Genomic DNA, 110267 nt, shown 5'->3' with positions numbered 1-110267 from the left:
CATCGCCTCGCAGATGACCCGCTGCTTGCCGCCCGCGGCATCGCCGACCCAGCGCAGCACCGGCGCGAGCAGCACGCACGAGGTCAACCCGTGCGGCACGTCGCACAGCGACCCCATCGCGTGGGCGATGGCATGCGCCAGGTTGCTGCGCGTCCCGCTGGCAATGCCGGCCATCGACAGGAAGACGCCGTACTGCAGTTCGCCCCGGACCGCCAGGCTCGACGGATCGCGCCGCAGTGCGGGCAGGTTGCGCGACAGCAGCGAGAGCGCCACGGCCGACACGGTGTCGCTGTAGAGGTTCGCCCGGTTCGACGTCAGGCGTTCGACCGCGTGGTCCACCGCCTTCATGCCTGTCGCGAGCAGCAGGTCGAGCGGCGCCGTCAGCGTCATGACGGGATCGTTGACGACCGCGACCGGCATCATCATCTGGCTGCCGAAGGCCTGCTTGGCCTTCGTCTTCGGTTCGGTGGCACCTCCGACGGAGGTGTACTCGGCGGCCGAGAACGTGGTCGGCACGGCCATCATGCGCAGCCAGTGCGCATGGTCGCGCGGCCGTTGGGTTTCCGTGTTCCAAGGTGCGCCCGCGTGCACGTCGAGCTGCTCGGCATGGGTATAGCCGTGCCGCAGCACGAGCAGCATGACCTTGGCGGCATCGATGACCGAGCCCCCGCCGATCGCGATGAGCAGATCGGCCTTGGCCTGCCTCGCCGCGACCGCACCGGCCATGACGCTGTCGCGCGGCGCATGCGCCCGAACGCCCGTGTAGACGCCCGCGCAAGTCGGCCCGAGCGCCTCGGCGATCTCGCGCAGCCGCGGACTCTGCGCAAGCGACGCGGTGCTGACGATAAAGGCCCGGCTGCTGCCGTGGCGGCGAACTTCGCCGGGCAGTGCTTCGGCGGCGCGCTGGTCGTGAAGCACGCGCTCCATCAGCGAATACTGATGCAGGAGAGGACTCACAGGCTTGCCTTCATTGCGGGCTGATGTCGAGTTCGGTCACCACGCGCCTCCAGAAAGCCGTGGTCTTGAGCATCGTCTGTCTGAACTCGTCGGGCCCCTGGTAGCGCGGTTCGAGATACAGCGAGTTGCACTTCTCCTTGAAGACGGGCTCCTCCACCGCCTTCCTGACCGCCGCGCTGAGCGTCGCGATCATCGCGGGGGGCGTGGCGGCCGGGGCGAACAGTCCGCTCCAGCCTTCGATCACGAAGCCCGGCACTGTGTCCTTGGCCAGCGCAACGCCGCCGGTGATGCCCATCTGGCGCTCCGAGGCCACGGCAAGGATGCGCAGCTTGCCCGCCTTGACCTGGGAGTTGATGGCCTCCGACATGTTGCTGATCAGGACCTTCGCGTCGCCCGAGATCAGTGCCATCGATTGCTCCGAACCGCCCTTGTACGGCACGGGCAACAGACTGATGCCTGCGTATTTCGACAACAGCAACGTCCACATGTGGCTGCCGCCGCCCGGACCCGACGTGGCCGATTCCACGCCGTTGGGCACGGTCTTCGCCCAGGCGATGAACTCGCCGAGCGTGCGCGCCGGCACGTTGCCGTTGACGACGATGTAGGCGGGCCCCTCGGCCACCATGCCCACAGGCGCGAAGTCGTGAATGGGGTCGTAGTTCGCCCCCTTCTGCGTGAAGGGCAGGCCCACGAGCCCGATGTAGTTGAACAACAGCGAAGCGCCGTCGGGTGCGGCGTTCTGCACGTTGCGCGTGCCGATGAGCCCCGCGGCGCCGGGCCTGTTCTCGACGATCACATTGCGTTCGAGGGTCGCCGCCATGGAGATACTCAGCTGCCGCACGATGGTGTCGTTGAGGCCACCCGCAGGGAATGGCAGCACGATGCGCGTGAGCTTGCCCTGCGCCCAGGCGCCGTGCGGCAGCGCCGCGGCGACTGCCAGGCCCGCGGCGCCTTTCAGCAAGCGCCGGCGGCCCCCGGTGCGGCGCGCCAGATTTTCGGTGTGGTCCATGTGTGTCTCCGGTGCTTGTCGTTGTGGTTGTCTTTGCTGTCGGCTGTCGGCTGTCGGCTGTCGGCTGTCGGCTGTCGGGGCGGGGGCGATGCTCAACCGGACGGCACGCGCGCCGCCGCGCTGCCGAGCACCTGCGCGATGAAGTCCGCGATGTCGGCCATCGCCGCATCCGAATGCGGCGCCAGCCCGCGGTCGGCAGTGAAGAAGCCGTGGACCGTGCCGCGGTAGCACCTGGCCACCACGGGCACGCCGCTGGCCTCGAGCCGCTGCGCATAGAGTTCGCCCTCCTCGCGCAGCAGGTCGTTGTCGACCGTGCCGACGAAGGCCGGCGGCAGGCCGGCCAGGTCGCCGGCGTGCAGCGGCGCGAAGCGCGGGTCGGTGCGCTGCGCGTGATCGGGCGCGTACTGGTCGAAGTACCAGGCGATTTCCTCCCGCGCGAGCGACGGCGGCACGAAGCGGTGCATGAACGCCGAGTCGACGTTGCCGTCGGTGCTGGGATAGAGCAGCACCTGCGCGGCGATGGCGGGGCCACCCTCGTCGCTCACGATGCGCGCCACCGCTGTCGAGAGGTTGGCGCCGGCGCTGTCGCCCGCGACGACAAGCGGCACGGGCGCGCCGGCCAGTTCGACGATGTGCGCACCCGCCCATCGCACGGCGGCCAGCGCATCGTCGTGCGCCGCCGGAAAGCGGTGCTCCGGCGCGAGGCGGTAGTCGACCGAGACGATGGCGCAGCGGCTGCGCAGCGCGAGCCTGCGCAGCGCGGCGTCCCAACCGTCGAGCGAACCCACGGTCCATCCGCCGCCATGGAAGTAGACGATGAGCGCATCCACCTGCGGCGCGGGCCGGTAGACCCGCACCGGCACCGCGCCCGCTGGCCCCGCGAATGCGGCATCGCGCACGTCGTGTATCGCGGGTCCGGGCAGCGCCCTGGCGAGCAGCGCCTTGTGCAGGGCGCGCATCTCGACGGCGGGCACGGTGCCCGTGCGCGGCAACACCTTGGCGCGTGCTTCGAGCAGCGCGGCGACTTGAGGATCGAGCGGCATGCGCGACATCTTCAGCGGTCGAGAAAACCGAGCACCTTGTCGAGCACGTCGGCCGGTTGCGAGAATTGCGGCATGTGGCCGGCCCGGGCGATGCGCGCGACCTGCGCCTGCGCGATGCCCGCCTTGAAGTGCTCCGCATAACTGGGCGAGACCACGGCGTCGTCTTCTCCCCAGACCACCAGCGTGTCCGCCGCGATGCGGTAAAGCCGGCGCGCCAGGCCGCGCTCGGGAATCGGCCAGGTGAAATGAAGGATGCTCGCCATGCCCGTGATGCGGCGCACGATCTCGGCGTTCTTCGCTGGCTGCTCCTCAGGCAACGCCATGAAGGCTTTCACCGCCTCGCTCTGCGGATCGCCGAGCAGCAGTTGCGTCTGCGCCTCGGGCGTCTGGTAGGTGAAGTTGGTGGTCGGCGCATCCTCGCGCCACAGGCCCAGCGGATCGATCAGCACCAGCCTGCGAACGCGTTCAGGATAGGCCGCTGCGTACTCGGCCGCGATCATTCCGCCGAACGAATGCCCGACCAGGTCGATTTGCCCCAAGCCCAGCGCGCGGAACACGTCGTCGTAGTACAGCACCAGATCGTGCACGGTATCGAAGGCCTGGAGCTCGTCGGGCTCGTCGGCACCGGCGCTGGCCGGCGCCAGCACCTTGTGCTTGCGCGAGAGCCCGTCCAGAAAGCCGTCCCAGCGCTGGCCGGTGAGGCCGTGCAGGTAGACGACGGGCGAGCCCTGGCCCTTCACGAGCACGGGGTTGGGCTGCAGGCCGCGGCCCAGTTCGATGGTTCGAAAGGTGGCGCTCATTTCGCTGCAGCCTCCAGGCTGACGGGCAGGGCCCGGGATTCGGGGGTGGAAAAGCGGGTGGCGCCCTGCGGCCACCAGTGATCCTGGTAGCCCTCCTTGAGCCAGATGTTGCGCAGGCGCGGAAGCACCTTCTCGGCGAACAGGCGCGTGTTGTATTCGGTCAGCTCGCGGTCCATCGACTGCAACTGCATGATGACCATCAGGTGGCCGATGCGCAGGTCGCGGATGCCCTCCTCCAGCTTCTGCGCAACTGTCTCCGGGCTACCGCCCACGACCATGCCGTAGGTTTCGGTGAAGTCCTTCCACGACGCCTTGGTCACGTCGCCGAGCAGCTTCTTGCCCTGTCCGCGCTGCAAGCCCTGGTTCATGCCGAACTCCACGCTCTTCTTGCTCAGGAAGCCGGGCGGCGCCTGCATGTAGGGCGGGATGTGCAGCGACTTCGAATAGAAGTTGCGGATGTGCTCGAGATACAGCTTCTCGGCCTCGGCGTCGGTGGCGCCCCCCCCCACCGCCTGCGCGAAACCGGCCCGGTAGGGGTTGTCGTCCAGGCCCGCCGCTTCGACCTGGTTCCAGTAGCCCTGCATCATGCTCTTGGCCTGTTTCAGGCCCGAGAAACTCAGGTAGCTGTAGGTGTAGTTGTTGTCCGTCGCGAACTTCCACGTCTCGACCGAGCCTCCCCCGGCCAGCCAGATCGGAGGGTGCGGTTTCTGGATCGGCTTGGGCCACGGATTGACGTTACCGAGCTTGGTGAAGCGGCCGTTGAAGGGGAACGGCCCCTTTCGCGTCCAGGCCTCGGTGATGAGTTTGTGCGCCTCGTAGTAGCGCTCGCGCACCTGCGTCGGCGGCAGGCCGTAGTTGCCGACCGTGTCCGGCGGCGACCCCACGGGCAGCCCGGCGACCAGCCGCCCGCCGCTCAGGCAGTCCAGCAGCGCGTACTCTTCGGCCACGCGCAGCGGCGGGTTGTACAGCGGAATGGTGTTGCCCAACACCACGATGCCGGCGTCGGAATTGCGGCGCGCCATGATGCCCGCGATGATGTTGGGCGCAACCGGAAAGCCATAGGCGTTCTGGTGATGCTCGTTGACGCCGATGGCGTCGAAGCCGAGATCGTCGGCCAGTTCCAGTTCCTCGACGTTCCAGCGCAGGTACTTGCGCACCATCTGCGGGTCGCAGAGCTCGTCGCTCGGCAGCGTGACCCACACGCTTTCGTACTTCTTGTGGAAATCTTCGGGCAGGTCACGGTAGCCTTGCTGGTGAAAAAAAATCGTCTTCATTCATGCTCCTGGGGTGTGGAGCGAATCTTCGGATCCCGCGGCCAGCGCGGCCATGCCGCGCGCTCCGTAATCCTTGCGCGATCGTCCCGCGGGCATCGGGGTTAGTACGGACCAATGCGCGCCGTCGAGGAGCACCACGTCGCACTCGCCGGTGAAATAATCGTTGGTCCATCCGTTGGTTCATTCGTGGGTTCGCCGCCCCTCTTCGCCATGACCACGTACAGCCGATTTTTGGGGACGGACCCCTCGGACCCCATCTCGCATGTGTTTTCCCTGTTGCGCGTGGACCATCGCTACCCGGCGCGGCTCGATGCGCGCGGCGACTGGGCACTGAGCTTCCCGGGCTCTTCGCACGTACGCTTCGGCGCGGCCGTCGCCGGCGCGTGCTGGCTCACCGTCGGCAACGAGGCGCAGCCCCTGCGCATCGAGGCCGGCGACGGGTATCTGCTGACGCGCGGCCAGGTCTACACCGTTGCGAGCGATCTCTCGATCCGGCCCGAGGACGGGGTGGAGCTATTCCGGCGCAACGACAGCCACCTCCATTACGGCACCGGCCAAGGCGAGCGCGTCTCGCTGGTCAGCGGGCGCTTCACATTCGACGAGCTGAGCACCGAAGTGCTGCTGGGCGTGCTGCCGCCGACCCTGCACCTGAAGGCCGGCGACGGCTCTTCGGAAGTGCTGAAGGCGGCCATCGACATGCTCGACTACGAGACGAGGGAGCGGCGCTTCGGTGCATCTTTCGTCACGCACCACGTGGCGCAGATCATGCTGGTTCACGCGCTGCGCCGCGTGGCCGCATCGCCCGAGCATCCGCCGCTCGGCTGGCTGGCCGCGCTGGCCAATCCGCACATCGGCGCTGCGCTGGGACTCATGCATGCACAAAGCGATCGCCGCTGGACGGTGGGCGAACTCGCCCGAGCCGCCGGAATGTCGCGATCCATCTTCGCGCTGCGCTTCAAGGAGCTCACGGGATCGGCGCCGCTCGACTATCTGCTGCACCTGCGCATGCGCAAGGCCGGCCTGGCGCTTCGCGCGGGGCGGGGCAACGTGGCGAGCATCGCCTACGAAATCGGCTACCGGTCCGAGAGCGCGTTCAGCAACGCGTTCAAGCGCGTGATGGGTGCGTCGCCGAAAGACTTTCGCGCGCATGCCGCACCTGCTTGAAGGGTGCAGCCGTCCAGTCGTTCAGCCGTCCACCCAACTCACCACCTCGGACACCGGCGCACGGCTCGTGCGAAAGCTGTTGGCCGGGTGCACCGTGTCCTCGTAGCCGAACGAGATGCCACAGACCATCTGCCGCTCCGGTGCGATGCCCAGCTGCGACTTGATGAGCGCGCTGTGGTGCGTAAGCGCCGCCTGCGGGATGGCCGCGACGCCGTGCGCCTGCATCGCCAGCAGCAGCACCTGCACGTAGCCGCCCACGTCCACCGCGCCATAGACGCCCAGGCCCGGGTCGCTGGTGAGGATCGCCACGTGCGGCGCGCCGAAGAGCCTGAAGTTCTCCAGCGTCTGACGCGCGTAGCCGACCTTGTCGCCACGCTCCACGCCCACGGCGTTGTAGAGCCTGAAGCCGCACTCGCGGCGGCGCTCCAGGTAGACGCCGGTGTAGGCCTCGGGAAACGGAAAGTCGCTGCCGCCCGGCGCACCGGTGCCGGCTGCTTCCAGCAGTGCGGAGCGCAGCCGCTCGGTGGCGTCGCCGGAAGTCACCGACACCTGCCAGGCCTGCGAATTGCACCAGGATGACGTGCGCTGTGCGGTTTCGAAAATGCTCGTCAGCACGTCGCGTTCGACCGGCTTGGGCAGGTAGGCGCGACAGCTGTGGCGTGCGGCGAGCAGGCTGTCCAGCATCGCGGCTGGCAGGTCGACGGTCGAATTCATGCGATCTCCGGTGTGATTCAGGCTTTGTTGCGCAGGCTCGGCAGGTCGACATGCCGGATCAGGCGGGTCTCCTGCGCCACGATGAGGTGCTCCGAGGCCGAAAGATACGCCGGGAAATCGGGATGCGTGTCGCGCGCGTGGCAGCGCCGCTCGTAGTCGGCCAGATCGTCGTAGCCCCACAGGTGCACCACCTGGTTGAGCGGACCCACGTGGCTCATGTAGAAACCCAGCGGCGTGCCGAGCGTCTGCAGCAGCACCGGCATCGCGAGGCGGTCGAAGACCTCCAGGAACTCCGGCATCTTGCGCAACGCGATGGTGTAGATGCGGTGATCAACGAACTTCTTGGGCGGCATATCAAGCGGCAACGGCATCGGCTCTTTCCTCGACAGGTTGGGGCGCGGCTTGCGCCGGTTCGGGTTCGAGACCCGCGATATGGCGGGCCGTGAGGTAGCCGAAAGTCATGATTGGCCCCAGCGTGATACCCGCGCCGGGATAGTTGCCGCCCATCACGCTCGCGCGGTCGTTGCCGACCGCGTACAGGCCCGCGATGGGCTTGCCGCCGTCGGCCAGCACACGGCCCATCACGTCGGTGCGGATGCCGTCGAAGCTGCCCAGGTCGCCCATGACGACCTTCAGCGCATAGAACGGCCCCTTGACGATCGGCGCGACGCACGGGTTGGGCTTGTGCTCGGGATCGGCGAGGTAGCGATTGAACGAGGTGCTGCCGCGGCCGAACTCAGGGTCTTCGCCGCGCACCGCGCCTTCGTTGTACTTGCGCACCGTTTCCTCCAGCGCCGCCGCGTCGATGCCCGCATTGCGCGCGAGCTCGGCCAGCGTGCCGCCCTTGCTGAGGTAGCCGTTGCGCACGAACGGCATGAGCGGTATGGGTGCGGGCTTGGCATAGCCCAGGCCGTACTTTCCGATGGTGGCCTGGTCGCAGACCAGCCACATGGCGGTTTCCTTCTCGTCCTTGCAGGCCTCGATCATCGCGGCGCCCACGTCGTGGTACGAGTTCGATTCGTTGGTGAACCGCTTGCCGCGCCGCGTGACGCCGATGATGCCGGGCTTGTAGCGGTCCAGCAGGTGCGGGAACGCGCCAAAGCGGCCGTCGCCCAGCGGCACCTTGGAGGTCGGCATCCAGGCGGCGGCCGCCGCGTAGCGAATCGGCACCGAGCCACCGACCTGCTCGGCCAGGCGCGCGCCGTCGCCGGTGTTCTCGGCGGGCACGGGCGAGAAGTGCTCGCCGCCGCGCCGCACGTGCGGGTAGGCCCTGGCGATGCGCTGCACGTCGTGCGCGAAGCCGCCCGACGCCAGCACCACCGCCTTGCGCGCGCGGATGCGCTGCGGGCCGCCTGTGCCCTGCACCACCGCGCCGACCACGCGGCCGTTCTCGACGATGAGTTCATTGGCCGGCGTGTCGGTGTGGATCGCAATGCCCAGGTCCAGCGTCGACTTGGCCAGCCGCGCCGCGAGCGCGTTGCCGCTGGTCACCTGCACGCCGCGCCGGTACAGCACCAGTTCCTTCACGTGATTGACCAGGCGCCTGGCAACGTAGCTCGCGGACTTGAGCGACTTGGTCGCGTTGAAGAAATGCTTCAGGTCGGCGTTCGACGAATTGAACATCATGCCGATGAAGGTGATGGTCTTCAGCGGCGGCCGCAGCCGCGCCATGTCCGCGCCGAGGCCGCGGATGTCGAAGGGTGCCGCAAGGATCGAGCGTCCGATGTCGACGCCGCCGTCGACGTTCGGGTGGTAGTCGGGGTACAGCGTGGGAATGAATTTGACCGCGGTTTCGCGTTCGAAGAACTCGATCATCTCGGGTCCCCGGTCGACGAAGGCATTGACGGCCGGCTCGTCGAAGAACTGGCCTGTTTCGGCGCGCATGTAGCGCATGACCGCTTCGCGCGGATCGTCGATACCGGCCTTCTTCGCGTGCGGGCTGCGCGGAATCCAGAGCACGCCGCCCGAGAAGGAAGTGGTACCGCCGAACACCGGCGCTTTCTCGACCACGACCACGTCCAGGCCGCTCTTGCGCGCCGTGATGGCGGTGGACATGCCGCCGGCTCCGGCGCCGATCACGAGCACGTCGCATTCGGACGGCAGGGGCTGCGCGGCGCGGCCGGCAGAAGGTGAGGAGGCTTGGGTCATACGGTTCCTTTGGCTTGCGCCTGGGCGGCCGCGATGGCCGCCGCGCCGCGGCGCATTTCATCGAAGTAATAGGTCATCTCGGCCTCGGCGTCGTCCGCATTGCGCTCGCGCAGATGCGTCAGGATCTTCTTGCGCACGGGCACCAGCTCGGGCCGGTACTTGAGCGAAGACTCGGCCTTGAGCACTTGGCGCAGGATGTTGGTGAGCGTCTCGGACACCACCACCAGCACCTCGTTGTGTGCGGCGCGGGTGATCAGGCGAAAGAATTCCAGGCTGGCTTCGGCGCGCTTCTCGCGGTCCACGAGGTCCGAATAGCCTTCGATCTCCAGGATGTTGCGCTCGATCGCATCGAAGTCTTCGGGCTCGCCGTTCTCGCAGGCCAGCCGCAAGAGCATGCAGTTGACGAGGCGGCGCGCCTGGTCGAGGTTCTGCGGCTCCATGCGTCCACGCGCCGCCAACTCGCGCAGCGACTGCGTGAGCATCATGTAGGCGCCCTTGTAGAAGACCAGCGAATCCTCGCGGCGACCGTGGTCGAACTTGCGCACCTCCCCGAGAAACAGCACGTGATCGCCCGCGACGTGCTCGGCGAACTTGGCGCACTCGAAGGTGGCCACGCAGTCCTCGATGACCGGCAGGCCGCCAAGCCCCGGGCGCCATGCCACGCCCTCGAACTTGTCCACGATGCTGCTGCTCGCGAAGCGGCCCGACAGGTCCTTCTGGTCTTCGGACAGGATGTTGATGGCGAAGGCGCCCGCCTCCTGGAAGATCGCCAGGCTCTTGCTGTTGATGCGCAGGCCCCAGGACACCAGGGGGGGCTCCAGCGACACGGAACTGAACGAATTGCAGGTCAGCCCGACCGGGCGGCCATCGGCACCGGTGGTGGTGATGATCGCGACGCCCGTGGGAAAGCTGCCGAGGGCATTGCGGAACTCGCGAACGTCGAAAGCGACGCTGGCGGCGGCATCGCGCCCGGATGCGGGCAGAGCGGCGGTCACGGTGGTTTCGGCAGTCTCGGACATGGGTGAGGCTCCTGGAGTGGGCGGGTTCGGTCAACCACGACGGCGGGGCTGACCATACCCGCATTTAGATATTCAATGGTATTACCAATGTAACGCTCGACCGACATACTGTCAATTCGGGTCGCCTACATCTTCAATGGTCTGTCCAATGGATATACTTTGGCCTCCGCGGCCCGCGCAGCGCTTCTCGCCTGCGCGGGCCGACACCAGGAACCAAGGAACCGCAATGACAAGAAGGGTCGCCCTCGTGGGCACCAGCGCCATTCCCGTGGGGCGCCACCAGACCCGCAGCGACGCGCCGCTGCAGGTGATGGAGCAGGAAATCATGACGCGGCTGGTGGTCGACGCCGTCGCCGACGCCGGGGTCGAGAAGAAGGACATCCAGAGCCTGGTCTTCACGGTGCCGCGCCCCTACACGCTGCAGAAGTACTTTCACACCTTCCTGGTGAGCCACCTGCGCCTGGCGTGCACGGGCACGGTGATGGAAGTAATGGGCAACGGCATGACGGCCGCACTGGCCTTCGACCAGGCCTGCAACGAGATCCTGCTGGGCCGCGCCAACGTCGCGCTCGCGCTGGGCATCAACATGGAGGCCGCCACGCCCTCGGTCGAGCACGCGATGAGCAGCATGCGCACCACGGGCGACATCGACTTCCAGGCCAGCGCCGGCTTCATCCCGATCTCCTGGTACGCCATGGACGCGATGCGCTACATGCACGACTGGGGCGCGACGCGCGAGCAGTTCGGCGCCGTCGCGGTCAAGAACCGCCACCACGCCTCGCTCAACCCGCTGGCGCAGTACCGCACGCCGATCACGCTCGACGAAGTGATGGCGCAGCGCCCCATCGTCGAGCCGCTCGGCCTCTATGACGTGCCGGGCCGCAGCGACGGCGCGGCCTGCCTGGTGCTGGCCTCCGAAGACGTTGCCAGGACGCTGGGGCGGCCCTACGCGATCGTGCGCGGTCGCGGCTTCTGCCACGACGGTTCGCACCAGATCAACGAGATCCCGAACGACATGACCGAACTCGTCGCCGCGAAGCAGGCCTGCGCCACGGCATACGGCGAAGCCGGCATCTCGGCCGCCGACATCGACGTGGCCGAGTTCTACGCGCCCTGCACCATCGTCGAGGTGCTGGTGAGCGAGGCGGCCGGTTTCTTCGCGCGCGGCCAGGGCGCGCCGGGCGCGGCCGAAGGGCAGACGCGCCTGGGCGGGCGCATTCCCATCTCCACCTCCGGCGGGCTCACCTCGCGCGGCCACCCGGCCTACGTGACCTCGCTCTACAACATGATCGAGATGCACGACCAGCTGTGCGGCCGCGCCGGCGAACGCCAGGTGAAGAACGCGCGGCTCGGCCTCACGACTGGAGAACTGGGCAACTACAACGCCGCACTGATGCACGTGCTGGAGGCCGTTCGATGACGCTCGAGATCATTCCCGTGGCGCGCAAGCGCGCCTATCCGCCGCGTATCTCGCAGTTCACCGAGCCGTTCTGGAGCGGACTGGCGCAAGGCCGCTGGCAAACCACCTGCTGCGAGGCCTGCGGCAAGTTCACCTTTCCGCCCAAGCCGATCTGCCCGCACTGCTGGTCGGACCGCATGCAGTGGAAAGACCTGAGCAGCCGCGGCACGCTGTATTCGTGGACCCGCGTGCATGCCGCGCCGCGCGTGTTCACCGACGAGTCGCCCTATGCGCTGTGCGTGGTCGACCTGGACATCGGGCTGCGCATTGCCACGCGGATGGTCGAGCGCGAGGGCGTCGCCTTCCAGAACGGCATGCCGATGGAGCTCGTCGTGCTGCGCTTCGAGGACGGGCCGCTCTTCGCCTCTCGCCCTGCCTGCTGACCTCTTTTCTTCTTCAATTTACGCAGAAAGAACCCCATGTTCTACGAATTCCGCACCTACACCTGCATGCCCGGCAAGATGCCGGTCGTGCTGAACCGCTTCAAGACCGCCACGCTGGGCCTGTTCAGGAAGCACGGCTTCAAGCCCGGCCCGCTGTTCACCATCGGCGTGGGCGAAGACAACAACCAGGTCAAGTACATGCTCGAATGGGATTCGCATGAACAGCGCGACGCGGCCTGGGTCGCCTTTCGCGCCGATCCCGAATGGGCACAAGCAGTTGCCGCCAGCGAAAAGGACGGCCCGACCGTGGCCCGGATCAGCAACGAACTGCTGGCAGCGGTGCCGTTCTCGCTCGAAAAATAGCCCCCGGGGGCGCTCGATAGAATGGCCGGTTTTCCACCCGACCCCGGCGCCCTGCATGAAAGAAACCCCCGTTTCCGCCTTTGGCTTCGCCCCGATCACGCCGCAGCGCGCCTTCGAGGAAATCGCGGGCCAGATCCGGGAGCTGGTGGCCAAGGGCAAGCTGCGACCGGGCGACCGCCTGCCCGGCGAGCGCGAGCTGTCGGCCAAGTTCAACGTCAGCCGCAACACCCTGCGCGAAGCGCTGCGCGCGCTCGAACTCTCGGGAATGATCGAGTTGCGCAAGGGTGCGACCGGTGGCGCCTTCGTGCTGCCGGGCAGTTCGGGCGTGATCGTCAACGGCCTGCGCGACCTCTACCACCTGGGCACCATCACGCCGCAGCACCTCACCGAGGCGCGCATCTGGGTGAGCACCATCGTGGTCCGCGTGGCCTGCGAGCGCATCACCGAAGACGACCTGAAGGCGCTCGAAGCCAACGTCCAGGCGGCGGTGCGCGCGCAGAAGGCGGGCAATTTCGAAGAGCGCGCCGAGCTGCACCGGCAGTTCCACAACATCCTGGCGGGCGCCACGCGCAACCCGATCATCCAGGTCACGATGGAAGGCATGATGGAAATCATGCGGCAGTTCATCAAGGGCATCGGCCCGAGCGAAAACGCCTACACCCTGCCCTCGCGGCGGCGCCTGCTCAAGCACCTGCGCGAGCGCGATGCGGATGCGGCCGCGCTCGAGATGAGCAAGTTCTTGAAGCGCCTGGAGACCAAGTACCTCGATCTCTGGAACGAGCGCCAGAAGGCCTGAAGGCCTTCTGAAGGCCTTCTTCCCGGCGCTCCTTCAGGCCCGCTGCGGCGCCTGCGCCGCGAAGCGCCCGGCGCGCCGGCCCGAGGTCACGGCCCAGACGATGTGGTGCCCGTTGCCGGCCAGCAGCGCGCCACCCTGCCCCACCGAGCCCGCGGCATAGAGCCTGGGGATCACCGCGCCGCCGGTCGCCAGCACCTGGTGCGAGGTGTTCACGGCCAGCGCGCCATCGGTGATGACGATGCGGCTCTCCAGCGGGCCGAGCGCGTAGAACGGCCCCTCGGTCACCGCACCCCTGCCGGCTGCCGCCGCCTTCGATGAAGGCTCGCCCGCGAGCTGCGCGTTGTGCGCCTGGATCGCCTGCCGCAGCGCACCCGCCGGCATGCCCATGCCCGCGCCGAGCGCGTCGAGGTTTTCCGCGCGGTGGTAGAGGTCCTTGCGATGCCGCAGGTAATCCGGCAGGTAGGCGAAGGCCACGCCGGGCGCGGTCGACACGTGGTGCGGCGGCGCGGAAAACATCTGCGCCACGCGGCTGTCGAACACCAGCCACGCAAGCCCGCGGGGCTGCTGCGCGATCGCCAGCCCCGGCTGGGCGAGTTCGTCGGTGAAGCGCCGCCCTTCGGCGTTGACCAGCACCGCGCCGGCCCGCAGCATCGCGGCCTCGGGGCCCAGCGAGGCCGTCATGAAGGCCATCACGAAGGGACGGAACCACCGGATCGGAAGGTGGTTGAGCGACAGCTGCATCAGTTGCCCCAGCCACCACGAAGGCGGCAGCCGCCGCACGAGGCTCGGCCGCGCCGGCTCCACGAATCGCAGGCCCGGCCCGTAGACGACCTCGCCATTGACCAGCTGCGCGCCGAAGGCCTCGGCCATGCGATGCCCGTCGCCGGTTGCGGTCGGGTTCACGCCCGGAATGCCGGCCAGCTCGGGGCGAAAGCGCTGCTTCATCTCGCTGCCGTTGCTGTAGTCGCCGGCGGCCAGCACCACGCCGCGGCGCGCCTGGAACTGCACGCGCTCTCCGTCGATCAGTGCAGACACCCCGCGCACCCCGCCATCGGGCGCGCGCAAGAGTTCGTCCACGCGCGCGCCCAGGCGAATCTCCACGCCGCGGCGCCGCGCCTCGCGGCCCAGGCAGTACGGATAGGCGCGCGAGTTGGGCACCACGTTGTGCATGCGCGGATGCCGGTGCGGCGGGTCGGCGGTCGGCCCGTAGAAGCACAGGCCCAGCGACATCAGCCACTCCAGCGTTTCCGCGGCGTTGTCCACCAGCAGGCGGCGCAACGCGAGGTTCTCGCGCGAGGAGAAGGCGCCGGTGAAGCGGTCCATGTCCTCGAAGTGCTCGTCGGGCGTGTCGACGATGCCCGCGCGTTTCTGCAGGCTGGAGCCGGCGGCATTGATCGAGCCGACCGACAGCCGGCTGCTGCCGCCGGGCATCGCGTTCTTCTCGAGCACCAGCGTGCGCGCACCGGCCGCAGCGGCTTCGATGGCAGCGCTCAGCCCCGACGCACCGCCCCCGACCACGATGACGTCGACGGCGGCATCGCCAGCGCCAGCGCGCTTCACTCGGCCTTGATCCCGGTCTTGGCGATCAGGTCCGCCCAGCGCGCGGACTCCTCGCGCACCATCTTCGCGTAGGTGGCCGGCGAGGTGCTTTCGGCCTGCGCGCTCACGCTCGCGAACTTTTCCTTGGTCTCGGGCATGGCCAGCACCTTCACCAGCGCCGCATTGAGCCTGGCCACCGTTTCGGGCGGCGTGCCCTTGGGCGCGAACAGGCCGAACCACACTTCGGCGGTGAAGCCGGGCACGGTGTCGGAGATCTGCTTGACGCCGGGCAGCAGCGGCGCGGGCTTGCCGGAAGCCACGCCCAGCAGCCTGAGCTTGCCCTCCTTGACCGCGCCCATGATCTGCGGCGAAGGCGTGGTGATGAGCACCTTCACCTCGCCGGTGCGCAGCGCCAGGCTCATCGGCGCCTCGCCCTTGTAGGGAATGTGCGTCATGTTCAAGCCCGTGGCTTGCGAGAACAGTGCCGTCGCCATGTGGCCGAACGATGCGGTGCCGGCCGATCCGTACTCGATGCCGGCGGGCTGCGCCTTGGCGTACTCGATGAAGCTGCGCACGTCGGTGGCAGGCACCGACGCGTTCACCACCAGCACCATCGGCGAGGTCGACACCACCGACACCGGTGCGAAGTCCTTCACCGGGTCGTAGTTCGCGCTCTTGTTGACCAGGGGCGTGATCACGAAGCCGTTGTTCACGAACCCCAGCGTGTAGCCGTCGGGCGGCGAAGCCGCCACGGCCAGCGTGCCGATGCCGGCCGATGCGCCGGGCCGGTTGTCCACGATGATCGGCTGGCCGAGCAGCTTGCCCAACGGCTCGGCGATGGCGCGCACCTGGAAGTCGGACAGGCCGCCCGCCGGGTACGGCACGATGATCTTGATGGGCTTGTTCGGAAAATCCGGCTGCGCGAAGGCCGGGCTTGCTGCGAGCGCGGCAACCGCCGCCAAGGTCAGCAAGGCGCGTCGGGTGGATTTCATGGGGTTGTCTCTCTTTGTAGTTGGGTGATCGGGTGATCGGGTGACCGAGTGGTCGCGCAGGCGAGCGCCCGGGGCGCCGCTACTTCAACTCCTTGCCGGCGTGCTCGCCTTCCAGGAACAGGTTCGGCTTCAGGAAGAACGAGATCACCAGCGCGCCGCCGGGCGAGCGTGCCAGGTGCCGGTTCCCCTTCGGGCGCCAGACGTAGCCGCCCTCGCGCACCTCGCCCTCCTCGTCGACGATGCTGCCCTCCAGCACGTAGGTCTGCTCGATCTCCACGTGCTCGTGCAGCGGCAACTGGGTGCCCGGCTGCCAGCGGAACAGCGCGGTCAGCAGGCCGGTGCTGTCGTCCTGCATCAGCACCTTCATGTCGATGCCGGGCGTGGGCGTGGGCTTCCAGGGCAGGCCCGCGACATCGACGTAGCGCGAATCGCCGTCGGTGAGCTTGTCGTGCGCGGGATGGAAGGGCGTGAAGGCGGTGAGTGTCATCGTGTGTCTCCTGCGGGTCGGCGTCCGGCGTTCGGGGGGCGGACGACAAAAGCGCCGGGGCACGAATCGGTGCCCCGGCGCTCTTTCCGTTTGCTGGCTCTTTCTGGCTCGTTCCTGCCGGCTCAGCGCTTGGCGTTGTAGCGCTGGAGCACTTCCTTGAAGCCGAACACCCTGGCCGCGCTCTCGCCGAGCACCTTGGCGCGCGTGCCTTCGGTCAGGTGGCCCATCTGCCGCTCGATGGCTTCGGCCGAATGCGGCCAGGTGCCTTCGTGGTGCGGGTAGTCGTTGGCCCACATGAAGTTGTCCTGCAGCGCAAATTCCTCGATCAGCGCCAGGCCCGGGCGGTCCTCGCCGAAGGTGGCGAAACCCTTGGCGCGGAAGTAGTCGCTGGGCAGCGCCTTCAGCTTGGGCTTGACCCAGAAGTGATGCTTCAGGTAGGCCTCGTCCATGGCTTCGAGCATCCATGGCACCCAGCCGATGCCGGCCTCCACGCTGCCGAACTTCAGCTCGGGGAAGCGCTCGGCCACGCCCGAGGCGCAGATGTTCACCAGCGGCTCCAGCGTCGGCGACAGCGAATGCACCACGTAGTTGACGACCGCGCCGCCCAGGCCCCGCGTGGTGCGCGGGTCCTTGCCGGTGGAGACGTGGAAGGTCACGGGCACGCCGGCCTCGACGAACATCGCCCACATCGGATCGAAGTCGATCTTGTTGTAGTTCAGTTCATTGGTCTTGGGCGGGCCGAACAGCGGCTTGCACGGCAGCGTGAAGTGGCGAAAGCCCAGCTTGAGGCAGCGCTCGACTTCCTTGAGGGTGGCCGGAATGTCGCCGGTGGCCAGCGCCGCGGCGGGCGAGAGGCGATCGATGTGCGGACCGAAGGTTTCCCAGGCCCAGGTGTTGTAGACCTCGCATTGCGCGTGGGCAAAGGCCGGATCGAACGTGTACCACATGCCCAGGCCCTTGCCGGGGAAGATGATCTCGCCGTCGATGCCGTCCATCGCCAGGTCCTTCAGGCGCTGGTCGACCGAAGGGCCCTTCTCGGTGGCGGTGGCACCGGCCTTCGAGCGCGCGAGGTCTTCGCCCTCCAGGCGGGCCAGCACCAGGCGGTCGGCCTGCTCGGAGGCTTCCATCTTGCGCCACTGGATGCCCTTGTCGTCGATCCACATCTTGGGCAGGCGGTCCTTGTACTTGGCGTCGATGCGCTCGGCCCACAGGTTGCCCGGCTCGTTGGCGTGCGTGTCCGACGAGATCATCAGGTACTTGTTGGGCGCGCCGGGGCGCGGGGACTGCTGCCAGCCATCGGCGCCCGGAGTGTTCAGGCGCCATTTGTTCTGTTCGTTGACGACGATTTCGGTCATGTATGAGCCTCGTGATGCGGTGGGGTGGTGAATGCGTGAAGCGGGTGTCGCGTCTGATCTTAATGGTATTACCATTCTAAGAGACAAAAACACCTTGTCAACACCCGCGCGGGCTCGAAGGAAAACGGAGTCGGCCGCGAAGGCCCCGGGTGTCTGGGGCGTCAGCCCCTCGCGGGCGTCAGCGCGCCTTGCGGCTCGCGGGCGCGGCCTTGGGCTTGGCGCCCACGTGCCTGGTGTTGGCTGCCTTCTTGGCCACGGCCGCGACGGTGCGCCCCGGCTTGACCACCTCGATGACCGGCTCGCCGATGTCGATGCCCAGATGCACCACGGCCAGGTAGTCGTTCATTTCGTGGATCGCGGCGTCGGCGTCGCGGGCCTTCATCGCGGCCAGGATGCGCCGGCGCACCGCCACCAGCTCCGGTCGTGCGACGCGGCCGGTGCGGTCGATCACCACGCGAATGATGTCGCCCAGCGAATCGACCAGCATCATCAGCACCTCGTTGCGCGTGGCACGCGCGATGAGCCTGAAGAACATCACGCCCGCGTTGGCGCGGTGCTGCAGGTCTTCGCTGCTCTCGATGAAATCGATGTTCTCGGCCAGGGCCCTGAAATCGTCCTCGGAGGCGCGCTCGCAGGCCAGCCTGATGACGACCCCGTTGATGAGCACGCGCGCCTCGGCCAGGCTGCGCAGCGACACGCTGCCCAGGAACATCAAATCCTGCAGCGACTGCGTGAGGATCGCTGGATTGCCGTCGCGGATGAACGCCCCGCCCTTGACGCCCTTGCGCAGCGACACCACGCCCGAGATCTCCAGCGTGCGCAGCGCCTCGCGCACCGCGGGCCGGCTGACCTTGAACTCCACGGCCAGATCGCGCTCGGCCGGCAGCTTGTCACCGGGCTTGAGCGCCCCGGAACTGAGGCGATTGCGGATCTGCTCGCAGATTTCCTCGAACACCCTGCGGGTCTTGATCTGTTGAAAAGCCAGGTCCTGAGTCTTGTCCATAGATTCCATTGATGGTTGCGGCCGGTGGTGGCGCATTCGCGCCATTCTGCCCGTGCGGCATTTGGCCAAATGGATTTACCATTAGAGTCTCAACCAGAACCCACCCGCTCCCTCATTCCGCGAAGGTCTCACCCCATGGCATCCAGCCACACCCCTCTTGCCGTCGAAACGCCCCAGGGCCGCATCCTGGTGTTCGATTCCGCCACCTACGTCGAGGGCTACGTCGCCCAGGCGCCGGGCACCGCCGGCGACCTCGTCGTCAACGCCTCCTACTCGGGCGTGCTGTGCGCACGCATGGTGATGTCGGCCAGGCCCCGCTTCGTGATCGGCCTGGACTGCGCCATCGGCAAGGACGGCGCCGGCATCGCCGGGCTCTGGTATTACGAGGCGCTCGGCGTGCCCTCGGCCGCGGTCGACGTCATGACCGCCGAGATGGGCAACGGCCGCGACCTGTACGACAACGGCATCGTCAGCCGCGTGAACGACGCCGCGCAGGCGCTGGGCATCGAGCCCGGCATGACCTGCAGCGAAGCCGCGCGCTGCATGCTGAGCGGCGAGCGCAAGCCCGCGCACTTCGAGCCCACGCGGCGCCGCGTGATCCACACCGCGGCCAGCGGCCGCAGCATCGTGTGCACCGACTCCATCGCCTACGCGCTGCCCGAAGACCGCGAACGCAATGTGCTGTGCACGGCAGGCCACACCGGCCGCAGCGTGATCGGCTACTTTCGCGACTACCGCCCGTGGGCCTTCATCTGCTCCGACGGCGGCGGCGGCAAGAACGGCTCCGGCCTGAGTGCACTGGAGGCCGTGGAGCCCGACGGCATCGCCGGCGCCTCGGTCAGCGCGCTCACGGCACGCATGGGCGACGGGCAAAGCACCTACTTCGACGGCGTGATCAGCGCCGCCAACAGCCATGCCCGCGCCAAGGGCGTGAAGGTGGGCCAGAGCGCGAAGGAAGCCGCATTGCTTCTGTTGAATTGAACGGCACCACGGCAACCGGGACGATCGCGGCGGCCGAGGCCGCCGAGGTACTCGAAGTGATCGACGTCCGCACCGCGGCGCCGCCGCGCAGCTGGCCGGGCGCGGCCTGCCTGGTCACCATTGCGCTCGGCACGCTGGCCAACCAGTTCTGGCCGCAGTCGGGCGTGGTGTGGCTCACGGGCTTGGCGGCGGCGCTGTTCCTGCTGATCGAGCATCGGCGCATTCCGCGCAGCATCCGCCGCGTGACCTTGGTGGTGGGCGGGCTGAGCATGCTGCTGCTGCCCTTCGCCGCCGAGCCGCTGCCCAGCCTGGCACGCGGCATCGCCATCGGCGCGCTGATGGTGTCGCTGGTGTCGTCGGTGTCGCTTCTCGCGCGCGCGGCGCTCGAGAGCCCGTACACCCGCATCGTCGCGCAGCACCTGCTGGCCAGCGGCATGCGCAGCCGCTACACGTGGTTCTCGTTCGCGGCGCAGCTCTTCGGCGGGCTGCTGGGCATGGCGGGCGTCACCCTGCTGCTGCAGATGGCGGCGCGCGGCGAGGTCGCGGCCGACGAAGACCGGCTGGCCATGTTCGCGGCCATCACGCGCAGCTTCTCGGCCGCCACGCTGTGGAGCCCGATGGTCAGCAACCTCACGATCCTGCTCGCGCTCTACCCGGGGTTGAGCTGGTCGACGGTGGTGCCGCTCACGCTGGCGCTGGCGGCCGGCTCCATCGTGATCGGCATCGCGCTGGACCAGTGGCGCCTGCGCGGGCGCACCGCGCCACCGCCGGCCGACCGCCCGGACAGCGCACTGGCCGGTGCGCTCTTTCCGATGCTGGCCGCGATGGGCGGATTTCTCGTCGTCGTGATCGGCGTCGCGCATGCGCTGCAGATCGCGGTGGTCGGCTCGATCGTCATCGTCATTCCTTTCATCGCGCTGGCGCTGCACCGCCTGAACGCGCAAGGCGCCCGTCGCTGGCGCCGCGCGGGTGGCGCGCTGCGCGCCGACGTGCTGGCGCTGCCGGGCCTGGCCGGCGAGGTCGCGCTCTTCATGGTCGCGGGCTGCGGCGGCACCATCATCGCCGGGGCCATTCCGGTGGCGTGGACGGCGGCCGTGGGCTCGGCGCTGTCGCACTCGGCCGTGCTCGCGTGCCTGGCGCTCATGCTGGCGATCATCGTGCTCGGCTTCGCGGCGGTGCACCCGGTGCTGTCGTCTGTGCTGGTGGCTTCGTCGCTGCCGCCGTCGCTGGTGCACCTGGCGCCCATCCCGCATCTGGCGGCGATCCTGGTCGGCTGGTCGGTGTCCAGTTGCGCCACGCCGTTCTCGATGATGGCGCTCATGGCGAGCCGCTATTCCGGCTTCTCGATCTACGCCGTCACCGTGCGCGCGAACCACGTCTACGCGATCCTGTGCCTGGCCGTCGCTGCCGTGGCACTGGGCATGGTGTCGGTGCTGATGCGCGCCGCCTTCTGAATCCTTTCGAACCCAACGAATCCACGGAGACCCCTTTCATGTCCACCACACCCGCCTCCAAGGGCCCGCTCACGGGCCTGCGCGTCATCGAATTCGCCGGCATCGGCCCGGGGCCGTTCGCCTGCATGCTGCTGTCCGACATGGGCGCCGACGTCGTCACCATCGACCGCCCCGGCAAGAAGCTGGGCGACCGCAACAACCTCACCGGCCGCGGCCGCACCGTCGTGCTGGCCGACCTGAAGGACGCGGCCGCGCGCGAAGAAGTGCTCGCGCTGCTCGACAAGGCCGACGTGCTCGTCGAAGGCTTTCGACCCGGCGTGATGGAGCGCCTGGGCCTCGGCCCCGACGTCGTTGCCGCGCGCAACCCGAAGCTGGTCTACGGCCGCATGACCGGCTGGGGCCAGCACGGCCCGCTGGCCAACGCCGCGGGGCACGACATCAACTACATCTCGATCACCGGTGCGCTGCATGCCATCGGCCCGGCCGGCGGCGCGCCGGTGCCGCCGCTCAACCTCGTGGGCGACTACGGCGGCGGCAGCCTCTACCTGGTGGTCGGCATCCTGGCCGCGCTGCGCGAGGCCGAGGCCTCGGGGCTGGGCCAGGTGGTCGATGCGGCCATGTCCGACGGCGTGATCTCGCTCATGACCAACTTCGTCACGCAGAGCCTGCGCGGCACCTTCAAGGAGGAGCGCGGCAGCAACCTGCTGGACGGCGGTGCGCCCTGGTACGGCGTGTACGAAACCTCTGACGACAAGCACGTGTGCATCGGCGCCATCGAGCCGCAGTTCTTCGCCGACATCTGCCGGCGGCTGGACGTTCCCTCCGAGCTGCACGACGTGCAGGCCGACCGCGCGCGCTGGCCCGCGCTGCGCAGCTTTTTCCAACGCAGTTTTCGCGGCCGCACGCAGGCCGAATGGGTGGCGCTGCTCGAAGGCACCGACGTGTGCTTCGCGCCCGTGGTGCCGCTGAGCGAGGCGCCCGCGCATCCCCACAATGCCGCGCGCCGCGCCTTCGTCGACGTGCAGGGCGTGCGCCATCCTGCGCCGGCGCCGCGCTTTTCGCGCACGCCCTCGGCCATTCAGGGGCCGGCGCCCGCCGAGGCCGTGCCGGCATCGCAGGTGGTGGCGCGCTGGGCGTGAGCGGCAAGACCGCCACGACCACCGGCAGCACCGTCGTGCTGCTGGCCTTCGCGGCCTTCTTCAGCGGCGCGGCGCTGCGCGTGTGCGATTCGCTGCTGCCCCGGCTCGCGCATGATTTCTCGGTCACGCCGGGCGTGGCCGGCCAGGTGGTGATCGGCTTTTCGGTCGCCTACGGGCTCATGCAGCTGGTGTTCGGGCCGCTGGGCGACCGCTACGGCAAGACGCGGCTCATGTGCATCGCGATGTTCGGCTGTGCGGTCGGCGCGACGGCCTCGGCGCTCGCGCCGAACCTTGCGCTGCTGTCGGCGGCACGCATCGCATGGGGCATGGCCGCGGCCGGCGTGATCCCGCTCGCGATGGCGTGGATCGGCGACAACGTGCCCTACCAGGAGCGGCAGGCCACGCTCGCACGCTTTCTCACCGGCACGCTCTCGGGCATGACCGCCGGGCAGCTCGCGGGCGGCCTCTTCGCCGACTCGGTGCTCGGCTGGCGCGGCGCCTTCTTCACACTGGCGCTGGGCTTCGCCTGCGTGGCGTCGCTGCTGCTGATGCGCGTGCCCCATGTGCCGGTGGCGCCGCGTGCGGACGGCTCCGCGCACCCCGCCTTCATCGCGCAGCTGCGCGCGGTGCTCGCGGTGCCGTGGGCGCGCGTGGTGTTGGTGTCGGTGCTGGCCGAGGGCATCTTCCTGCTCGGCCCGATGAGCTTCCTGCCCTCCTACCTGCACCAGCGCCACGGCCTGTCGCTGTCGGCCGCCTCCGCCGTGCTCGCCCTCTATGCGGTGGGCGGCCTGGTGTACGCGTTCACCGCGCGGCGCATCGTCGCCACACTGGGCGAACGGCGCATGGCGCTGTGCGGCGGCCTCCTGATGGGCGCCAGCTACTGCGTGCTGTGGCTGTCGCCGGTGTGGCTCTTCGTCGCGCCGCTCGCGCTGGCCGCACTGGCATTGGGCTTCGGCACCTACCTGTTCCACAACACGCTGCAGACGCATGCCACGCAGATGGCGCCCGCCATGCGCGGCACGTCGGTCGCGCTGTTTTCCTTCTGCCTGTTCGCGGGCCAGGCCGTCGGCGTCACGGCCTCCGGCTGGACCATCGACCACATCGGCTATCCACCGATGCTCGTCGCCGCAGCGCTCGCCACGCCACTGGCAGGGTGGGGCTTCGCTGCAGCGCTGCGCCGGCGCGCGCAGGCGAGCGCCGGCACCTGAATCCTTTCGCTACAAGGAGAACGCATGTCGCTCGACAACAGATCCGCCCTCGTCACCGGTGCCGGCTCCGGCATCGGCCGCGCCATCGCGCTGGCGCTCGCACGCGAAGGCGCGTCGGTGCTGGCCGCCGACATCGACGAAGCCGCGGCGCGCGACACCGCGGCATCGATCGAAGCGACTGGCGGCCGCGCGCTCGCCCGCGTGCTCGACGTGCGGCAGCCGCAGCAGCACACGGAGGCGGTCGCCGAGGCCGTGCGCGCCTTCGGCGGCCTGCACATTGCGGTGAACAACGCGGGCGTCAGCACCGGGCCGAGCGGGGCCTACCGCGCCCTCGCGGACATCGACCTGGACGACTGGCGCCACCTGACCGCCGTGAACCTCGACGGCACTTTCTTCGGCCTGCGCGCGCAGATTCCCGCGCTGCTGGCCTCGGGCGGCGGCAGCATCGTGAACATCGCATCGGTGATGGCGGTGAGCGCACGCGCCAACCTGGGCGCATATGTCGCGTCGAAGCACGGCGTGCTCGGCCTCACCCGCGCCGCGGCCGTCGACTACGCGCAGCAGAAGGTGCGCGTCAACGCCATCGGCCCCGGCTACATCGACACGCCCATGCTCGCGCGCAAGGACGCGATCGCGCGCGAAGGCATTGCAGGCTGGCACCCGATGGGGCGCCTTGGCAGCGCGCAGGAGATTGCCGAGCTCGCCGCATGGCTGGCCAGCGAGCGCGCCAGCTTCGTGACGGGCGCGTTCTATCCGGTCGACGGCGGCTATCTGGTCTCGTAGCGGGGCCGCGGCCCCGCGTTCAGCTCAGGCCACCAGCCGCCACTGGAGCAGCGTGAAGGGCGGCTTCGCATCGGCATGGTGTTCGAACACACCCTCCACCTCGGCGCCGATGGGCACCTCGCCCAGCGGGTCGCCGAGCAGGTTGCCCAGCATGCGCACGCCCGGCGCATCGTTCAACTCGACCACCACGACCACGTACGGGCCATGGCCGTTCAGGCACGCGTGCACCGGGTGCCACGCGCGCTCCCAGCTGTAGATGCGCGCACGCGGCGCCACCGGCTCGAACGGCGGATCGAAGGCGTGGCAGTGGTGGCAGATCCACTCGGCCCCGTGCTGGAAGGTGCCGCAGGCGCTGCAGTGCTGCACCATCACGCGGTTCTCCCGCAGTCCGTTCCAGAACGGCGCCGACAGGCCGTCGGCCTCCGGCACGGGAATGGGGAGGCCCGCCGGCAGATAGGCCTGCGAGGTCGTCGATGCATCGTTGCCCTGGCTCACAGCGTGGCCTCCGATCCGAGAAGAAGATTGCTGACCGGCGTGACCATCGGCCCGCCGATGACCAGTGCCACGTCGTTGCGCGGCGCCTGCGCGGTGGAGGTGCCGCGCACCTGCCGCACGGCCTCCAGCACCAGCTCGAAGCCGTGCATGTAGCACTCCGCGAGGTTGCCGCCGCTGGTGTTCAGCGGCATCTTTCCGCTGGGCGCGAGCAGGTTGTCGAGCTGCAGGAATTCGTTCGCCTCCTCGGGCTTGAAGAAACCGTGCTCGGCCAGCGCCATCAGCACGCCGCCCGTGAAGTTCTCGTAGCTCTGAACCACGCCCACGTCCTTCGGCCCGAGGCCGGCCATGCGGAACATGTGCGGCGCCACGGTCGAGAAGCTCGAGCTCGCGTAGTTCGGCTGGTTGTGCGCGTTGGCGCCCACGCGGTGGTCGGAGCCCGTGGCCGCGCCGAGCACATACACCGGCCGGTTAGGAAAGTCCTTCGCGCGCTCGGCCGGCACCATGATGACGGCGGCCGCACCGTCGTTCTCCATGCAGCAGTCGAACAGGTGAAAGGGCTCGACGATCCAGCGCGAGTCGTCGTACCTGGATTCGGTGAGCGGCTTGCCGTACATCACGGCGCGCGGGTTGCTTTGCGCGTGGTGGTAGGAGGCCATGGCAATCGCGCGCAGCGCCTCCTGCTTCACGCCGTTCTCGTGCATGAAGCGGCGCGCCTTCATCGCGAACTTCTGCCCCGGCGACAGCACACCGTACGGTGCCTGGTAGGCCATGTCGCCCGCGATGGTCGGCGCGGTGGGCGCCTTGCCGAAGCGGCCGAACTCGCCCTGCGCCAGCGCGCGGTAGGCCACCACGCAATCGGCCAGCCCCGAGGCGATGGCCGCCGCGCCGTTGGCGATGGCGCCGCAGTTGCCACCACCGCCACCGCCCCACTGCATGGTGGTGGAGCGCAGCTCCTTGGTGCCGAGCGCAGCCGACAGCCGCGAGGGGTCGGTACGGTCGTTGGAGTACGAGGCAAAGCCGTTGATCTCGCGCGGGTCGATGCCCGCATCCTTCGACGCCGCAAGCACCGCCTTCAGCGCAAGCTTGAACTCCGCGTCCGGGGACTGGCTGTGCTTGTAGTAGGTGGTTTCGCCAATGCCCACGATGGCCACGCGGCCGCGCAACGAACGCTGCGTCATGGCTTTTTCTCCTGCGCGCATGCGCCGGATCTTCTTTCATTTTTCATTCAAATGTCCGTCGTTTAAATGGATGGACCAATGCTAGCACGATGTCTATACTGGCCGCCAAAAGGAGACATGCCATGCGATGGAAGCACAGACCCGAAGGCTCCAACTGGGGCGACTTCGGCACCGAAGACCAGGTCGGCCGGATGAACCTGGTCACCCCCGCGCGCCGGCTCGCGGCGGTACGCGAAGTGACCGAAGGCCTCGCCTTCTGCCTGAGCCTTCCGCTGGACTACCCCGGCGGCGGCAACCTGGTGCCCAGCCGCCGCGCGCCGCGCATCGAAGCCACGCGCCGCGCCACCGGCGAGCTCAGCTACAACTTCTGCTTCTCGTGCCAGAACAAGTCGCTGTTCGACGTGGTGTCCGACGACGCCGTGACCATCTGGACGCAGTACTCCACGCAGTGGGACTCGCTCGCCCACTGGGGCCAGGAGTTCGACGCCGACGGCGACGGCACGCCCGAGGTCGTCTACTACAACGGCTGGCGCGGCGGCGAGCACGTGCTCGGCGCCGACCAGGAGGGCGGCCCCTTCGCGAAGAAGCTGGGCATCGAGTCGCTGGCCGAAACCAGCGCCCAGGGCCGCGGCGTGATGATCGACCTGCAGGCCATCTACGGCGAAGAGCCCGCGCGCGTGGGCTACGACGGCCTCATGCGCGCGCTCGAGCGCCAGAAGACCGCGGTGGAGCCCGGCGACTTCATGTGCCTGTACACCGGCTGGGCCGACCTCGTGCTCGGCATGAACAAGCAGCCCGACTTCGATCGCCTGAAGACCTCGTGCGCGGTGCTCGACGGCAAGGACGGTGCCCTGCTCAACTGGATCACCGACAGCGGCCTGGTCGCGATCTGCGCCGACAACCTCGGCGTGGAAGCGGTCGGCGGCGCGGCCGATGCCGGCGGCGGCCCCAAGCATTCGATGATGCCGCTGCACGAGCACTGCATCTTCAAGCTCGGCATCTTCCTGGGCGAGATCTGGTATTTCGGCGAGCTCGGCCCCTGGCTGCGCAAGAACAACCGCAGCCGCTTCCTGCTGACCGCGCCGCCCCTGCGCCTGCCGGGCCTGGTGGGCTCGCCGCCGATGCCGGTGGGCACGGTCTGAACCGCGAAGGAACACATTCCATGAACAGCAAACAGCAACGCGTGGCCGCCGTCACCGGCGCGGCCGGCGGACTGGGCCTGGGCATCGCGCAGCGCCTGGCGCGCGCGGGCTACCAGGTGGTCGCGATCGACCGCGCGCCGCAAGTCGAACAGGCCACGCAGCCGCTGCGCGACGAAGGCCTGAAGGTGCAGGCCGTGGTGCTCGACATCGCCGACGAAGAGGCCGTGCGCCGCATGGTCGCCGACGTGGACGCGCGCTACGGCCGCTTCGACATCCTGGTGAACAACGCCGGCATCCATCCCAAGATCGACGGCGAGCGCAACAGCTTCCTGAAGATGACGACGCTGCAGTGGAACGAGGTGATCGGCATCAACCTCACGGCGGCCTTCGTGCTGTGCCGCGAAGTGGCACCGCTCATGCGGCGCCAGAAGTGGGGCCGCATCGTCAACATGTCCTCGCGCGCGGGCCGCACGCTGGTCGAGACGGCCGGCATCCACTACGCCGCGGCCAAGGCCGGGATGATCGGCATGACGCGCATCATCGCGTCCGAAGTCGCGGGCGACGGCATCACGGCCAATTGCATTGCGCCCGGGCGCATCGAATCGCCGATGACCACCCAGGGCAGCGACGCGCAGCGCGCGATGCTCGTCGGCCGCATTCCGGTGGGCCGCATCGGCACGCCCGACGAGATTGGCCACGTCGTCGAGTTCCTGGTGTCCGAGGACTCGGGCTACCTCACCGGCACGGTGATCGACGTCAACGGCGGCACCTTCATGTGCTGAACCGCACGCCACCGCACGCAGGAGAACATGCCTTGAACAACCACAACGCCAGCAAGCGCGGCGCGCCGCCGCATCATTTCATCGACGACGAATGGCTCGCATTGCGCGACGAGCCGGTGCTGGACGCCGCCCGCCCCATCGTCGATCCGCACCATCACCTGTGGGACCGCCCGCACCACCGCTACCTGCTGCCCGAGATCCTGGACGACCTGAACACCGGCCACCACGTGCGCGGCACCGTGTTCGTCGAATGCAGCTCGATGTACCGCGCCGACGGCGACCCGCGCATGGCGAGCGTGGGCGAGGTCGAATTCGTCAACGGCATCGGGGCCATGAGCGCCAGCGGCGTCTATGGGCCGGTGCGCGTGGCGGCCGGCATCGTCGGCAAGGTCGACCTGCGGCTGGGCAGCTTCGCGCAGCAGGTGCTCGAAGCCTGCGTGGCGCGCGCGCCCGACCGCTTTCGCGGCGTCCGCCACATGGCCGCGTGGGACGCGAGCCCGGAGGTGAGTTCGCTGCTGCGCCCGCCGCCCAAGGACCTGCTGCTCGACCCCGCGTTCCGCGAAGGCTATGCCGGGCTCGGGCGCATGGGCCTGAGCTTCGACGCGTGGATGTACCACCCGCAACTGCCGCAACTCATCGACCTGATCGATGCCGTGCCCGACACGCCCGTGGTGCTCAACCACCTGGGCGGACGCGCCGGGCTAGGACCCTATGCGGGCCGCGGCGACGAAGTGTTCAAGGCGTGGAAAGCGTCCATCCAGGCGTTGGCCGAGCGGCCGAACGTGAGCGTCAAGCTCGGTGGCATCGGCATGCGGCTGGGCGGCTTCGACTTCCACGAGCGCGCGCTGCCGCCGACCTCCGAGGAACTCGCGCAGGCGTGGGGCCCTTATGTGCAGACCTGCATCGAGGCCTTCGGCCCGTCGCGCGCCATGTTCGAGAGCAACTTCCCGGTCGACAAGTCGTGCTGCACCTACCGGGTGATGTGGAACACCTTCAAGCGCATGGCGGCCGGCTTCTCCGAAAGCGAGAAGGCCGATCTCTTCGCGGGCAGCGCCGTGCGGGCCTACAGCCTGCCGGCCGAGTTGGCCCAGCCCGCACCGCAGGCGGCGGCGGCATGAGCGCACAGGAACGCATCGTTCTGGTGACCGGCGCCGCCAGCGGCATCGGCCTGGCGGTCGCGAAGCAGTTCGCGGCCGACGGCTTTCTCACCGTCATGCTCGACCGCTCGGCAGAAATCGAAGCCATTGCCGCGGGCCTTGGCGGCCGCACGCAGGCCATCGTCTGCGACGTGGCCGACGAGGCGCAGATCCGCAGCGCCATGCAGCGTGTCGAGCAGACGCACGGGCGCTGCGACATCCTGGTCAACAACGCCGGCATCCATCCCAAGAAAGACGGCGGCAAGTGGCCGATCGAGCAGATTCCCTCGGCGCAATGGCAGGAGGTGCTGGCCATCAACCTGACTGCGCCCTTCCTTTTCTGCCAGCAGGCGCTGCCGATGATGCGCCGGCAGAAATGGGGCCGCATCATCAACATCTCGTCGCGCGGCGGGCGCACCGCGTCGCCGGTGGCCAGCGCGCACTACGCGGCGACCAAGACCGGAATGATCGGCTTCACGCGCATCGCCGCGCTCGAGGGCGCGCCGGACAACATCACCGCCAACTGCGTGGCGCCCGGCCCGATCAACAGCGCCATGACGGCCGGCTCCTCGCCCGAAGTGCGCGCCGCGTTCACGCGCAGCGTGCCGCTCGGGCGCTATGGCGACCCGGAAGAAATCGCCTCGGTGGTCGCCTTTCTCGCCTCGGACGGATCGTCCTTCGTCACCGGTGCCGTGTTCGACGTGAACGGCGGCACCTTCATGCCTTGAGCTTCATGCGCGATTCCTCCTTCACGACCTACGCCCTCGACACCTTCGCGCTGCGCGACCTCACGGTGGCACAGGTGCTGGCCCGCCAGCGCCGCGACCGGGGCGACAAGGTCTTTCTCACCGAACTGTGGACCGGCCGCCGCTGGACCTACGCACAGTTCGACGCACTCTCCGACCGCGCCGCGCGCACCCTGCATGCCGTGGGCGTGCGCCGGGGCCAGCACGTCGGCACGCTGCTGGGCAATTCGGCCGAGCACCTGGCCATCTTCTTCGGCCTCGGTAAGCTCGGCGCGGTCGCGGTGCCGATCAACACCGCCGCGCGCGGCGAGCTGCTGCGCTACTACTTCAGCCACGGCGACGCCGTGCTGGCGGTGGTCGACGAAGAACTGGCCGACCGGCTCGACGAGGTGCTGCCCGCGCTGAGCGGGGTGCAGCGCGTGGTGGTGCTCGGCAAGGACGGCGCGCATGCATCGGCGCGCAGCCTGTCGCTGTCGAAACCCGCGGACGACTTCGCGGCCCTCATGGCCGCGGCATCCAATGCGCCGCCCGGCGATCTCGTCGATGCGCCCGTCAAGTGCGCCGACCTGCTCATGCTCTCGTACACCTCGGGCACCACCGGCCCGTCGAAGGCCAGCATGCTCTCGCACGCCGCGGCGTTCACCTACGGCACCGGCGCGGCCGAGGCGCAGGGTTACCGCGACAGCGACATCTTCTACGTCTGCCTGCCGCTCTTTCACAACAACGCGCTGCTCGCGGCCAGCGGCGCGGCGCTGGTGTGCGGCGGCTCGGTCGTGATGTCGGAGCGTTTTTCGGCCTCGCGCTTCTGGGACGAGATCCGCGCCTCGCAGGCGACGATCACCAACTTCCTCGGTGCGATGTCGACCTTCCTCTGGACGCGACCGCCCGAGCCCGCCGACGCCGACAACGACCTGCGCCTGGTGAGCATGTCGCCCATGCCCGGCTTCGCGCCGGCCTTCGAGCAGCGCTTCGGCCTCAAGGCCATGAGCAACTACGGCCTGTCGGACTTCGGCACGGTGAGCGCCTTCGTGCCCGGCGCGCCGGTCGAGAAGCTGGGCTCCATCGGCAAGGCGCGCCGCGGCTTCGAGTTCAGGATCGTGGACGACGACGACTTCGAATGCGCAACCGACGAAGTCGGCGAACTCGTCATCCGCTCGCACGAACCCTGGCGCGCCGCCACCGGCTACTACAAGATGCCCGAGGCCACGCTGGCTGCGCACCGCAACCAATGGTTCCACACCGGCGACCGCGCGCGTTGCGACGCAGACGGCTACTACTGGTTCGTCGACCGCAAGAAGGACTGCATCCGCCGCCGCGGCGAGAACATCTCGGCCTTCGAGGTCGAGCAGGTCATCATGAATCACCCGGCCATCGCCAACGTGGCCGTGTTTCCGGTCAAGACGGCCGAGGGCGACGAGGAGGTGGGCACGTCGATCGTGCTGCGGCCCGGCGTGGCGTTCGACGAAACGGCGCTCGTGGCGCACTGCGCGCGGAACATGTCGTACTTCATGGTGCCGCGCTACGTCGAGGTGCTGGCCGAGCTGCCGGCCACCACCAACCAGAAGATCGAGAAGTTCAAGCTCAAGCAGCGCATGGAAGGCGCCCTCGATGCGGTGTGGGACCGCGAGAAGGCCGGCATCGTGCTGCAGCGCTAGCTTTCATTGAAAGATCGAAAGGACACCGCCCATGACCAGCCCCCAGACAGCCACCGACGACTCGCCCGTTCCCGACTTCACCGCCCTGCTGCGCCTCGACGGCAAGGTGTTCATCGTGCTGGGCGCGGGCCAGGGCATCGGCCGCCAGACGGCGCACGCGCTCGCGCAGGCGGGCGCCACGGTCGTCTGCGTGGGCCGCCGTGCGGCGCCGACGCAGGCCGTGGCCGACGAAATCGGCGGCATCGCGCTGACCGGCGACGCCATGGTGCGCGCCGACATGCAACGCATCGCCGACCAGGCGCTGCAGCGCTTCGGCCACATCGACGGCCTGGTCGACACCCTGGGCATGCCGCGCATCAAGCCGCTGGCCGAGTTCGACGATGCGGACTGGCAATGGCAGTTCGACACCAGCCTGAAGCACGTGTTTCTCTCCACGCAGATCGTGGCGCCGCTGATCGGCCAAAGCGGCGGCGGCGCGATGGTGTTCGTGAGCTCCACCGCGGGCGTTGCCGTCACCTCGAACCGCGCGGCCTACGGCGCGAGCAAGGCCGCGCTGCAGCAGTTCGTGAAGGCCGCGGCATTCGAATACGGCAACGTGGGCGTGCGCATCAACGCGGTGGCGCCGGGGCTGGTGTCCACGCCGCGCGTGCGCGGCAACCTGAGCGAGGCCATGATGCGTGCCGCCGGCACGCGCTACCCGCTCGGCCAGATCGGCACGCCGGCGCAGATCGCCTCGGTGATCCTGTTCCTGGCCGGTGGGCTGAGCGCCCACGTCAACGGGCAGACCGTCTACGCCGAAGGCGGCATGGCCGCGCGCTCGGCAATCTACGACTTGAGCTCGGCCGAGCCGCCCGAGCCACCGGCTGCCGCCTGACCGAAGGCGCCGGCGCGCGCCGCGTCGTCGAGCCTGCGCGCGTCGTACCCCAGCAGCGCGCCCAGCACCTCGCGCGTGTGCTGCCCCAGCGTGGGCGCGGCCACGGGTGCGGGGGCCGGCGTGCCCGAGAAGCGCATCGGAAACGCGACGTTGGGCACGGTGCCCGCCGTCGGGTGCGGCAGCTGCGTGACGAGGCCGCGCGCCTTCGTTTCCGGCGAGCGCAGCGCCTCGGCCACGGTGCGCACCGCACCTGCCGGCACGCCCGCTTCCTTCAGCCGCGCAAGCCAGTGCGCGCGCGTGCCGGTCGCGAAGAGCACGGCCAGCATGTCGATCAGGCGCTGGCGCTCGGCCATGCGGCCCGCAGGGCGCTTGAGTTGCTCGTCGTCGGCGATGTCGGGCCGGCCGGCCACGTCGCGGAACACGCGCTGGAAGATTACCGTGCTCGCGCACACCATGAAGAAGGGCCCGTCGGACGCGTGGAACACGCCGGTGGGCACGGTGTCGGCGCTGCCGTTGCCCACGCGCCGCGGCTGCCAGTCGTTGAAGAGGTTCTGCAGCGTGGCGTAGCCGGTCATGGTGATGGCCGTGTCGTACAGCGCCACCTCCACACGCTGGCCCTTGCCGGTGCGCGAGCGCGCGACGATGGCCGAGAGGATCGCGTTGCTGGCCATCATGCCGGTGGAGATGTCCATCACCGACGACCCGGTGCGCACGCCGTCGCGGTCTTCATAGCCGTTCATCGACATGAAGCCGCTCTCGGCCTGCGTGACGGGGTCGAAACCCAGCCGGTCGGCAAACTCGCCCTCGCGGCCATAGGCCGAGATCGCGCAATACACCAGCCGCGGGTTGAGCGCCGAGAGGGTTTCCCAGCCGAGGCCCAGCCGCGTCATCACCTGGCCCGAGAAGTTCTCGACCACCACGTCGGCATCCTTCACCAGCGCGAGCGCGATGGTGCGGCCGGCGTCGGTCTTCAGATCGAGCGCCACGCTTTTCTTGTTGCGGTTGCATCAGAGAAAAGGCACGCCCTCCCCGCCCAGGCGTTCGTCGGGCGGCAGGAAGTGGCGGAACGCGTCGCCGCGCGCGGCGTCCTCGATCTTCACGACCTCGGCGCCACCGTCCGCAAGGATCAGGGTCGCGACCGGGCCGGCCAGGAAGTGCGTGAAGTCGATCACGCGAAGCCCTGCCAGCGGACCGCCCGAATCATCCGTCGATGTCGCCATGTCGAAACCCCTTGCTGGTGGATCAGGACGGCGTGAGCACCGCCCCGCCGCACACGGAAATGCACTGCCCCGTCACGTAGCCCGAGAGCGGCGTGACCAGGAACTCGAGCACGTTGGCGCAGTCTTCCTCCACGCCGAAGCGGCGCAGCGGAATGCGGCGCATCTCCTTGTCGCCGAGCATGCCGCGCTCGGCCGCCTGCTTGCGGATGCGCGCCGTGAGCATGCCGCCCGGCGAGAGGCAGTTGACACGGATGCCGTCGGGGCCCAGCTCGGCCGCGAGGTAGCGCGTGTACTGCAGCACCGCGCCCTTGGCAACCGAATAGGGCACCAGCCGCGTCGCGCTCTTGGACACGTCGAGCGCAGCCATGGTCGCGATGTTGACGATCACGCCCGCGCCCTGCGCACGCATCGCGGGCACGGCCTCCTGGCAGCAGTACAGCGCCGACAGGTAGTTCACGCCGAACATCAGCGCCGTGTCTTCGTCGGGCACCAGCGATGCGGTGCTGCGCTCGGCGGGAGTGAAGGCGCCGCCGGCGTTGTTGACCAGGATGTCGATGCGGCCGAACTCCGCCAGCGTGCGCGCGACCAGCTCGCGGGCTGCCGCGCGCTGCGTGAGGTCGCCCTGCACGCCGAGGCTGCGGCGCCCGAGCGCGCGGACCTCGTCGGACACGGTGGCGGCCGTGAGTTCCTCCTCGAAGGCCTTGGCCGATTCGAGGTCGATGTCTGCAATCACCACGTCGGCGCCCAGCGCTGCGAGCCGCAGCGCGTAGGCGCGCCCGAGGCCGCGCGCGGCGCCGGTGACGATGGCGACCTGTCCCAGGAGCTTCATGCGTGCCTGCCTTGCTCGGGATGGGCGGATTTCAGACCGGCCCCATCGTGCAGCCGATTTCTTCCTTCGTGCCGTACAGGGCTTCGAAGTCGGCCATCTTCATCGACGGGTTGAGCACCGTGACGGGGTCGTACTTGTCGGTGATGGTGTCGCGCACCTGCGCCAGCACCAGCCGCGTGATGAACTGGTGGTCCCACGCGCGGTAGTAGCCGGGCACGCCGTCGGGCCGCACGGTTTCCAGCCCGCGCACGATGGCCGCGGGCTCGGCCGATTTCTCCTGTGCGATGGCGGCCAGCAGCATGCGCATGCAGACCCAGCCCTGCGCGCAGCTGGCCGATGCGGGGTGCTTCGTTTCCTTCAGTACCGCTTCGTTCAGCGCCTTCTCCGCCGGGCTGTTGGCCGGGTTGTTGAAGTGCCAGTACTTGCCCATGACGCCGGAGATGCCGGTCTGCGCCCACAGCTCCTCGTCGGCCACGGTGAGGCTGCCCAGCGGAATCTTGCCGCGCAGGCCGAACTCGTTGTATTGCTTCAGGAAGGCCGCGAGGTCGGTGCCCGAGATGCCGAGCATCACCACGTCGGGCCTGGCCTGGCGGATCTTCAGGATGATCGAGCTGAAGTCGGTGGTGCCGACGGCGGCCGCATCCATGCCCAGGTCCTGCCCGCCCGCGGCGACCAGCTCGGCCTTCAGCATCTGGTAGGCCTCCTGGCCATAGGCGTAGGCGCCCACCAGGAAGTACCACTTCTTGCCCAGCGGCAGCATCTGCCGCGCGAGCAGCTTGGCGTACACCGGCGGCGGCGCGTTGTTGCGGAACACGTAGCGGTTGCAGTTCTTGCCGGTGATCTCGCGCGCCAGCGCGGCGCTGATGATGGTGGGCGTTTTTGCCTGCGCGGCCACCGAGGCCATCGCAAGGCCGGCCGCGCTGTTGCTGCCGCCGATGACGGCGGCCACCTTGTCCTCCTGGATCAGCTTCTGCATGTTCTGCTGCGCGCCAAGCGGGTTGGGCTCGTCGTAGGCGACCAGCTCGATCGGCCGGCCCAGCACCTTGTTGCCGGCCTGCTGCAGCGCGATCTTGATGCCCAGCGACGTGGCCTCGCCCTGCAGCGCGAACGGTCCCTGTCGCGGCAGCAGGCTGCCGATGCGGATCGGCGCATCGCCTTGCGAGAACACGAGGCCCGGCGCGCCGAGCGCGGCCACGCCGGCGCCGACGGCGCGCAGCACATGGCGGCGGTTCAGGGCATGGGAAGGAATGTCAGCGTGCATGTGTTGTCTCCTGGGATTTCGAATGCTTCAGATGGCGCTCTCGGTGGCGCGCGCGCCGTGGGCGTCCTGCCCGGGCGTCGCGGCCTGGGCCGCTTCCTCGCGCTGCTGCGGATCGACCAGGCCGAGCAGCCGCGCCTGCAGCGGCGCATCGGCCGCGAGCTGCGCAGCATCGCCCTCGTAGGCCACGCGGCCGTTGACCAGCACCACCGCGCGGTCCACGATCGACAGCACCTGTTCCGCGTGGTGCTCCACCAGCACCATCGCCACGCGGCCGCGCAGCTTGAGAATGGCCGCCATCACCTCGTTGACCACCGCGGGCGCCAGTCCCTCGAAGGGTTCGTCCAGCAGGATGAGGCGGCTGGGCGCGACCAGCGCGCGCGCAATGGCCACCATCTGCCGCTCGCCGCCCGAGATGCTTTCGGCGCGCGACTTCTGGATCGTCTTCAGGCGCGGGAACAGCTCGAAGATCTCCTCCAGCGGCATGCCGCCCTTGCGCACGGCAATGAGCAGGTTGTCCAGCACCGTGAGGTTGGGAAACAGGCGCCGCCCCTCGGGCACCACTGAGATGCCCAGGCGGTTGATCTCGAACGGCCGCAGGTTCTGGATCGGCTTGCCGTCCCACTGCACCGTGCCCTCGTCCACCGGCAGCATGCCATACATGGCGCGCAGCAGCGTGGTCTTGCCCACGCCGTTGCGGCCCAGCAGCGCGACCGCCTCGCCCTCGCCGATGCGCAGGTCGACGCCGTCCAGGATGCGGCCGCCGCCGTAGCCGGCCGCAAGGCCGCGCGCATCGAGCAGCAGCCGCGGCGAGGCGGGCCGTGCAACGCGCGCAGCGGCCGCCTCGTTCATGCCCTCGGGCGGCGCGCCCAGGTAGGCGCGCACCACCTCCGGATTGGCCGCCACCTCGGCCGGCTTGCCGTCGGCGATCAGCCGGCCCTGGTGCAGCACGGTGATGCGGTCGGACAGCGCGAGCACGCGGTCGATGTCGTGCTCGATCAGCACCACGGCGTGCGTGCGCGCCAGTGCGCGGATCAGCGCGGCCACGCGCACGCGGTCGGCCTCGCCCAGGCCCGCGAGCGGTTCGTCCAGCAGCAGCAGGCGCGCCTGCGTGGCCAGCGTGATGCCGATCTCCAGCAGCCGGCGCTCGCCGTGCGAAAGATCGGTGCAGAGTTCGCCCGCCTTGTCGGCCAGGCCCACGGCTTCGAGGATCGACCAGGTGCGGTCGTTCGCGGCCGGCGAAGCCTGCGCGTCGCGCCACATCGCCAGCGGCGACGGCTGCGTGGCCTGCACCGCCACGCGCACGTTCTCGAACGCCGTGAGGTGCGTGAACACGCTCACGATCTGGAACGAGCGCGCCAGGCCCAGGCGGATGCGCTTGTGCATCGGCAGGTGCGTGATGTCGTGGCCGAGAAAGCGCACCTGGCCGCTGTCGGGCACGACCACGCCGCTCAGCATGTTGAAGAAGGTCGTCTTGCCCGCGCCGTTTGGGCCGATGAAGCTGTGCAGCGTGCCCTGGTGCACGTCGAAGTCGTAGCCCGAGGCCACCGCCAGCGAGCCGAATTTCTTGGTGAGGCCTCGCACCGTGAGCAGCGGCTCGCGGCTGGCGACCGCGCCGGCGCCGGCCTCGGGCGCGTAGGGCGTGATGCGTGCCGGCCGCGGCGGAATGCCGCCGCGCACCAGCGTCCAGCCCTTGCCGCCCCAGGCGCGCCGGATGAGCCCATGAATGCCCTCGGGCGCCAGCAGCGTCACCAGCATGAGGATGGGCGCGAACACCAGCCACCAGTTGTTGAGCAGCGCGCCGAGCTGGTCCTCCAGCACGATGAAGAGAATGGCACCCCACATCGCGCCCACGAAGTGGTGCATGCCGCCCAGCACCGTCATCAGCAGCGGATCGGCCGCGTGCTCCCAGCTCAGCGGATTGGCGTACACGCCGCGCATGAAGAGCGCGAGCATGCCGCCGGCCAGCCCGGTGATGGCCGCGGAAAGCACGAAGCCCGCGAGCTTCACGCGGTAGACGTCGTAGCCCAGGCTCGCGGCGCGCTGCTCGTTGTCGCGCACTGCCTGGAACAGGCGGCCCAGCGGCGAATGCACCACGCGCCACATGAGCCACAGCGTGCCGAGCACCATGAGCACCACGAACACGTGAAAGCCCAGCGCCGAATCGAGCACCGGGCGCGGCACGCGCTGCAGGCCGTTCTCCCCGCCGGTGAGGTCGGTCCACTTGTAGGCGATCTCGAAGCAAATCTGCGTGCACGCCAGGCTCAGCAGCGAGAAGTACAGGCCTTTGCGCCGCAGGATCAGCGCGCCCACCGGCAGTGCGACCAGCACCGTGAACAGCACCGAGAACGCCAGGCCCGCGAACTCGTTGATGTCGCCGAACCAGTGCAGCAGCGACAGCGCCGCGGCGTAGCTCGCGACGCCGAAGAACACCGAGCCGCCAAAGGGCACCAGGCCCAGGTAGCCCACCAGCAGGCCGATGCCCGCCGCATAGAGCACGTAGATGGCGATCTGCGTCACGCGACCGAGCGGCAGGTGCGTCACCAGCGTCAAGAAGCTCAGCACGAGCAGCACCGCCGCGACCTGGCACACGGGGTGCCCGAAAAGTTTCTTCATCAGAAGTGCTCCCAGTGTTCGCCGAAGAGCCCGCGCGGACGCACGAGCAGGATGAGCACCATCAACAGATACATCGCCACGCCCGCGGCCTGCGGGTAGAACTGCGTCGTCATCGCAGTGACCAGCCCGACCAGCAGGCCCGCCACCACCGCGCCGCCATAGGAGCCCAGGCCGCCGATGGTCACGATCACGAAGGCCGGCATGATGGCCTGCGCCGACATGCCCGGCGTGACCGACCACAGCGGCGCCGCCAGCACCCCGCCCGCGCCGGCCAGCATGCAGCCCACACCGAACGCGCCCGTGAGCACCAGCGGCAGGTTGATGCCCAGCATGCCCACCATCTGCGGGTCGCGGCTGCCCGCGCGCAGGATGCGGCCGTAAGGCGTGAAGGAAAGGAAGGCCCACAGCGCGACCAGGATCGCGACCGTGATGCCGAGCACCGCGACGCGGTACGTGGTGGTGAGGATCGGGCCGTACTCGATGAAGCCCGACAGCACCGCGGGCGGCGTGAGCGGCTGCGCGCCCGAACCCCACACGGTGCGGATCACGGCCTCGATGAACAGCGACAGCGCGAAGGTCAGCACCAGTGTCATCAGCGGGTCCTTGCCGTAGAGGCGGCGCACCAGCACGCGCTCGACCACCATGCCGACGATGCCCACGCCGATGGGCGCGAGCACCACGGCCGGCCAGCCGAACTGCTGCTGCAGCGTCAGCGCGAAATACGCACCGAGCGCAAAGAACGCGCCGTGCGCCACGTTCACGATGCCGAGCAGGCCGAACACGATCGACAGGCCGATCGAGATCAGGATGAACAGGAAGCCCAGCACGAGCCCGTTCACCGTTTGAGAGAGGATGGCGTCGAGCATTGTTCTAATCTATCATTGGTCGAACCATTCTCGCATTATCGGAGGCTGGTGCATGCGTAGGAACCCTCACTAACATGGCGACCATGAAAGCCTCACGCACCTCCTCCGCCACCACCGCAACCGCTGCCCCCAAGACCGCGGCGTCTTCCCGGCCCGGCACGCCTTCCGATTTCGGCATCGAGCCGATCAGCCCGCAGCGCATCTACCAGGAAGTTGCCAGCCAGCTGCGGCGCAACATCTCCGAGGGCAAGCTCAAGCCCGGCGACAAGCTGCCGCCCGAGCGCAACCTGGCGCAGATGTTCGGCGTGAGCCGCAACACCATGCGCGAGGCGTTGCGTGCACTGGAGCTGAGCGGCCTGCTCGAACTCAAGCTCGGCTCGGCCGGCGGCGCGTTCGTGATGCCCGGCAGTTCGAACGCGGTGGTCAACGGCATGCGCGACCTGTACTTCCTGGGCGCGATCACGCCCGACCACCTGACCGAGGCGCGCGTCTCGGTGAGCTCGGCGGTGATCCGCATGGCCTGCGAGCGCATGACCGACGAAGACATCGCCCTGCTCGAACACAACATCGTGCTCGCCACGCTAAGCGACAAGGCCGGCAACTTCGAGGAGCGCACCAAGCACCACCAGGCCTTTCACGTGCTGCTGGCCAAGGCCACGCACAACCCGATCCTGCTGGCGACCACCGAGGGCATCATGGAAATCACGCGCCAGTTCGTGAAGGCCATTGGCCCGACCGAGGACCAGACCTACACGCTGCCCTCGCGCCGCCGTCTGCTCGGCCACCTGCGCAAGCGCGATGCCGAGAAGGCCGTCAAGGAAATGACCTCGGCGCTCACCAAGCTGCACCAGGGCTACATGGTCAAGGCGGCCGGTGTGCCGCCGGGCGTGCCGGCGACGGCGGCAGCGGCGGCTAGCGCGCCAGCACCAGCCCGGCCGCCTCGCGGTCCCAAGCCTGCGACAGGTCGCGCTCGAACTCGCTCCTCAACCTGAACTTCTCGACCTTCTGGTTCACGGTGGTCGGCAGCGCATCGCGGAACTGGATGTAGCGCGGCACCATGAAATAGGCCATGTTGCGCTGGCAGTGCGCAACCAGCTCCACCTCGCTCACCGTGCTGCCGGGGCGCCGCACCACCACCGCGCAGACCTCCTCGTCGTTGGTCTGCGTGGCGACCGGAAACACCGCCGCATTGCCGACCTCGGGGTGGGTGGCGATGATCTGCTCGACCTCGAAGGCCGAGATGTTCTCTCCGCGGCGGCGGATGCAGTCCTTCTTGCGATCGACGAACCACAGGTAGCCGTCGGCGTCGCGCATGCCGCGGTCGCCGGTGTGGAACCACTGGTTGCGGCTGGCCGCCAGCGTGGCCTCGGGCATCTTGTAGTAGCCGGTGGTGGCGCGCCACGGGTCGTCGCTTTGCAGCACCATCTCGCCGACCTCGCCGTCGGGCACCTCGAAGTCGTCCTCGTCGACGATCTTCACGCGAAAGCCCCGGCGCGGCTTGCCGATGGAGCCGAGTTTCTCGGGCGGCTCGTGGGCGGTGAACGAGGTGACCATGCCGAAGTCCGACAGGCCGTAGTTGTTCATGGCCTTCAGGCCGAAGCGGCGCTCGAACTCGCGCGCGTACTTGGGCGTGGGCGCCATGCTCACCAGGCGCAGGTCGTTGTCCGCGTCGTCGGGCGACGGCGGACTGCTCCACAGGAAGCTCGACATGGCGCCCAGGAAGTTGGTGATGGTCGCGTGTGAGCCGCGGATCTCGCCCCAGAACCTGGACACCGAGAAGCGCCGCGACAGCACCACCGACGCACCGCACACCAGCGCGGCGCCGGTGGCTGCGAGCAGCGCGTTATTGTGAAAGAGCGGCAGGCACACGTAGAAGACGTCGCTCTCGCGGTAGCCCTGCGCCTCGGCCGCGCTGGTGCCATAGGTGAGCGCGGCCGCGTGCGAGAGCATGCTGCCCTTCGACGGCCCGGTGGTGCCCGAGGTGTAGGCCAGCATCAACAGGTCGGAGCATTTCACCTCGGCCGCCTGCGGCGCTTCGGACGCAGCGGCCACGCAGGCTTCGAAGTCGGCGACGTCGTAGGCTGGCGAAGCCGGGATGTCGGCCGGTGCCGCCGCCTCGTCCTGCCCCGCACGAACGACCACCACGCGCTTGACCAGCGGCAGCTGCGGCAGCACCTCGGCGAGCCGGTCGGCCAGCGTGGCATCGACGACGACCGCCTCGCAATCCGATTGCGTGAGGTAGTAGCGCAGCAACTCGCCGCGCGCGGCCGTGTTCACCGGCACCGAGACCGCGCCCAGCTTGCCGATGCCCAGGAACACCGCGAGGTGCTCGGCCGAATTGCCCATCAGAACGCCCGTGTGGCAGCCCCTGGCCACGCCCAGCGCGGCCAATGCGTTGGCCACGCGGTTCGACCACGCATCGACGTCGGCATAGGTGAAGTGCCGGCCGCCTGCGGTCTCGGTGAGGAAGACCTTGTCGGGATGGGCCAGCGCCTGGCGCCGGAGGACTGCGGGAAAGGTGAGATCGCGCAACGCGTAGGTGTCCGCGCGCACGGCGCCGAGGTTCGAGTTCACAGGGGCCTTAGTCGGAGGAGATGTTCTTGCTGCGGATGATGGAAGTCCATCGCTGGTTGTGGCGCGCGAGCAGCGCCTGGAAGTCGGCGGGCGAACTGCTGGTCGCGTGGATGCCGGTCTTCTCCATCGCGTCGCGGTAGCTGGGATCGGCCACGGCCTTGCGCATCGCGGCCGCGAGCCTGTCGACCACGGCCGGCGGCGTGCCGGCCGGCGCCACGAGGCCGAAGAAGATCTCGAAGGTGAGGTCGGGCACGCCGGCCTCGGCCACGGTCGGCAGGTCGGGCACCGCGGCGTCGCGCTTGGGCGTGGTCACGGCCAGGCCCCTCAGGCGGCCGGCCTTCACGAGCGCGAGCGATGACGAGGTCGATCCCATCATCATGTCGACCTGCCCTGCCATCATGGCGTTGAAGCCGTCGATCTCGCCCTTGTAGGGCACGTGCAGCAGGTCGATGCCGGCGGCGCTCTTGAAGAGTTCGCCCATCAGGTGCGGTGCGCTGCCGTTGCCCGACGAGGCGAAGGTGAGCTTGCCCGGCTGCTTCTTGGCCAGCGCCACGAGGTCGGCCACGCTCTTGACGGGCAGGTCGGGGCGCGTGACCAGGATCCACGACGAGATCGCCGCGAGGCTCACGGGCGCGAAGGCCTTGGCCGGGTCGTAGGCCGGGTTCTTCACCAGGTGGGGCGCGACCGACATCGGGCTGTTGCCGCCCCAGCCGAGCGTGTAGCCATCGGGCGCCGCGCGCGCCACGGCGGCCATGCCGATCATTCCGCTGGCGCCCGCGCGGTTGTCCACCAGGAAGGTCTGGCCCAGCTGCGTGGTGAGCAACTGCGCGATGAGGCGCGCCGACAGGTCGGTGGCGCCGCCCGCGGTGAACGGCACGACGATGGTGACGGGCTTGCGCGGGTAATCAGTTTCCTGCGCGAGCGCCGCGGGGCCTGTGCCCAGCGTCGCCAGTGTTCCCAGCGCGAGGCCGGTGCCGATCGCGCGCCGCCGGGTGATTGAACTCATGGTCTTTGTCTCCTGTCGAAGTCGCAGGCATGGTACGCTAATTGGTCCATCCATTCAACATTTGGACTTTTGTGACGAAAGCGAACTTCCAACCCGCGGGCGCGTCGGGTGCGCTGCATGGCCTGAAGGTGCTGGAGATGTCGGCCGAAACAGGCGACTACTGCGGCCTGCTGCTCGCCGGCATGGGCGCCGACGTGGTGAAGATCGAGCCGCCGGGCGGCAGCCCCTCGCGCCGTATCGGGCCCTTCGTGGGCGACGTGCCCGACGCGGAGCAGTCGCTCTACTTCTGGAACTACAACCGCGACAAGCGCTCGGTGGTGCTCGACCTCGACGCTGCCGAAGGGAAGGCCGCGCTGTTGCGCCTGCTGGACGGCACCGACGTGCTGCTGTGCGGACGCCTGGAAGAACTCGCGCACGCCACGGGCATGGACATCGCGGCCCTCGGCGAGCGCTTTCCGGCGCTGATCACTGGGCGCATCACGCCCTTCGGCGACAGCGGGCCGTGGAGGGATTTCAAGGCAAGCGACATCGTGCACCTCGCGCTCGGCGGCGTGATGATGAACTGCGGCTACGACGCCGACCCCACCGGCCGCTACGACGTGCCGCCCATCGCGCCGCAGGCCTTCCATGCGAGCCACATCGCGTGCGAGCAGGCGCTGGTCGGCATCCTCGCGGCGCTGTGCGCGCGCGATGCCACGGGGCGCGGGCAGGACGTTTCGTGCGCGGTGCACACGGCCGTCTCGACCTCGACCGAGATGGACCTCATGAACTGGGTCATGCGCGCCGCCACGCAGTACCGCCAGACCTGCCGCCATTCGGCGGAACTGCCCAACCGCGCCACCCCGCTCGCGCAGACCAAGGACGGACGCTGGAACCTCGGCTGGATGGTGACCGCGGGCGACGAGGCCGGCGTGGTGCGCTTCCTGCAGAGCCACGGCATGGCCCATGACCTGGAGTTGCCCGACGGCACGCGCGACCCGAAGAAGCGCGACGTGCCCGGCGCTGTGGCGTTCGACGAGCACAAGGCGCACGTGTTCGAGGTGGTGCAGCGCTTCGTGCGCTGCTTTCTCTACCGCGACCTGCCCTGGCAGGCCGCGCAGGCGCAGGGCCTGATGTGGGCACCGCTGCGCAAGCCGCACGAGAACCTGGACGATCCGCACTGGCAGGCACGCGGCAGCTATGCGCAACTGGACCATCCCGCGCTCGGCCGCGCCCTGCCCTACCCCGCCGGCAAATGGCTGAGCACGGCCACGGCGTGGCAGGCGCACCGCCGCGCGCCTGCGCTGGGCGAGCACACGGCCGAGGTGTTGAACGAGGTGCGCCGCAAGGCGGCCGTGCAGCCGCGCACCGCGGCGCAGGACACGCCGCCGCGCATTTCTGCGCACGGCCGGCCCTTCGCGTTGCAGGGCGTGCGCATCCTCGATTTCTCATGGTTCCTCGCCTCTGCCGGCGGCACGCGGATGGTGACGGCGCTCGGCGCCGAATGCCTGAAGGTCGAGTGGAAGGCCAATGCCGACGCTCGCCTCGGCGCGAACGCGCCCGAAGGCGGACGCGATGCGCGGCGCGCGGCCACGGGTCCGCTGCCGGGCCTGGACCTGCCGGAGATGGGCGGGCACTTCAACCACAAGAACGCGGGCAAGCGCGGGCTGTCGCTCAACATCCGCGATCCGCGCGGCCTCGAGATCGCGCGCCGCCTGGTGCGCGTGTGCGACGTGGTGACCGAAGGCTTCTCGCCCGGCGTGATGGAGCGCTGGGGCCTGGGCTACGAGGCGATGAAGGCGATACGGCCCGACATCGTCTACGTGCAGCAGTCGGGCATGGGCGCGAACGGCACCTATGGGCGCATGCGCACGGTCGGGCCCATCGCCGCGGCCTTCACCGGGCTGTCGGAGATGTCGGGCCTGCCCGAACCCGCGCCGCCGGCCGGCTGGGGCTATTCGTACCTCGACTGGATCGGCGCGTACAGCTTCGCGCAGGCGATCCTCGCGGGGCTGCACCACCGCCACCGCACGGGCGAAGGCCAGTGGATCGATGCCTCGCAATGCGAGAGCGGGCTCATGGTGTGCGGCGTGAACGTGCTCGACTGGGCGGTGAACGGGCGTGAATGCAAGCGCACGGGCAACCGCTCGCCGTACGTGCCTGCGGCGCCGCACGGCGCATATCGCTGCACGGGCAACGACCGCTGGATCGCCATCGCCTGCTTCACGCAGGACGAATGGCTGGGCTTCGTGCGCGCCAGCGGCCTGCAGGCGCTCGCGGCGGACCCGCGCTTCGCCACGCTCGCCTCGCGCATCGCGCACGCCGACGCGCTCGATGCCGAGGTCGAACGCTGGACCGCAGCGCAGGAGCCCTACCCCTGCATGGCGCAACTGCAGGCTGCGGGCGTGCCGGCCGGCGTGTGCCAGACCGCCGAAGACCGCTGCGACCACGACCCGCAACTCGCACAGCAGCAATGGATGACCGAGGTGACGGCCGGGCGCATCGGCACGTGGCCCGTGGCGGAGATGCCGTTCAGGCTCTCGCAGACGCCCTCGCACATGGGCGGCCTGCCCGTGCGCGGGGCGCCGCTCTATGGCGAGGACAACGAATACATCCTGGGCGAACTGCTCGGCTATTCCACCGCCGACATCCGCACGTTCGCGCGGGAAGACGTGATCTGAACCCGCAGGCTCAGGCCAGGCCCAGCGCCCGGCGCTCCGAGAACACGAAATCCTCCTGGTCGCGCCGGCCCGAGGCCCAGCCGGGCACGGGCTTGGGCGCGTCGGCGGCCACCGGCACCACCTGCTTCCAGTCGGCCACCAGCGTGCGCTCCAGGATGCGCCACTCGCCGTTGCGGCGCGCGAAGCGATCGACATAGCGCGAGCAGGTCAGCAGGTCCATCGCGCCCTCGGGCGGCTTGCCGCCTGCCAGCTGCGCGAGCGCGCCCGCGGCCTCGGCCGGGTAGCGCTGCGTGGTGCGCACGTAGCTCTCGACCAGCGCGAGGTCGGGGCCCGCGAACTCGATCAGCATGTTGCTCACCGCGTGCATCGAGAACGGGATGGTGCGGTGCCGGTTGCCGATCCAGTCCACCAGGCCGTCGACGCCGCCGTCGAACGCGCCGTGGTGATCGACCGCATCCGGATGGAACACCTGGCGCATCGCGTCGAAGTCGAGCCGGTCGACCGAGCGGCACCAGCGGTACATGGTGTCCTGGGTCTGCATGCGGTCGGCGATGCGCTCGGGGCTGTAGTCGTTCATGGTCATGTCGGTTGTCCTTCGTTGGATCGGTTACTCGGGAGACAGGCCGGCCTGCTGCATCACCTTGATCCAGATCTGCTGGTCGCTGCGGATCGTCTGGGCAAACGCGGCGGACGTGCCCGGCGCCGGCGTCATGCCCAGGCGCTTGAGCTTCTCCTGCATGGCGGGCTCCGACACCGCCTTGTTCACCGCCTCGTTCAGGCGCGCGAGCACCGCGGGCGGCGTGCCGGCCGGCGCGGCCAGCCCGAACCACGCGTTCACGCCGAAGCCGGGCAGCGTCTCGGCGATGGCCGGCACCCCGGGCAACAGCGGGCTGCGCTGGGGCGACGACACGCCCAGCATGCGCAGCTTGCCGGTGGCCACGAAGGCGTTGATGGCGTCCGACGGCGTGGTGATGACCACCTTGACTTCGCCCGCCAGCACGGCATTGGTGGCCTGCGAGGAGCCCTGGTAGGGCACGTAGACCATCTTCAGCCCCGCCATCTGGTTGAACAGCTCGTTGGTGAGGTGCCCCAGCGAGCCGCGGCCGGCGGAGGCATATTCGAGCTCGCCCGGACGCGGCTTCGCATAGGCGATGAGCTCGGCGATGCTGTCGGCCTTGATCACCGGGTTCAGCAGAAACACCATCGGCGTGGTCGCGATGTTCGCGACCGCGGCGAGGTCCCTGATGGCGTCGTAGCCGGCCGCCTTCTGCATGAGCGCGGTGGTGACGGTGCTGTTGCCCACCTGCAGCAGCGTGTAGCCGTCGGCCGCGGCGTTCTTCACATGCTGCGTACCCACCGAGCCGCTGGCGCCGAGCCGGTTCTCGACGATGACCGGCTGGCCGAGAAAGCGCTGCAGCGGCTCCTGCATCGTGCGGCACAGCAGGTCGCCGGTGCCGCCCGCCGCAAAGGGCACGACGATGCGGATCGGCTTGCCCGGAAAGCTGTCTGCGCGGGCCGTGCCGAACGGCAATGCGGCCAGCGCGGCGGAAGCCACAAGGTGGCGGCGTGAAATCATGGGTTGTCTCCTGGGGTTCTGGTTTTCTTTTGCTGGCGCGCTTGCCGACGTGTTTGCCGACGCGCTTGCCGATGCGTCATGCAGGCTTGAACACGGGAAAGGCCGGCGCATCGCCCGTGGCCTCCCACGCGAGGGCCACGGCTTGGCCGATGGCCAGCGTTTCGAACGGCGCCGCGATGCGCGCGAGCATGCGCGGCCCTTCTTCGAGCCGCACCAGCGCGAGCACATAAGGCACGGCGTCGGCCAGGTACGGCGGCGACACGCGACTGCGCGTGAACGCCGCGACGGTGCCGCGCCCGCTGGCCTCGCGCCATTGCACGCCCGCTTCGCTGTAGAGGCTTTGCGGGCGCGGGTAGAACTGCGCGCGGCCGCTCACCGCATCGAACTGCAGCATCAGCTGGCGCCGCGCGAGGCCTTCCCAGAAGGGTTGGCCGATATCGGTCGGATGGTGGGGTGCCTGGGTCATGGAAGTACCTTTGCTGCCGCTCATGCGCCTCGCTCCAGCAGCATCACGGTGCTGGTGCCCCAGTTGCGCGCATAGGGGATCACGCCGATGCCGCTGAGCATCGCGTTGCCGTGCCGCCGCACCTGGCGCGCGCCGGCTTCGCCGAACATCTGGCGGATGCATTCGACGAGATTCACCCCGCCGCCGGCCAGGCCGGGCTGCCCCGCCGAGATCTGGCCGCCACCGGTGTTGATGGGCAACTCGCCCGCATGGCCCATGTCGTGCGCGAGCACGAAGGCCCCGCCCTCGCCCGGCGCGCAGAAGCCGGTCTGCTCCAGCTGCAGGATCAGCGCGATCAGGAAGTCGTCGTACCAGTGCAGCATGTGCACGTCCGAGGGCTTCATGCCCGCCGCCTTGAAGGCGCGCGGTCCCACGTCGGTGAAGCCGCTTTGCAGGATGCTCGTGCTCTCCTCTTCGCGCGGGTCGAAGTTGATGCGCTCGGCATACGAGATCGGGTGCACCATCTTCTCGAAGCCCATCTCCCTGGCGCGCCGGGTCGACATCACCAGCACCGCGCTCGCACCGTCGCAGCGCATCACGCAGTCCAGGATGCGCAGCGGGTCGGACACCACGCGCGAGTCCAGGTAGTCCTGCGCCGTGAGCGGCTTGCGCAGCTCTTCGCAGGCGTTCTCGTTGAGCAGCGCGCCGTTGCGCTGCGTCACCGCGAGCCTGGCGAGCGCGTCGTGCGGCAGGCCGTACTGGTGGTCGTACACCGAGCTGAGCAGCGCGAAGGCGCTCAGGGGCCCCGCGTAGCCCGCGGGGTCGCAGTACTCGGTGCGGTGGCCCGACTGCATCGAGCGGTCCTGCGTGGTCACCGCATCGGCGGCCAGGCACAGCACGATGTCGCACATGCCCGCCTCGATCGCCATGCCCGCGCGGATGATGTTGCCACCCGACGAGGCACCGCCGATGTCGGTGGCCTGGCACCACGACACCGACAGGCCCAGCCCTTCGGCCATCAGGTTGCTGTAGAACGGATTGCCCCCTTCCGACATCGCGAAGGTGGTGGCGAAGCCGTCGATGCGGCTGCGCTCGATGCCGGTGCGTTCGAGCAACCGGCTCACCGCCTCCCCTGCGAGCGAAAGCGCGCTGCGGCCGCTGCGCCGCACGAGCTTGGTTTCGGCGTAGCCCACGATGGCCAGGCCTCGACTGTCCAGCATTCCCATTCAGGGTTCTCCCCGGTCCCGCCAAGGGGCGTTCGCGTTGTTGATTAATGGTTTGACCAATATAATTAATGGGCCAAAATTGTCAATCCGGGCCTTCACGGCCGCACACGGGAAAACGCCGAAAAATGATCGTCGAGGAACGCTGCTACGTGCTTCGCATGCCCTACGGACCGCAGGACTACCTGGCGCTGTACGAGGCAGAAGGCCTGGCCGTGCAGCGCGCCATCCTCGGGCGGCTGCTCGGGTACTTCCACACCGAGGTCGGCGGCCTCAACACCATGGTTCATCTCTGGGGCTATGACGGACTGGACGAGCGCATGAAGCGGCGCGCCGAGCTCGCGGCCGACCCGGCCTGGCAGGTGTATCTCGCGCGCATCCGGCCGCTGATCGAGTCGATGTCCAACCGCCTGCTGGTGCCCGCGCCGTTCTCGCCGATCCGCTGACGCTTTTTTCTTTCCCACCCCGTCTTCACAACAACCGAACGAGACAACCATGACCTCTTGCATCGACTTCTTCCAGCGCCGCCGCCTCGTGGCAGGCGGCTTGGGCGCCGCGGCGCTCGCCGCCGCACTGCCGCTGTGGGCGCAGGACCACTATCCGGGCAAGCCGATCCGCATCTTCGTGGGCGCCGGTGCGGGCGGCACCACCGACATCACGGCGCGCCTGGTGGGCGCGCAGCTGGGCAAGGTGCTGGGGCAGCCGGTCATCATCGAGAACCGCGCGGGCGCGGCGGGCACGCTGTCGATGCAGCAGACCGCACGCGCGCCGGCCGACGGCTACACGCTGGTGTGGGTCGGCAACAGCGTGATGGCGATCGCGCCCTACCTCTACAAGAACCCGGGCTACGACGTGAAGACGATGATCCCGGTGAGCCTGGGCACGACCTCGTCGTTCGTGCTGGTGTGTGCGCCGAACCTGGGCTTCAGCGACCTGAAGGGCATGATCGCCTACGGCAAGGCGAACCCCGGCAAGCTGAGCTTCGGCTCCAATGGCGTGAACGGCAGCCTGCACCTGCTGGGCGAGCTGCTCAAGAGCGAGGCCGGCTTCGAGGCGCTGCACGTGCCCTTCAAGGGCGGTGCCGAATCGGCCAACGCGATCATGGGCGGCAGCGTGCAGTTCCTGTTCGATGCGCTGTCGTCCAACCTGCCGCTGATCAGCTCGGGCAAGCTCAAGGCGCTCGCGGTGACGGGCCCCAGGCGCGAGAAGGCGCTGCCCGACGTGCCGACGATGGCCGAGCTCGGACTGCCCTCCATGACCACCGAGATCTTCTTCGGACTGGTCGCGCCCGCGGGCACGCCCGAGCCGGTTGTCGCCAGGTTGGCCGAGGGCATGAAGGTCGCACTCAGCGACCCGGCGCTGCGCGAGAACCTCTCGCGCTCGGGCAATGAACCCAGGAGCAGCACGCCCGCGGAATTCCGGGCGCTGGTGGACAAGGAAGGCGCCCGCTTCCAGGCGCTGATCAAGGCGAAGGACATCCAGCCGGAGTGACCCTCCGCAAACTCGCGGGCGAAGGGGGCAAGGGGCGAGCAGGCCGAGCGGCCTGCCTGCCCGGCGCGATCGCCGCTCAGTCCGGCAGCTTCTCGCCCGCCCGGCCCCAGCGCACGATGGCCGCAGCGCCGCCGCGCCGCAGCGCATGGCAGGTGTCCAGCAGCGCGGGCTTCGGGCCGTCCGCAAAGGCCGGCTGACCCTGCGCCACGCGCCGCCGCTCGCGCGCCGGGTTGATGGCCTGGAAGGCGGTGGTGGCCATCGGCCCCAGCAGCTCGGTGAGGTGCGTGCAGCCCTGGACGCCGCGAAACCGCGTCTTCACCGCGTGGTTGAAACCGCCCTCGATGCGCATGCCCACGAGTGCCCCGTAGGCGTCGTTGATGTGCGGGCAGTCTTCGTAGGGCGTCTGGTGCGACACCGCCTCGGCCGCGACGATGGCGAAGGTGTCGTCCAGCGTGATGCGCAGCGACATCAGGTGCACCGGATCTCCGGCCTTGCGCGCCGCGTTGCCGCGCGAGTCGTCCAGGTCGTGCGTGCGAACGTCGGACAGGCGGCCTTCGACTTCCCACAGGCCGTCGTCGCGCTCCCACCCCGTGCACTGCACCTGCCGCGTGTGCAGCAGCCGGCGCGGTGCGGCGGGCGACAGTTCTCGCATGGTCAGACGGCGGCCTCGGCCTTCGGCTTGGCGGCCGGCTTCGCGGCGGGCGCGGAGGCGCTCAGCGCACCGGATTCGCGCAGCGCCGCGATGCGCTGTTCGCTGTAGCCCAGCACGCCGCGCAACACCTCTTCGGTGTGCTGGCCCACGGCCGGCGCGGGCTTCGGGTCGGCCAGCGGCGTGCCCGAATAGCGGATCGGAAGCGCCACGTTGGGCATCCAGCCGATCTCGGGATGCTCGATGCGCGTGACGATGTTGCGCGCCTTCGCCTCGGGCGAGCGGATGGCATCGCCCACGTTGCGCACCTCGCCGCACGGGATCGACGCAGCGCGCATGCGCGGCTGCCAGTAGCTCCAGGGCTGCTGCGCGAAGATCTCGCCGAGCATCTTGAAGATTTCCTCGCGCCGGCCCATGCGGCCGTTGCGGTCTGCCAGCACCGGGTCGTTGGCGAGGTCGGGCCGCTCGATCACCTGCGCCATCAGGCGGTGGAAGATCTTGTCGTTGCCGCAGTTGATATAGAAGGGCTTGTCCTTCGACTCGAACACGCCCGAGGGGCAGGTGTCGGGGCTGGTGTTGCCGTGCCGCTGCGGCACCGCGCCGGTGAACAGATGCTGCAGTGCCGCGTAGCCGGTCATGAGCACCGCGTTGTCGAAGAGCGCCAGTTCGATGGACTGCCCCTCGCCCGTGCGGTGCCGCGCGAGCAGCGCACCGAGGATCGCGTTGCACGCCATCGTCGCGGTGCTGATGTCGATCACCGGCGACAGCGTGCGCACGCCCTGGCGGTCGTTGTAGCCGTTCATCGAGATGAAGCCGCTCTCGGCCTGCGCGATGGGGTCGAAGCCCAGGCGGTCGGCAAACTCGCCATCGCGCCCGTAGGCCGACACCGAGCAGTAGATGAGCTTGGGGTTGAGCTTCCTGCAGCTCTCGCAGTCCAGGCCGAAGCGCTCCATCACGCCGGTGGAAAAGTTCTCCACCACCACGTCGGCGGTGGCGATGAGCTCGCGCACCACCGCCAGCCCCTCGGGGCTCTTCATGTTGACGGCCAGGCTGCGCTTGTTGCGGTTGCTCCAGAGATAGGGCGCGCCCTGCGCGGGCAGCTTGGCATGCACGGGCGGGTAGTGGCGGAACTCGTCGCCGCGCCCCGGGGTTTCGACCTTGATCACATCGGCGCCCATGTCGGCCATGACCATGGTGGCGAACGGCCCCGCGATGAAGTGCGTGAAGTCGACGACGCGAATGCCTTCGAGCGCCTTCGGCGCCTCCGCGCGGCGGGGCGTGTGGACGGGAAAGTCGGTCTCAAGATTTTCGAGCATGGGATTTTGGATGTGGTGCGGCTACGGGTTTGCAGCCTTGTCTTTCATTGGTAAGACCATTATATTGACCACAGTTTCAGCGCGTCAAACCTTTTTTCCGATGCCCTCCATGCCAGCCTTCCTGCCCGTTTCCGCGCCCGCGTCCATCGATCCGGTCGACTATCTGCTGAGCGTCGACGCCATCCGCCAGGTCAAGGCGCGCTACTGCCGCTTCATCGACACCAAGCAGTGGGAGCGCCTGGGCGCGCTGTTCACGCCCGACTGCCGCTTCGAGGGACTCGGCTCCGCGCCGCCCGGTGCCGACGTGGCCGCGTTCGTCGCGGGCGTGTCCAGCCGCCTTGCGCCCACCATCTCCGTGCACCACGTGCATCAGCACGAGGTGGCGATGACCGGGCGCGACAGCGCGCGCGTGATCTGGGCCATGGAGGACTTCGTCGAATTCACCGACGGCAGCACCGTCAAGGAAACACCGGGCAGCCGCGGCTTTCGCGGCTACGGCCACTACGAAGAGGAATACCGGCGCGACAACGGCGAATGGAAGATCAGCTTCCTGCGCCTGACGCGCCTGCGCCTGGACCCGGTGCCCATCGACGCACCGCCGCACCGCATGGGCCAGCGGCAGGCCACGCCCGGCTGGCTCGATGCGAAGCCCCGGGAATCCTCCTGAAATTTCCTGAAGCCCTCGAAGAAAAAAATGGAGACACGCCGCATGCCCCGCCCGCTCAAGACCTTTCTGCTCGCCCTGGTGCTGGCCCTCGCCGGCCCCGCGTGGGCGATCTACCCCGAAAAGCCGGTAATGCTCATCGTGCCCTACCCACCCGGCGGCATGGGCTCGACCTTCGGCACGATGGTGAGCGAGGCGCTCTCGACCACGCTCGGCCAGCGGATGATCGTGGACTACAAGCCCGGCGCGAACGGCGCACTCGGCGCGGGCCTCGTCGCCAAGGCGCCCGCCGACGGCTACACGCTGCTGATGGCCGTGAACAGCACGATGACGATCAACCCCAGCCTCTATGCCAAGCTGCCCTTCGATCCGCTGAAGGACTTCGCACCGGTTTCGATGGTGTACACCTCGTCGAACGTGCTGGTCGTCAATTCCAGCAGCCCCGTGAAATCGGTCAAGGACCTGATCGCGCTGGCCAAGGCACGGCCCGGCAAGATCTTCTACGGCTCGGCGGGCAACGGCTCCACGCCGCACCTGTCGGGCGAAATGTTCCGCCAGCTCACGGGCGTGCCGGTGGTGCACGTGCCCTACAAGGGCAGCGGGCCCGCGGTGGTCGACCTGCTGGGCGGCCAGCTCGACTTCATGTTCGTCGACACCGCCGTGCTGCCGCAGGTGCATGGCGGGCGGCTGCGCGCGCTGGCGGTCACGGGCAAGAAGCGGCTGGGCGCGCTGCCGGACATTCCGACGATGGAGGAAGAAGGCGTCAAGGGCTTCTTCGTCGACACCTGGTACAGCCTGGCCGCACCGGCCGGCACGCCGCCCGAGGCGATCGAGAAGCTCAACGCGGCCGTGGCGGCGATGATCGCGCAGCCCACCGTGCGCGCCCGCATGAAGGACATCGGCGTCGACCCGCCCGAGGACACCAGCGCCAGGTACATGGACACCATCGTGCGCAGCGACACGGCGCGTTGGAAGAAATTCATCGCAGGCACCGACATCAAGCTCGACTGAGAAAAAGCGCCGCCATGATCTTCCGCTCCGGCGTGTTCTCGCGCCGCCCCGACATCACGCCCGCACAGTTCGGCCGGCACTGGTTCCATGTGCACGGCGAGCTCGCCCGCCACATGCCCGGCGTGCACAGCTACCTGCAGAACCACATCGTCGAGCGGCTGTTCGAGCGCTCGCCTGCGCCCGAGCCGCCCGACCACGCCATCGACGGCATTTCGCAGCAGTGGTTCGACGACGTCGCGGCCATGGAACGCTGCGAGGCATCGCCGCAATACGCGGCGGTCAAGCGCGACATTCCGAACTTCCAGGGCGCGATCACGATCCTCGTGCTCGAGGGCCGTCCCGTGATCGATGCGCCCGCGAACGGCGGCGCCAAGCTGCTCGTGCTCACGCGCGCCAGGACACAGGGCAGCGGGCTTGCGGACGCGACCGCATCGCTCGCCGCGGCCTTGCCATCGGACCTCGCCGCGCGGCCGCGGCGCTGGGTGCAGAACATGGTGGTTGATCGCGCCCACCCGGTCTCGGCGAACGTGCCTTCGGGCCGCGTGCCGATCGACGGCATGGCCGAGCTGTGGTTCGAAGACGGCGCGGCGCTGCATGCGTGGGTGGATTCACCCGCGGGCCAAGCATTCATCCACGGCAACGCGCTGCTCGAGGCGCTCGCGGTCTACGCGGTGGAAGAAAAGCGCATCGTCTGAAAGCGCGCGCCGGTGGTCTCAGGCCACCACGCCATTCGCCGCGAGCGCATCGATCTCCGCGCGCTCGAGCCCCCAGCCCTGCAGCGCCGCATGCACGTCCACGCCCGGCTCCACGCCGGCAGAAGGCATGGCGGCCGGCGTGCGCGAGAAGCGCGGTGCGGGCGCCGGCTGCAGCATGCCGTCGACTTCCACGAAGGTGCCGCGCGCGCGGTTGTGCGGATGTGCGGCCGCCTCCTGCATCGTCAGCACGGGCGCGAAGCAGGTCTCGCTGGTCTCCAGCCGCGTGCACCATTCGTCGCGTGTGCGGCTGCGAAACACCTCGGCCAGCCGCGCGCGAATGACGGGCCAATTGGCGGGGTCCGCGCGGTCGGGCAGGCCGGCGTTGTCCATCCCCGTGTGGCGCAGCAGCTCGGCATAGAACTTGGGTTCGGCCGAACCGACGCTCACGTGCTTGCCATCGCTCGTTTCGTACACCGCATAGAACGGCGAGCCGCCACCGGTCACGCTGCGCCCGCGGCCCGGCCAGCCGCCGCCTGCGCGGTAGCCGAAGAAATAGGTCATGAGCGATGCGGCGCCGTCGACCATGGCCGCGTCGACCACCTGCCCCCTGCCCGAGCGCGCGGCCTCGATCAGCGCGCAGGCGATGCCGAAGGCCAGGTACATGCCGCCGCCGCCGAAGTCGCCGACGAGGTTCAGCGGCACGACGGGCGGGCCGTCCGCCTCGCCGATCGCGTCGAGCACGCCGGCCAGCGCGATGTAGTTGATGTCGTGGCCCGGCGCCATGGCCAGCGGGCCGTCCTGGCCCCAGCCGGTCATGCGGCCGTACACCAGGCGCGGGTTGAGCGCCAGGCACGGCTCGGGGCCGAGGCCCAGCCGCTCCATCACGCCCGGGCGAAAGCCCTCGATGAGCGCGTCGGCGCCCGAGAGCAGCCGCCGCACGAGCGCGATACCGTCCGGCGACTTCAGGTCGACGGCAATGGAGCGCCGGTTGCGGTCGGTGAAATAAAAGCGCTGCGGCATCGCGCGCGCGGCCGGCTCGGGCCGGTCGATGCGCAGCACGTCGGCGCCCATGTCGGCCAGCATCATCGCGGCGAAGGGGCCCGGCGCGAGCCCGGCCATCTCGATGACCTTGAGGCCGGCCAGCGGACCCGATCGCGCCTCGCCGGGTCGCTCGGGTGCGCTCACGCGGCGTCTGCCTTTTCGGCAGTTCCGACCGCCTCGACCAGCGTACCGGTGCCGTCGACCACGTAGCGCCCGTCTTCGTCCAGCGGATCGAGGTAGCCGCCGTTGTCGGTCATCAGCAGGTGCCAGGTCTCGCGCCACTCTTCGGGGCGGCCTTCTTCGGCGACGTTGTCCAGCCACGCATAGCGCGTGACCCGGTAGGTGCGTCCGGCAGCGTCCTTCACCTGGAACACGCGGTCGGGGATTGTCTTGGTCATGGAGCTTTCCTTGCAGGGCCGTTGTCGGTCATAATGGTAATACCATTCTATGCTTACGGGCGATTCCGGCAACCGGACCACGCGCCGCAAGAATGGGTTTCGCACCCACGACAGGAGACAACAACATGCTGCTTCGCCGAACGCTGCTGGCGTCCGCCACCCTCGCCCTTTTCACCGGCGCCGTCCGTGCGCAAGGCAACTGGCCCGATCGCCCGATCCGCTTTGTCGTGCCCGCCGCGGCCGGCGGCACCAACGACGTGCTGGGCCGCTACCTGCAGGATTCGCTCACCAAGCTGCTGGGCCAGCCGGTCATCTTCGAATACAAGGCGGGTGCCGGCGGCGCCATCGCCTCGCAGTACGTCGCCACGCAGCCGGCGGACGGCTACACCTTCCTGCTGCACGGCAGCGGCCTCGTCACGGTGCCGCTGGTGCAGCGCCGGCCGACCTACGACGCCCTCAAGGACTTCGTGCCGGTCTCCCTCCTGGGCACCTCGCCGATGGTGCTGATGACCAGCCCGCTGGTGCCCGACAACCTGAAGGACTTCGTGGCCTACGCGCGCGCCAACCCCGGCAAGCTCGAATGGGGCGCCTCGGCGCTCGGCGGCGTCGGCCAGCTCGCGATGGTGGCCTTCCACGATGCGGCCGGCATCAAGGACATGGTGATGGTTCCCTACCCCGGCGCCGGTCCGGCCGCGCAGGCGCTGCTGGGCGGGCAGACCAAGTACATGCTGTCCACGCCCTCGTCGATCACCAGCGGCTTCGTCAAGGACGGCAAGATGCGCGTGCTCGGCGTGTCGACCGCCAGGCGCAGCCCGCTGCTGCCCGACGTGCCGAGCATCAGCGAGGTGGTGCCGGGCTACGACACCGAGACATGGTTCGGCCTGGTCGCGCGCACCGGCACGCCGCCGCCAGTGATCGCGCGGCTGAGCGAAGCCATCGCCAAGGTCGTCGCGATGCCGGAGATCCAGGAAAAGATCCGCAGCCTCAACGTCGTGCCCCAGACCGGCACGAAGGAACTCGGCGACATCATCCGCAAGGACCACGCGCTCTGGAGCAAGGTGGTCAAGGCGAACAACATCACGATGGAATGAGCCGGCGGGCGCGGCCGGCCGCGCCCCACCGGATCAGCCGGCGACAGACCGCGCGGCGAACAGCGGCCCGTCGTGGAACTGCAGCACCACCAGTTCCATCGGCACGTCGAGCCCGGGCGCGTCGCCATGGATCGGCAGCGCCACGCGCACGCCCTCCTCCAGGTCGACGATGCCCACGTGCAGCGGCGCCGGCTCGCCCGCGAAGAGCTCGGGCAAGGCGTGGATGCGCGTCTGCGAATAGAGCCGGCCCTTGCCGCTCACGGTGAGCCAGCCCGTGTCGCGGCTCCAGCAATGCCGGCAGAACGCCCGCGGCGGAAACGACAGCTTGCCGCACGAATGGCATTGGGTCACGCGGAACTGGCCTTCGGCCAGGGCGTTCCAGAACGGCTGCGTGAGACGGGTGATGCGTGGCGCGACGACGCGCTTGCGATCGATGGGGATGACGGGCAGGCTCATTGCACACCTTCCAGGACGTGGACCATCGCCGCGTTGTAGTTGCCCAGTTCGGACGTGCACAGGCCGAGCGCGGCGTCCTTCACCTGGCGCTCGCCGGCGCGGCCCGTGAGCTGGTCGAACACCTCCAGCGCGTTGTAGAGGCCGGTGACGTTGGGCGGGTGCCCCCGCGACATCAGGCTGCCCGAGGTGGAAATGGGAATGCGCCCGCCCAGCGTGGTCTCGCCCTGGACCGCGCCCCTGGCGCCCTGCCCGCGCGCAAAGAAGCCCAGCGCCTCGCTCACCAGCACTTCGACGATGGTGCATGGCGCGTAGACCTCCGCGAAATCGATGTCGCGCGCCTGGATGCCCGCCTGCCCGTAGGCGGTGGCCGAGGCTTTCTGCGCGGAGACGAAGGCCGTCATGTCGCCGCCCCGGTCGTCGATCTGCAGCGAGCCGTCGTGCTGGAAGCCGCGGCCGCGCACGCGCGCATAGGGCCGGCCCGTGGCCTTGGCCACGTCCTCGCTCGCGACGACCAGGCACACCACGCCGTCGCTGCGCCCCGGCACTTCGAGCAGCCCGAGCGGATCGACGATGGGCCGCGCCGCGAGCACGTCTTCGACCGTGATGGGCTTGCGGAACTGCGACAGCGGATTGAGCGAGGCGTGGTGGCGGTTCTTGACGGCCACATGCGCAATCTCCGCGCGCGTGGCGCCGTGCTCGTGCATGTAGCGCACGGCGTCCATCGCGTACCAGGAGATCGGAATGAAGCCGCCGGGCATGTGGAAGTCGACGTCGCCGGTGGAGCGCATGCTGCGCGACGCATGCACCGGCGCCGGAATGGCCGACTCGAAGTTCGCGCCCATCACCAGCGCCACCTTGGCGCGGCCGAGCAGGATCTCGTTGAAGCCCAGGTCGAGCGCCAGGCCGCCCGCCAGGCCGTAGCCGCGCGCCTCGATCATCGAGCCCGAGCACTCGATGCCCAGCGCGTTCGCCATGAAGATCGCGAAGTAGCGCTGCTTGGTGTATTCGCGCATCAGCGGCATCACGATGGAGCCGATGTCTTTCTTCTCGACGCCGGCCTGCTCGGTGGCCTGCAGCACCATCTCGAGCAACAGCTCGTGCTCCAGGTTGTGCAGGTCGGCATCCGCCGTGCTCTGTATCTTGCCGATGGGCAGCGCGGCGGCGCCCAGGATGGTTGCAACGGTCATGTCGTCATGCCTTTCAGGCCGTGGCCATGGAGGGTCGTGATACGGCGGCGGCGGCGGGCTCGGCACCGGCCTCGCGCGCCATGGTTTCGGCGGCGATGAAGCCGAAGGTCATCGCGGGGCCGAGCGTGATGCCGCCACCGGGGTAGCCGCCGCCCATGACGCTCGCGTTGTCGTTGCCGGCCGCGAAGAGTCCGGGCACGGGCCGGCCTGCGGCATCGAGCACGCGCGCCTGCGCATCGGTGCGGATGCCCGCGAAGGTGCCCAGGTCGCCCATGACCACCTTCACAGCGTAGAACGGGCCTTGCGCCACGGGTGCGACGCAGGGGTTGGGCTGGTGCGTCCTGTCGCCGAGGAAGCGGTTGTACACGCGCCATCCGCGGCGGAACTGCAGGTCCTTGCCCTCGGCCGCGCCCACGTTGTAGGCCTCGACGGTCTTGCCCAGTTGCACCGCGTCGATGCCGGCTTTTTTCCCGAGTTCGGCCAGCGTGCCGCCGCGCAGCAGGTAGCCCGATTTCAGGTGCGCGCGCAGCGGCAGCGGAAACGGCTTGGCAAAGCCCAGCCCGTAGCGGCGGATCGTGCGGTGATCGGCGATGAGCCACGCGGCCACCTCGGGCCCGTCCGCGCAATGCTGCTGCATCGCCATGCCCATGTCATGGTACGAATCCGATTCGTTGGTGAAGCGCAGGCCTTTGCGGTTGACCGCGATGATCCCCGGCTTGTAGCGGTCGATCAAATGCGGGAACACGCCCGTCTCGCCGTTGGCGCGCTGCACGCGGCTCACGGGAATCCACGCGGCCGCGTTCGGCAGGTCGCTGGCCACCTGGCCGCCGACCGACTCGGCCAGCCGCAGGCCGTCGCCCGTGTTGCCGGGCGGCGCGGGCGACAGGTGCTCGCGGCCCGTGGGCGCATGCGGAAAGAGCTGCTTCCTGCGCTCGCCGTCCTGCGGAAATCCGCCCGCGGCCAGCACCACGCCGCGCCGCGCGCCCACGCGCACGGTGCGGCCGTCGGCCTGGCCCACGACCACGCCCGTCACGCGATCGCCGTCGCGCAGCAGCGACTTGGCGGGCGACTGCAGCCACATCGGAATGCCCAGGCCGAAGGCCGACTTGGCCAGCCGCGCGGCGAGCGCATTGCCGTTGGTCAGCCGCATCGCGCGGCCATGCAGCATCATTTCCTTCGCATGGGTCAGCAGCCGCTTCGCCACGTAGATGGCCGAGGTGAGCGAGCGCGTGACGTTGAAGAAATGGCCGACCTCCGCGCTCGAGTTGAACATCATGCCGACGAAGGTGATTTCCTTGAGCGGCGGGCGCAGCCCCTTGATGTGCGCACCGAGCTCGCGCCCGTCCAGCGGCGCGGCCATGATCGAGCGGCCGGCCATGCGACCGCCCGGGCTCTCGCAGTGGTAGTCGGGATAGTCGGGCAACGCGATCAGCTTGACGTCGGTCTCGCTCACGAAGAAATCCACCATGCGCGGACCGTGGGCCAGGAAGGCCTCGATGCGCTCGCTGTCGTAGAAGTCGCCGCATTCGTAGCGCAGGTAGGCGCGTGCGTCGTCCAGCGAATCGGGCTCGGGCTTGAAGGTGGAGATGGGGTTGTTGGGTATCCACAGCACGCCGCCGGAGCGCGCGGTGGTGCCGCCGTACAGCGCCTCTTTTTCGAGCAGCAGGACCTCCAGCCCCTTCTTGCGTGCCGCCACCGCGGCCGCCATGCCGCCCGCGCCGGTGCCCACCACCACGACGTCCACCTCCTGGTCGAACTGCTGCGCCGTGCCCATCGTTGGTTCTCCGGCCGTCATTGCAGCACCCGGCCCTGGACCAGGAGCGTGCTCACGCGCTTGTTGAGCGCGGCGCCGTCGTCCTTCAGCGGCAGGCGCGCATCCGATGCATAGCTGCGATTCATGGCCTCCTCGTCGGCATAGCAGACCTCGGCCACCCCATCGATGGGCAGCGCCTCGTGCCCGACCGGCGCGCCGGATGCGTCATAGCGCGCGGTGACCAGGTTCTGCACGTAGCCTTCGAGCAGCGGCAAGTGCTTGACCAGGCTCGCGTGGCGCTCGAACCATGCATCGCGAAAGCCTTCGATGGTGGGGGCATTGCGCGTGAGCAGCAGCCAGCGGCGAAAGCCGCCCTGCACCGCGCTGCCGGTGAGCGCGACCGGCACGTTGGCTTCGCTGTCGAGCATGAAGAGCACGCGGCCCGCGGCGCGAACGCGCGCCAGAAAAGCCGAGCCTTCCGCGCCGCCGAGCGCAGCGCGGGCGGCCGCCGCGCCCTCGAACTGCAGCGCGAGCGTGGCGGTGATGTCGTCGGCCTCGGCGACCACGCCCGCATAGGGCCGATCGTTGGCGATGTAGTCGGTCGGGATCTGCCGCACGACACGGTTCACCAGCACGCGCTGCAGGCCCGGCAGTTCGCGCAGGGCCTGGGCGGCAGCCGCTTCGAGCGCGGGGACCGCCTGCGCTATCGGCGCCGGCACGGCGAGGCAAAGGGTGCGAGTCAGCATGGGTTGTCCCCGGTATTTTCGTCATGGCATTATATGGTCTTACCATTAGATAATGTCCATGGACCGATGCCGACCGGCATCGCGCCGCGTCCAAAAAAAAGGAATCCATGAAAGCCATCGTTTGCCACGAGTTCGCGCCGGTCGACCGCCTGCGCTACGAAGACGTCCAGCCCCGCGCACTGCGCGCGGGCGAAGTGCGCATCGCCGTGCATGCTGCGGGCGTGAACTTCCCCGACTCGCTCAAGGCCGAGGGGCAGCACCAGATCAAGCCGCCGCTGCCATGGATTCCCGGCAGCGAAACGGGCGGCATCGTCACCGAGGTGGCCCCCGGCGTCACGCGCCACAAGGTGGGCGACCGCGTGATGGGCGTCTCGGGCGCCGATGGCGGCGGCTTTGCGCAGCAGATCGTGCTTCCGCAGGAGCGCGCCTTCGCCCTGCCCGCCTCGATGAGCTTCGCGCAGGCCGCGGCCGTGCCGGTGGTGTACGGCACCTCGCTCTATGCGCTGAAACAACGCGCGCGCATGCAGCCGGGCGAATCGCTGCTGGTCCTGGGCGCGGCCGGCGGCGTGGGCCTGGCCACCGTGCAGCTGGGCAAGGCCATGGGCGCGCGCGTCATCGCCGCGGCCAGCACGCCGGCCAAGCGCGAGCTCGCGCTGCAGCACGGCGCCGACCACGCGGTCGACTACACCCTGCCCGACTGGCGCGAACAGGTGAAGGCGCTCACCGGCGGCAAGGGCGTGGACGTGGTGTACGACCCGGTGGGCGGCGACGCCTTCGACGAGGCCGTGCGCGCCGTCGGCTGGATGGGCCGCTACCTCGTGATCGGTTTCACCGCGGGCCGCATCCCGACGCTGAAGGTCAACATGCCGCTGGTCAAGGGCTACGACCTCGTCGGCGTGCGCTACGACGTGTGGCGCGACGGCTGGTGGAGCGAGGCGCGCGCCAATCTCGAACAGGTGCTCGCATGGTGCGCAGAGGGGCGCCTGCAGCCGCTGGTGTCGGCGCGCTATCCGCTCGAACGCGCGGTCGAGGCCATGCGCAGCATCACCGGGCGTCAAGTCACCGGCAAGGTCGTGCTGGAAATGGCCTGACCGGCGGCCGGCGGCGCACCGAATTTCTCGACGATGAAATCGAGAAAGGCCTTCACGCGCAGGCTCAGGTTGCGACGACTGGCATACACCACGTAGAGCGGCGCCTCGGTGTCCGCGCGGAAGGCTTCGAGCACGCGCACCAGACGGCCGGCCCGGATGTCGCTGTCCACGTGCATGTCCGACAGCCGCGCGATGCCCACGCCCGCTACCGCAAAGGAGCGCAGCAGCTCCGAGGAATTGCTGCCGATGTTGCCCTTGATCTCGTGCGCCGCCAGTTCCGCGCCGTCGCGCAGCGGCCAATGGTTGGGAAACGAGCCCGGCAGGAAGTTCAGGCAGTTGTGGTGCCTGAGGTCTTCGACCGTGCGCGGCGTGCCGTGCCTGGCCAGGTACGCGGGCGCGGCGCACATGCCCCAGCGCGTGGTCGCGATGCGCCGCGCCACGCGCGAGGAATCGGGAATGCTGCCGCTCTGGAACGACACGTCGATCTGGTTCTCCACCGGCTCCAGCGGCGCCGCGGAGAGCACGAATTCGAGCCGCATGGCCGGATGCCGCTCCAGGAATTCGGGAATGAGCGGCGACAGCTGGTGCTGCGCGAGCAGCAGCGCGCAATTGATGCGCAGCACGCCCGAGGCCTCGAAGCCCGATTGCCCGAGCCCCGTTTCGGCCTCGTCGATGGCCTCGATCACGCGGTGCGCGCCGGCCAGGAACTTCTCGCCTTCGCGCGTGAGCCGCAGCACGCGCGAGGTGCGGTGGAAAAGCCGCACGCGCAGGCGGTCCTCCAGCCGCTGGATGCGTTTGCTGACCGTCGATGGACTGCAATCCAGGCCGCGCGCCGCCGCGGAAAAGCTGCTGGCATCGGCCACGCGCAGGAACACGTCGAGTTCTTGGATTCTGTCGTTCACGGCCGATTCTATGCAGCCAATCGTTCTGGCATCAAAAAGGTCCGACCGATTATTTCTATCCCCGCACATCAACTGTGCATGTACGTCACAGATGTGCGGATGGGAGCTTCTTCTCCTCTGGGCGAGGCCCGTGTGCGGCTTGCGCGAACGATCCCCGGTCGTCATGCGCCCAGCCCCGACAGGGTATCCACCGATGCCCCGGCCCATGCGCACGCCCAAGATTTATCAATTGGACCAACCAATGAAGCATTTACCGAACCCCGGAAACAAGGCCACGAAGACATGACGACAAGAAAACCCGATCTGGTCATCCGAGGCGGCGCCATCGCCGACGGCCTTGGCACCCCGCTGTTCGAGGCCGACGTGGCGGTGGACGACGGCCGCATCGTGGCGGTTGGCAAGGTCGCATCGGCCGGGCGCGAGGAAATCGACGCACGCCATCGCATGGTGACGCCGGGCTTCGTGGACATCCACACCCACTACGACGGCCAGGCCGTGTGGGACCAGCGCTTCGCGCCCTCCAGCTGGCACGGCGTGACCACGGCGGTGATGGGCAACTGCGGCGTAGGCTTCGCGCCCGTGCGCCAGGCCGACCGGGGCCGCCTGATCGAGCTGATGGAAGGCGTGGAAGACATTCCCGGCGTTGCGCTGACCGAGGGGCTCGACTGGGCCTGGGAGAGCTTTGCCGACTACCTCGATGCGCTCGAGCGCAAGCCGCACGACATCGACTTCGGCGCGCAGTTGCCGCACGCCGCGCTGCGCGTGTACGTGATGGGCGAACGCGCCTCGCGACTGGAGATGGCGACCGCCGACGACCGCGCAGAAATGCGCCGCCTCACCGCCCAGGCCATGCGCGCGGGCGCCATCGGCTTTTCGACCTCGCGCTCCATCAACCACAAGTCGGTCAAGGGCGCGCCCACGCCCACGCTGAAAGCCTCCGAGGAAGAGCTCATGGCCATTGCCATGGGCGTGAAGGATGCGGGCAGCGGCGTGCTGCAGATGATCACGGACTTCGACGGCGAGGACGTGGACGGCGAGTTCCAGCTCATGCGGCGACTGGTCCAGGCGTCGGGCAGGCCGCTGTCGTTCTCGCTCATGCAGAAGCACAAGAACCCGCGCGGCTGGCAACGCATCCTCGAACTCACGCGGCAGGCCAACGACGAGGGGCTGAAGATGCTCGCGCAGGTCGCTCCGCGCGGCGTGGGCGTGCTGCTCGGCCTGCAAGGCAGCCGCAACGTGTTCTCCGAATGCCCGAGCTACCAGGCGATGGCCGAGCTGCCCTTCGAGCGCCGCGTCGCGCTGATGCGGCAGCCCGACGTGCGCGATGCGCTGCTGCGCGAACTGGGGCAGGAGGCGCGCACGCCGCTGGGCGAGCGGCTGGTGGAGTTCGAGAACATCTTCGCGTTCGGCAACCCGCCCAACTACGATCCCGGCCCGCAGGCCTCGCTCGCCGCGATGGCTGCAGGCACGGGCCGCGCGCCGGGCGAAGTCGCCTACGAACTCATGATGGCGGACGAGGGCCACGGCATGCTCTATTCGCCGTTCGCGAACTATGCGGGGCGCAGCCTCCAGGTGTGCGGCGACATGCTTGCCGATGCGAACACCATCGTCGGCCTGGGCGACGGCGGCGCGCACGTGGGCCTCATCAGCGACTCGAGCTTCCAGACCTTCGTGCTGAGCCACTGGGGCAATGCGACCAAACGCTTCGACCTGTCGTGGCTCGTCAAGCGCCAGACCTCGGACACGGCACGCGCGGTGGGCCTGTACGACCGGGGCGTGATCGCGCCCGGCATGAAGGCTGACATCAACGTGATCGAGCCCGACGCGCTGGGCATGGCCGCGCCGCACATGCAGTTCGACCTGCCCGCGGGCGGGCGCCGCCTGCTGCAGCGCGCGAGCGGCTACGTGGCGACGGTGGTGTCGGGCACGCCGGTCTACCGCGACGGCCAGGCGTGCGGCGCCCTGCCCGGCCGCCTGGTCCGCGGACCGCAACGGGCTCCGGCCTGAACCCCAAAAAAAGGAGACACCCGATGAATGCAGACATGCAGCGGCGCACCGTTTTGAAAGCGCTCGCGGCCACGGCCGTCGTTTCGCAGGCGCCGGCCTTCGCGGCCGCCTACCCTGACAAGCAGATCCGCATGATCTGGCCGTTCGCCGCGGGCGGGCTCGGCGCCAACCTCGCGCGCGTTCTGGCCGACGGCCTGTCGCAGCGCCTGGGCCAGGCGGTCTACGTGGATGCAAGGCCGGGCGGCGGTGGCATCATCGGATTCCAGACGCTGAAAGCGGCCGCGCCCGACGGCTACACCGTCATGCTGGGCACCAACAGCACCTCGACGCTGCTGCCTTCGATGATGAAGGACTTTCCCTTCGACCCGCTCAAGGACTTCGAGCACGTGGCCATGGTCTACACCAGCGGCAACGTGATCGTGGTGCGCGCCGAAAGCCCCATCAAGAGCTTCGCGGACCTGCGCGCGCAGGCCAGGGCGAACCCCGGCAAGCTCACCTACGGGTCGGCCGGCAACGGCTCGACCTACCACCTGATGCCCGCGCTGTTCGACCTGCTCAACGGCTCCAAGATGGTCCACGTGCCCTACAAGGGCGGCGGGCCGGCCTACATGGGGCTGCTCGGCGGCGAGACCTCGGTGGTGTTCGGCGACCTCTCCGCGTTGCCGCACGTGCAGGCGGGCAAGATGCGCGCGCTCGCGGTGCTGAGCAAGACGCGCGTGCCGGCCGCGCCGGACATTCCCACCACGGCCGAGCTGGGCATGCCCGACCTGGTGATGGAGTCGTTCTACGGCCTGTTCGCGCCCAAGGGCACGCCGCGCGACATCATCGCCCGGCTCAACAAGGAAACCGCCGCCACGCTGGCCGACCCGCGCGTGCAGCAGCAGCTCAAGACCCTCAGCACCCAGGCGGCGCCGGACACCAGCCCGCAGTACTTCGTCGACCAGATCGCGAAGGAAACCGCGCGCTGGCGGCCCGTCATCGAAGCCTCCGGCATCGTTGCCGAATGAACCAGGACCCCCAACGCATGCCCGCTGAATTCGACATCGTGATCCGCAACGGCCAGGTGGTCGATGGCAGCGGCGCCCCCGCATTCGCCGCCGACGTGGCGGTCAAGGACGGCAGGATCGCCGCCGTTGGCAAAGTCGCCGGACGCGGCACCCAGGAGATCGACGCGCGCGGCAAGCTGGTCACGCCCGGCTTCATCGACATCCACACCCACTACGACGGCCAGGCCATCTGGGACACCCAGCTCGCGCCGAGTTCCTGGCACGGCGTGACCACGGTGGTGATGGGCAATTGCGGCGTCGGTTTCGCGCCCGTGCGGCCGGCCGACCGCGATGCGCTCATCGAGCTCATGGAAGGCGTGGAAGACATTCCCGGCCCCTGCCTGCACGAGGGCCTGCGCTGGAACTGGGAGAGCTTTGCCGACTACATGGACGCGCTGGAGGCGCAGCCGCGCGACACCGACGTGTGTGCGCAGCTGCCGCACGGCCCGCTGCGCGTGTACGTGATGGGCCAGCGCGCGCTGCGCCTGGAAGACGCGACGCCCGACGACATCGCGCAGATGCGCGAGCTGACGGCCGAGGCCATGCGCGCCGGCGCCTTCGGCTTCACCACCTCGCGCACCGTGAGCCACAAGACCGCGAAGGGCGACCCCACGCCGATGCTGCGCGCGCAGGAAGAAGAGCTCACCGGCATCGCCATGGGCCTGGCCGATGCGGGCCACGGACAGATCGAGTTCGTGTCGGATTGGGACCAGCCCAGCGCGGCGGCCGAATTCGGCATGCTGCGGCGGCTCGTCGAGCGCTCGGGCCGCAGCTGCGTGTTTTCGCTGAACCAGCGCCACGGCGAGCGCAGCCATGTGTGGCGCGAGCTGCTCGACCTGTCGGACCAGGCGGCCGCGGAGGGCCTGCGCATGCGGCCGGTGACCGCTCCGCGTCCCATCGGCTCGCTCTTCGGCCTCACGGGCACGCAGAACCCCTTTGCGGCCACGCCCACCTACCGCTCGATCGCGCACCTGCCGCTGGCCGAGCGCGTGGCGCGCATGCGCGAGCCCGAGGTGCGGCAGCGCATCCTGGGCGAAGACCCGTACAAGGACAGCACTTTCCCGCTCTTCGAGCGCATGGGCTTCGCGCAGATGTACGAGCACATGTTCCTCCTGGGCACGCCGCCCGACTACGAACCGCCGCGCGAGAGCTCGATCGCCTCCATCGCGCGGCGCGAAGGCCGCACCGGCGCCGAGGTGGCCTACGACATGCTGCTGGACGACGACGGCAGCGGCTTTCTCTACGCCACGTTCACCGGCTTCAACGAGTTCGTCTGCGAGCCGACGCGCGAGATGCTCAACCACCCCAACGCGATGATCGGCCTGGGCGACGGCGGCGCGCACGTGGGCTTCATCACCGACGCGTGCTTTCCGACCTACCTGCTCACGCACTGGGGCCGCGACCGCGCGAGCGGGCGGCAGCCGGTGGAAGAGCTCGTGCGCCGCTACACCAGCGACCCGGCGTTCACCATGGGCCTGGACGATCGCGGTCACGTGCGCGTAGGGATGAAGGCCGACCTGAACGTGATCGACTTCGGTCGGCTCGCGCTCGGCAAGCCCTACGTGGTGGCCGACCTGCCGGCCGGCGGCAAGCGCCTGCTGCAGAAGGCCAGCGGCTACTGTGCGACGGTGCTTTCGGGCGTGATCACGTATGTCGATGGCCAGCACACCGGCGCGGTGCCGGGCAAGCTGGTGCGCGGGCCGCAGAAGGCGTCCGCCGCCTGAGCGCGGGGGCGGCTGGCCGGCGTGATGCACGGCACCGGCCGACCGGCCAACGCGATAGACGTTCCGCTCAGGCGAAAACGGCCGGCTGCACGTTCATCAACGCGGTGCGCATGAAGCCGCCGTCGATGATGATGTCGTGCCCGTTCATGTAGCTGGCGGCGTCGCTCACCAGGAACGCCACCGCGTCGGCGATGTCCCCCGGCCGTCCGATGCGGCCGGTGGGCACGGTCTTGATGCGGCCCTGATGCAGCTTCTCGTTCCGGTAGAAGTGCTCGGACATCGGCGTGCGGATCATGCCCGGGCTCACCGAATTCGCGCGGATGCCGCGCGGCCCCCACTCCACCGCCATCTGGTGCGTGAGGCCGAGCACGCCGGCCTTGCTCGGGCCGTAGGGGCCGATGTCGTTGGGCACGCGTGCACCGATCGATGCGAGGTTGACGATCGCGCCCGAACCCTGCGCGAGCATCGGGCGCGCCAGGTGCTTGGCACACAGGAACGCGCCGCGCAGGTTCACGCCCATCACCTTGTCCCACACCTCCACCGGCAATTGCTCCAGCGGAATGACCGGCGCCATGATGCCGGCGTTGTTGACCAGGATGTCGCAGCGGCCGAACGCCGCCTGCACCGCCGCCGCCATGCCCTGGATGGCGGCTTCGTCGGTGATGTCGCATGCCAGGGACAGCGCCGCGCGGGCGTCCTGCGGCGCCTTCAGGTCGACGGCCACCACCTTGGCGCCCATCGACGCGAGCCGCTCGACCATCGCGCCGCCGAGGCCGCCGCCCGCCCCCGTGATCACCGCCACGCGGCCTTCGAGTGCATGGGCGTCGAATGTTGTCTGCTGGGTCATGGGCCGGGTTCTCCGTTCGTGAGTGAAAAAGCTGCACGCCGCTTCGGGCCGCGTTCAAGCAGTGAAGTGGCGGCCGAAAAAGCGCTGCGCCGCATCGGCCGCCTTGCGCGCGCGGCCGGCTGGCGGCAGTTGCGCATCGGCGACCACCGGGGTTTCCAGTTCGAGCTCGGCATCGGGCGCCAGCGCGCGCACCACGCCCGCCAGGTCGAGCTGCCCGTCGCCCAGGTACATGCGCCCGGACATGGCTTCGTCGAAGAGGGTGCTGTCCGCCGGCAGGCTGGCCGGCGCATCGCACAGCTGCGTGAGGTAGATGCGCGACGCATCGAGCGCGGCCACGTCGGCGGCCGTGGCGCCCGAGCGCGCCAGGTGCAGCGTGTCGACCAGGATGCCGACGTTGCGCGCCCCGCTGGCGTCGATCACGGCCAGCGTCTGGCGCAGGTTCTTCAGGCCGCTCATCGGCATGAACTCCAGCGCGATGCGGATGCCGGCGTCGGCCGCGGCGGCCGCGTAGTCGCGCAACAGCGCGGCGACGCGTGCGTGGTCGTCCTCGAAGCAGCCCTGCAGGATCATCGGCGCGCCCACGGCCCGGGCCGCGTCGACGTTGGCGCGCAGGTGCGACGGCTGCACCTGCGGCGAGAGGTAGTAGCCGCTGACGCTGGAGATGCGCACGCCGCGCGCGAGCGCCGTCTCGCGGATCGCGTCGAAGGCCGCGGGCACGCCGTCCACCGCCGGCCAGGCATCGCCCGGATAGCGCCCGCTGATGCGCGGCCCCGCCGCGCCGTAGCCGGCTTCGGCGGCGGCGTCGATGGTGTCCAGCGGCGCAGCCTGCGCGCCCAGGGTCAGGAAGCCCAGCGTGAGCCGGGCGGTGTCGCGGTGTCGTGGGTTCACGATGGAATCACCTTGTGCTGGCGCAGCTCGTTCAGGCGCTGCATGAAGATGCGGTCGGTCTCGATGCAATCGTGAAAGCCCGCGCGGCGGATCTTTCCGGTCTCCAGGAGCACGTCGTGCGACATGCGCAGCATGTAGTCGACCCAGCGCCAGTCGACCACGCGTGCGATGTCGAGCTCGCGCAGCCCGTGGCGTTGCGCAATGCGGTTCCACAGCGCCTGCTGGTCGGGCATCACGTCGGCCAGCGGCATCGTCTTGGGTTCGCCGGCGGCCATGCCGAGGCCCTCGGCCAATACCGGCCATGTGTTGCTCCAGCGCGCGGCGTCGCCGTTGGCGACGTTGAAGGCCTGGTTGTCGGCCGCCGGCGACGTGGCGGCCCAGCTGGCGGCTGCGCCGATCTGCTGCGCATCGGCGATCTGGTGGATCGCCTCGTAGGCGCCCGCGCTGCCGGGAAAACGCAGCGGCAGTCCCATCTCCTTGCATACCGCCGCATAGATGCCCACGCCGAGCACGAGGTTCATCGGGTTGCCGACGGCGAACCCCGACACGAACGGCGGAATGAGGTTGACCCAGGCCCATGGCTGGCCACGCTGCGCCTGGCGCAGCCAGTCTTCCTGGTCGTAGTAGAAGTTGGGCGGCAGTTGCCGCGCATCCGATTCGCGGCAGGGAGTGCGGGTGGCGCCCCACTGGATGCCGTAGAACTTGGCACCGGTCACGAGCACCACCTTCTTCAGCCCGGCGGCTCGGGCGCTCGCGGCCTCCACCACGTTGCGCAGCAACTCGAGATTGGGCGCGACCTCCGCCGCGCGACTTTCGGCCTGCCGGTAGGCTGCATGAAAGACATGCGTGATCCCTTCGTGCGGCGCGAGCGCGGCCTTGCAGGCCTGCGGGTCCGAGAGATCGACCGCAATGCCCTGGGTACCGGCCACGTCGCCGCCGCCGGAGCGCGATGCGCACAGCACGCGCCAGCCGTCCGCAACAAGGCGCTGCGCGATGCCGGTGCCCACGATGCCGCTGGCGCCCGCAACGAGCGCGACGGGGGAGTGGCGGGACTGGGGGGCTTGAGGGGCTTGAGTGGCTTGGTCTGGCAAGAAATGTCTCCAGGCACGACGTCGATGCGTCTTTTAATAATGGTTATACCATTCTAGTTGACGGCCAAAAGCGGATGACATAAATTGGTAGGACCAGTTTGGTCCATCCAATAAGGAACTAGATGCTTTCCCACGAAGACAATGAAACGCTGGTGCGCGTCGGCGCCGGCACGCCCATGGGCCAGCTCATGCGGCTGTACTGGATACCTTTCCTGCCCTCCAGGGACCTGGTCCCCGACGGCCAGCCGCAGCGCGTGCGCCTGCTCGGTGAAGAACTGCTCGCGTTCCGCGACGGCGAGAACCGCATCGGCCTGGTCGACCACGCCTGTCCGCACCGCGGTGCGCCGCTGGTGTTCGGCCGCAACGAGGACTGCGGGCTGCGCTGCGTGTACCACGGCTGGAAGTTCGACACCGAGGGCCGCGTCGTCGACACCCCGGCCGAGCCGCCGCAAAGCCGGCTCAAGGAAACGGTGCGCATCAAGAACTATCCGTGCCGCGAGCGCAACGGCATCGCCTGGGCCTACATGGGGCCGGAGCGAGACCACCCGCCGCCGCTGCCCGAGATCGAATGGAACCTGGTGCCGCAGGACAACGTCTACGTGAGCTTCCGGGTGCAGGAGTGCAACTGGCTGCAGGCGGTCGAGGGCGAGATCGATTCGGCCCACGCGCCCATCCTGCACGGGCGCATCGATGCGCAGGGCGCGATCAGCGACTGGGTCGCCAAGAAGGACCTGCGCCCCACCTTCGAGTGCAAGCGCCAGGACTTCGGCATGAGCATCGCGTCGCGCCGCGTGCTGGACGAGCACACGCATTACTGGCGCGTCAACCAGTTCCTGCTGCCCTTCTACACGCTGGTTCCGCCGCAGTCGCAATACCCCGAACTGAGCGGCCACGCCTGGGTGCCGATGGACGACCACCACACCCTGTGCATCATGTTCTCGTACCACCCGGTGCAGCCGTTCTACGAGAAGACGAGAAAGCTCTTCGACAACGGCCATGCGGGCCGCGAGACCGGGCACCCGAGCCTGAACGCCTACGCGCCGCGCCCCCCGACCGAGCCCTACGCGAGGTACTGGACCCGCTTCAACCTGCAGAACGCCTTTCACTTCAACTACGACGCGCAGACCAAGACCTGGTTCTCGGGCATTCCCGGGCTGTGGGTGCAGGACGCGGCCTGCCAGTCGGGCGTGGCGCCGGTCTACGACCGTTCCAAGGAACACCTGGGCATGAGCGACACCGGCGTCGCGATGACGCGGCGCCTGCTGCTGGAAACCGCGCGCAACCTGGCCACCAGGAACCAGCGCCCGCCGCGCCTGGACGACCCCGCGCTGCCGATGGTGCGCGCGGTGTCGCTCACCGTGCCGGCCGGCCAATCGTGGAGCGAGTCGGGGCGCGAGCTGATGAGGGCGAAGCTGGGCGCAGACTTCGGCTACACCCCATGAGCGTGGCAAGCACGACCGCGCCACCGATCGACCTGCGCCTGCGCCAGACGCGCCTGGAGGCCGAGGGCATCGTCTCCTACGAATTCGTTTCGGCCGGCGATGCGCCGCTGCCCGCGTTCAGCGCCGGCGCGCACATCGACCTGCATCTGGCCGGCGACAAGGTGCGCAGCTATTCGCTTGCGAATGCGCCCTTCGAAGCTTCGGCGGATGCGTCGCTGCGCCGCTACCTCATCGCCGTCCAGCGCGACGACGAAGGCAAGGGCGGCTCGGCCTGGATGCATGCGACACCGCGCGTGGGCGATGTGCTGCGGGCCACGCCGCCGGTCAACGACTTCGCGCTGGCCGAGGACGCGCCGCATTCGATCTTCATCGCCGGCGGGATCGGCATCACGCCGGTCATGTCGATGCTGCGGCAACTCGATGCGCTGGGGCGGCCGTGGCGCCTGCACTATGCGAGCCGGTCGCCGGCGCAGACGGCCTTTGCCGAAGATGTCCGCACACTCGACGGCGAGACGCGGTTCTGCTTCGCTTCGTCGCGCAGCGAGCGCCTGGACATCGCCGCGATCGTTCGCGAGGCGCCGCCCGACGTTCATCTCTATTGCTGCGGTCCGCCCCGCATGATCGACACCTTCATCGACAGCTGCGCCCGGCGCCCCCCGCAGACCGTGCACTTCGAACGGTTCGCTGCAGCCGAGGCGCCCGCGACCGGCGGCGGCTACGACGTGGTGCTGCAGCGCAGTGGCCAGCGCCTGACCGTGGTGCCGGGCAAGACCATCCTGGACACGCTGCTGGACCACGGCATCGACGTGCCCTACGCCTGCACGGCCGGCGTGTGCGGCACCTGCCGCACGGCGGTCGTCGACGGCCAGCCCGACCATCGCGACGACTTCCTGAGCGATGAAGAAAAACACGCCAACACCAGCGTCATGATCTGCTGCTCCGGCGCGCGGTCGGGCACGCTGGTGCTGGATCTCTGAGCCCCGCGAGACTGCGAAAGAACACGCCGCATGACGACCACATCCGATATCCCCCAAGCGAGCGACGACGCCCGCGCCCGCCCCGATGCGGGCGATGCCGCCGACAGCTCGGTCATCGCGCGCATCCTTGCGCACCTGCAGGCGCACCGGCTGCATGCCGGCGACCGCCTGCCATCGGAGCGAGACCTGGCCGAGCAACTGGGCGTGGGCCGCAACGCGGTGCGCGAGGCGCTGGCCACGCTCGCGACGCTGCGCATCGTGGAGCTCAGGCCCAACTCCGGCATCTACCTGCGGCAGATCGAGCGCGAGAGCAGCTTCGAGGCGCTGGTGATGCTCACCGACATGGGCGGCACGCCCACCCGCACCGAGGTCGCAGAGACGATGGAGGTGCGCGCGCACCTGGAGATCCAGGCCCTGGGCCTGGCCTGCAAGCGGCGCACCGAGCAAGACCTGTCGCGGCTGGAGGCCGTGCTGCGCAAGACCGAAGAGGTGCTCGCACAAGGCGGCAACATCGCCGCGTGCGACACCGACTTCCACATTGCCGTGGCCGACGCCACGCACAACTCGGTGCTGGTGCGCGTGCTGAACGCCTTCTACCGTTTCACGAGCCGGCGCCGGACCGTGCTGTTCGAAGACGCCGCGCAGGGCAAGGCGTCGCTGCGCGACCACCGCCGGCTGCTCGAGCACATCCGCAACCGCGATTCGGCCAAGGCGCAGTTGCTCATCCTTCGCCACATGGACCGGGCCCGCAACTACTGGTCGGCGGTGCTCGGCGGCTGAGCCGCCCCGGACCTCAGAGCTTGCAGAGCGCCGACGGCCCGGGCATGGTCGACGCGGCGAAGCTGTGCTCGACCACCGGCCGCAGCACGCCGTCGGCGACCTTGGCGCGCCCGACGAAGTTGGGCAGCATCAGCTGGTTGTCCTGCGCGCGGAGCGTGAGCTTGCCGTAAAGCGTCTCGACCTCGGCGCCGCGCAGTGCGCGGCTCACGTCCGCCGGCTTCACGCTGCCGGCCTTCTGCACGCCCTGGAACATCACGATGGCGCCGTTGTAGGCCTGGCCCTCGTTGTCGGTGGGCAGGCGCTTGAATTTCGCTTTCCACGCGGCGACGAAGGCCTTGTTGCGTGGCGAGTCGATGTCCGGCGTGTACGAGGTCGTGCCGACCGTGCCGTCCAGCGCCTTGCCGGTGGCATCGATCATGAAATTGAGGATGAGCGCGTGGCCGATCAGCTTCTTGGCGGGGATCAGGCCGAACTCCTGCGCCTGCTTGACGAAGGCGATGGCGTCGCGGCCGACCTCGGCGACCCAGATCGCCTCGACGTTGGAGGCCTTGAACTGCGCGATGTACGGCGCGAAATCCTTGGTTCCCATCGGGGCATAGAGCGCAAGCGGCACGCTCTTGCCGGCGGCTTCGGCCGACTTCTTGAACGCCTCGCCCGACTCCCGGCCCCAGACGAAATCCGCGCCCAGCACGGCGAAGGACTTCTCGGGCAGCTCCTTGGCCCATTGGTTGATCATGGCGATGTCCATTGAATCGGCATGGTTGGTGCGAAAGGCCCGCGCACGGCAGGTGTCGCCGGTGAGCTTGTCGGTCTTGCTGATGACGTTGAAGTAGGCGGCGTCCCAGCGGTCCAGGTTCTGCACGATCGCCAGCGAGACCGACGACGGGATCGCGCCGATCAGCAGGTTGAAGCCGTCGCGCGCCAGCTTTTCGGCCACGCGGCGCCCGGCATCGGGCGTGCTCTCGTCGTCGGCGGTCTGTACTTCGATCTTGCGGCCGTCGATGCCGCCCTTGGCGTTGGCCTCGTCGATGGCGAACTGCACGGCGCGGATCACCTCCTCGCCCTGCTGTGCAAACACGCCCGACTTGGACGACACCAGGCCCACCTTGACCGGCTCCTTGCCCTGCGCCATCGCCGTGAAAGGCAGCAACGCCACCGCGCTCCCGACCGCCATGGCCAGCGCCGCGGCGGTGCGGCCCCATCTTCTGAGTCTCAGCATCTTCCCGTCTCCTTCGATCCGCATGCCGGAAGCGGTCCGGCAGCCGTGGGTCGCCGGTTCACACGGCGACATGGTTCTCGAGCGTGGCCAGCCCTTGCTTCGAATCCTCGACCGGCCCCTGGGCGACCACGGAGCCCTTGGCCATGGCGCAGTAGCGCTCGGCCACGCGCACCACCAGGCTCATGTTCTGTTCGATGAGCAGGAGCGCCGTGCCCTGCGCGGCGACGCGGCGGAAGATCACCGCGAGCTGATCGACGATCACGGGCGCCAGGCCTTCCGTGGGCTCGTCGAGCAGGATGAGCGCGGGGTTGGCCATGAGCGCGCGGCCGACCGCCAGCATCTGCTGCTGCCCGCCCGACAGCGCCGTGCCGCGCGTGTGCGCACGCTCCTGCAGGATCGGAAACAGCCGGTAGATCTCCGCGACGTTCCAGGGCCCCTTGCGCCGCGCGGCAGCACCGAGCTGAAGGTTCTCCTGGACGGTGAGGTTCGCGACGATGCGGCGTCCCTGCGGCACGACGGCCACCCCATGCTGTGCGGCCTCGTAGGGCCTTGGCCGCCGCAGCGTGCGGCCACCCACCACGACGCGGCCGCCACGCATCGACGCGATGCCCAGCAGCGTGTTGACCACCGTGGTCTTGCCCACGCCGTTGCGGCCGATGAGCGCCACACGTTCGCCCGGCGCCACGGAAAGATCCAGCGCGTGCAGCACGTGCGCCGCGCCGTAGAAGGCTTGGACCTTGTCCAGTTCGAGCAGCAGGGCGCTCATCCGGCGCTCCCGAGGTAGGCCTCGCGCACGCGCGGATCGCGTCGGACCTCGGACGGATCGCCACTGGCGATCACCCGGCCGAGCTCGAAGACGGTCAGCGCATCGGAGATGCCGAACACCACGTCCATGTCATGTTCGACCAGCAGCACCGACACGTTCCAGCGCCCGGCGAGCGACTGCAGATGCCGCGCCAGTTCGTGCGACTCGCGCACCGACAGCCCGGCCATCGGCTCGTCCAGCAGCAGCACCTTTGGCTTGCCGACCAGGGCCAGCGCGAGGTCCAGGCGCCGCTGCTCGCCGTAGCCCAGTTCGTCGGCCGTCACATCGGCTACCTGCAGGAGCCCCAGCTCCCCCAGCACGGCCTGGGCGTCGTCCGTCGAGCGATCGTTGCTCATGCGCTGCGATGCCAGTTCGACCTGGCGGCGCACCGACATGCCGCCGAAGATGCTGGTGCGCTGAAAACTGCGCGACAACCCGCGCAGCCGGCGCTGCACGACGCCCAGCGCGGTCACGTCTTCTCCGTCGAGCAGCACCTTGCCGCGCGTGAGCCGGCTGCGGCCAGTGATGGCATCGATGACGCTCGACTTGCCCGCGCCATTGGGCCCGATCAGCCCGCGGATTTGCCCCCGAGCCAGCGAGAAGCTCACGCCGTCGACGGCCTTCACGCCGCCGTAGTGCACGGCCACGTCGATCGCCTGGAGCACCAGTGAACTCATGGCCCCGCCCTCCCCGGCCGGCCCGCCGGACGCGCCAGCCGCATCAGCTGCGTCAGTGCGCCGGCAATGCCCGCGGGCGAGAACACGATGACGGTGATGAGCGCGACGCCGAAGATCGCCATCCAGTGCGTGGCGTGGTCGCCCAGCGCGTCCTTGGCGAGAAAGTAGACGACGGCGCCGAGCGCCGGCCCCCACAGCACCTTGTAGCCGCCCACCACGGCCATCATCAGGGCCACGCCCGAGACGCTCCAATGCAGCGTCTCGGGCGAGACGAAGCCGGTGTTCAGCGCCGACAGGACGCCCGCCAGCGCGCTCACGAACGCCGACAGCGCGAACACCAGCGCGCGTGGCATCAGCGTGAGGATGCCGATGAAACGCGCGCGCTCCTCGTTGTCCCGCACGGCTTCAGTCACGCTGCCGAAGCGGCCCCGCAGGAGCAGCGCCAGCAGAAAGAGCACCACCACGAGCACGCTCCAGCACAGCACGAACATCGCGCCCGGCCGCAGCAGTTGCGAGAGGGGTATGCCGAAGAGTTGCGCCGGCCAGTCGATATTCATGCCGTCGGCACCGCCCGTCAGGCCGCGCGAACGCGAGGCGGTCAGATAGAACATCTGGCCAAGAGCCAGCGTAAGCATGCCGAATGCCACGCCCGGCACGCGCACGATCACCAACCCGGCCAGGAAGGCGGCCAGCGACACGCCCGCCAGGGTGAGCGCGATCGCAAATTCCGCGGGCATCAGCTTGGCCTGCATGAGGATGCCCACGCCGTAGCCCGACACGCCGAAGAAGAGCGCGTGCCCGAAGCTCACCATGCCGTTCTGCCGCAACAGCACCCCGACGCCGACGGCCAGCACCGCGTAGATGAGCGCCTGCGTGAGCAGCGACAGCAAGGTGCCCGAGCGCACGAACCATCCGAACAGCGCGCCCACGACCAGCGCGCACAGGGCGGCCAGACAGAGAGAACGCATCGTCACCGCGCGGGCCTCATGTCCGGCTGCCAGCGAAGCCCGAGGGCCGCCACACGAGCACGACGACCATCAGAACGAACGGCAGCAGCGCCGCCGCATCGGGCAGGTAGACGGCGCCCAGTGCCTGGAGCATGCCCAGCACCATCGCCGCGACGAAGGCACCGGCCAGCGAGCCCAGTCCGCCGACCACCACCACCACGAACGAATCGATGATCACGTCGCCGCTCATCGAGGGCGACAGCGACAGGAACGGCGCCGCGACCACGCCGGCGAGCCCGGCCAGCGCGGTGCCCAGGCCCACGACCGCGGCACTCAGCATGTCGGTGTTGACGCCTTGCATGGCGGTGGTCGCGGGGTCGGTGCTGGCGGCCCGCACGTACAGTCCGGCGCGCGAGCAGCGAAGCCAGAGCGTGAGGCCCAGCGCGACCAGCGCGCCGATCGCGATCACCGCGATGCGATAGACGGGCACCGGCGTGCCCCACAGGTCCAGCGTTCCGCCGAGCGCCGGCGGTGCGGCCAGCGAGAGGTTGCTCTTGCCCCAGACGGTCTGCACGAAGTCCTCGATCACCAGCAGCAGGCCGAAGGTCACGAGCACGACGGACAGCGGATCGCGCTTGTGCAGCAGCCTGAAGCCGTAACGGTCGAGCAGAACGCCGAGCACGGCCATCACGAGCGGCACCAGCACCAGCGCCAGCCAGAAGTTGCCCCACCCGGCGATCGAATAGCCGAGATAGGCCCCCAGCATGTAGAGCGAGCCATGCGCGAAGTTGACGACCCGCCTCAACCCGTAGATGAGCGCGAGGCCCGAGCACATGACGAACAGCAGTGCGCCGTAGACCAGGCCGTTGAAGAGATTGATGGTCAGCACGTTCTTGTCTCGCTGGGGAACTTCGCGGATCGGTGCTGGAGCGACCCCACGATTAATTAATGGTTAGACCAATATAATTATTCAGACCCCTGCGTGTCAACGGGATCATCCAGCATGCGCAACGCTATCGGGCGGCGGGCGTCCGGAGGCCAATGGCCCCAGGTGCCAAAGCTTCCCAAGACCCCCCGGTTTGGACACCGGTATCCAAGGAAGCCGACGGCATCGCCTTCATTCAAGAGGCAGGTATCCGTCGTCAAGACGAAAGCGGCTGCAAATCAAGCGGCCCAGGGTGGATTCCGCAAAAAGTGCACACGACGTGGCACGCAGGCCCCTCCAAGCATTTGATTTTTCTCAGGTTTCTAGGAAGGCGACACCACCGCGCGCTCCAGCACCTCGGTCAGCTGCTCGACCGTATAGGGCTTGCGCAGCCACAGGGTCCCCGCCAACGGCTTGGCCGGTTGCGCCTGTCCGGTCACGAAGATCACGGGCACGCGGTGGTCGCGCAGCAGCCGCTCGGCCAGGTCGTGCCCCGACAGCGCGGGCAACCCGATGTCCACCATCACCACGTCGAAGGCGCCCTGGAAGAAGCGCGAGATCGCGGCCTCGGCGCTCTTCACGCCGGTGGCCCAGTGCCCCAGGGCCTCCAGCAGTTTCAGGGTGGTGGCGAGGGTGTCGACGTCATCCTCCACGAGCAGCACGCGGAGCTTGGGTTGCGAGTCAGTGGTCATTGCGTTGCATTTTTCCAGACAACCCGCCGGGTTGCACCCGTCGCGACCCACCACCCTACAGGGATGTACGACAGATGGCGGCGTTGTCTTACTCGGCCACGGGAGTGCGCCCCGACAATGACCCCCTCGGCCGAGACAAGCCGATGGACCGTACCCTCTTGCCAACAACGATGACCCGCATCTACCTCATAGAAGACAACCCTCTGATCGCGACCACGCTGACCGACGGGCTGCAAGAATTTTCCGAATGCGATGTGATCGGCACCGCAGCCACTTCCACCGAAGCGATCGACTGGTTGAAGGCCAACCCCGGCGCATGGGACGCAGCCGTCATCGACGTGTTCCTCGCCGAGGGCAACGGGCTCACCGTGGCGCAGTACCTGAAGGACAACAAATCGCCCGCGCAACGCACCGTGGTGCTCATGAACTACGCGACCTCCGAGGTGCGCGAAGGCGCGCTGTCGGCGGGTGTCGATGCGGTGTTCGACAAATCGCTGCAGCTGGAGGCGTTCTACGACTTCTGCGCGGCGCTGAACATCACGCCCCGGCGCTGACACAATCGGCCGCGTGCCGATCTTCAAACACTGCCTGTCCTTCGCATTTGCACTGGCGCTCGCACCGGCCTTCGCGCATGCGGCCGAGCCCGTGCTGCTCGTCACCGCGCCAGCCGCACTGCAGGCCGCCGAGAAATCCGGCGCCAGCTTCGCCCACTGGATCAGCGATGCGCCCGCTTCACCTGAAGGCATCGCTACCAACCAGGCCTTGATGCGTTCGCCGGCGTGGCAATCCATCGCCACGCCGCTCGGTGAAAGCCTCGCGCGCATCCAGCGCGCGGACAAGCAGGCCGGCGTCGGCATCTCGCGTTACCCACACCGGCTGTTCGATGCGCGCTGGCTCGCAAGCCCCGATGCCTTCTTCGAACTGGTCGGCGTGGCCAATCGCATGGACCGCCGCCCTTTCCAGAACGGCGCATGCGGCGAGACACGGCTGGTGTACAGGCTCGCGTATCGCACCGTCGCCATGCAGTCGCGCCTGCCGATGACCGTCAATGTCGAACTGCGCGGCGATGCGCCCGATGCAGACGGCAGTTGCGCCGCCGCCGCGCGGCGCTGGCAGCCGCCGCAGGCTTCGATGCCGGACGAGGCGCTCGGCCGCTGGCTGGTGTCGCCCGACGGCCCGCTCGCGCCGCAGCGCCTTGCGCCCGCGCGCATCGCGCAGGTCACCACCAACCTGCAGAGCGTGCGCTGGCCCTCCGCGGTGCGGCCCGATCTCGGCGGCCATGCCGAGTACATGCTGCGCGCCTTCCGCTGGAACGCGGGCGCAAAGCGCTTCGATGTGGCGCCGCTGGAGAACACGCCCAACGTCGCGCGCCTGAAGGCCAGCGCGCCGCTGCGCAAGGAACTGCAGCAGTGGCTGCAGCAGCCCGCCAACCTGCGCGCACTGGACGAGGCCTCCGTGCAGATCCCCGAGAAATTCCTCGCGACCGAATCGGTTTCGGTCGCACCGCGCGGCCTCGCACGCCTGGCGAACCGGCCATTCGCACAGGTCTTCTCGCCCGGCGATTGGCATCCCGTGCCCGGCAGCCGCACGCTGCAATCGCCTCAGGCCGTGCTGCGCCGCCTCGATGACCTCAGCTGTGCGGGTTGCCACCAGAGCCGCGCGGTCGCGGGCTTTCATCTGCTGGGCATCGACCGGCGCGGCGCATCGCGCACCTTCACCACGGGCAATGCGCTCGCGCTGCCGCACTCGCCGCACCTGCAGGACGAACTGGCGCGCCGCGGCACCTACGTGCACGCCGCGCTGTCGACGCCGCAGCCCGACCCGTTCCGCCCGCTCGCCGAACCGGACAGCACGAACGCCGCCCCCGTGAAGGCCACGGTCGGCGCCAGCTGCGAGCCCACGCGCATCACGCAGTCCGCCAACCCGTGGCTGGACCGTGCCGAGAAGCTGCCCCGCGTCGCCTGCGAGGGCGTGTTTTCGGTGTGCGAGAAAACCTCGGTCGGCTTCCCGGGCGGCATGTGCTCGGGCCCTTGCGATCCGCTCGACAGGAACGGCACCTGCGGCGGCATCGCCATCCTGAGCGACTTCAACCAGTGCCTGGCCGCGAACAAGCCTTTCGGCGAATGCCTCGCCAAACACACGCGCCCCGGCAACCTGCGCAGCTGCTCGGCGCAGCAGCCCTGCCGCGACGACTTCATCTGCGCGCAGGCCGCGGGCCAGCCCGAAGGGCGCGGCGCCTGCATTCCGCCCTACTTCCTCTTCCAGATGCGGGTGGACGGCCACTCCTGACGGTCACTCATTCGTTCGATTCATTCGTTCGATTCATTCGTTCGGCGTGGGCCGCATCAGGTACGCGCACACCGCCGCGATCACGCCCAGCACCGCCACATAGATGCCCACCGGCACGATGCTCGAATACTTTGCGACCAGCGTCGCCGCGATGATCGGCGCCAGCCCGCCGCCGATGGCCGCCGCGAACTGGATGCCGATGGAGATGCCCGAGTAGCGCAGTTGCGCCGGAAACTGCGCCGCATACAGGTTCGACTGCGGCGCGAACATCAGCGCATAGTTGATCGACAGAGCGATCACCATCGCCACCGTGTACGCCGTGAGCGACCCGCTGCCGATCGCCTGGAACAGCGGCACCGCCATGACGGCGAGCAGCAGCCCGCCGAACACGTAGAGCCGCCGCGCCCCCACCTTGTCCGCGAGCCAGCCGCTGGCCGGAATGGTGAAGACCATGACCACCGAACCCGCGATCAGCGCGTGCAGCGCATCGGCCCGCGAGAACCCCAGGCGGCTCGTCGCATACGAGATCGAGAACACCAGGATCGTGTAGATCAGCGTCACCTCGGCCAGCTTGCCGCCGATGGTCAGCAGCAAGGGCTTCCAGTGCGCCGCGACGACCTCGCGCGCCGGCAGCACCGCCGTTTTCTGGTGCACCTTCACCTGCATGAACTCGGGCGATTCCTCCACCTTCATGCGGATGAAGACGCCCAGCACGATCAGCACCGCGCTCGCAAGAAACGGCAGGCGCCAGCCCCAGCTCAGAAAGCTCGCCTCGGGCAGTTGCGTCACCAGCGCGAAAGCACCCGAGGACAGCAGCACGCCGATGGGTGCGCCCATCTGCGGCATGCTGCCCACCAGCGAGCGCCACTTGGGCGGCGCATGCTCCACGGCCATCAGCATCGCGCCGCCCAGCTCGCCGCCGAACGACAGCCCCTGCCCGATGCGCAGCAGCACCAGCAGCACCGCGGCCCACATGCCTATCGATTCGTAGGTCGGCAAGAGGCCGATCAGCACGGTGCAGATGCCCATCATCAGCAGGCTCAGCGTGAGCATCGACTTGCGCCCCAGCCGGTCGCCGAAGTGCCCGAAGACGATGCCGCCCAGCGGCCGCGCCAGCATGCCGCTCGCGAAGGTGCCGAAGGCGGCCAGCGTGCCGACGGTGGGGTCGAAGTTGGGAAAGAAGAGCTTGTTGAACACCAGCGCCGCGGCGGTGCCGTAGGCCAGGAAGTCGAAGGCCTCGATGGCCGTGCCGACCATGGTGGCGGCGCCGATCTTCCAGATGCTCTGGCGCTTCTTTGCCACGGCCGCGCCTTGCAACGGCGAAGCGATGCTGCTCATGGCTGCTCCCCGGTGATCTGCCGCGCGAACATCGCGAAGCTCGCGTTGACGATGCTCCGCTGCAGCAGGAAGTCGTGCGACTCCTTCGCCAGCACCGGGTCCACCAGCTTGAGCCGTCCGTAGGCGGACTGCGCGATCAGCTGGTTGCGCGCCGCGCGCTCGATGAGCACCGACATGTAGAGCGACTCCTCGATGCTCGCCGTCGCGGCCAGGAAGCCGTGGTTGGCGAGCAACACGCAGCGCTTGTGGCCGAGCGCGGCCGAGATGATCTCGCCTTCCACGTCGGCAATCGGCAGGCCGGGCCACTCCGCAAGGAAAGCGCAGTCGTCGAAGAACGGCGTGGCGTCCATGTGCGCGATCTGCAGCGGCTCGCCCGTCATCGACAGGGCCGACACATAGGGCGGATGCGTGTGCATCACGCAGTTCACATCGGGCCTTCGCCGGTAGACCCAGAGGTGGAAACGCACCGCGGGGTTCGGCACGCCGCGCCCTTCGAGCACGCGCAGCGAATCGTCGATGCGCATCACCGATTGCGGGCGGATCTCGCCGAAGGCATGCGCGAGCGGCGTCGTGAGGAAGGTGCCGTCGGCCTGCCGCACGGTGACTTGCCCGGCCAGCGTTTCGGAGTGCCCCTCCCTGGCCAGGATGCGGCAGCTGAGGGCGAGCTTCTCGGCCTCGCTCCAGTTGCCGTAGCTGAGTCCGTCGAGGGACGGTGTGGGGTTGTCGTGGGTTGTCACGCTGTGGCTCCTGTGCATTGACGGTGGCGGTCAATGTAAGAAGCGGGCCGGGTTTGCGCTTGTGCGTGAGCGCACGCGCATTGACCCTGCGTGCCAACCGGGGGAGCTACGGCGTCATGGCGCGGGATCGAGCACCAGCTGCGTCTGCGTGACGACGCTGCAGAGCTTGCCCTCGGCATTCGTGATCGCGGTCTGCCAGACCATCGTGGTGCGCCCGCGGTGCAGCGCCACGCAGGTGCCCGTCACCGTGCTGCCCAGGCGCGCGCCGGCGATGAACTTGGTGCTCGAATCGGTGGTCGTCGTGCGCTTGCCGCCCGAGAGGTTCACCAGCGTGCCGACCGCGCCCAGCGTGTCGGCAAACGCCATCGAGGCGCCGCCATGCAGGATGCCGCCGGCCGTGCAGAGGTCTTGCCGCACCTCCATTTCCGCCACCACGCGGTCGGGCTCCAGCACCGTCACGCGGATGCCCATCAGGCCGGGAAATATCCCGGCGAACAGCTTCTGGATGTCGGCGATTTCGGCGATTGCGGCCATCGATGTCTCCTTGGATCTGCCTTGGGGTGCCACAGCCTAGTGGAAAGTCTCGATCGTTGCGAGCGGGCCCGAGACCTAGACTGCGGTGGCTTGGCACGAAGCGTGCGGGCCAACCGCAGGAGCCCCACCATGCACCACGACACCGCATCCGAACTGAGCTTTGCGCCGCGCTTTCGCCCGTTCTATCCGGGCGACGTGCAGGGCTACTCCAGCGCGCTCGACTCGCTGGTCTACCCGGGCGAGCTCAGCGTGCAGGACAGCAACCCGCGCATGAGCCTGGAGGCCTGCCGGCTCGTGGGCGGGGGCCTTGCGATCAGCTTCACCTCGACGCCGCTCGCGGTGCGGCACGACACCGCGCTCGCCTCGCCCGGCGGCGCGGGCGACGTGCTGGCCATGATCGCCGTCGAGGGCGAAGGCACCATCGACCAGGGCGGCCGGCGGCTGCCGTTTCGCCAGGGCGACATCACGTTCCGCACCACGCGGATGCCGTCCGTCTGCACGCTCGCGACGCCCGGCAAGCTGGTGATGCTGCGCGTGCCGGCCGCCCGGTTCTTCGGCATCCATGCGGACCTGCACGAGCGCTTCGTGCCCTCGATCGCGCGGGCCGATTCGCGGATGGCCGAGGCCGCGCGCACGCACATGGGCCATGTGTTCCCCGGGCCGGTGCAGGGCACGCCGGCGCTCGCGTATTTCTCGGAGCAGTCCTTCGTCTCGCTGCTGGCCGCGACGTACTGCGAATCGTGCGAATCGGTGGACGACGATGCAGCCGAAGGCAAGCGCCGCGAGCGCGACCGCTGGCAACGGCTGGTGGCCTGCATCGAGGCGCACCTGGGCGATGCGGAGTTGTCGGTCGATGCGGTCTCGAAAGAACTCGGCATTTCGAAGCGGCTCACGCACCGTCTCTTCGAGCTGCAGCGCACGCAGTACGGCGCGTACCTGAAGGCACGCCGCCTCGAACGCGCGAAGGAAGAACTCGGGAACCGCAGGCTCGATCACCTGAGCGTTTCGGAGATTGCCTACCGCAACGGATTCGGCGATGCGAGCCACTTCAGCCGCTGTTTCAGGAGCCACTTCGGAACACCGCCGGGCGCCTACCGCAGATCGCCAGACTGAGCAGCCCACGGGGCCATCCAGAAATATCGCTTGCAACTAGATCGCATGCGATCTAATATCCGGCCCATGCCTTCTAAGCGCCCCGCTGCCCCACCCGCTGAAGCCGCCAGGACCAATCCCCTGGCGCTCGACGAACAGCTCTGCTTTGCCGTGTACTCGACGATGCTCAGCCTCAACAAGGTGTACCGCGGCCTGCTGCACGACCTGGACCTCACCTACCTGCAGTACCTGGTCATGCTGGTGCTGTGGGAGCGCGATGGCATCAACGTCTCCGAGATCTGCACGCGGCTCTCGCTGGAGACGACCACCCTCACCCCCTTGCTCAAGCGCCTCGAAGCACGTGGCCTCATCCAGCGCGTGCGCTCCGCATCGGACGAGCGCCAGGTCATCGTGTCCCTCACCGCCGAAGGCCGCGCGCTGCACAAGAAGGCGCGCGCCCTGCCCGCCTGCGTGGCCGAAGCCATGGCGCTGGAGCCGGGCCAGATCGGCAAGCTGCGCGACGAACTGCTCGCCCTGCGCTCGAACCTGGACAGGAACGCGTGAGGGCCCGCCGCATCCGCCTTCCTGTTTTTTCCTGTCATTTATATCGCATGCGATATTAATACACGCGATACGAATTCTCTTCTTCCATCTCCACCACGTCACCGAAGGAACGCACCATGTCACACGCAAAGAACTTGACCGCTACCCCGACCCGCCGCAACCTGCTGCTCGGTAGCGCCTCCGTCGCAGCCGGCGCCCTCGTGGGCACCGGCTTCTCCACCGCGGCATCCGCCGCTTCCACCGCTGCGCCGAAAGCCGGCGCGGCCTCTTCACTCCAAGGAAAGCAAGTCATGAGCAACACCATCGTCACCAAGGACGGCACCCAGCTTTACTTCAAGGACTGGGGCCCCAGCACCGGGCAAACCGTCGTCTTCAGCCACGGCTGGCCGCTCGACTCGGACAGCTGGGAATCGCAGATGCTCTTCCTCTCCTCGCTGGGCTACCGCACCGTGGCGCACGACCGCCGCGGCCACGGCCGCTCCAGCCAGCCATGGAACGGCAACGACATGGACACCTACGCCGACGACCTGGCCACCGTCATCGAGACGCTGGACCTGAAGAACATCGTGCTGGTCGGCTTCTCCACCGGCGGCGGCGAAGTGGCGCGCTACATCGGCCGCCATGGCACCAAGCGCGTCGCCAAGGCCGCACTCATTTCGGCCGTGCCGCCGCTCATGCTCAAGACCGCCGCCAACCCCGGGGGCCTGCCCATCGAAGTGTTCGACGGCCTGCGCGCCGCGCAGCTGGCCAATCGCTCGCAGTTCTACAAGGACGTGCCCTCGGGCCCCTTCTTCGGCTTCAACCGGCCGGGCGCCAAGGTGTCGCAGGGCCTCATCGATTCGTGGTGGGCGCAGGGCATGATCGGCGGCCACAAGAACACCTACGACTCGATCAAGGCGTTCTCCGAAACCGACTTCACCGAAGACCTGAAGAAGTTCGACGTGCCCACGCTCATCGTCCACGGCGACGACGACCAGATCGTGCCGATCGGCGCCGCGGGCCTGGCCTCGGCCAAGCTGGTGAAGAACAACAAGCTCATCGTCTACCCCGGCGCGCCGCACGGCCTGACCGACACGCACAAGGACAAGTTCAACGCCGACCTGCTGGCGTTCATCAAGTCCTGATCGGCCCGAGCGAGCGAATCGCCCGATGCGCGTTCAGGCGAGGTAGCCACCGTCCGCGGTGAGCGCCGCGCCCGTCACGAAGCCCGCATCGGGCCCTGCGAGATAGGCCACGAGGCTGGCGATCTCGCTGTCCTTTCCCATGCGCCCCAGGGAGATCAGCGAGCGCACGCGCTCGCCGATCTCGCCTTGAGGCGACATGTCGGTGTCGGTCGGCCCCGGCTGCACCACGTTCACCGTGATGCCGCGCGGGCCCAGGTCGCGCGCCAGGCCCCGCGTGAGCGAAGCCACCGCGCCCTTGGTCATGCTGTAGACCGACGAGCCCGCGAAGCCGCTGCGGTCCGCCGTCACGCTGCCGATGGTGATGACGCGCCCGCCCTCGCCCATGTGCGGCACCGCGGCCTGCGTGGCCACGAACACGGCGCGCACGTTGACGGCCACCATGCGGTCGAAGTCGGCGAGGTCGTAGGCATCCACCACGCCCGCAATCAATATGCCGGCGCTGTTGACCAGGATGTCGAGCCGCCCGAACGCCTCGGCCGCTTGCGACACCGCCTGCTGCACGGCCTTCGCGTCGGCGCTGTCGGCCTTGATGGCCAAAGCCTTGCCGCCTTGCGCCCGGACTTCGCCCACGAGCGCCCTGGCCTTGTCGTCCGAGGCGGCATAGGTGAACGCGACGGCCGCGCCATCGTTCGCAAGGCGGCGCACGATGGCGGCGCCAATGCCGCGAGAGCCGCCCGTGACCAGCGCGGCCTTGCCTGCGAGTGTGTTTGGCATGATGAGAATCTTCCTTTTTTAACGGATCGTTCGATCCATAATAGAACCAAAAAATGCGCCCTGAAAAGGCGCTCCTGCTTGCTGCCCGCAGCCTGCTACTTCAGGCTTCGAAGCGCCATCCGCGCCACGCCGCGCAGCGTCTCGACGGGCGCGCCCCCACGTGCCGAAATCTTGAGCCCCGAGAGCGTGGCCGACATGAACTGCGCGGCATCCCGCGTGTCCACGCCCTTGCCGATCTCGCCCGCCGCCTTGGCCTCGGCGATGCGGCGCTCGATCGCGGACAGCAAGGTGCGCGCCGCCGTATCGGTGAGCAGCGAGACCTCCGCATCCGAACGTCCGAACTCGCAAATGGCCCCGATGCCCAGGCAGCCCGGCTCGGCGTCGGTGCTCGCCTTGGAGGCCATGGCCATCAGCATCGCCTCCAGCCCCTTCAGCGCCGAGCCCGGGCCGTTGAGCGTGCGGATCTGTTCGGCCACGCTGCCCGCGACGTAGTACTGCAGCGCCTCCAGGTACAGCTTTCGCTTGTCGCCGAAGGTGTCGTACATGCTCTGGCGGCTGATGCCCATGGCCTTGAGCAGCACCTCGGTGGAGGTGCCGTCGTAGCCGAGGTTGGAGAACACGGGGATCGCGCCCTGCAGGGCGGTCTCGCGGTCGAATGCTTTGGGTCGGGCCATGGGCGGGGAGTATAGATAATTCTGGACTCTATTGTCCTGAACTGGCCAATGACCCTCTATTTTCTCTTCGACCCGCGCGCTCCTCTTAGTATTCGCCGAACAACATGAAGACCTGAGGAGCCCTCGTGGACATCTTCGAAAACGTCCTGCTCATGCTGGTGGCGGCCTGCCTGCTGCTGCAGCTCTCGCGCCGCCTCGCGCTGCCCTACCCGTCGCTGCTGGCGCTGGCCGGCGTCGGGCTCGGCGCGATGCCTTGGGTGCCGCACATCCATTTCGATCCGCACCTGGCGCTCGCGCTGTTCATCGCCCCCGCCCTGCTCGACTCGGCCTTCGACACCTCGCCGCGCGAGCTGCGACGCAACTGGATGCCGCTGGTCTCGCTGGTGCTGGTGGCGGTGCTGCTCACCACCGCCGTGGTGGCCTGGGCCGGCTGGGCCTTCGCGGGGCTGCCGCTGGCCGCGGCCATCACGCTCGGCGCCATCGTCGCGCCGCCCGATGCGGTGGCCGCGGCGGCGGTGATGCAGCAGTTCCGCATTCCGCGGCGCACGCTGTCGCTCATCAACGGCGAGAGCCTGCTCAACGATGCGGTCGCGCTGCTGGTGTTCGGCGTGGCGGTGTCGGCGGCGGGCGCGGGGCACCAGCCCATTTCGAGCTCGCTGCCGATGCTGCTGGTGGCGGTGCCGGGCGGCGCGGTGGCCGGCCTCCTGCTCGGCAAGATCTACCTGCAGCTCATCAGCCCGCTCTTCGCGGGCACGCGCTCGGCCATCATCTTCCAGTTCGTGATGACCTTTGCGGCGTGGATCGTCGCCGAGCGGCTGCACCTGTCGCCCATCATCTCGGTGGTCGCCTTCGGCATGAAGCTGGGCCAGTACGCGCCGAGCCGCAGCACGCCGCGGGACCGGGTGCAGTCGTATGCGGTGTGGGGCGCGGTGGTGTTCACGCTCAACGTGCTCGCGTTCTTCCTCATGGGGCTGCAGGCGCGCGGCATCCTCGACCGCCTCTCGGGCCCCGCGCTCGTGCACGCGCTGCAGTTCGCGGGCCTCGTGCTCGCGCTGGTCATCGCGGTGAGGGTGGCGTGGGTGATGTTCTACGGGGCGGTGATGCGCACGGTGAAGCACCGGCTGGGCCTGAAGCCCAAGGGCATCTCGATTCCTTCGAAGCGCATCGGCTTTCTCGTCGGCTGGTCGGGCATGCGCGGGCTGGTCACCATGGCCACGGCCTTTGCGCTGCCGGCGGATTTTCCGGGGCGCGACCTCATCGTGCTGAGCGCGTTCGCGGTGGTGCTCGGCACGCTGGTGATCCAGGGCTTCACCATCGGACCGCTGATCAGGGCGCTGAAGATCGAGCCCGACGAATCGCAGGACAAGGAGGTCTCGCTCGCGCGCATCGCGATGATGGACGCGGCGCTGTCCGCACTCGAAGCGCAGCCCGGCGGCGAGGCCGGTGCCGTGCGCGACGAATACCGCGCCGCGCGGACCATCGCCGCCGACGAAAGCCAGCCGCAGGCCCGCACCGCGCACGACCGCCTGCGCGCCACGGCGATCCGCGCGCAGCGCCAGGCGCTCGAAGTGCTGCGCGAGAGCGGACAGATCGAGGACGACACCTACCACCGGCTCGAAGAGGAGATGGACTGGGCCGAGCTCAACGCCATCCCCACCAACGACGTGCGCTTGCAGAGCGTGTAGCGCCCGCTTGCGCCTCCTCTTGCTCCCTCCCCCTCTGGGGAGGGTTGGGGTGGGGGCAAGCAGCGCATCCATCGAGTGCTCTGCCTGCCCCCATCCCAGCCTTCTCCCAAAGGGGGAAGGCGCAATGCAACCGGGCATCACGCCTCCTCGTACCACCGGTCCTTCGCCAGCATCACCCGGTGGTGCCCATGCCCCGACGGCATCATCGGAAAGCAGTTCTCCTGCGCCGCCACCTGCACGTCGAGAAAGAACGGCCCGTCGCTCGCCAGGCACTCGGCCAGCGCGGCTTCGAGTTCGGCAGGGTCCGACACCCGCCGCGCCCCCCAGCCGAACGCCTTCGCCAGCGCCACGAAATCCGGCAGCGCCTCGTTCCAGCTGTGGCTCAGGCGATTGCCGTGGTTCAGCTCCTGCCACTGCCGCACCATGCCCATGTAGCCGTTGTTGCAGAGCACCAGCTTCACCGCCGTGCGGTGCTGCACGGCGGTCGACAGCTCCTGGATGTTCATGAGCACCGAGGCATCGCCGCTCACGCACACGCACAGCGCATCGGGGTGGCCGATCTGCGCGCCGATGGCCGCGGGCAGCCCATAGCCCATCGTGCCCGCGCCGCCCGAGGTGAGCCAATGGCGCGGGCTGTCGAAGCGCAGGTACTGCGCGGCCCACATCTGGTGCTGGCCCACGTCGGTCGAGACGATGGTGTCGCGGCCCGTGGCGGCGGTGGCCTGCTGCAGCGAGGTCATCAACTGCTGCGGCAGGATGGCATCGGCGCGCGGCGCGAACTTCAAGCAGTCTTCGGCACGCCAGCGCTCGATGCGCGCCCACCACGGCGCGAGCCGCTCGGGCGCAAAGCCCTCGGCGGGCAGCAGCGCCAGCACCGCATCGAGGATCGCCGCGCAGTCGCCCACCATCGGCACATCGACCTGCACGATCTTGTTGATGCTCGCGGGGTCGATGTCGATGTGGATCTTTCGCGCATGCGGGCAGAACTCGTCCAGCTTGCCCGTCACGCGGTCGTCGAAGCGCGCGCCGACGCACACCACCAGGTCGGCCTCGTGCATCGCAAGGTTCGCTTCCAGGTTGCCGTGCATGCCCAGCATGCCGATGAACTTCGCATCCGATGCGGGGAAAGCGCCCAGGCCCATCAGCGTCAGCGTGCAGGGCGCGTGCAGGCGGTGCACCAGCTGCGTGAAGGCCTCGCAGGCCGCGGGCCCCGAGTTGATGAGCCCGCCGCCGCCATAGAGCACCGGCCGCCGCGCGGTCGAGAGCAGGTCGGCCGCACGCTGCAGCATCGCCCTGGGTGGCAGCACCGCCCTGCTCGTGCGCAGCGGACGCAGCGGACGCAGCGGATGCATCGGATGCATCGCACGCAAGGGCGTCGAAGTGCCACCCAGGCGCATGAGCTGGATGTCCTTCGGCACATCGAGCAGCACCGGCCCCGGCCGGCCCGACGATGCGATTTCCAGCGCGCGGCGCACCAGCGCCGGCACGTCGTCCGCCGCGCGCACCTGCTGGTTCCACTTGGTCACCGGGCGCGACATGCCCAGCGCATCGCTCTCCTGGAAGGCCTGCGTGCCGATCACCGCCGTGGCCACCTGCCCGCTGATGCACAGCACCGGCACCGAATCGCTCATCGCATCCAGGAGCCCCGTGATCGTGTTGCCCACCCCCGGCCCCGAGGTGACCAGCACCACGCCGACCCGCCCCGTGCTGCGCGCATAGCCCTCGGCCGCATGCACCGCGGCCTGCTCGTGGCGCACCAGCACGTGGCGCAGGCGCGGCTCGCCGTGCAGCGCGTCGTACAGCGGCAGCGCGGCGCCGCCGGGGTAGCCGAAGATCGTGTCCACGCCGCACTCGACCAGCGTATCGAGCAGGGCCTCCGCCCCGTTGCGCACGCGGGCGGGCGCCTCGGGGTGAAGGGACAAGGAGGGCGTGAGGGGTAGAAGGTTTGGATCAAGCAATCTCATGCCGTCAATTCTTCCGCTTCTGAGGCAGAATTTGCTTCTTTCTTTTGGCTCTTTAGGTCCAATTTATGAAAACCAATCGGAAAACAGCCACATCCGAAGAAGGATCTTTCGACAAGATCGACATGGCCATCCTCCGCGTGCTGTTGCTCGACTCGCGCAAGACCCTGCAGGAGATCGGCAACGAGGTCGGCCTCTCGCCCACCAGCTGCTGGACGCGCATCAAGAAGCTGGAGGCGCAGGGCGTCATCAAGCGCTACACCGTCGCCATCGATCCGGCCAAGCTGGGCTATCACGATTCGGTGATCGTGCAGGTCACGCTGGAGAGCCACACCGACGAAACCCTCTACGACTTCGGCCGCGTGCTCGCAACCATTCCCGAGATCCAGGAGGCGTATCTGGTCTCGGGCGACTACGACTACTACATCCGCATCGCCGTGCGCGACACGCGCGACTACGAACGGCTCCTGCGCGAGAAGCTCTACAAGATCCCCGGCATCCGCCACAGCAAATCGCACTTCGTGCTGCGGGTGCTCAAGGAAACCAGCGTGCCCGTCATCTGAAGGTGCGAACATCGCCTTGAACTGAACTCCCCCAAAGGATCTTCGGATGTTCGATTTCCTCAAGAAGAAAAAGCCGCCGGCCCCGGCCGCCGCCACGACTGCGAACGGCGGCCCCGCCGTTCCCCTGCCCCTTGCCGGACGCAAGGGACACGTCGGCGCCATCGAGGCGGTGACGCTGGACGGCACGATGTATTTCTTCGGCTTCGACTTCGGCCGCGACCTGGTGCTCTCGCCGCTCATCGCCGACATCGACCTGGCGGCGCGCTTCGCGAGCCAGCACATGACGCAGCGCGATGGCGCGCACGACGAGGCCTACTGGCGCGAGCTCGCGGGCTACGCGGTCGAGGGCTCCGAGCTGGCCTCCGAACCGGCGAGCCGCACGTTCAGCACCGCGTCGCTGGCCGCGGCTGTCGCGCGCCTGGCCCGCGTGCGCCGCGAAGGCACGGCCGAGCCGGGCTTCGCCATCGAATACCACCTGCGTTATCTGCTCGGCGCGGCGGGCGGATGGGAAGTGCCGGAAGAAGCCGGCGCCGAAGACGCCGACGAATGGATCGACGTCATCAGCGGCAACGAGCCACTGGCCGAAGGCACGACGCTCGCGGACATCGCCGGCCGCCTGCAGGCGCACCTGAACGCGCTGGTCGATGCCGCGCCCGGCAACTGGTCCACGACGTTCGCGGTGTTGAAGGGCTGAGGCGGATCAAAGCCGCACCAGCTCGACCCGCCGATTCTTCGCACGCCCCGATTCGTTGTCGTTCGGCGCCACCGGCTCGGCCGCGCCGGCACCGCGCGTGGTGAAGCGGCGCGGGTCCACGCCCGCCTTCACCAACACGCCGATCACCGCGACCGCGCGGCGCTTGGAAAGATCGTCGTTGTGTTTCGCCTCCCCTTGCGCATCGGTGTGCCCCACCACAGAGAGCTTGAGCGGCGGGTTGTTGCGCATGAGCTTGGTCATCTCGTCCAGCGTGGGCTGCGACTCGGGGCGGATCACGTCCTTGTCCAGGTCGAACAGGATGCCGTAGAGGTTGATGCGCCCCGTCTCGGCCAGGCTCTTCTGCATCGCCGAGGCATCGACGAACACGATCTTGTCGCCCTCCATCGCCTTGCTTTCGACCACGCGCACGAAGGCATGGTTGCCGACATCGGCGTTGTGCTCGGCCAGCGCGATGCTCGCGTACACGGTGCCCGTGGGGCCGGTCTTCCTGGCGAGCAGGTAACGGCCGCTCACTGAAAAATAGTTGCGCACGTAGTCGCCGCCCTTGCCCAGGCGCGGCCACTCGGGGTCGTCGAAGGCCAGCGCAAAGTCGTAGGGCGTGTTGGTGTCCACGCTGTTGGGCCGCTTCTGGTAGCAGGAGGCATTGGCCGTGCCGCAGGTGAAGAGCACCTCGAAGCCCTTGGCCTTCAGGCTCGACTCGTAGTTGCGCTGCACCTCCAGGGTCGAGCGCCCATCGGGCAGCTTGTAGTGATAGAGCGAGATCTTGCCCTCCAGCTTGAGCAGCTCGGGCTTGCCGCCGCCCCAGTTCTGGAACGGCTCCTTGATGAGGCCGACCTCGTCGAAGGCCATGACCTTGGTGCCGTCGAGCACCGCGCCTTCGTAGCGGCCGACAAGCGGATGGTCTTTCTCGGGCGGCGCGGCGGCGAAGGCGGCCAGGCCAAGCGTGGCCGTGGCGGCGAAGAAGGCGAGCTTTTTCATCAAGGGCATCGAGAAGAGCAAAGAAATGAGCGGTGGTGTCCGGGATGCTAGGACGGCCCCCCGCCGTTGTGCATTCGACGGATGGCCTATGCCGTGGACAATCGCGCCAACGCCCTCCGAAACCAAATTCAAAGCCACGACCATGCCCCGCCTCGACGACCCTCTCCACGATGCCGAAATCGGCTCCCGCGACAGCACGCTCGACACCACCCGGATCGACGACGTGCGCATCGGCGCCGTCCGCCCGCTCATCACCCCCGCGCTGCTGCAGGAGCGCGTGCCCGTGCGCGACAACACGCTCGCGCTGGTCGAAGGCAGCCGCGCGGCCATTGCCGACGTGCTGCACGATCGCGACGATCGCCTGGTGGTCGTGGTCGGCCCCTGCTCCATCCACGACCACGACCAGGCCATCGAATACGCGCAGCGCCTGAAGAAGGTCGCCGATTCGCTGCAGGACGACTTGCTGATCGTGATGCGCGCCTATTTCGAGAAGCCGCGCACCACCGTCGGCTGGAAGGGCTACATCAACGACCCGCACCTGGACGGCAGCTTCGCGATCAACGAAGGGCTGGAGCGCGCGCGGCGCCTGCTGCTCGAACTCACCACGCTGGGCCTGCCGACCGGCACCGAGTTTCTCGACCTCCTGAGCCCGCAGTTCATTGCCGACCTGATCGCCTGGGGCGCCATCGGCGCGCGCACCACCGAGAGCCAGAGCCACCGGCAACTCGCCTCGGGCCTGAGCTGCCCGGTGGGCTTCAAGAACGGCACGGACGGCAGCGTCAAGGTCGCGGCCGACGCCATCCTGGCGGCCCGCGCGCCGCATGCCTTCATGGGCATGACCAAGATGGGCATGGCCGCGATCTTCGAGACCCGCGGCAACGACGATTGCCACGTGATCCTGCGCGGCGGCAAGACCCCCAACTATTCGGCCGCGGACGTCGAATCCAGCTGCCAGGCGCTGCTGGCGAACGGCCTTCGGCCGCAGGTGATGATCGACGTCTCGCACGGCAACAGCAGCAAGCAGCACCAGCGGCAGATCGTGGTGGCCGAGGACGTGGCCGCGCAGATCGCGGCCGGCGAACGGCGCATCACGGGCCTCATGATCGAAAGCCATCTCGAAGAGGGGCGGCAGGATTTGAAGCCCGGCGTGGCGCTCAAGCACGGCGTTTCGATCACCGATGCCTGCATCGGCTTTGCGCAGACCGTGCCGGTGCTCGAGGGACTGGCTTCTGCGGTCAAGACGCGGCGGCGGCTGACAAAGGCGTAAAGCCTCCGGACGCTTACTCGTTGGCAAGGCACCGGTGCATCGTGCATGCGGGCCGCACGCAGGAGAGCGCCGGATGTCAGTGACACACAAAACGATTCTGGAGAAGGCCAACGCGGCCATCGCCGAAGGCGACTACGAAGGGTTCCTCGCGTTCTGCACCGAGGACACCGAATGGACCTTCGTGGGCGACCGCACGCTCAGCGGCAAGGAAGCCGTTCGCCAGTGGATGGCGACCGCGTACAAGGCGCCGCCCCGGCTCGAGGTGCATCGCCTGATCGCGGAGGGCGACATCGTCGCGGCCTTCGGCGAGATCACGCTGAAGGATGAAGCCGGCAAGGACACGCGCCACGCTTACTGCGATGTGTGGCGCTTTCGCGAGGGCAGGATGGCCGAGCTGCATGCCTTCGTCATCGAGGGGTCCTTGCAAGGCGAGGCTGCTGCGCAAAAGCGCTGACTACCGCGAGCTGCGAATGTCTGTTTGCCTGCTGCAGCGGGTCGAGTTGGCAACCACGACGGGCAACAGCGAGACGACGCAGCCGACCCCCACCCATCCGCCCAAGTCAATTCGCCGCGAAGCAATACATCAACCCAGCGCTACCACTCATCTTGAGTTGGTCGACGCTGCAGCCGCGCGTCCCGTGCGAGGAGTTCCACGACGCATTGGCGACTGGATCGGGATTCGTGCCCTTGTGGTCGTGGTGACCCACGATGGCGGAGCCGCCGTCGCTCTTGGTCCAGTTGCCGCACGTGGTGTCCTTGCCGGCATCGGGCACGGCCAGGGTGCCGTCGGGGCGCGAGCCGGTGAGGATGTCGTGGCGGTTGACCGCATCGCCGAAGCCCGAGACGACCTCGCCCTTCTCGGTGAGCGAGGTGTCCTTGCCGACCTTGGCGTTGGCGCTGTGCAGGTCGGCCACGCCGGTGGCGACGACCACGCCCTTGGCGCTGGTCCACGGACCGGTGCCGATGCGGTCGCGCGCATTGACAGCCGGTTGCCCGTTCGCGGCCGTGGTGCTCAGGTAAGCGCGCCACGTCTTGCTGCCCGCCCCCGCGCTGGTGGCCAGCGACTGGCAGAAGCGGTCGGCGCCGGCCAGGCCGCCCAGGTCGCCGCCCTTGCCGGGGTTGACGCTCGTGATGAAGAAGCTCATGGCGTTGCCGCCCGATGAACCCATGGCACCGCAACCGATGATCAGTGCGGCCGCTGCGACGGCAGCGCCAGTGGAAAGAAGCAAGCGACTGGGCATCGGGACACTCCTGGCATTGATGGAGCCGGGAGGCTACCGCACCGCAGTGCAAGCGGCAACCCGGGCCCGCGCCCCACGCACGCCCCACGCACGCCCCCCGCCCGCTCACGCCCAGTTCTGCTCCACCCAGTTGCGCACCGCCGCCCACGCGGGCGTCTTGATGTAGTTCTGCGTCGCGCTTACCAGCTCGCCCACATTCTTGTAATCGTCCAGGGCGAAGGGTTGGGCCAGCGGCACGTTGCCGCGCATGTAGTTGTTGCCCAGCAGTTGCTGCGCCTGGATCGCCGCCAGTTGCGCGGTCGCATCCATCGTGAGGTTGAGCAGCGCCGTCGCCGGCACCGGCCCATTGCTGAACGGCCACAGCCAGTGCGTGACGCCCCAGGCCAGCGGATCGGGCACCGAGGCAGGCGGCACGCCCACCGGATTGGCGCCCGTGCCCAGCGATAGCATCACGATGTCCGATGTGCCGGTCGCGTAGCCCTGGTAGATCGCTTCCACCATGGCCGTCATCGAGGGGTTGTTGGCGAAGGTGCCGCCGTCGGCGAAGTAGCCCAAGCCGCCCACCTGGTACGGCGGAAAGTACGTCGGCGCGGCCGAGGTGGCGAGCGCCGCGTCCACCATGCTCACGTCGCGGTAGGTGTTGTTCCCGCCGTTGGAGAGGGTGCATGGCGCCCAGCTGTTGTCGCTCGCGTCCCACAGCCGCGCGGAGTTGACGGCCACGAAGCGCTTCGCCGACGACAGTGCGCCGGTGCCCACCAGTTGCTGCGCCACCTTCTGCAAGCCGGTGTTGACGTACTGGCTCTTGAAGATGCCCGGGCCGCTGCCCAGCAGCTCTTCGGTCGACTGCGCCGGCCGCCGGTCTTGCTGCTTGGCCTGTGCGTCCAGCAACCAGCCGTTGGGCTCGAAGATGGTGGCGCCCTGGTTCTCGTAGAGATCGACGATGGCGTCGATGTCCACGCCGCTCACCAGGCCCAGCGAGATCAGGCCACCGGTGGACGTGCCGGCAAAACCGTTGGCGTTCTTGACGATGCCGAAGCTGCGGTCCAGGTCCTGGATCAGCAGCGCAGTGATGACGCCACGGATGCCGCCGCCGTCGCAGCAGAGAATCTTGAAAGACATGGCAGTGCTCCTTGCTTGAGTGAGTGAATCGATCACAGATGCTTCGCCCGTCCCCGACGTGACGGGGATGCCCCGATGCCGACGCAGGGCGCGCAACAGACCGAAGGCCACGCGCCCTGCGCTCTCTTCGTTCAGGCCGAGCAGTGGCGTTGAAGAAAGCCATCGCCTTGCCCGTTTGCGCCCGCGCCGGAAACCGAACCTGGGCACTGTGGCGCATCTTCGTTCGCCGATCCATTTCACGTGATTACAGGCGCTGACCGGTTCCGGCCAGCCTCGCTCATCGAGCGGCAAGCGTCGTTTGCGTTCTTTGACTCGATCGACGCGCGCTCTTGGCTGGAAAGCTTCAGTGCGCCGCTTGCAAGTGCAGTGCGCCCCTCAAGAATACGCAGACACCTGCCAGCGGCACGACGACATTGCGCCGGCACGAGGCGATGCCTGCCCGATGGCGCGCTCGTTGCCTGCCGATGGAGCTCTCATTGCCTGCCCGTTTGCCCGCGTGACGCTTGGCAACCATTGACCCGTGCGATTCGAGAACTACTAGCGAATTCAGCGATGCCGCCCTCACCGCGCATCACTAAAGTGAATGCCCCAGTCACTCGACGCCCCACACAGTGGGCAAGGAAGGCAGCACCACAACACACCCGGATGGATGAACCGCTTCGCCTCGCGGCGGGCCATCGGTGCGATGCGCATTCGATGGAGAACGCGGGGCACAAAAGGCGACGGCCGGGGTGCAGAGACACCCCGACCGTCTGACCACATGACGTGCAACTTTTAAGGAAAGCACAACAAATGGCTGATCGAATTATGGCCGGGCGTCCCACGCCCTCATTCCGCGGCACCTGGACCACTCCCCCAGACGGGCCCAGCGCGGCGGATCTTCTTGAGAACAAGCTGACCCAGTTGAAGTCGCTGCTCTGGTGCTGCTACGGCGACGGCATCGACTGGTTCGATGGCGCGGGGCCGAAGCATCTGGACAACGTGATCTGGCTGGTAGCGGATCTGGTGGATGAGGCGGGGGAGTTGCACCAGCGGTGTGAGCGCGAGCGGGCCGGACCAAACTGATTTCAGTAAACGCGGGCTGACAACGAAATGCAAGCGCCAGCGCATGCGACGCACTGTTATATGCGCTCGGCGCCTCTCGAACTAGAAATCCTCGCACACACGTCCTGTGCGCTTTGCGAGATCGAATGCGCTTTGCGATGTCGCGCTGAAAGTACCCGAAAGCGCTGAGCTCCCCGAGCACGCGGCCATTCGGCTTGAGTCAACCTGCGCATCCGCTAGCCAGTTAGCACTTGTCGATCATTCAATCTAGGTCACGTTACTTTCAAAAACTCAAGGTCAACGCCCCGCCCGCGTGAGCAGACAATAGGACCGTTGAAAAATGATCAATGATTCAAAGCGAAACAACACAACGCCTTAGCCCTAAATCTCTTTAGCTTTCCCGTCAATCAGGCCCAACCCAAACAGATCAACCATGACAATAAAACAAGATTTCTTCGTGAATCCAGATACTCGCTTAGCTATTAACCGGGCACTGACAGAAGTAGAGGCGATTGAAAAGCAAATCTCGGGCAATGACTTTTTTCAAGGTCTGGCCAACCAGGTTTCAATTTTCTTGCGCATCCTCACAGGCCAAGCCAATGCAGCCGCATTCGATGACGCATGCCAATACTCAATCCAAAACGGCAAAGAAGCGTTTCTTGGCGCCTTGAAACCTGGAAGTGGAAATGAATTCGGAGATTGGCTAGAACGGCTTGCTATTCATTTATACCGATTATCACTGGAATTTGATCTCACATATTCACCAGCCGATGAATTCCCCTCAGAGCTTAGTTCATTTAATGAGTTTATGAAGGCGACGGTTGAAAATTTTCTGCCGCAATACGCAAATCAAATCAAAAAACTGGAAGAACGCATTAGCCTTCTAGTTGCCAAATTTGTCCTAAATGACCCAGATCTAAAAAATTTCAGAAACCTGCGGCAATACTCTGCGGAAATTGAGAACAAATTTACCGGCTGGGAAAAAATCCTGACAAACAGCACCCAAAAAGTCGATCAGCTTCAAAAAAACCTATCTCGCCATGAACAAGAGCTAAACTTTGTAGGACTAGCCGACGGTTTTAAAAGCTTACTGAAGAAGAAGAACTCCCAGTTAAAGATACTCAGGTGTCTAATAGCTTTTTTTGGGATATTAGTCCTCGCCCCAATTGGATTTGAATTTCATCACATTACATCAAATAATATTAATATAATTTCACAATGGCCAATGCTGGCCGCAACGACTATTCCAGCAATTTCTTTAGTTTTGATATTTCTCTATTTCTTTAGAATTGTCATGCGCAATTCGGATTCAACTCGCTCCCAAATACTTCAACTTGAGTTGCGCCTCACGCTGTGTCAGTTTGTAGAAAGCTATACAAAATTCGCCATCGAAGCGAGAAAAACCAACAACGAACTTCTGAATAAGTTTGATGCCATTATTTTCTCTAGCATTGTCGGTTCAGATGAAAAAATACCGCCAACCTTTGAGGGTGCGGAGCAGTTAATGAATCTTGTAAAAAATCTAGCCCCTAGCAAATAATCTGAATCCGGTTCAGTTACGACGACGTGCCGCTGTCGACGTGCGACTATGCAGAAGAATGAACGTAGATGCCTGGTTCAACAGCTCCCGATCACTTCGCGTTCATACGGCGTATGTGGCCCGACCAAATAACGCTAGGTGCTATGCGCCACAAGAGGCAAAATCGGCGCCACGTGAAACAGAGTGAGGAAAAATTGACCAACGAAAACGCAAACAATCTGGCGAAATTTCTTCAAGCGAGCACCAGAAATAATCGCGAAAATATTCCAACTAATTTCGGTTTATTGAATGCACTTGCCCGCCCTGAAGCAACGGGCTTGTACTTTAATGGAAAAACCATCCACCTAGACGGTTACAGATTTTCCGGCTGTCGATTCGATAATTGCGTGTTAATTATGGCATCGACAAATTTTGAAATGACAAATTGCGTTATCGATAAGACCACTTCGATTCGATATGCGGGCGGCTTATCAAAAGTCCTGCAGCTTTTTCTGAGTAAGTACGAATGGGCTCCTCTCCATTTTCCTCAGCCATTTATTGCAACGCAACATAGCTCAGGTGGTATCTCTCTGGAAGATCGAGGCGAATAATGGACGCAAACGCCTCCGCAGAGTTCAAGGCGCATGTTGGAGTAAAACCGATTCGCAGCCAAGTTGTACTTGTGGCTCTTATTGGCGTCGCTGCCATTTCTCTTATTTGCACGACCATTCTGCTAGCCACGGGCAATATGGCAGGCTTGGCTTTATTAGTGTTTGCTTTCACGGCACTAGGCGCGTCCTTATACGGATGGTTAAAATCCCAATCTGACGCTGATTTAGATCAAGCACATCCGACGGCAGTCACCACATCAGGCGGGACTTTGATTTCAACCGACACCCGGACGTTGCGATCATCAGAAAGTGTTGCCGGCCTAGTTCGACTGGTTGAATTACTTCATCGGCAGCCTTTGCCACCGGCGAGCGGCATGCTTGATGCCAAATCTCAAATTATTGAGGGCTCAGAAGCAATTGCGATTGAGGCGGTCATGCGAATTAACGGCGAAACACAAAGCCAGACAAACGAAGTTTTAGACGCTCTCCGAATGTCACAGATTAAAGAAGGGGTCGCTCAGAGCTCCGTTAATGAAAAAGATACGCACGGACCGGAAATTTCGCTGCCTGAAGCAAAAACGGTGTAGTTGGCACGAAGATTAAGATCCGTACTTTAAACGCAAGCGATATTGGCTTGCTTTGTCATTTGGCTAAAGCATTCGCGCGAGAATTTGCACATCAACTCTGCTTTCCCAATCGCTTGGGTATCAAAATTTGAACTACCACTCGTCCGAGGGTTATACCGCCCCGTCATTCGTCAAAGTCGGCGCACCTGCGCACCTCCCGTCTGCAAGCGAGCGCCCTTGCATGTAGAGAAGAGACGTTTCACGCTCTGCCTGGGCGCATGTCAAACCTCCCGGGGAGCCAATCTTTCGTGCCGACCTTTGGCCCTCTGAATCCAAATCACAGCGCCAGAAATTAAAAAGTAAACCGCCCCCACCCCCGCATACCCCGCAAACGTCTGCACCACAGGCGCCGCACTCCCCTGCTGCGCCACAAAGAACCCGCCAGCCAGCGCAGACTGCGCCCCGCTCAACATCATCACCCACTGCCCCCGATCGCCCTTGCGCCGACGGATCGCAGTCGCCAGTTGAAGCAGCCCCGCCACGATCGCCCACACCCCGAAGATCGCCAGAATGATCTGCAGCTTGAGCCCCAGCGAAACCGCAACGGCCACGGTGACCAGCGCGCTCATCCAGGCGTTCAAGACCTGCGTGGGGTTGGCCTTCGCGCCCCCCGTCATCCGGGCGTCCCACAGGTTCGCCAGCGCGTCCCACGCGGGGTAGACGACGAGCAGCGCGGTCGCGACGACGGGCGAGCCCTTGGCGACGGTGAACGCGAGCGCGACCCATGCGAAGGAAAACGCGGCGCGAGTGAAGTAGAGCTTGCGAAGCCACGCGGCTCGCTGAAGTGAAGAGGGGTTGGTGTTGGTGTTGGTGTCGGTCATGGCAATGGCGGTGAAGACCGCGGGATTGAAAAAGAAGAAGAGGAAGAAGAAAAAGAACAGGAAGAAGAGGAAGAAAAGTCGTCGCCCCTCCAGCGAGGCGGGTGCAGGCAATTCTGTGGAATCAGCACCCATCGCGGTATCGGTCGAATGACCGACAAGGCCCGAAAGACTGTGCGATGCTGGGCTTTTGCCGGCCGTCCCCTCTCCCCCCTCTCCCTCCTTTCCCGCCCATGCCCGACGACTCGACCATTGCCGTTTTCGACGCCATCCGCGCGCTCGCCTTCATCGGCGACCTGAGCATGGGCCAGCCCACCGACCATTCGCTGCGCACCGCGTGGCTCGCGGGAATGATCGCGAGCCAGGCGCGCTGCGACCCCTCGCAGGTCGAGGCCGCCCGGCACGTCGCGCTGCTGCGCTGGTCGGGCTGCACGGCCAATGCGCAGGAGTTCGCGGACTTCCTGGACGACGACGTGCAGGGCCGGCAAGCGCTTCTTGCATCGCAGAAGCCGCGCGCCAAGCTGCAGCAACCGCGCACCGCAGCGATCCCCAACGCGATGCTCGCCATGGCCAGCATCCATTGCGAAATCGCCGGCGACATCGCGAACACGCTGGGCCTCGGCTCCGACACCGAAGCGGCGCTGCGCGCCATCTTCGAGACCTACGACGGCGGCGGCGTGCCCGGTCTTCTGCAGGGCGATGCCGTGCCGCTCGCGACCTACGTCGTGGCGCTGGCGAGCGACCTGGAAATCTTCAGCCGCCTCTACGGCCTGGACGAAGCGCTCACGCTGGCGCGCGGTCGCGCGGACAGCGTGTACCCCGGCGCGCTGGTCGATGCCTGCGCACCGTGGGTCCCGGCCTGGATGGCCACGCTGGATGCCCCCACGCCGCCGTGGACCGCCGTGGCCGACCAGCCCGCATCGATGCTCAACCGCGTGGGGCTGGAGCTCGTGGGCGACGTGATCGATCTGAAGCTGCCCTGGATGACGGGTTACTCCCGCCGCGTGGCGCAACTGGCGCGCGATGGCAGCGCGCGCGCGGGCCTCGATGCGGCGCTCTGCCACCGCACGTACAAGGCCGGGTTGATCCACGGCATCGGGCGGGCGTCGGTGCCCAACGCGATCTGGAACGCGCCCGAGCCGCTGCCGGCAGCCTCGCTCGAACGCCTGCGCCTCGTGCCGTACTGGACCTCTCGCGCCGCCGGGCAGATCGACGGGCTCGCGCCCGAAGCGGAAATCGCATCCTTCGCTTTCGAGCGGCGCGATGGCTCGGGGTATTTCCGCGGCCGCTCGGGGACGGCGATGCCGGTGGAAGGGCAATTCGTGGCGGCCGCCGAGCAGTGGGTTTCGCTTCGCACGCGCCGTCCGTGGCGGGCGGAGTTCACCGAAGCAGAGGCGCTCGACCGCATGAAGCAGGACGCGGAGGCGGGCCGCTTCGACCCGCACGTTGTCGATGCGTTGCTTGCCGTCGCGATGTCGCATGCGCCCTTGAAGCCCGCGGTGCCGGCGCGCGGCGAGCAGTCGTTGTCGGAGCGCGAGCTGGAGGTTCTGCGCTGCATCAGCAAGGGCGAGAACACCAAGGAAGTCGCTCGTGCGCTGGGCATCAGCCCGCGCACGGTGCGAACGCATGTGGAGCGCGTGTTCATCAAGCTCGAATGCTCGACGCGCGCGGCCGCGACGTTGAAGGCGTCGACGCGCGGGTTGATCTAGCCGCGCGCCGCGAAGTGGTGGGCCGCCCGGTCGATCACTTCGCTTGCGCGACCCCCTGCGCGACCCACTGCGCGCGCCACGCAGGCGCATCGAACGGATCGGCAAAGTACTGCGTCTCGCGCGCCACCTTGTCACCGCGAAACTCCATGATGCTCACGGTGAAGGCGCTCTTGCCCGCGTAGTCGATCTGGTACTCGGTGACCCACACGCTGCCCTCCCCCGTGATCCGCCGCACCGCGAACCCCGAGGGCTTGCCGGGGTGGTGGCTGCGAAGCGCCTGCAGGTTGCGGCGACCGTGGATGACCTCGCCCGACTGCGGGTACGTGCACACGGCATCGTCGTGATAGATCTCGTGCTCGGCAGCCTGGTCGCCCGCGGCGGAGGCGAGCCAATGGCGATCGAGTGCCGAGCGGATGTTCTGCTGCGTTTGCATGGTCGATCTCCATGGGGTTCGGTGCGTGCGGCACTCACGCAACGCGTGAAGTGAAAGACCGGCGCCGGCCGGCTCCGCAGTCTATGCGCGCGGCCCGCGGGACGCATTGAAACGAATATTTCACTTGCCAACTACCGCGCTTTCACGGACCGTTCAGGGATCGCATGGCACCCTTTTCCGAAGGGGCCAGCGCGACCCTCACAACCTGGAAGCTGCAATGCCGAATGGACGATTGGTGTGCCGGTTCCTCTCCACCGTGGGGTGGGTGGTGCTGCTGGCGGCGGCCGCGTTCGAAGGCGGCGGCGCGGGGGCGGACAGCGGCGGCCTGGCGGCGCTCGTGCCTGTGGTGCCCGTTGCGCCCGTCGTTCCTGTCGTTCCTGTCGTTCCTGTGGTGCCCGCCGATCCCGCACCATCGGCGGCCGCAACCAAGGCGACGAGCCGCGTCGTCGCAGGCAGCATCACCTCGGCCAGGACGGGTGCCACGTATCCGCTCGATATCTACCTGCCGGCCTCGTACGACGGCGGCTCGGTGGCCGCGTACCCGGTTATCTACGCGATGGATGGCGATGCGGTCTTCAACGCGCCCGGCACGCGCTTCGAGAACTTCGAGCGCATCCTGGAGAAGCGGCATGCGCAGGCCATCCTCGTGGGCATCGGCGGCACCGCACGCCGCGAGCAGGACTACCTCTTGCCCGGCGCCCGTGCGTACCACGACTTCCTCACGCAGGAGCTGGTGCCGTTCATCGAAGCGAGGTACCGCGCCGATGCGCACAAGCGCATGCTCACGGGCCTCTCGTGGAGCGGGAGCATGACGGGCCTGGCGCTCTTCATGGAGGCGGCGAGCGGCACGCTCACGTTCTCGCACTTCCTCGCGTTCGAGGCCTCGTTCGATTCGCAGGAGGCAGAGAACAACGCGCTGGAGCAACGGATGTTCGATGCCTGGGGCCGCAACAAGCCCCTGCCCGCCACGCTGGTGCTCACGCGCTGCGACAGCCCGAGGGACTGCAACTTCGGCAACGTGAACGACATGTACAAGCGGCTGCGGTCGCGTGGCTATCCGCAGTTCGTGATGACGGAGACCACGTACATCCAGACGCACCCCGGCACCGACGTGGCGTCGTTCGCCGACGTGGCAGCCAGGCTCTTTCCGTAGCCGCCGTCCTAGCGCAAGTGAGTGGCATCGCGCCCAGGCGGAGGGGATGGCATCGCGCGAGGCGTCGGCGTAAGCTGATTGCCGGCCGGCCAGCCAAGGTGATGCACGCCAAGCGGCCACCGCTGCGCGCCGACTTGTGCGAAAGGACCTCCCATGTTGTCCGACTCGTCCGTCACGACCATGCTCCCCGTCAAGGACATGGAGCGCGCCCGCGCCTTCTACGAAGGGTGCCTCGGCCTGAAGCCCGGGGGCCTCAAGCCCGACGGCAAGTTCGTCTACGCGGTGGGGGGCAGCACGCTGTCGCTCTTTCCCAAACCCGAAGGCACCAAGGCCGACCACACGGCGATCAGCTTTCGGGTCGATGACATTGCAGCGAGCGTCGCGAACCTGAAGCGCGCGGGGGTGGTGTTCGAGGACTACGACTATCCCGAGCTCAAGACCGTCGACCATGTGTGCGTGCTGGGGTCGGAGAAGGCGGCGTGGTTCAAGGACACGGAGGGGAACTACCTCTGCATTCACGAGGACTTGGCCGAGGCTTAGGAGCGGCAGGGCCTGGGCCCCGCGTTTCAGCAGCGTCTCAACTTCCGGGGCGCGCCGAGAGTTGGCGCACGAGGGCCTCGGCCGCCCTGCGCCCCGCCCCTGCATCCACGCGCTGCGCGAGCACCTGCGTCAACTGGTCGAGCTGGGCCGCGGTGATGCCCACGTTCATGCCGATGCGCATGTGCGACTGGAGTTGCGATTCGGCACCCGGCAGCGCCGACAACATGCCGACCGTGGCGAGCTCGCGGCTCTGCCAGTCGAGGTTGTCGCGCTCGAACACATCGCCGAAGAGATGCGTCTTCAGGTACTCGTCGATGGCCGGCGCAAAGTCGAACAACGGGCCCTTCACCGGCCCGCCGGAGAGCTTCGTCTGGTTGGCCGTGCCGGCGGCCAGCAGCGCGTCGCCCTTGGGTATGGGACGCGAGGGCGCCTGCCCTTGCGCGTCGTGGAAGCCGCGCTGCTTGCGGGCATCCGCCACCTTCATCAACTCGCCCAGCGCGTTGAGGCTGCGCGGGAAGCCGGCGTAGGCATACAGCTGCACCAGGATTTCTCTCGCGTCGTTGACGGTCAGGCCCGCATCGAGTCCCTGTTCGAGCGCGGGGCCCAGGCGGGCAATGTCGCCGGCCGCTGCGAATGCCGCAATGGGAACGATGGATTGCTGACGCAACGAGAGCGTCTCGGAGGCTGTGTGCGTGGTGGTCATGTGGCTGGTGGTGGATTCGTTGGAAGAAGGACTGGCATGGCACGGCGCTGCGGCCAGGCACACGGCCAGGGCCAGCGCGCCGGCCTTGCGGCGTTCAGCGTTGGTTGTATTGCGCATCGGTGACCTTCTCCATCCATTCGACGTTCTTGCCGTCCACGGTGCCGGTGACGGCCAAGTGGACGAGTGCCGTGAAGGGCGCAGCGCCGTGCCAGTGCTTGACGCCGGGCGGGCACCAGACGACATCGCCGGGGCGGATTTCCTGCACGGGCTTGCCCCACTCCTGCGTCAGCCCCACGCCCGACTGCACCACCAGCCGTTGCCCCGCCGGGTGCGTGTGCCACGCGGAGCGGGCGCCGGGCTCGAAGGTCACGAGGCCGCCCGAGGCGTTGAGGGTTTCGGTGGCGGGCCAGACCGGGTCCACGCGAACGCGGCCCGTGAAGTATTCGGCGGGGCCGGCCGCGGAGGCCTGGCTGCCGGCCCTGGCGATCTGTTGCGCCGCTCCTGGCGCGGACGCAGGTTCGGCGCCTGCGCCGAGGGAATTCAGCGCCGCGAGGTAGAGCGCGGCTTTCAGCGGTCGGATGCACATGATGGGTCAACTCCTGGTGGTCGATGCGGAAGAAAAATGCGCCGTTGCAGGTAGTGCAACAGGCGGATGCATCAACTTTATGGACGCAGCGGTCGGTTGAGAAGAGAGCAGAATCGGGATGCTTATGTGAACTGGGCTCACCAATACAAGCATGGCCAAAGAGAACCTCAACGACCTCCAGGCGTTTGTCGTCGTCGCGCGCGAACGCAGCTTCACCCGCGCCGCCGCGCAGATCGGCGTGTCGCGCTCAGCGCTCAGTCATTCCATGCTGGCGCTGGAGGCACGGCTGGGCGTGCGCCTCTTGACGCGCACCACGCGCAGCGTTTCAGTGACGGATGCGGGCGCCCGGCTCCTCGCCACGCTGGCACCCCGGCTGCAGGACATCGAGCGCGAGCTCGAGGCCCTTACCGCGATGCGCGACAAGCCGGCCGGCACGGTGCGTATCACCGCGCACGACCACGCGATTGCCACCGTGCTGTGGCCGAGGCTGCAGCCTCTTCTGGCGCAGTACCCGGACATCGAGGTGGAGTTCAGCGTCGACTATGCGTTCACCGACATCGCCGCCCAGCGATTCGATGCCGGCGTGCGCGTGGGCAACCGCGTGGACAAGGACATGGTGGCCGTGCCGATCGCGCCGCCGCTGCGCATGGCGGTGGCGGCCTCCCCCGAATACCTCGAAGGCAAGGCCTTGCCCATGAAGCCCGAGGACCTCACGGCGCACCGCTGCGTGAACCTGCGGCTTCCGACGCACGGCGGCCTCTACGCATGGGATTTCGAGAAAGGCAACAAGGAGATCAGCGTGCGTGTGCGAGGCCAGACGGTGTTCAACAACACCTTCCTGATGCTGCGCGCGGCCCTGGACGGCATGGGCTTCGCTTACGTGCCGTTCGACATCATGGAGCAGCACATCGCGGATGGCCGGCTGGTTCCGGTGCTGCAGGACTGGTGGCCGACCTACCCGGGCTATCACCTCTACTACGCCAATCGGCGGCAGCTCGCGCCTGCGCTTGCACTGGTCATCGAAGCCTTGAGGTACCGGGCGCCTTCGCCCAGGTCACCCAGGCGCACGCGGTGACTGCACTGCATGGCAAGCGCTGCCGGAGTAGATCCCGCGCAGCGCTGCACGCGAAGGCGCATCGATCGGCGCGTTTCGCCAGTCACTTCGCCGCGACCTCCGCCGCCCACGCCTTTGCATCCACACCGGCCGGAATCTGCATCGGGCACGAGGGATCGGTCGCCGCGCGCCACACGGCCTCGGCGACATCCAGCGGGCGGGTCTTCGGGCCCGTGGTGCCGCCCAGCCGTGCCATCGTTTCCTTCACGAGGTCCGCATAGGCCGGGTGATCGAAGCCGTGGATGCGGCGCTGCGCGTTGTCGCGAAAGCGGGTCTCGGGCGACCGGCCCGGCAGCACGAGGCGCGCGCGCACGCCGAACGGTGCGAGCTCCACCGCCATCGCCTCGGTGAACGCGTTGACGGCCGAGGACTGCTCTTGCTCTTGGTGAGGTCAAAATCCAGCCATGTCCGCCGCTTTAGTCCCACGCCCCCAGTGCACCGCTTGCCTGCGCCCGCTCAGCGCCTGCATCTGCCGTTGGGTCGCGCCCACCGCCCACGCGGTGGAGGTACTGGTGCTGCAGCACCCGCAGGAGGTACACCAGGCCAAGGGCAGTGCCCGCCTGCTGCACCTCAGCTTGGCGCACTGCCGCCTGGTGGTGGGTGAGGCATTTGCCGTGCCAGTCTGGCCGGCGGACGGCAAGCACACGCTGCTGCTGTACCCGGACAGTCTGCAAGATACCGCCCCGGACCTGCGGGTCCCACCCCCGCTACCGCCCGAGTGGACGCAAGCCCAGTCGCGCCTGCGCCTGATCGTGCTGGACGGCACCTGGCGCAAAAGCCGAAAGATGCTCTACCAAAGCCCGCCACTGCAACAGTTGCCCCGCTTGGCCCTGCGCAACCTGCCGCCTTCGCACTACCGTATCCGCAAAGCCCATGGGCCCGATCAACTGTCCACGCTGGAGGCGACCTGCTACGCCTTGTGCCAACTGGAAGGCGGTGCAGCGCGGTTCCAGCCCTTGTTGGATGCCTTCGACGGGTTTGTGGCGTACTTGGAGCAGGCTGGCGGGCAGTCGAAGTTTTCCTCACGCAGGGTGCGGCTCAAATGAGCCAATTCCTGAAGCGAAATACGGAGGTAAGGCCGAGGTCTTGAGTTGGCCGGTCAATCCTCGCGCGAGAAACTGCGACATGCTCATCTTGAAGTGCTCGGGCGAATCCCTACGTGGCACCGTGACGACTTCCCACAAACCGCTCGCGCCGACGGTGCTCCAGCAGAACACATCTCCTTCATTCGAAACAGCCCATGGCAGGAGGCCGCCTGGTTCAAAGAAGAGCGGGAACGGGAAGTCCTCGGGATAGCTGCTCCGGAGTTCGCGTAGTGCCGAGAGCTGGGCGAACACTTGATCCAGTAGGTTCACATGTGGGTTCGCGCTGAAAGGGTTGAGAACGGTCAGAAATCCGTTAATGGTCCCTGAGCCATAGTGGTCAACGAACTGCATGTAGTCGGTGGGCAATGGCCCGCCAAGCTTGGACGTCACGGTGCCCCATTCGGGCGCCGTGCCTTGCTCCCTGGGCTGGGCGGGGCGCGGGAGCAGACCGAAGAGTTCGTCAATGACCATGGGAGTGCGGCCGATGCCGATTTTTTGACTGGATTCCGGCCGAGGGCCTGAACGTCCGGTGTTGGCCGACTGTAGCCAGTGGCGCATGTGTCGCGAAGGCCCTAAGCCGAAGTTCACTCTTCTCCGAAACAGACCTTGTGTTTTATGTGGAGATTTTGGTCAGGAGGTCCGAGCGCACCTCCTCCTGCGTGAAGGCTCTCAGAATCACGTCTTTGGGGTCGACCGCACCTTCAGCCCGTGCCAAATCTATCCTGGCAATCTGCTCTGGAGACAGAAAGGGACCCTTCAGAG

Annotated in this window: 109 protein-coding genes and 2 pseudogenes (2 of these 111 running past the window's edge); 50 read left to right on the top strand and 61 right to left on the bottom strand. The window is 67.9% G+C overall.

The window, feature by feature from the left end; translation table 11 throughout:
- From BM133_RS03850 to BM133_RS03830, 5 genes are all read right to left on the bottom strand, one after another.
- On the bottom strand, nucleotides 1-957 hold the 5' portion of the coding sequence (locus BM133_RS03850) for an iron-containing alcohol dehydrogenase (RefSeq protein WP_143100079.1). Its footprint begins 207 nt before the window's first position; 957 of the gene's 1164 nt are visible here — the first part of the coding sequence; the start codon lies at nucleotides 955-957; the stop codon falls past the left edge of the window.
- 10 nt (nucleotides 958-967) lie between these two features.
- Nucleotides 968-1966, bottom strand: a complete 999-nt coding sequence (locus BM133_RS03845; RefSeq protein WP_093431762.1) for a Bug family tripartite tricarboxylate transporter substrate binding protein — start codon at nucleotides 1964-1966, stop codon at nucleotides 968-970.
- A 92-nt stretch (nucleotides 1967-2058) separates the two neighbouring features.
- Nucleotides 2059-3009, bottom strand: coding sequence for an alpha/beta hydrolase (locus BM133_RS03840; protein WP_093435023.1), 951 nt, complete (start codon nucleotides 3007-3009; stop codon nucleotides 2059-2061).
- 11 nt (nucleotides 3010-3020) lie between these two features.
- Nucleotides 3021-3809, bottom strand: coding sequence for an alpha/beta fold hydrolase (locus BM133_RS03835; RefSeq protein ID WP_093431761.1), 789 nt, complete (start codon nucleotides 3807-3809; stop codon nucleotides 3021-3023).
- Nucleotides 3806-5083 (bottom strand): LLM class flavin-dependent oxidoreductase, encoded by a 1278-nt coding sequence (locus BM133_RS03830; RefSeq protein WP_093431759.1) that lies wholly within the window; start codon nucleotides 5081-5083, stop codon nucleotides 3806-3808. The genes BM133_RS03835 and BM133_RS03830 overlap by 4 nt, the downstream gene beginning before the upstream one ends.
- 210 nt (nucleotides 5084-5293) lie before the next feature.
- Here BM133_RS03830 and BM133_RS03825 point away from each other — a divergent pair, with 210 nt between their 5' ends.
- Complete coding sequence (locus BM133_RS03825; protein WP_177224716.1) at nucleotides 5294-6247, top strand: AraC family transcriptional regulator; 954 nt, start codon at nucleotides 5294-5296, stop codon at nucleotides 6245-6247.
- A gap of 21 nt (nucleotides 6248-6268) precedes the next feature.
- On the opposite strand, the gene BM133_RS03820 is transcribed toward BM133_RS03825, so the two are convergent.
- The 4 genes from BM133_RS03820 to BM133_RS03805 are packed head-to-tail and all read right to left on the bottom strand — an operon-like array spanning nucleotide 6269 to nucleotide 10128.
- Nucleotides 6269-6961, bottom strand: coding sequence for a nitroreductase (locus BM133_RS03820; RefSeq protein ID WP_093431757.1), 693 nt, complete (start codon nucleotides 6959-6961; stop codon nucleotides 6269-6271).
- A 17-nt stretch (nucleotides 6962-6978) separates the two neighbouring features.
- Entirely contained in the window at nucleotides 6979-7332 is a 354-nt protein-coding gene (locus BM133_RS03815; protein WP_093431755.1) for an NIPSNAP family protein, read from the bottom strand.
- Complete coding sequence (locus tag BM133_RS03810) at nucleotides 7316-9109, bottom strand: FAD-dependent oxidoreductase (RefSeq protein ID WP_093431753.1); 1794 nt, start codon at nucleotides 9107-9109, stop codon at nucleotides 7316-7318. Before BM133_RS03810 ends, BM133_RS03815 begins: the two co-directional genes overlap by 17 nt.
- The gene (locus tag BM133_RS03805) at nucleotides 9106-10128 is read right to left on the bottom strand and encodes a flavin reductase (protein ID WP_093431751.1); all 1023 of its coding nucleotides are present in this window, start codon (nucleotides 10126-10128) and stop codon (nucleotides 9106-9108) included. The genes BM133_RS03810 and BM133_RS03805 overlap by 4 nt, the downstream gene beginning before the upstream one ends.
- A gap of 226 nt (nucleotides 10129-10354) precedes the next feature.
- On the opposite strand from BM133_RS03805, the gene BM133_RS03800 reads away from it, so the two are divergent.
- The 4 genes from BM133_RS03800 to BM133_RS03785 are packed head-to-tail and all read left to right on the top strand — an operon-like array spanning nucleotide 10355 to nucleotide 13129.
- Nucleotides 10355-11548: a thiolase family protein gene (locus BM133_RS03800; protein WP_093431749.1), complete on the top strand. Its 1194-nt coding sequence runs from the start codon at nucleotides 10355-10357 to the stop codon at nucleotides 11546-11548.
- On the top strand, nucleotides 11545-11970 hold the full coding sequence (locus BM133_RS03795; protein ID WP_093431748.1) for a Zn-ribbon domain-containing OB-fold protein: 426 nt from the start codon (nucleotides 11545-11547) through the stop codon (nucleotides 11968-11970). The genes BM133_RS03800 and BM133_RS03795 overlap by 4 nt, the downstream gene beginning before the upstream one ends.
- Nucleotides 11971-12006: 36 nt before the next feature.
- Entirely contained in the window at nucleotides 12007-12333 is a 327-nt protein-coding gene (locus tag BM133_RS03790; protein WP_093431746.1) for an NIPSNAP family protein, read from the top strand.
- 55 nt (nucleotides 12334-12388) lie between these two features.
- Entirely contained in the window at nucleotides 12389-13129 is a 741-nt protein-coding gene (locus tag BM133_RS03785; RefSeq protein WP_093431745.1) for a FadR/GntR family transcriptional regulator, read from the top strand.
- A 33-nt stretch (nucleotides 13130-13162) separates the two neighbouring features.
- Here the strand turns inward: BM133_RS03785 and BM133_RS03780 are convergent, their stop codons facing one another.
- From BM133_RS03780 to BM133_RS03760, 5 genes are all read right to left on the bottom strand, one after another.
- Nucleotides 13163-14689, bottom strand: a complete 1527-nt coding sequence (locus tag BM133_RS03780; RefSeq protein WP_093431743.1) for an FAD-dependent oxidoreductase — start codon at nucleotides 14687-14689, stop codon at nucleotides 13163-13165.
- Complete coding sequence (locus tag BM133_RS03775; protein WP_093431742.1) at nucleotides 14686-15660, bottom strand: Bug family tripartite tricarboxylate transporter substrate binding protein; 975 nt, start codon at nucleotides 15658-15660, stop codon at nucleotides 14686-14688. Before BM133_RS03775 ends, BM133_RS03780 begins: the two co-directional genes overlap by 4 nt.
- Nucleotides 15661-15739: 79 nt before the next feature.
- Entirely contained in the window at nucleotides 15740-16147 is a 408-nt protein-coding gene (locus tag BM133_RS03770) for a cupin domain-containing protein (protein ID WP_093431740.1), read from the bottom strand.
- 122 nt (nucleotides 16148-16269) lie between these two features.
- Nucleotides 16270-17502 carry an amidohydrolase family protein gene (locus BM133_RS03765; RefSeq protein ID WP_093431739.1) on the bottom strand — a complete coding sequence of 411 codons (1233 nt, stop codon included), beginning with the start codon at nucleotides 17500-17502 and terminating at the stop codon, nucleotides 16270-16272.
- Nucleotides 17503-17680: 178 nt separating this feature from the next.
- Nucleotides 17681-18505 (bottom strand): FadR/GntR family transcriptional regulator, encoded by an 825-nt coding sequence (locus BM133_RS03760; RefSeq protein WP_177224715.1) that lies wholly within the window; start codon nucleotides 18503-18505, stop codon nucleotides 17681-17683.
- A 135-nt stretch (nucleotides 18506-18640) separates the two neighbouring features.
- On the opposite strand from BM133_RS03760, the gene BM133_RS03755 reads away from it, so the two are divergent.
- Genes BM133_RS03755 through BM133_RS03735 form a run of 5 tightly spaced genes read left to right on the top strand, consistent with a single transcriptional unit; the run spans nucleotide 18641 to nucleotide 24070 of the window.
- On the top strand, nucleotides 18641-19486 hold the full coding sequence (locus BM133_RS03755) for a hypothetical protein (RefSeq protein WP_093431736.1): 846 nt from the start codon (nucleotides 18641-18643) through the stop codon (nucleotides 19484-19486).
- Nucleotides 19483-20940 (top strand): hypothetical protein, encoded by a 1458-nt coding sequence (locus BM133_RS03750; RefSeq protein ID WP_093431734.1) that lies wholly within the window; start codon nucleotides 19483-19485, stop codon nucleotides 20938-20940. Before BM133_RS03755 ends, BM133_RS03750 begins: the two co-directional genes overlap by 4 nt.
- A gap of 38 nt (nucleotides 20941-20978) precedes the next feature.
- A complete protein-coding gene (locus BM133_RS03745; protein WP_093431733.1) occupies nucleotides 20979-22079 on the top strand; it encodes a CaiB/BaiF CoA transferase family protein in 1101 nt (366 codons plus the stop codon).
- Nucleotides 22076-23287, top strand: coding sequence for an MFS transporter (locus BM133_RS03740; RefSeq protein ID WP_093431731.1), 1212 nt, complete (start codon nucleotides 22076-22078; stop codon nucleotides 23285-23287). The genes BM133_RS03745 and BM133_RS03740 overlap by 4 nt, the downstream gene beginning before the upstream one ends.
- Before the next feature lie 24 nt (nucleotides 23288-23311).
- Nucleotides 23312-24070 carry an SDR family NAD(P)-dependent oxidoreductase gene (locus BM133_RS03735; protein WP_093431730.1) on the top strand — a complete coding sequence of 253 codons (759 nt, stop codon included), beginning with the start codon at nucleotides 23312-23314 and terminating at the stop codon, nucleotides 24068-24070.
- Nucleotides 24071-24094: 24 nt separating this feature from the next.
- Here BM133_RS03735 and BM133_RS03730 read toward each other — a convergent pair whose 3' ends face one another.
- Nucleotides 24095-24565 carry a Zn-ribbon domain-containing OB-fold protein gene (locus BM133_RS03730; protein ID WP_093431728.1) on the bottom strand — a complete coding sequence of 157 codons (471 nt, stop codon included), beginning with the start codon at nucleotides 24563-24565 and terminating at the stop codon, nucleotides 24095-24097.
- Nucleotides 24562-25743 (bottom strand): thiolase C-terminal domain-containing protein, encoded by a 1182-nt coding sequence (locus BM133_RS03725; RefSeq protein ID WP_093431726.1) that lies wholly within the window; start codon nucleotides 25741-25743, stop codon nucleotides 24562-24564. The genes BM133_RS03730 and BM133_RS03725 overlap by 4 nt, the downstream gene beginning before the upstream one ends.
- A gap of 122 nt (nucleotides 25744-25865) precedes the next feature.
- Between BM133_RS03725 and BM133_RS03720 the strand changes: the two genes are divergently transcribed.
- The 6 genes from BM133_RS03720 to BM133_RS03695 are packed head-to-tail and all read left to right on the top strand — an operon-like array spanning nucleotide 25866 to nucleotide 32078.
- Complete coding sequence (locus tag BM133_RS03720; RefSeq protein ID WP_093431725.1) at nucleotides 25866-26885, top strand: cyclase family protein; 1020 nt, start codon at nucleotides 25866-25868, stop codon at nucleotides 26883-26885.
- 20 nt (nucleotides 26886-26905) lie between these two features.
- A complete protein-coding gene (locus BM133_RS03715; RefSeq protein WP_093431723.1) occupies nucleotides 26906-27667 on the top strand; it encodes an SDR family oxidoreductase in 762 nt (253 codons plus the stop codon).
- A gap of 32 nt (nucleotides 27668-27699) precedes the next feature.
- Entirely contained in the window at nucleotides 27700-28785 is a 1086-nt protein-coding gene (locus BM133_RS03710; RefSeq protein ID WP_093435022.1) for an amidohydrolase family protein, read from the top strand.
- On the top strand, nucleotides 28782-29531 hold the full coding sequence (locus BM133_RS03705) for an SDR family oxidoreductase (protein WP_093431722.1): 750 nt from the start codon (nucleotides 28782-28784) through the stop codon (nucleotides 29529-29531). Before BM133_RS03710 ends, BM133_RS03705 begins: the two co-directional genes overlap by 4 nt.
- 5 nt (nucleotides 29532-29536) lie before the next feature.
- Nucleotides 29537-31204: an AMP-binding protein gene (locus BM133_RS03700; RefSeq protein WP_143100078.1), complete on the top strand. Its 1668-nt coding sequence runs from the start codon at nucleotides 29537-29539 to the stop codon at nucleotides 31202-31204.
- A 31-nt stretch (nucleotides 31205-31235) separates the two neighbouring features.
- Nucleotides 31236-32078 (top strand): SDR family NAD(P)-dependent oxidoreductase, encoded by an 843-nt coding sequence (locus tag BM133_RS03695; protein WP_093431719.1) that lies wholly within the window; start codon nucleotides 31236-31238, stop codon nucleotides 32076-32078.
- Here the strand turns inward: BM133_RS03695 and BM133_RS03690 are convergent.
- From BM133_RS03690 to BM133_RS03670, 5 genes and pseudogenes are all read right to left on the bottom strand, one after another.
- Nucleotides 32030-33298, bottom strand: a pseudogene (locus BM133_RS03690) (CaiB/BaiF CoA transferase family protein). The gene BM133_RS03695 and the pseudogene BM133_RS03690 sit on opposite strands and share 49 nt — an antisense overlap.
- A gap of 22 nt (nucleotides 33299-33320) precedes the next feature.
- Nucleotides 33321-34127, bottom strand: coding sequence for an SDR family NAD(P)-dependent oxidoreductase (locus BM133_RS03685; protein ID WP_093431718.1), 807 nt, complete (start codon nucleotides 34125-34127; stop codon nucleotides 33321-33323).
- Nucleotides 34128-34158: 31 nt separating this feature from the next.
- Nucleotides 34159-35388: an ABC transporter substrate-binding protein gene (locus BM133_RS03680; RefSeq protein WP_093431717.1), complete on the bottom strand. Its 1230-nt coding sequence runs from the start codon at nucleotides 35386-35388 to the stop codon at nucleotides 34159-34161.
- A gap of 27 nt (nucleotides 35389-35415) precedes the next feature.
- Nucleotides 35416-38001 carry a branched-chain amino acid ABC transporter ATP-binding protein/permease gene (locus BM133_RS03675; protein ID WP_093431716.1) on the bottom strand — a complete coding sequence of 862 codons (2586 nt, stop codon included), beginning with the start codon at nucleotides 37999-38001 and terminating at the stop codon, nucleotides 35416-35418.
- Complete coding sequence (locus BM133_RS03670; protein WP_093431715.1) at nucleotides 38001-38867, bottom strand: branched-chain amino acid ABC transporter permease; 867 nt, start codon at nucleotides 38865-38867, stop codon at nucleotides 38001-38003. Before BM133_RS03670 ends, BM133_RS03675 begins: the two co-directional genes overlap by 1 nt.
- A gap of 83 nt (nucleotides 38868-38950) precedes the next feature.
- Here BM133_RS03670 and BM133_RS03665 point away from each other — a divergent pair, with 83 nt between their 5' ends.
- Nucleotides 38951-39859 carry a FadR/GntR family transcriptional regulator gene (locus BM133_RS03665; RefSeq protein WP_177224714.1) on the top strand — a complete coding sequence of 303 codons (909 nt, stop codon included), beginning with the start codon at nucleotides 38951-38953 and terminating at the stop codon, nucleotides 39857-39859.
- On the opposite strand, the gene BM133_RS03660 is transcribed toward BM133_RS03665, so the two are convergent.
- Together BM133_RS03660 and BM133_RS03655 are read right to left on the bottom strand one after the other, a co-directional pair.
- Nucleotides 39780-41441 (bottom strand): AMP-binding protein, encoded by a 1662-nt coding sequence (locus BM133_RS03660; RefSeq protein WP_093431713.1) that lies wholly within the window; start codon nucleotides 41439-41441, stop codon nucleotides 39780-39782. The genes BM133_RS03665 and BM133_RS03660 overlap by 80 nt on opposite strands.
- A gap of 7 nt (nucleotides 41442-41448) precedes the next feature.
- Nucleotides 41449-42447 carry a Bug family tripartite tricarboxylate transporter substrate binding protein gene (locus BM133_RS03655; RefSeq protein ID WP_177224713.1) on the bottom strand — a complete coding sequence of 333 codons (999 nt, stop codon included), beginning with the start codon at nucleotides 42445-42447 and terminating at the stop codon, nucleotides 41449-41451.
- 71 nt (nucleotides 42448-42518) lie between these two features.
- Between BM133_RS03655 and BM133_RS03650 the strand changes: the two genes are divergently transcribed.
- Nucleotides 42519-45107: a CaiB/BaiF CoA transferase family protein gene (locus BM133_RS03650; protein ID WP_256219045.1), complete on the top strand. Its 2589-nt coding sequence runs from the start codon at nucleotides 42519-42521 to the stop codon at nucleotides 45105-45107.
- A 10-nt stretch (nucleotides 45108-45117) separates the two neighbouring features.
- Here BM133_RS03650 and BM133_RS03645 read toward each other — a convergent pair whose 3' ends face one another.
- From BM133_RS03645 to BM133_RS03630, 4 genes are all read right to left on the bottom strand, one after another.
- Nucleotides 45118-45690: a nuclear transport factor 2 family protein gene (locus BM133_RS03645; protein WP_093431711.1), complete on the bottom strand. Its 573-nt coding sequence runs from the start codon at nucleotides 45688-45690 to the stop codon at nucleotides 45118-45120.
- A 24-nt stretch (nucleotides 45691-45714) separates the two neighbouring features.
- On the bottom strand, nucleotides 45715-46683 hold the full coding sequence (locus BM133_RS03640) for a Bug family tripartite tricarboxylate transporter substrate binding protein (RefSeq protein ID WP_177224712.1): 969 nt from the start codon (nucleotides 46681-46683) through the stop codon (nucleotides 45715-45717).
- Nucleotides 46684-46759: 76 nt separating this feature from the next.
- Nucleotides 46760-47149: a Zn-ribbon domain-containing OB-fold protein gene (locus BM133_RS03635; protein WP_177224711.1), complete on the bottom strand. Its 390-nt coding sequence runs from the start codon at nucleotides 47147-47149 to the stop codon at nucleotides 46760-46762.
- 20 nt (nucleotides 47150-47169) lie between these two features.
- Nucleotides 47170-48348: a thiolase family protein gene (locus BM133_RS03630; protein ID WP_093431707.1), complete on the bottom strand. Its 1179-nt coding sequence runs from the start codon at nucleotides 48346-48348 to the stop codon at nucleotides 47170-47172.
- Nucleotides 48349-48479: 131 nt separating this feature from the next.
- On the opposite strand from BM133_RS03630, the gene BM133_RS03625 reads away from it, so the two are divergent.
- Together BM133_RS03625 and BM133_RS03620 are read left to right on the top strand one after the other, a co-directional pair.
- Entirely contained in the window at nucleotides 48480-48797 is a 318-nt protein-coding gene (locus BM133_RS03625; protein WP_093431705.1) for an NIPSNAP family protein, read from the top strand.
- A gap of 49 nt (nucleotides 48798-48846) precedes the next feature.
- The gene (locus BM133_RS03620) at nucleotides 48847-49842 is read left to right on the top strand and encodes a Bug family tripartite tricarboxylate transporter substrate binding protein (RefSeq protein ID WP_093431703.1); all 996 of its coding nucleotides are present in this window, start codon (nucleotides 48847-48849) and stop codon (nucleotides 49840-49842) included.
- Between the two features lie 76 nt (nucleotides 49843-49918).
- Here the strand turns inward: BM133_RS03620 and BM133_RS03615 are convergent, their stop codons facing one another.
- On the bottom strand, nucleotides 49919-50494 hold the full coding sequence (locus BM133_RS03615; RefSeq protein WP_093431702.1) for a DUF2889 domain-containing protein: 576 nt from the start codon (nucleotides 50492-50494) through the stop codon (nucleotides 49919-49921).
- 2 nt (nucleotides 50495-50496) lie between these two features.
- Nucleotides 50497-51807 (bottom strand): CaiB/BaiF CoA transferase family protein, encoded by a 1311-nt coding sequence (locus BM133_RS03610; protein ID WP_093431700.1) that lies wholly within the window; start codon nucleotides 51805-51807, stop codon nucleotides 50497-50499.
- A 109-nt stretch (nucleotides 51808-51916) separates the two neighbouring features.
- Between BM133_RS03610 and BM133_RS03605 the strand changes: the two genes are divergently transcribed.
- Genes BM133_RS03605 through BM133_RS03595 form a run of 3 tightly spaced genes read left to right on the top strand, consistent with a single transcriptional unit; the run spans nucleotide 51917 to nucleotide 54177 of the window.
- Nucleotides 51917-52474 carry a nuclear transport factor 2 family protein gene (locus BM133_RS03605; protein WP_093435018.1) on the top strand — a complete coding sequence of 186 codons (558 nt, stop codon included), beginning with the start codon at nucleotides 51917-51919 and terminating at the stop codon, nucleotides 52472-52474.
- 42 nt (nucleotides 52475-52516) lie between these two features.
- A complete protein-coding gene (locus BM133_RS03600) occupies nucleotides 52517-53482 on the top strand; it encodes a tripartite tricarboxylate transporter substrate binding protein (protein WP_177224710.1) in 966 nt (321 codons plus the stop codon).
- A 14-nt stretch (nucleotides 53483-53496) separates the two neighbouring features.
- Nucleotides 53497-54177 carry an EthD family reductase gene (locus BM133_RS03595; protein WP_093431697.1) on the top strand — a complete coding sequence of 227 codons (681 nt, stop codon included), beginning with the start codon at nucleotides 53497-53499 and terminating at the stop codon, nucleotides 54175-54177.
- A gap of 18 nt (nucleotides 54178-54195) precedes the next feature.
- Here BM133_RS03595 and BM133_RS03590 read toward each other — a convergent pair whose 3' ends face one another.
- Nucleotides 54196-55362, bottom strand: coding sequence for a CaiB/BaiF CoA transferase family protein (locus tag BM133_RS03590; RefSeq protein WP_256219044.1), 1167 nt, complete (start codon nucleotides 55360-55362; stop codon nucleotides 54196-54198).
- Nucleotides 55359-55616 (bottom strand): hypothetical protein, encoded by a 258-nt coding sequence (locus BM133_RS03585; protein WP_093431696.1) that lies wholly within the window; start codon nucleotides 55614-55616, stop codon nucleotides 55359-55361. Before BM133_RS03585 ends, BM133_RS03590 begins: the two co-directional genes overlap by 4 nt.
- A gap of 125 nt (nucleotides 55617-55741) precedes the next feature.
- Between BM133_RS03585 and BM133_RS03580 the strand changes: the two genes are divergently transcribed.
- Entirely contained in the window at nucleotides 55742-56707 is a 966-nt protein-coding gene (locus BM133_RS03580) for a Bug family tripartite tricarboxylate transporter substrate binding protein (RefSeq protein ID WP_177224709.1), read from the top strand.
- 33 nt (nucleotides 56708-56740) lie between these two features.
- Here BM133_RS03580 and BM133_RS03575 read toward each other — a convergent pair whose 3' ends face one another.
- The 4 genes from BM133_RS03575 to BM133_RS03560 are packed head-to-tail and all read right to left on the bottom strand — an operon-like array spanning nucleotide 56741 to nucleotide 60849.
- Nucleotides 56741-57163, bottom strand: a complete 423-nt coding sequence (locus tag BM133_RS03575) for a Zn-ribbon domain-containing OB-fold protein (RefSeq protein ID WP_093431693.1) — start codon at nucleotides 57161-57163, stop codon at nucleotides 56741-56743.
- A complete protein-coding gene (locus BM133_RS03570; protein WP_093431691.1) occupies nucleotides 57160-58350 on the bottom strand; it encodes a thiolase family protein in 1191 nt (396 codons plus the stop codon). Before BM133_RS03570 ends, BM133_RS03575 begins: the two co-directional genes overlap by 4 nt.
- Nucleotides 58351-58363: 13 nt before the next feature.
- Nucleotides 58364-60124, bottom strand: coding sequence for an FAD-dependent oxidoreductase (locus tag BM133_RS03565; RefSeq protein ID WP_093431690.1), 1761 nt, complete (start codon nucleotides 60122-60124; stop codon nucleotides 58364-58366).
- Between the two features lie 17 nt (nucleotides 60125-60141).
- Nucleotides 60142-60849 (bottom strand): EthD domain-containing protein, encoded by a 708-nt coding sequence (locus BM133_RS03560; protein ID WP_093431688.1) that lies wholly within the window; start codon nucleotides 60847-60849, stop codon nucleotides 60142-60144.
- A gap of 107 nt (nucleotides 60850-60956) precedes the next feature.
- On the opposite strand from BM133_RS03560, the gene BM133_RS03555 reads away from it, so the two are divergent.
- A complete protein-coding gene (locus BM133_RS03555) occupies nucleotides 60957-61940 on the top strand; it encodes an NADPH:quinone oxidoreductase family protein (RefSeq protein ID WP_093431687.1) in 984 nt (327 codons plus the stop codon).
- Here the strand turns inward: BM133_RS03555 and BM133_RS03550 are convergent.
- Complete coding sequence (locus BM133_RS03550; protein ID WP_177224708.1) at nucleotides 61904-62842, bottom strand: LysR family transcriptional regulator; 939 nt, start codon at nucleotides 62840-62842, stop codon at nucleotides 61904-61906. The genes BM133_RS03555 and BM133_RS03550 overlap by 37 nt on opposite strands.
- A 282-nt stretch (nucleotides 62843-63124) precedes the next feature.
- Here BM133_RS03550 and BM133_RS03545 point away from each other — a divergent pair, with 282 nt between their 5' ends.
- From BM133_RS03545 to BM133_RS03535, 3 genes are read left to right on the top strand one after another with little or no spacing between them, the layout of a single operon-like run.
- Complete coding sequence (locus tag BM133_RS03545) at nucleotides 63125-64849, top strand: N-acyl-D-amino-acid deacylase family protein (RefSeq protein ID WP_093431684.1); 1725 nt, start codon at nucleotides 63125-63127, stop codon at nucleotides 64847-64849.
- Between the two features lie 23 nt (nucleotides 64850-64872).
- Nucleotides 64873-65856, top strand: coding sequence for a Bug family tripartite tricarboxylate transporter substrate binding protein (locus BM133_RS03540; RefSeq protein ID WP_093431682.1), 984 nt, complete (start codon nucleotides 64873-64875; stop codon nucleotides 65854-65856).
- A 17-nt stretch (nucleotides 65857-65873) separates the two neighbouring features.
- A complete protein-coding gene (locus BM133_RS03535; protein WP_093435015.1) occupies nucleotides 65874-67619 on the top strand; it encodes an N-acyl-D-amino-acid deacylase family protein in 1746 nt (581 codons plus the stop codon).
- A 67-nt stretch (nucleotides 67620-67686) separates the two neighbouring features.
- Here the strand turns inward: BM133_RS03535 and BM133_RS03530 are convergent, their stop codons facing one another.
- Genes BM133_RS03530 through BM133_RS03520 form a run of 3 tightly spaced genes read right to left on the bottom strand, consistent with a single transcriptional unit; the run spans nucleotide 67687 to nucleotide 70445 of the window.
- Nucleotides 67687-68466: an SDR family NAD(P)-dependent oxidoreductase gene (locus BM133_RS03530; protein ID WP_093431681.1), complete on the bottom strand. Its 780-nt coding sequence runs from the start codon at nucleotides 68464-68466 to the stop codon at nucleotides 67687-67689.
- A gap of 54 nt (nucleotides 68467-68520) precedes the next feature.
- Complete coding sequence (locus BM133_RS03525) at nucleotides 68521-69354, bottom strand: sugar phosphate isomerase/epimerase family protein (RefSeq protein ID WP_177224707.1); 834 nt, start codon at nucleotides 69352-69354, stop codon at nucleotides 68521-68523.
- Nucleotides 69351-70445 carry an SDR family oxidoreductase gene (locus BM133_RS03520; protein ID WP_093431679.1) on the bottom strand — a complete coding sequence of 365 codons (1095 nt, stop codon included), beginning with the start codon at nucleotides 70443-70445 and terminating at the stop codon, nucleotides 69351-69353. The genes BM133_RS03525 and BM133_RS03520 overlap by 4 nt, the downstream gene beginning before the upstream one ends.
- Before the next feature lie 122 nt (nucleotides 70446-70567).
- On the opposite strand from BM133_RS03520, the gene BM133_RS03515 reads away from it, so the two are divergent.
- Genes BM133_RS03515 through BM133_RS03505 form a run of 3 tightly spaced genes read left to right on the top strand, consistent with a single transcriptional unit; the run spans nucleotide 70568 to nucleotide 73644 of the window.
- Complete coding sequence (locus tag BM133_RS03515; RefSeq protein ID WP_093431677.1) at nucleotides 70568-71887, top strand: Rieske 2Fe-2S domain-containing protein; 1320 nt, start codon at nucleotides 70568-70570, stop codon at nucleotides 71885-71887.
- Between the two features lie 2 nt (nucleotides 71888-71889).
- Nucleotides 71890-72864 carry a PDR/VanB family oxidoreductase gene (locus BM133_RS03510; protein WP_256219043.1) on the top strand — a complete coding sequence of 325 codons (975 nt, stop codon included), beginning with the start codon at nucleotides 71890-71892 and terminating at the stop codon, nucleotides 72862-72864.
- Nucleotides 72865-72894: 30 nt separating this feature from the next.
- Nucleotides 72895-73644 carry a FadR/GntR family transcriptional regulator gene (locus tag BM133_RS03505; protein WP_093431674.1) on the top strand — a complete coding sequence of 250 codons (750 nt, stop codon included), beginning with the start codon at nucleotides 72895-72897 and terminating at the stop codon, nucleotides 73642-73644.
- Between the two features lie 13 nt (nucleotides 73645-73657).
- Here the strand turns inward: BM133_RS03505 and BM133_RS03500 are convergent, their stop codons facing one another.
- The 6 genes from BM133_RS03500 to BM133_RS03475 all read right to left on the bottom strand — a co-directional run bounded on the left by BM133_RS03500 (nucleotide 73658) and on the right by BM133_RS03475 (nucleotide 78909).
- The gene (locus tag BM133_RS03500) at nucleotides 73658-74863 is read right to left on the bottom strand and encodes an ABC transporter substrate-binding protein (RefSeq protein WP_093435011.1); all 1206 of its coding nucleotides are present in this window, start codon (nucleotides 74861-74863) and stop codon (nucleotides 73658-73660) included.
- 58 nt (nucleotides 74864-74921) lie between these two features.
- Nucleotides 74922-75629 carry an ABC transporter ATP-binding protein gene (locus tag BM133_RS03495; protein WP_093431673.1) on the bottom strand — a complete coding sequence of 236 codons (708 nt, stop codon included), beginning with the start codon at nucleotides 75627-75629 and terminating at the stop codon, nucleotides 74922-74924.
- Nucleotides 75626-76345: an ABC transporter ATP-binding protein gene (locus BM133_RS03490; RefSeq protein ID WP_093431671.1), complete on the bottom strand. Its 720-nt coding sequence runs from the start codon at nucleotides 76343-76345 to the stop codon at nucleotides 75626-75628. The genes BM133_RS03495 and BM133_RS03490 overlap by 4 nt, the downstream gene beginning before the upstream one ends.
- Nucleotides 76342-77313, bottom strand: coding sequence for a branched-chain amino acid ABC transporter permease (locus BM133_RS03485; RefSeq protein WP_093431670.1), 972 nt, complete (start codon nucleotides 77311-77313; stop codon nucleotides 76342-76344). Before BM133_RS03485 ends, BM133_RS03490 begins: the two co-directional genes overlap by 4 nt.
- A gap of 16 nt (nucleotides 77314-77329) precedes the next feature.
- Nucleotides 77330-78181 carry a branched-chain amino acid ABC transporter permease gene (locus tag BM133_RS03480; protein ID WP_093431668.1) on the bottom strand — a complete coding sequence of 284 codons (852 nt, stop codon included), beginning with the start codon at nucleotides 78179-78181 and terminating at the stop codon, nucleotides 77330-77332.
- Between the two features lie 359 nt (nucleotides 78182-78540).
- Complete coding sequence (locus tag BM133_RS03475; protein ID WP_093431667.1) at nucleotides 78541-78909, bottom strand: response regulator; 369 nt, start codon at nucleotides 78907-78909, stop codon at nucleotides 78541-78543.
- A 143-nt stretch (nucleotides 78910-79052) separates the two neighbouring features.
- Between BM133_RS03475 and BM133_RS03470 the strand changes: the two genes are divergently transcribed.
- Together BM133_RS03470 and BM133_RS03465 are read left to right on the top strand one after the other, a co-directional pair.
- A complete protein-coding gene (locus BM133_RS03470; protein ID WP_256219042.1) occupies nucleotides 79053-79463 on the top strand; it encodes a response regulator in 411 nt (136 codons plus the stop codon).
- A 13-nt stretch (nucleotides 79464-79476) separates the two neighbouring features.
- A complete protein-coding gene (locus BM133_RS03465) occupies nucleotides 79477-81198 on the top strand; it encodes a hypothetical protein (protein ID WP_093431664.1) in 1722 nt (573 codons plus the stop codon).
- A 33-nt stretch (nucleotides 81199-81231) separates the two neighbouring features.
- Here BM133_RS03465 and BM133_RS03460 read toward each other — a convergent pair whose 3' ends face one another.
- The 3 genes from BM133_RS03460 to BM133_RS03450 form a co-directional block, all read right to left on the bottom strand.
- On the bottom strand, nucleotides 81232-82536 hold the full coding sequence (locus tag BM133_RS03460; protein WP_093431662.1) for an MFS transporter: 1305 nt from the start codon (nucleotides 82534-82536) through the stop codon (nucleotides 81232-81234).
- A complete protein-coding gene (locus tag BM133_RS03455; RefSeq protein WP_256219041.1) occupies nucleotides 82533-83273 on the bottom strand; it encodes an aldolase in 741 nt (246 codons plus the stop codon). The genes BM133_RS03460 and BM133_RS03455 overlap by 4 nt, the downstream gene beginning before the upstream one ends.
- Before the next feature lie 114 nt (nucleotides 83274-83387).
- Nucleotides 83388-83807 carry a PaaI family thioesterase gene (locus BM133_RS03450; protein ID WP_093431659.1) on the bottom strand — a complete coding sequence of 140 codons (420 nt, stop codon included), beginning with the start codon at nucleotides 83805-83807 and terminating at the stop codon, nucleotides 83388-83390.
- A 129-nt stretch (nucleotides 83808-83936) separates the two neighbouring features.
- Here BM133_RS03450 and BM133_RS03445 point away from each other — a divergent pair, with 129 nt between their 5' ends.
- The 3 genes from BM133_RS03445 (at nucleotide 83937) to BM133_RS03435 (ending at nucleotide 86587) form a co-directional block, all read left to right on the top strand.
- Nucleotides 83937-84920: an AraC family transcriptional regulator gene (locus tag BM133_RS03445; RefSeq protein WP_093431657.1), complete on the top strand. Its 984-nt coding sequence runs from the start codon at nucleotides 83937-83939 to the stop codon at nucleotides 84918-84920.
- 66 nt (nucleotides 84921-84986) lie between these two features.
- Nucleotides 84987-85463, top strand: a complete 477-nt coding sequence (locus tag BM133_RS03440; protein ID WP_093431656.1) for a MarR family winged helix-turn-helix transcriptional regulator — start codon at nucleotides 84987-84989, stop codon at nucleotides 85461-85463.
- Nucleotides 85464-85579: 116 nt separating this feature from the next.
- On the top strand, nucleotides 85580-86587 hold the full coding sequence (locus BM133_RS03435) for an alpha/beta fold hydrolase (protein WP_093431654.1): 1008 nt from the start codon (nucleotides 85580-85582) through the stop codon (nucleotides 86585-86587).
- 33 nt (nucleotides 86588-86620) lie between these two features.
- Here the strand turns inward: BM133_RS03435 and BM133_RS03430 are convergent, their stop codons facing one another.
- Together BM133_RS03430 and BM133_RS03425 are read right to left on the bottom strand one after the other, a co-directional pair.
- Nucleotides 86621-87361: a 3-oxoacyl-ACP reductase family protein gene (locus BM133_RS03430; RefSeq protein ID WP_093431653.1), complete on the bottom strand. Its 741-nt coding sequence runs from the start codon at nucleotides 87359-87361 to the stop codon at nucleotides 86621-86623.
- Nucleotides 87362-87456: 95 nt separating this feature from the next.
- Nucleotides 87457-88035, bottom strand: a complete 579-nt coding sequence (locus BM133_RS03425) for a TetR/AcrR family transcriptional regulator (protein WP_093431651.1) — start codon at nucleotides 88033-88035, stop codon at nucleotides 87457-87459.
- A 125-nt stretch (nucleotides 88036-88160) separates the two neighbouring features.
- Here BM133_RS03425 and BM133_RS03420 point away from each other — a divergent pair, with 125 nt between their 5' ends.
- Nucleotides 88161-89720 (top strand): cation:proton antiporter, encoded by a 1560-nt coding sequence (locus BM133_RS03420; protein ID WP_093431650.1) that lies wholly within the window; start codon nucleotides 88161-88163, stop codon nucleotides 89718-89720.
- Between the two features lie 137 nt (nucleotides 89721-89857).
- Here BM133_RS03420 and ilvB read toward each other — a convergent pair whose 3' ends face one another.
- Nucleotides 89858-91684, bottom strand: a complete 1827-nt coding sequence (gene ilvB / locus BM133_RS03415) for a biosynthetic-type acetolactate synthase large subunit (protein WP_093431649.1) — start codon at nucleotides 91682-91684, stop codon at nucleotides 89858-89860.
- Between the two features lie 122 nt (nucleotides 91685-91806).
- On the opposite strand from ilvB, the gene BM133_RS03410 reads away from it, so the two are divergent.
- Together BM133_RS03410 and BM133_RS03405 are read left to right on the top strand one after the other, a co-directional pair.
- Nucleotides 91807-92244 carry an Lrp/AsnC family transcriptional regulator gene (locus tag BM133_RS03410; RefSeq protein WP_093435010.1) on the top strand — a complete coding sequence of 146 codons (438 nt, stop codon included), beginning with the start codon at nucleotides 91807-91809 and terminating at the stop codon, nucleotides 92242-92244.
- Between the two features lie 46 nt (nucleotides 92245-92290).
- Complete coding sequence (locus BM133_RS03405; protein WP_093431647.1) at nucleotides 92291-92938, top strand: hypothetical protein; 648 nt, start codon at nucleotides 92291-92293, stop codon at nucleotides 92936-92938.
- Between the two features lie 6 nt (nucleotides 92939-92944).
- Here the strand turns inward: BM133_RS03405 and BM133_RS03400 are convergent, their stop codons facing one another.
- Nucleotides 92945-93937, bottom strand: a complete 993-nt coding sequence (locus BM133_RS03400) for an OmpA family protein (RefSeq protein ID WP_093435008.1) — start codon at nucleotides 93935-93937, stop codon at nucleotides 92945-92947.
- A 142-nt stretch (nucleotides 93938-94079) separates the two neighbouring features.
- On the opposite strand from BM133_RS03400, the gene BM133_RS03395 reads away from it, so the two are divergent.
- Together BM133_RS03395 and BM133_RS03390 are read left to right on the top strand one after the other, a co-directional pair.
- On the top strand, nucleotides 94080-95204 hold the full coding sequence (locus tag BM133_RS03395) for a 3-deoxy-7-phosphoheptulonate synthase (protein WP_093431646.1): 1125 nt from the start codon (nucleotides 94080-94082) through the stop codon (nucleotides 95202-95204).
- A 73-nt stretch (nucleotides 95205-95277) separates the two neighbouring features.
- The gene (locus BM133_RS03390) at nucleotides 95278-95658 is read left to right on the top strand and encodes a nuclear transport factor 2 family protein (RefSeq protein WP_093431644.1); all 381 of its coding nucleotides are present in this window, start codon (nucleotides 95278-95280) and stop codon (nucleotides 95656-95658) included.
- A gap of 106 nt (nucleotides 95659-95764) precedes the next feature.
- Here the strand turns inward: BM133_RS03390 and BM133_RS03385 are convergent, their stop codons facing one another.
- Nucleotides 95765-96445, bottom strand: a complete 681-nt coding sequence (locus BM133_RS03385) for a hypothetical protein (protein ID WP_093431643.1) — start codon at nucleotides 96443-96445, stop codon at nucleotides 95765-95767.
- A gap of 105 nt (nucleotides 96446-96550) precedes the next feature.
- Nucleotides 96551-97564: a patatin-like phospholipase family protein gene (locus BM133_RS03380; protein ID WP_093431641.1), complete on the bottom strand. Its 1014-nt coding sequence runs from the start codon at nucleotides 97562-97564 to the stop codon at nucleotides 96551-96553.
- Between the two features lie 792 nt (nucleotides 97565-98356).
- Between BM133_RS03380 and BM133_RS03375 the strand changes: the two genes are divergently transcribed.
- The 4 genes from BM133_RS03375 (at nucleotide 98357) to BM133_RS34480 (ending at nucleotide 101325) form a co-directional block, all read left to right on the top strand.
- A complete protein-coding gene (locus BM133_RS03375; protein ID WP_093431640.1) occupies nucleotides 98357-98629 on the top strand; it encodes a hypothetical protein in 273 nt (90 codons plus the stop codon).
- A gap of 412 nt (nucleotides 98630-99041) precedes the next feature.
- The gene (locus BM133_RS34490) at nucleotides 99042-100148 is read left to right on the top strand and encodes a hypothetical protein (RefSeq protein ID WP_143100074.1); all 1107 of its coding nucleotides are present in this window, start codon (nucleotides 99042-99044) and stop codon (nucleotides 100146-100148) included.
- Nucleotides 100149-100342: 194 nt separating this feature from the next.
- Nucleotides 100343-100738 (top strand): hypothetical protein, encoded by a 396-nt coding sequence (locus tag BM133_RS34485; RefSeq protein ID WP_143100073.1) that lies wholly within the window; start codon nucleotides 100343-100345, stop codon nucleotides 100736-100738.
- A complete protein-coding gene (locus BM133_RS34480) occupies nucleotides 100738-101325 on the top strand; it encodes a hypothetical protein (RefSeq protein ID WP_143100072.1) in 588 nt (195 codons plus the stop codon). Before BM133_RS34485 ends, BM133_RS34480 begins: the two co-directional genes overlap by 1 nt.
- 260 nt (nucleotides 101326-101585) lie before the next feature.
- Here BM133_RS34480 and BM133_RS03370 read toward each other — a convergent pair whose 3' ends face one another.
- Nucleotides 101586-102185: a DUF308 domain-containing protein gene (locus tag BM133_RS03370; protein WP_093435007.1), complete on the bottom strand. Its 600-nt coding sequence runs from the start codon at nucleotides 102183-102185 to the stop codon at nucleotides 101586-101588.
- Nucleotides 102186-102415: 230 nt separating this feature from the next.
- On the opposite strand from BM133_RS03370, the gene BM133_RS03365 reads away from it, so the two are divergent.
- Nucleotides 102416-103891, top strand: coding sequence for an HD domain-containing phosphohydrolase (locus BM133_RS03365; RefSeq protein WP_093431638.1), 1476 nt, complete (start codon nucleotides 102416-102418; stop codon nucleotides 103889-103891).
- Between the two features lie 34 nt (nucleotides 103892-103925).
- On the opposite strand, the gene BM133_RS03360 is transcribed toward BM133_RS03365, so the two are convergent.
- On the bottom strand, nucleotides 103926-104324 hold the full coding sequence (locus BM133_RS03360) for a nuclear transport factor 2 family protein (RefSeq protein WP_093431637.1): 399 nt from the start codon (nucleotides 104322-104324) through the stop codon (nucleotides 103926-103928).
- A gap of 217 nt (nucleotides 104325-104541) precedes the next feature.
- Between BM133_RS03360 and BM133_RS03355 the strand changes: the two genes are divergently transcribed.
- Complete coding sequence (locus tag BM133_RS03355; RefSeq protein ID WP_093431635.1) at nucleotides 104542-105477, top strand: alpha/beta hydrolase; 936 nt, start codon at nucleotides 104542-104544, stop codon at nucleotides 105475-105477.
- Nucleotides 105478-105630: 153 nt separating this feature from the next.
- Nucleotides 105631-106017 carry a VOC family protein gene (locus tag BM133_RS03350; protein ID WP_093431634.1) on the top strand — a complete coding sequence of 129 codons (387 nt, stop codon included), beginning with the start codon at nucleotides 105631-105633 and terminating at the stop codon, nucleotides 106015-106017.
- 37 nt (nucleotides 106018-106054) lie between these two features.
- Here BM133_RS03350 and BM133_RS03345 read toward each other — a convergent pair whose 3' ends face one another.
- Nucleotides 106055-106720, bottom strand: a complete 666-nt coding sequence (locus tag BM133_RS03345) for a carboxymuconolactone decarboxylase family protein (protein ID WP_093431632.1) — start codon at nucleotides 106718-106720, stop codon at nucleotides 106055-106057.
- A 94-nt stretch (nucleotides 106721-106814) separates the two neighbouring features.
- Nucleotides 106815-107306, bottom strand: coding sequence for a (R)-mandelonitrile lyase (locus tag BM133_RS03340; RefSeq protein WP_093431631.1), 492 nt, complete (start codon nucleotides 107304-107306; stop codon nucleotides 106815-106817).
- 151 nt (nucleotides 107307-107457) lie between these two features.
- Between BM133_RS03340 and BM133_RS03335 the strand changes: the two genes are divergently transcribed.
- Nucleotides 107458-108381, top strand: a complete 924-nt coding sequence (locus BM133_RS03335) for a LysR family transcriptional regulator (protein ID WP_093431629.1) — start codon at nucleotides 107458-107460, stop codon at nucleotides 108379-108381.
- An 82-nt stretch (nucleotides 108382-108463) separates the two neighbouring features.
- Here the strand turns inward: BM133_RS03335 and BM133_RS03330 are convergent.
- Nucleotides 108464-108787, bottom strand: a pseudogene (locus BM133_RS03330) (short-chain dehydrogenase/reductase); the annotation flags it as partial.
- 37 nt (nucleotides 108788-108824) lie between these two features.
- On the opposite strand from BM133_RS03330, the gene BM133_RS03325 reads away from it, so the two are divergent.
- On the top strand, nucleotides 108825-109466 hold the full coding sequence (locus tag BM133_RS03325; protein WP_093431627.1) for a tRNA-uridine aminocarboxypropyltransferase: 642 nt from the start codon (nucleotides 108825-108827) through the stop codon (nucleotides 109464-109466).
- On the opposite strand, the gene BM133_RS03320 is transcribed toward BM133_RS03325, so the two are convergent.
- Nucleotides 109443-109976 carry an SMI1/KNR4 family protein gene (locus tag BM133_RS03320; protein WP_093431626.1) on the bottom strand — a complete coding sequence of 178 codons (534 nt, stop codon included), beginning with the start codon at nucleotides 109974-109976 and terminating at the stop codon, nucleotides 109443-109445. The genes BM133_RS03325 and BM133_RS03320 overlap by 24 nt on opposite strands.
- Nucleotides 109977-110118: 142 nt before the next feature.
- Nucleotides 110119-110267, bottom strand: the end of a protein-coding gene (locus BM133_RS34475) for a hypothetical protein (RefSeq protein WP_143100070.1). Its footprint extends 175 nt past the window's final position; only the last 149 of its 324 coding nucleotides appear in the window; its start codon lies beyond the right edge, outside the window — the gene reads right to left on this strand; its stop codon occupies nucleotides 110119-110121.

It is taken from the genome of Variovorax sp. 770b2 (assembly GCF_900115685.1).
Classification (GTDB): Bacteria; Pseudomonadota; Gammaproteobacteria; order Burkholderiales; family Burkholderiaceae_C; genus Variovorax.
This window is presented reverse-complemented; position numbering and strand designations above follow the sequence as displayed.

Bases quoted from the DNA above. Each gene is read 5' to 3' on its own strand.
- BM133_RS03745 (WP_093431733.1), top strand. From the start codon at position 20,979: ATGTCCACCACACCCGCCTCCAAGGGCCCGCTCACGGGCCTGCGCGTC.
- BM133_RS03370 (WP_093435007.1), bottom strand. From the start codon at position 102,185: ATGACCGACACCAACACCAACACCAACCCCTCTTCACTTCAGCGAGCC.
- BM133_RS03405 (WP_093431647.1), top strand. From the start codon at position 92,291: ATGTTCGATTTCCTCAAGAAGAAAAAGCCGCCGGCCCCGGCCGCCGCC.
- BM133_RS03595 (WP_093431697.1), top strand. From the start codon at position 53,497: ATGATCTTCCGCTCCGGCGTGTTCTCGCGCCGCCCCGACATCACGCCC.
- BM133_RS03725 (WP_093431726.1), bottom strand. From the start codon at position 25,743: ATGACGCAGCGTTCGTTGCGCGGCCGCGTGGCCATCGTGGGCATTGGC.
- BM133_RS03535 (WP_093435015.1), top strand. From the start codon at position 65,874: ATGCCCGCTGAATTCGACATCGTGATCCGCAACGGCCAGGTGGTCGAT.
- BM133_RS03620 (WP_093431703.1), top strand. From the start codon at position 48,847: ATGACCTCTTGCATCGACTTCTTCCAGCGCCGCCGCCTCGTGGCAGGC.
- BM133_RS03815 (WP_093431755.1), bottom strand. From the start codon at position 7,332: ATGCCGTTGCCGCTTGATATGCCGCCCAAGAAGTTCGTTGATCACCGC.
- BM133_RS03830 (WP_093431759.1), bottom strand. From the start codon at position 5,083: ATGAAGACGATTTTTTTTCACCAGCAAGGCTACCGTGACCTGCCCGAA.
- BM133_RS03385 (WP_093431643.1), bottom strand. From the start codon at position 96,445: ATGCCCAGTCGCTTGCTTCTTTCCACTGGCGCTGCCGTCGCAGCGGCC.
- BM133_RS03635 (WP_177224711.1), bottom strand. From the start codon at position 47,149: ATGACCCAGGCACCCCACCATCCGACCGATATCGGCCAACCCTTCTGG.
- BM133_RS03630 (WP_093431707.1), bottom strand. From the start codon at position 48,348: ATGCTGGACAGTCGAGGCCTGGCCATCGTGGGCTACGCCGAAACCAAG.
- BM133_RS03545 (WP_093431684.1), top strand. From the start codon at position 63,125: ATGACGACAAGAAAACCCGATCTGGTCATCCGAGGCGGCGCCATCGCC.
- BM133_RS03365 (WP_093431638.1), top strand. From the start codon at position 102,416: ATGCCCGACGACTCGACCATTGCCGTTTTCGACGCCATCCGCGCGCTC.
- BM133_RS03800 (WP_093431749.1), top strand. From the start codon at position 10,355: ATGACAAGAAGGGTCGCCCTCGTGGGCACCAGCGCCATTCCCGTGGGG.
- BM133_RS03380 (WP_093431641.1), bottom strand. From the start codon at position 97,564: ATGTCTTTCAAGATTCTCTGCTGCGACGGCGGCGGCATCCGTGGCGTC.
- BM133_RS03495 (WP_093431673.1), bottom strand. From the start codon at position 75,629: ATGAGCGCCCTGCTGCTCGAACTGGACAAGGTCCAAGCCTTCTACGGC.
- BM133_RS03345 (WP_093431632.1), bottom strand. From the start codon at position 106,720: ATGACCACCACGCACACAGCCTCCGAGACGCTCTCGTTGCGTCAGCAA.
- BM133_RS03840 (WP_093435023.1), bottom strand. From the start codon at position 3,009: ATGCCGCTCGATCCTCAAGTCGCCGCGCTGCTCGAAGCACGCGCCAAG.
- BM133_RS03375 (WP_093431640.1), top strand. From the start codon at position 98,357: ATGGCTGATCGAATTATGGCCGGGCGTCCCACGCCCTCATTCCGCGGC.
- BM133_RS03540 (WP_093431682.1), top strand. From the start codon at position 64,873: ATGAATGCAGACATGCAGCGGCGCACCGTTTTGAAAGCGCTCGCGGCC.
- BM133_RS34490 (WP_143100074.1), top strand. From the start codon at position 99,042: ATGACAATAAAACAAGATTTCTTCGTGAATCCAGATACTCGCTTAGCT.
- BM133_RS03360 (WP_093431637.1), bottom strand. From the start codon at position 104,324: ATGCAAACGCAGCAGAACATCCGCTCGGCACTCGATCGCCATTGGCTC.
- BM133_RS03810 (WP_093431753.1), bottom strand. From the start codon at position 9,109: ATGACCCAAGCCTCCTCACCTTCTGCCGGCCGCGCCGCGCAGCCCCTG.
- BM133_RS03430 (WP_093431653.1), bottom strand. From the start codon at position 87,361: ATGCCAAACACACTCGCAGGCAAGGCCGCGCTGGTCACGGGCGGCTCT.
- BM133_RS03475 (WP_093431667.1), bottom strand. From the start codon at position 78,909: ATGACCACTGACTCGCAACCCAAGCTCCGCGTGCTGCTCGTGGAGGAT.
- BM133_RS03585 (WP_093431696.1), bottom strand. From the start codon at position 55,616: ATGACCAAGACAATCCCCGACCGCGTGTTCCAGGTGAAGGACGCTGCC.
- BM133_RS03615 (WP_093431702.1), bottom strand. From the start codon at position 50,494: ATGCGAGAACTGTCGCCCGCCGCACCGCGCCGGCTGCTGCACACGCGG.
- BM133_RS03505 (WP_093431674.1), top strand. From the start codon at position 72,895: ATGACGACCACATCCGATATCCCCCAAGCGAGCGACGACGCCCGCGCC.
- BM133_RS03325 (WP_093431627.1), top strand. From the start codon at position 108,825: ATGTCCGCCGCTTTAGTCCCACGCCCCCAGTGCACCGCTTGCCTGCGC.
- BM133_RS03440 (WP_093431656.1), top strand. From the start codon at position 84,987: ATGCCTTCTAAGCGCCCCGCTGCCCCACCCGCTGAAGCCGCCAGGACC.
- BM133_RS03425 (WP_093431651.1), bottom strand. From the start codon at position 88,035: ATGGCCCGACCCAAAGCATTCGACCGCGAGACCGCCCTGCAGGGCGCG.
- BM133_RS03575 (WP_093431693.1), bottom strand. From the start codon at position 57,163: ATGAGCCTGCCCGTCATCCCCATCGATCGCAAGCGCGTCGTCGCGCCA.
- BM133_RS03410 (WP_093435010.1), top strand. From the start codon at position 91,807: ATGGCCATCCTCCGCGTGCTGTTGCTCGACTCGCGCAAGACCCTGCAG.
- BM133_RS03350 (WP_093431634.1), top strand. From the start codon at position 105,631: ATGTTGTCCGACTCGTCCGTCACGACCATGCTCCCCGTCAAGGACATG.
- BM133_RS03845 (WP_093431762.1), bottom strand. From the start codon at position 1,966: ATGGACCACACCGAAAATCTGGCGCGCCGCACCGGGGGCCGCCGGCGC.
- BM133_RS03785 (WP_093431745.1), top strand. From the start codon at position 12,389: ATGAAAGAAACCCCCGTTTCCGCCTTTGGCTTCGCCCCGATCACGCCG.
- BM133_RS03600 (WP_177224710.1), top strand. From the start codon at position 52,517: ATGCCCCGCCCGCTCAAGACCTTTCTGCTCGCCCTGGTGCTGGCCCTC.
- BM133_RS03500 (WP_093435011.1), bottom strand. From the start codon at position 74,863: ATGCTGAGACTCAGAAGATGGGGCCGCACCGCCGCGGCGCTGGCCATG.
- BM133_RS03685 (WP_093431718.1), bottom strand. From the start codon at position 34,127: ATGAAGCTCCTGGGACAGGTCGCCATCGTCACCGGCGCCGCGCGCGGC.
- BM133_RS03640 (WP_177224712.1), bottom strand. From the start codon at position 46,683: ATGATTTCACGCCGCCACCTTGTGGCTTCCGCCGCGCTGGCCGCATTG.
- BM133_RS03605 (WP_093435018.1), top strand. From the start codon at position 51,917: ATGCCAGCCTTCCTGCCCGTTTCCGCGCCCGCGTCCATCGATCCGGTC.
- BM133_RS03580 (WP_177224709.1), top strand. From the start codon at position 55,742: ATGCTGCTTCGCCGAACGCTGCTGGCGTCCGCCACCCTCGCCCTTTTC.
- BM133_RS03790 (WP_093431746.1), top strand. From the start codon at position 12,007: ATGTTCTACGAATTCCGCACCTACACCTGCATGCCCGGCAAGATGCCG.
- BM133_RS34480 (WP_143100072.1), top strand. From the start codon at position 100,738: ATGGACGCAAACGCCTCCGCAGAGTTCAAGGCGCATGTTGGAGTAAAA.
- BM133_RS03355 (WP_093431635.1), top strand. From the start codon at position 104,542: ATGCCGAATGGACGATTGGTGTGCCGGTTCCTCTCCACCGTGGGGTGG.
- BM133_RS03765 (WP_093431739.1), bottom strand. From the start codon at position 17,502: ATGACCGAAATCGTCGTCAACGAACAGAACAAATGGCGCCTGAACACT.
- BM133_RS03775 (WP_093431742.1), bottom strand. From the start codon at position 15,660: ATGAAATCCACCCGACGCGCCTTGCTGACCTTGGCGGCGGTTGCCGCG.
- BM133_RS03485 (WP_093431670.1), bottom strand. From the start codon at position 77,313: ATGCGTTCTCTCTGTCTGGCCGCCCTGTGCGCGCTGGTCGTGGGCGCG.
- BM133_RS03625 (WP_093431705.1), top strand. From the start codon at position 48,480: ATGATCGTCGAGGAACGCTGCTACGTGCTTCGCATGCCCTACGGACCG.
- BM133_RS03530 (WP_093431681.1), bottom strand. From the start codon at position 68,466: ATGACCCAGCAGACAACATTCGACGCCCATGCACTCGAAGGCCGCGTG.
- BM133_RS03470 (WP_256219042.1), top strand. From the start codon at position 79,053: ATGGACCGTACCCTCTTGCCAACAACGATGACCCGCATCTACCTCATA.
- BM133_RS03555 (WP_093431687.1), top strand. From the start codon at position 60,957: ATGAAAGCCATCGTTTGCCACGAGTTCGCGCCGGTCGACCGCCTGCGC.
- BM133_RS03695 (WP_093431719.1), top strand. From the start codon at position 31,236: ATGACCAGCCCCCAGACAGCCACCGACGACTCGCCCGTTCCCGACTTC.
- BM133_RS03565 (WP_093431690.1), bottom strand. From the start codon at position 60,124: ATGGGCACGGCGCAGCAGTTCGACCAGGAGGTGGACGTCGTGGTGGTG.
- BM133_RS03515 (WP_093431677.1), top strand. From the start codon at position 70,568: ATGCTTTCCCACGAAGACAATGAAACGCTGGTGCGCGTCGGCGCCGGC.
- BM133_RS03335 (WP_093431629.1), top strand. From the start codon at position 107,458: ATGGCCAAAGAGAACCTCAACGACCTCCAGGCGTTTGTCGTCGTCGCG.
- BM133_RS03400 (WP_093435008.1), bottom strand. From the start codon at position 93,937: ATGAAAAAGCTCGCCTTCTTCGCCGCCACGGCCACGCTTGGCCTGGCC.
- BM133_RS03395 (WP_093431646.1), top strand. From the start codon at position 94,080: ATGCCCCGCCTCGACGACCCTCTCCACGATGCCGAAATCGGCTCCCGC.
- BM133_RS03720 (WP_093431725.1), top strand. From the start codon at position 25,866: ATGCGATGGAAGCACAGACCCGAAGGCTCCAACTGGGGCGACTTCGGC.
- BM133_RS03715 (WP_093431723.1), top strand. From the start codon at position 26,906: ATGAACAGCAAACAGCAACGCGTGGCCGCCGTCACCGGCGCGGCCGGC.
- BM133_RS03490 (WP_093431671.1), bottom strand. From the start codon at position 76,345: ATGAGTTCACTGGTGCTCCAGGCGATCGACGTGGCCGTGCACTACGGC.
- BM133_RS03735 (WP_093431730.1), top strand. From the start codon at position 23,312: ATGTCGCTCGACAACAGATCCGCCCTCGTCACCGGTGCCGGCTCCGGC.
- BM133_RS03755 (WP_093431736.1), top strand. From the start codon at position 18,641: ATGGCATCCAGCCACACCCCTCTTGCCGTCGAAACGCCCCAGGGCCGC.
- BM133_RS03645 (WP_093431711.1), bottom strand. From the start codon at position 45,690: ATGACCATGAACGACTACAGCCCCGAGCGCATCGCCGACCGCATGCAG.
- BM133_RS03805 (WP_093431751.1), bottom strand. From the start codon at position 10,128: ATGTCCGAGACTGCCGAAACCACCGTGACCGCCGCTCTGCCCGCATCC.
- BM133_RS03390 (WP_093431644.1), top strand. From the start codon at position 95,278: ATGTCAGTGACACACAAAACGATTCTGGAGAAGGCCAACGCGGCCATC.
- BM133_RS03795 (WP_093431748.1), top strand. From the start codon at position 11,545: ATGACGCTCGAGATCATTCCCGTGGCGCGCAAGCGCGCCTATCCGCCG.
- BM133_RS03460 (WP_093431662.1), bottom strand. From the start codon at position 82,536: ATGAGCAGCATCGCTTCGCCGTTGCAAGGCGCGGCCGTGGCAAAGAAG.
- BM133_RS03675 (WP_093431716.1), bottom strand. From the start codon at position 38,001: ATGAAGAAACTTTTCGGGCACCCCGTGTGCCAGGTCGCGGCGGTGCTG.
- BM133_RS03435 (WP_093431654.1), top strand. From the start codon at position 85,580: ATGTCACACGCAAAGAACTTGACCGCTACCCCGACCCGCCGCAACCTG.
- BM133_RS03670 (WP_093431715.1), bottom strand. From the start codon at position 38,867: ATGCTCGACGCCATCCTCTCTCAAACGGTGAACGGGCTCGTGCTGGGC.
- BM133_RS03700 (WP_143100078.1), top strand. From the start codon at position 29,537: ATGCGCGATTCCTCCTTCACGACCTACGCCCTCGACACCTTCGCGCTG.
- BM133_RS03445 (WP_093431657.1), top strand. From the start codon at position 83,937: ATGCACCACGACACCGCATCCGAACTGAGCTTTGCGCCGCGCTTTCGC.
- BM133_RS03705 (WP_093431722.1), top strand. From the start codon at position 28,782: ATGAGCGCACAGGAACGCATCGTTCTGGTGACCGGCGCCGCCAGCGGC.
- BM133_RS03610 (WP_093431700.1), bottom strand. From the start codon at position 51,807: ATGCTCGAAAATCTTGAGACCGACTTTCCCGTCCACACGCCCCGCCGC.
- BM133_RS03655 (WP_177224713.1), bottom strand. From the start codon at position 42,447: ATGAGTTCAATCACCCGGCGGCGCGCGATCGGCACCGGCCTCGCGCTG.
- BM133_RS03835 (WP_093431761.1), bottom strand. From the start codon at position 3,809: ATGAGCGCCACCTTTCGAACCATCGAACTGGGCCGCGGCCTGCAGCCC.
- BM133_RS03820 (WP_093431757.1), bottom strand. From the start codon at position 6,961: ATGAATTCGACCGTCGACCTGCCAGCCGCGATGCTGGACAGCCTGCTC.
- BM133_RS03665 (WP_177224714.1), top strand. From the start codon at position 38,951: ATGAAAGCCTCACGCACCTCCTCCGCCACCACCGCAACCGCTGCCCCC.
- BM133_RS03320 (WP_093431626.1), bottom strand. From the start codon at position 109,976: ATGGTCATTGACGAACTCTTCGGTCTGCTCCCGCGCCCCGCCCAGCCC.
- BM133_RS03825 (WP_177224716.1), top strand. From the start codon at position 5,294: ATGACCACGTACAGCCGATTTTTGGGGACGGACCCCTCGGACCCCATC.
- BM133_RS03570 (WP_093431691.1), bottom strand. From the start codon at position 58,350: ATGACCGTTGCAACCATCCTGGGCGCCGCCGCGCTGCCCATCGGCAAG.
- ilvB (WP_093431649.1), bottom strand. From the start codon at position 91,684: ATGAGATTGCTTGATCCAAACCTTCTACCCCTCACGCCCTCCTTGTCC.
- BM133_RS03680 (WP_093431717.1), bottom strand. From the start codon at position 35,388: ATGCACGCTGACATTCCTTCCCATGCCCTGAACCGCCGCCATGTGCTG.
- BM133_RS03450 (WP_093431659.1), bottom strand. From the start codon at position 83,807: ATGGCCGCAATCGCCGAAATCGCCGACATCCAGAAGCTGTTCGCCGGG.
- BM133_RS03770 (WP_093431740.1), bottom strand. From the start codon at position 16,147: ATGACACTCACCGCCTTCACGCCCTTCCATCCCGCGCACGACAAGCTC.
- BM133_RS03560 (WP_093431688.1), bottom strand. From the start codon at position 60,849: ATGCTGACTCGCACCCTTTGCCTCGCCGTGCCGGCGCCGATAGCGCAG.
- BM133_RS03340 (WP_093431631.1), bottom strand. From the start codon at position 107,306: ATGTGCATCCGACCGCTGAAAGCCGCGCTCTACCTCGCGGCGCTGAAT.
- BM133_RS03760 (WP_177224715.1), bottom strand. From the start codon at position 18,505: ATGGACAAGACTCAGGACCTGGCTTTTCAACAGATCAAGACCCGCAGG.